The organism is Protofrankia sp. BMG5.30 (assembly GCF_001983005.1).
Lineage (GTDB): Bacteria > Actinomycetota > Actinomycetes > Frankiales > Frankiaceae > Protofrankia > Protofrankia coriariae.
In genome coordinates this window covers 1-115343 of record NZ_MOME01000020.1, presented here as the reverse complement: position 1 = coordinate 115343, position 115343 = coordinate 1, and the positions used below count along the sequence as shown (strand labels likewise).

The 115343-nt window shown below is 69.1% G+C and carries 105 protein-coding genes and 7 pseudogenes (1 of these 112 running past the window's edge); 51 read left to right on the top strand and 61 right to left on the bottom strand.

Going from position 1 to position 115343, the window contains the following annotated elements; translation table 11 throughout:
* From BL254_RS13470 to BL254_RS13460, 3 genes are all read right to left on the bottom strand, one after another.
* Nucleotides 1-1975, bottom strand: partial view of a TOTE conflict system archaeo-eukaryotic primase domain-containing protein gene (locus tag BL254_RS13470; protein ID WP_052914752.1) — the 5' portion only. Its footprint begins 47 nt before the window's first position; only the first 1975 of its 2022 coding nucleotides appear in the window; the start codon lies at nt 1973-1975; its stop codon lies off the left edge, out of view.
* Between the two features lie 457 nt (nt 1976-2432).
* The gene (locus tag BL254_RS13465; protein ID WP_139342300.1) at nt 2433-3749 is read right to left on the bottom strand and encodes a hypothetical protein; all 1317 of its coding nucleotides are present in this window, start codon (nt 3747-3749) and stop codon (nt 2433-2435) included.
* Between the two features lie 139 nt (nt 3750-3888).
* Nucleotides 3889-4695 (bottom strand): hypothetical protein, encoded by an 807-nt coding sequence (locus BL254_RS13460; protein ID WP_047224015.1) that lies wholly within the window; start codon nt 4693-4695, stop codon nt 3889-3891.
* 413 nt (nt 4696-5108) lie between these two features.
* Here BL254_RS13460 and BL254_RS13455 point away from each other — a divergent pair, with 413 nt between their 5' ends.
* The 4 genes from BL254_RS13455 (at nt 5109) to BL254_RS13440 (ending at nt 7183) form a co-directional block, all read left to right on the top strand.
* On the top strand, nt 5109-5411 hold the full coding sequence (locus tag BL254_RS13455; RefSeq protein ID WP_047223944.1) for a hypothetical protein: 303 nt from the start codon (nt 5109-5111) through the stop codon (nt 5409-5411).
* Between the two features lie 121 nt (nt 5412-5532).
* Nucleotides 5533-5904: a GntR family transcriptional regulator gene (locus BL254_RS13450; protein WP_083731056.1), complete on the top strand. Its 372-nt coding sequence runs from the start codon at nt 5533-5535 to the stop codon at nt 5902-5904.
* Complete coding sequence (locus BL254_RS13445) at nt 5901-6587, top strand: ATP-binding cassette domain-containing protein (protein WP_047223945.1); 687 nt, start codon at nt 5901-5903, stop codon at nt 6585-6587. Before BL254_RS13450 ends, BL254_RS13445 begins: the two co-directional genes overlap by 4 nt.
* The gene (locus tag BL254_RS13440) at nt 6587-7183 is read left to right on the top strand and encodes a hypothetical protein (RefSeq protein WP_047223946.1); all 597 of its coding nucleotides are present in this window, start codon (nt 6587-6589) and stop codon (nt 7181-7183) included. The genes BL254_RS13445 and BL254_RS13440 overlap by 1 nt, the downstream gene beginning before the upstream one ends.
* Before the next feature lie 5 nt (nt 7184-7188).
* Here BL254_RS13440 and BL254_RS29435 read toward each other — a convergent pair.
* A pseudogene (locus BL254_RS29435) lies at nt 7189-7425 on the bottom strand (hypothetical protein); the annotation flags it as partial.
* Nucleotides 7426-7974: 549 nt separating this feature from the next.
* Between BL254_RS29435 and BL254_RS13430 the strand changes: the two are divergent.
* From BL254_RS13430 to BL254_RS13415, 4 genes are all read left to right on the top strand, one after another.
* Complete coding sequence (locus tag BL254_RS13430) at nt 7975-8790, top strand: dienelactone hydrolase family protein (protein WP_047223948.1); 816 nt, start codon at nt 7975-7977, stop codon at nt 8788-8790.
* A gap of 31 nt (nt 8791-8821) precedes the next feature.
* Entirely contained in the window at nt 8822-9070 is a 249-nt protein-coding gene (locus BL254_RS13425) for a hypothetical protein (RefSeq protein WP_047223949.1), read from the top strand.
* Between the two features lie 216 nt (nt 9071-9286).
* Entirely contained in the window at nt 9287-9883 is a 597-nt protein-coding gene (locus tag BL254_RS13420) for a hypothetical protein (RefSeq protein ID WP_254858101.1), read from the top strand.
* 152 nt (nt 9884-10035) lie between these two features.
* The gene (locus tag BL254_RS13415; protein ID WP_139342299.1) at nt 10036-10938 is read left to right on the top strand and encodes a transposase; all 903 of its coding nucleotides are present in this window, start codon (nt 10036-10038) and stop codon (nt 10936-10938) included.
* On the opposite strand, the gene BL254_RS13410 is transcribed toward BL254_RS13415, so the two are convergent.
* Nucleotides 10901-12931, bottom strand: coding sequence for a hypothetical protein (locus tag BL254_RS13410; protein WP_076843461.1), 2031 nt, complete (start codon nt 12929-12931; stop codon nt 10901-10903). The two genes, BL254_RS13415 and BL254_RS13410, sit on opposite strands and share 38 nt — an antisense overlap.
* Nucleotides 12932-13297: 366 nt before the next feature.
* A complete protein-coding gene (locus tag BL254_RS13400; RefSeq protein ID WP_076843460.1) occupies nt 13298-14221 on the bottom strand; it encodes a zinc ribbon domain-containing protein in 924 nt (307 codons plus the stop codon).
* Between BL254_RS13400 and BL254_RS27060 the strand changes: the two genes are divergently transcribed.
* The 12 genes from BL254_RS27060 to BL254_RS13340 all read left to right on the top strand — a co-directional run bounded on the left by BL254_RS27060 (nt 14178) and on the right by BL254_RS13340 (nt 26455).
* The gene (locus tag BL254_RS27060) at nt 14178-14444 is read left to right on the top strand and encodes a hypothetical protein (protein ID WP_076843459.1); all 267 of its coding nucleotides are present in this window, start codon (nt 14178-14180) and stop codon (nt 14442-14444) included. The two genes, BL254_RS13400 and BL254_RS27060, sit on opposite strands and share 44 nt — an antisense overlap.
* 558 nt (nt 14445-15002) lie before the next feature.
* Entirely contained in the window at nt 15003-15548 is a 546-nt protein-coding gene (locus BL254_RS13390; RefSeq protein WP_047223951.1) for an EF-hand domain-containing protein, read from the top strand.
* 165 nt (nt 15549-15713) lie between these two features.
* Nucleotides 15714-16244: an EF-hand domain-containing protein gene (locus BL254_RS13385; protein ID WP_047223952.1), complete on the top strand. Its 531-nt coding sequence runs from the start codon at nt 15714-15716 to the stop codon at nt 16242-16244.
* 66 nt (nt 16245-16310) lie between these two features.
* On the top strand, nt 16311-16865 hold the full coding sequence (locus BL254_RS13380; protein WP_047223953.1) for an EF-hand domain-containing protein: 555 nt from the start codon (nt 16311-16313) through the stop codon (nt 16863-16865).
* 79 nt (nt 16866-16944) lie between these two features.
* Complete coding sequence (locus BL254_RS13375) at nt 16945-17862, top strand: cyclopropane-fatty-acyl-phospholipid synthase family protein (RefSeq protein WP_083731054.1); 918 nt, start codon at nt 16945-16947, stop codon at nt 17860-17862.
* Entirely contained in the window at nt 17856-18722 is an 867-nt protein-coding gene (locus BL254_RS13370; RefSeq protein WP_076843458.1) for a cyclopropane-fatty-acyl-phospholipid synthase family protein, read from the top strand. The genes BL254_RS13375 and BL254_RS13370 overlap by 7 nt, the downstream gene beginning before the upstream one ends.
* A gap of 3 nt (nt 18723-18725) precedes the next feature.
* Nucleotides 18726-19415, top strand: coding sequence for a hypothetical protein (locus BL254_RS13365; RefSeq protein WP_047223954.1), 690 nt, complete (start codon nt 18726-18728; stop codon nt 19413-19415).
* Nucleotides 19412-21241: a GH3 auxin-responsive promoter family protein gene (locus BL254_RS13360; protein ID WP_076843457.1), complete on the top strand. Its 1830-nt coding sequence runs from the start codon at nt 19412-19414 to the stop codon at nt 21239-21241. The genes BL254_RS13365 and BL254_RS13360 overlap by 4 nt, the downstream gene beginning before the upstream one ends.
* Nucleotides 21238-22104, top strand: coding sequence for an SAM-dependent methyltransferase (locus BL254_RS13355; protein WP_047223955.1), 867 nt, complete (start codon nt 21238-21240; stop codon nt 22102-22104). Before BL254_RS13360 ends, BL254_RS13355 begins: the two co-directional genes overlap by 4 nt.
* Before the next feature lie 88 nt (nt 22105-22192).
* Nucleotides 22193-23059 (top strand): SAM-dependent methyltransferase, encoded by an 867-nt coding sequence (locus BL254_RS13350; RefSeq protein WP_047224022.1) that lies wholly within the window; start codon nt 22193-22195, stop codon nt 23057-23059.
* A gap of 1 nt (nt 23060) precedes the next feature.
* The gene (locus BL254_RS13345) at nt 23061-24272 is read left to right on the top strand and encodes a hypothetical protein (protein ID WP_200902472.1); all 1212 of its coding nucleotides are present in this window, start codon (nt 23061-23063) and stop codon (nt 24270-24272) included.
* Nucleotides 24269-26455 (top strand): DUF6182 family protein, encoded by a 2187-nt coding sequence (locus BL254_RS13340; protein ID WP_052914757.1) that lies wholly within the window; start codon nt 24269-24271, stop codon nt 26453-26455. Before BL254_RS13345 ends, BL254_RS13340 begins: the two co-directional genes overlap by 4 nt.
* A 651-nt stretch (nt 26456-27106) precedes the next feature.
* Here BL254_RS13340 and BL254_RS13335 read toward each other — a convergent pair.
* The 6 genes from BL254_RS13335 to BL254_RS13310 form a co-directional block, all read right to left on the bottom strand.
* Entirely contained in the window at nt 27107-28252 is a 1146-nt protein-coding gene (locus BL254_RS13335) for an RNA polymerase sigma factor (protein ID WP_047224025.1), read from the bottom strand.
* 8 nt (nt 28253-28260) lie between these two features.
* A complete protein-coding gene (locus BL254_RS13330; RefSeq protein WP_047223956.1) occupies nt 28261-28668 on the bottom strand; it encodes a YciI family protein in 408 nt (135 codons plus the stop codon).
* A 999-nt stretch (nt 28669-29667) separates the two neighbouring features.
* Nucleotides 29668-30144 (bottom strand): DUF309 domain-containing protein, encoded by a 477-nt coding sequence (locus BL254_RS13325; RefSeq protein WP_254858100.1) that lies wholly within the window; start codon nt 30142-30144, stop codon nt 29668-29670.
* A 216-nt stretch (nt 30145-30360) separates the two neighbouring features.
* The gene (locus BL254_RS13320) at nt 30361-30960 is read right to left on the bottom strand and encodes an NADPH-dependent FMN reductase (RefSeq protein WP_086055508.1); all 600 of its coding nucleotides are present in this window, start codon (nt 30958-30960) and stop codon (nt 30361-30363) included.
* A gap of 3 nt (nt 30961-30963) precedes the next feature.
* Nucleotides 30964-32607, bottom strand: a complete 1644-nt coding sequence (locus BL254_RS13315; RefSeq protein ID WP_047223958.1) for an NAD(P)/FAD-dependent oxidoreductase — start codon at nt 32605-32607, stop codon at nt 30964-30966.
* A 67-nt stretch (nt 32608-32674) separates the two neighbouring features.
* Nucleotides 32675-32899 (bottom strand): 3,4-dihydroxy-2-butanone-4-phosphate synthase, encoded by a 225-nt coding sequence (locus BL254_RS13310; RefSeq protein ID WP_083731053.1) that lies wholly within the window; start codon nt 32897-32899, stop codon nt 32675-32677.
* 250 nt (nt 32900-33149) lie between these two features.
* On the opposite strand from BL254_RS13310, the gene BL254_RS13305 reads away from it, so the two are divergent.
* Nucleotides 33150-34337 carry an LLM class flavin-dependent oxidoreductase gene (locus BL254_RS13305; protein WP_047223959.1) on the top strand — a complete coding sequence of 396 codons (1188 nt, stop codon included), beginning with the start codon at nt 33150-33152 and terminating at the stop codon, nt 34335-34337.
* Nucleotides 34338-34482: 145 nt separating this feature from the next.
* Here the strand turns inward: BL254_RS13305 and BL254_RS13300 are convergent, their stop codons facing one another.
* The 8 genes from BL254_RS13300 to BL254_RS13265 all read right to left on the bottom strand — a co-directional run bounded on the left by BL254_RS13300 (nt 34483) and on the right by BL254_RS13265 (nt 44516).
* Nucleotides 34483-35622 (bottom strand): epoxide hydrolase family protein, encoded by a 1140-nt coding sequence (locus BL254_RS13300; protein WP_083731052.1) that lies wholly within the window; start codon nt 35620-35622, stop codon nt 34483-34485.
* Nucleotides 35623-35682: 60 nt separating this feature from the next.
* Nucleotides 35683-36897, bottom strand: coding sequence for a cytochrome P450 (locus tag BL254_RS13295; RefSeq protein ID WP_047223960.1), 1215 nt, complete (start codon nt 36895-36897; stop codon nt 35683-35685).
* 443 nt (nt 36898-37340) lie between these two features.
* Nucleotides 37341-38561, bottom strand: a complete 1221-nt coding sequence (locus BL254_RS13290) for an acetyl-CoA C-acetyltransferase (RefSeq protein WP_047223961.1) — start codon at nt 38559-38561, stop codon at nt 37341-37343.
* Between the two features lie 90 nt (nt 38562-38651).
* Entirely contained in the window at nt 38652-39416 is a 765-nt protein-coding gene (locus BL254_RS13285) for a crotonase/enoyl-CoA hydratase family protein (protein WP_076843455.1), read from the bottom strand.
* Nucleotides 39416-41821, bottom strand: coding sequence for a long-chain-fatty-acid--CoA ligase (locus tag BL254_RS27055; RefSeq protein ID WP_052914758.1), 2406 nt, complete (start codon nt 41819-41821; stop codon nt 39416-39418). Before BL254_RS27055 ends, BL254_RS13285 begins: the two co-directional genes overlap by 1 nt.
* 16 nt (nt 41822-41837) lie before the next feature.
* Nucleotides 41838-43022, bottom strand: coding sequence for an acyl-CoA dehydrogenase family protein (locus BL254_RS13275; RefSeq protein ID WP_076843454.1), 1185 nt, complete (start codon nt 43020-43022; stop codon nt 41838-41840).
* 56 nt (nt 43023-43078) lie between these two features.
* On the bottom strand, nt 43079-44038 hold the full coding sequence (locus BL254_RS13270) for an alpha/beta hydrolase (RefSeq protein ID WP_076843453.1): 960 nt from the start codon (nt 44036-44038) through the stop codon (nt 43079-43081).
* Between the two features lie 7 nt (nt 44039-44045).
* Entirely contained in the window at nt 44046-44516 is a 471-nt protein-coding gene (locus tag BL254_RS13265; protein WP_139342297.1) for a hypothetical protein, read from the bottom strand.
* 163 nt (nt 44517-44679) lie between these two features.
* Here BL254_RS13265 and BL254_RS13260 point away from each other — a divergent pair, with 163 nt between their 5' ends.
* Entirely contained in the window at nt 44680-45366 is a 687-nt protein-coding gene (locus BL254_RS13260) for a TetR/AcrR family transcriptional regulator (protein WP_047223965.1), read from the top strand.
* 107 nt (nt 45367-45473) lie between these two features.
* Here BL254_RS13260 and BL254_RS13255 read toward each other — a convergent pair whose 3' ends face one another.
* The 5 genes from BL254_RS13255 to BL254_RS13235 all read right to left on the bottom strand — a co-directional run bounded on the left by BL254_RS13255 (nt 45474) and on the right by BL254_RS13235 (nt 50334).
* Nucleotides 45474-45800, bottom strand: coding sequence for a hypothetical protein (locus tag BL254_RS13255; RefSeq protein WP_047223966.1), 327 nt, complete (start codon nt 45798-45800; stop codon nt 45474-45476).
* Between the two features lie 4 nt (nt 45801-45804).
* Entirely contained in the window at nt 45805-46689 is an 885-nt protein-coding gene (locus BL254_RS13250; RefSeq protein WP_200902474.1) for a 3-hydroxyacyl-CoA dehydrogenase family protein, read from the bottom strand.
* 211 nt (nt 46690-46900) lie between these two features.
* The gene (gene aceB / locus BL254_RS13245; RefSeq protein ID WP_076843451.1) at nt 46901-48505 is read right to left on the bottom strand and encodes a malate synthase A; all 1605 of its coding nucleotides are present in this window, start codon (nt 48503-48505) and stop codon (nt 46901-46903) included.
* Between the two features lie 145 nt (nt 48506-48650).
* Nucleotides 48651-48866 (bottom strand): hypothetical protein, encoded by a 216-nt coding sequence (locus BL254_RS13240; protein WP_139342296.1) that lies wholly within the window; start codon nt 48864-48866, stop codon nt 48651-48653.
* A 100-nt stretch (nt 48867-48966) separates the two neighbouring features.
* Nucleotides 48967-50334, bottom strand: coding sequence for an FAD-binding oxidoreductase (locus BL254_RS13235; protein WP_047223969.1), 1368 nt, complete (start codon nt 50332-50334; stop codon nt 48967-48969).
* Nucleotides 50335-50468: 134 nt separating this feature from the next.
* On the opposite strand from BL254_RS13235, the gene BL254_RS13230 reads away from it, so the two are divergent.
* The 3 genes from BL254_RS13230 (at nt 50469) to BL254_RS13220 (ending at nt 53190) form a co-directional block, all read left to right on the top strand.
* Complete coding sequence (locus BL254_RS13230) at nt 50469-51275, top strand: IclR family transcriptional regulator (protein ID WP_076843449.1); 807 nt, start codon at nt 50469-50471, stop codon at nt 51273-51275.
* A gap of 233 nt (nt 51276-51508) precedes the next feature.
* Nucleotides 51509-51937: a MarR family transcriptional regulator gene (locus BL254_RS13225; protein WP_083731062.1), complete on the top strand. Its 429-nt coding sequence runs from the start codon at nt 51509-51511 to the stop codon at nt 51935-51937.
* Nucleotides 51934-53190, top strand: coding sequence for an SDR family NAD(P)-dependent oxidoreductase (locus BL254_RS13220; protein WP_162233234.1), 1257 nt, complete (start codon nt 51934-51936; stop codon nt 53188-53190). Before BL254_RS13225 ends, BL254_RS13220 begins: the two co-directional genes overlap by 4 nt.
* 140 nt (nt 53191-53330) lie before the next feature.
* Here the strand turns inward: BL254_RS13220 and BL254_RS13215 are convergent, their stop codons facing one another.
* On the bottom strand, nt 53331-53951 hold the full coding sequence (locus BL254_RS13215; RefSeq protein ID WP_047223971.1) for an NAD(P)-dependent oxidoreductase: 621 nt from the start codon (nt 53949-53951) through the stop codon (nt 53331-53333).
* 106 nt (nt 53952-54057) lie between these two features.
* Between BL254_RS13215 and BL254_RS29430 the strand changes: the two are divergent.
* A pseudogene (locus BL254_RS29430) lies at nt 54058-54336 on the top strand (winged helix-turn-helix transcriptional regulator); the annotation flags it as partial.
* A gap of 402 nt (nt 54337-54738) precedes the next feature.
* Here the strand turns inward: BL254_RS29430 and BL254_RS26040 are convergent.
* A pseudogene (locus tag BL254_RS26040) lies at nt 54739-55159 on the bottom strand (IS5 family transposase); the annotation flags it as partial.
* 153 nt (nt 55160-55312) lie between these two features.
* On the opposite strand from BL254_RS26040, the gene BL254_RS13195 reads away from it, so the two are divergent.
* Nucleotides 55313-56083 carry a class I SAM-dependent methyltransferase gene (locus tag BL254_RS13195; protein WP_052914761.1) on the top strand — a complete coding sequence of 257 codons (771 nt, stop codon included), beginning with the start codon at nt 55313-55315 and terminating at the stop codon, nt 56081-56083.
* Between the two features lie 32 nt (nt 56084-56115).
* Here BL254_RS13195 and BL254_RS27050 read toward each other — a convergent pair whose 3' ends face one another.
* On the bottom strand, nt 56116-56280 hold the full coding sequence (locus tag BL254_RS27050; protein WP_157180538.1) for a hypothetical protein: 165 nt from the start codon (nt 56278-56280) through the stop codon (nt 56116-56118).
* A 240-nt stretch (nt 56281-56520) separates the two neighbouring features.
* Between BL254_RS27050 and BL254_RS26035 the strand changes: the two genes are divergently transcribed.
* Nucleotides 56521-56748, top strand: a complete 228-nt coding sequence (locus tag BL254_RS26035; RefSeq protein WP_139342294.1) for a hypothetical protein — start codon at nt 56521-56523, stop codon at nt 56746-56748.
* On the opposite strand, the gene BL254_RS13190 is transcribed toward BL254_RS26035, so the two are convergent.
* The 5 genes from BL254_RS13190 to BL254_RS13170 form a co-directional block, all read right to left on the bottom strand.
* The gene (locus tag BL254_RS13190; protein ID WP_076843447.1) at nt 56745-57134 is read right to left on the bottom strand and encodes an integrase core domain-containing protein; all 390 of its coding nucleotides are present in this window, start codon (nt 57132-57134) and stop codon (nt 56745-56747) included. The two genes, BL254_RS26035 and BL254_RS13190, sit on opposite strands and share 4 nt — an antisense overlap.
* A gap of 129 nt (nt 57135-57263) precedes the next feature.
* Nucleotides 57264-58907, bottom strand: coding sequence for a hypothetical protein (locus BL254_RS13185; RefSeq protein WP_139342293.1), 1644 nt, complete (start codon nt 58905-58907; stop codon nt 57264-57266).
* A 19-nt stretch (nt 58908-58926) separates the two neighbouring features.
* Nucleotides 58927-59238: a hypothetical protein gene (locus BL254_RS13180; RefSeq protein WP_076843445.1), complete on the bottom strand. Its 312-nt coding sequence runs from the start codon at nt 59236-59238 to the stop codon at nt 58927-58929.
* 109 nt (nt 59239-59347) lie between these two features.
* Nucleotides 59348-59656: a hypothetical protein gene (locus BL254_RS26030; protein WP_139342292.1), complete on the bottom strand. Its 309-nt coding sequence runs from the start codon at nt 59654-59656 to the stop codon at nt 59348-59350.
* Between the two features lie 478 nt (nt 59657-60134).
* Entirely contained in the window at nt 60135-60623 is a 489-nt protein-coding gene (locus BL254_RS13170) for a helix-turn-helix domain-containing protein (RefSeq protein ID WP_217699281.1), read from the bottom strand.
* Between the two features lie 268 nt (nt 60624-60891).
* On the opposite strand from BL254_RS13170, the gene BL254_RS13165 reads away from it, so the two are divergent.
* Nucleotides 60892-61317 carry a tautomerase family protein gene (locus BL254_RS13165; RefSeq protein WP_047223979.1) on the top strand — a complete coding sequence of 142 codons (426 nt, stop codon included), beginning with the start codon at nt 60892-60894 and terminating at the stop codon, nt 61315-61317.
* A gap of 26 nt (nt 61318-61343) precedes the next feature.
* On the opposite strand, the gene BL254_RS13160 is transcribed toward BL254_RS13165, so the two are convergent.
* The 4 genes and pseudogenes from BL254_RS13160 to BL254_RS13145 form a co-directional block, all read right to left on the bottom strand.
* Entirely contained in the window at nt 61344-61559 is a 216-nt protein-coding gene (locus BL254_RS13160) for a hypothetical protein (protein WP_235433650.1), read from the bottom strand.
* Nucleotides 61560-61653: 94 nt separating this feature from the next.
* A pseudogene (locus BL254_RS13155) lies at nt 61654-62211 on the bottom strand (pyridoxal-phosphate dependent enzyme); the annotation flags it as partial.
* Between the two features lie 563 nt (nt 62212-62774).
* Nucleotides 62775-63053, bottom strand: a complete 279-nt coding sequence (locus BL254_RS27045; protein ID WP_047223981.1) for a hypothetical protein — start codon at nt 63051-63053, stop codon at nt 62775-62777.
* A 17-nt stretch (nt 63054-63070) separates the two neighbouring features.
* Nucleotides 63071-63253 (bottom strand): annotated as a pseudogene (locus BL254_RS13145) (GNAT family N-acetyltransferase); the annotation flags it as partial.
* 28 nt (nt 63254-63281) lie between these two features.
* Between BL254_RS13145 and BL254_RS13140 the strand changes: the two are divergent.
* Nucleotides 63282-63554, top strand: coding sequence for a TIGR02452 family protein (locus BL254_RS13140; RefSeq protein ID WP_052914763.1), 273 nt, complete (start codon nt 63282-63284; stop codon nt 63552-63554).
* Nucleotides 63555-63859: 305 nt separating this feature from the next.
* Here the strand turns inward: BL254_RS13140 and BL254_RS13135 are convergent, their stop codons facing one another.
* The 5 genes and pseudogenes from BL254_RS13135 to BL254_RS13115 form a co-directional block, all read right to left on the bottom strand.
* A complete protein-coding gene (locus BL254_RS13135) occupies nt 63860-64306 on the bottom strand; it encodes a MarR family winged helix-turn-helix transcriptional regulator (protein ID WP_047223983.1) in 447 nt (148 codons plus the stop codon).
* Nucleotides 64303-64779, bottom strand: a complete 477-nt coding sequence (locus BL254_RS13130; RefSeq protein WP_047223984.1) for a MarR family winged helix-turn-helix transcriptional regulator — start codon at nt 64777-64779, stop codon at nt 64303-64305. Before BL254_RS13130 ends, BL254_RS13135 begins: the two co-directional genes overlap by 4 nt.
* 124 nt (nt 64780-64903) lie before the next feature.
* The gene (locus tag BL254_RS13125) at nt 64904-66778 is read right to left on the bottom strand and encodes a hypothetical protein (protein WP_139342290.1); all 1875 of its coding nucleotides are present in this window, start codon (nt 66776-66778) and stop codon (nt 64904-64906) included.
* Between the two features lie 5 nt (nt 66779-66783).
* Complete coding sequence (locus BL254_RS13120) at nt 66784-67506, bottom strand: ABC transporter ATP-binding protein (RefSeq protein WP_047224036.1); 723 nt, start codon at nt 67504-67506, stop codon at nt 66784-66786.
* Nucleotides 67507-67674: 168 nt separating this feature from the next.
* Nucleotides 67675-68604, bottom strand: a pseudogene (locus BL254_RS13115) (NAD-dependent epimerase/dehydratase family protein).
* Nucleotides 68605-68737: 133 nt separating this feature from the next.
* Between BL254_RS13115 and BL254_RS13110 the strand changes: the two are divergent.
* The 3 genes from BL254_RS13110 to BL254_RS13100 all read left to right on the top strand — a co-directional run bounded on the left by BL254_RS13110 (nt 68738) and on the right by BL254_RS13100 (nt 71297).
* Complete coding sequence (locus BL254_RS13110; RefSeq protein WP_083731047.1) at nt 68738-69874, top strand: GlxA family transcriptional regulator; 1137 nt, start codon at nt 68738-68740, stop codon at nt 69872-69874.
* Between the two features lie 78 nt (nt 69875-69952).
* Nucleotides 69953-70213, top strand: coding sequence for a hypothetical protein (locus BL254_RS13105; RefSeq protein ID WP_047223986.1), 261 nt, complete (start codon nt 69953-69955; stop codon nt 70211-70213).
* A 268-nt stretch (nt 70214-70481) separates the two neighbouring features.
* Nucleotides 70482-71297 carry a DUF899 domain-containing protein gene (locus BL254_RS13100; RefSeq protein ID WP_076843442.1) on the top strand — a complete coding sequence of 272 codons (816 nt, stop codon included), beginning with the start codon at nt 70482-70484 and terminating at the stop codon, nt 71295-71297.
* 143 nt (nt 71298-71440) lie between these two features.
* Here BL254_RS13100 and BL254_RS13095 read toward each other — a convergent pair whose 3' ends face one another.
* Nucleotides 71441-72307, bottom strand: a complete 867-nt coding sequence (locus BL254_RS13095; RefSeq protein ID WP_047223988.1) for a class I SAM-dependent methyltransferase — start codon at nt 72305-72307, stop codon at nt 71441-71443.
* A gap of 608 nt (nt 72308-72915) precedes the next feature.
* Between BL254_RS13095 and BL254_RS27040 the strand changes: the two genes are divergently transcribed.
* Nucleotides 72916-73362 (top strand): hypothetical protein, encoded by a 447-nt coding sequence (locus BL254_RS27040; RefSeq protein ID WP_047223989.1) that lies wholly within the window; start codon nt 72916-72918, stop codon nt 73360-73362.
* Nucleotides 73359-73931: a hemerythrin domain-containing protein gene (locus BL254_RS13085; RefSeq protein WP_047223990.1), complete on the top strand. Its 573-nt coding sequence runs from the start codon at nt 73359-73361 to the stop codon at nt 73929-73931. Before BL254_RS27040 ends, BL254_RS13085 begins: the two co-directional genes overlap by 4 nt.
* A gap of 353 nt (nt 73932-74284) precedes the next feature.
* Here BL254_RS13085 and BL254_RS13080 read toward each other — a convergent pair whose 3' ends face one another.
* From BL254_RS13080 to BL254_RS13070, 3 genes are all read right to left on the bottom strand, one after another.
* Nucleotides 74285-75523: an epoxide hydrolase family protein gene (locus tag BL254_RS13080; RefSeq protein ID WP_052914764.1), complete on the bottom strand. Its 1239-nt coding sequence runs from the start codon at nt 75521-75523 to the stop codon at nt 74285-74287.
* 162 nt (nt 75524-75685) lie between these two features.
* Nucleotides 75686-76168 carry a carboxymuconolactone decarboxylase family protein gene (locus BL254_RS13075; protein WP_047223991.1) on the bottom strand — a complete coding sequence of 161 codons (483 nt, stop codon included), beginning with the start codon at nt 76166-76168 and terminating at the stop codon, nt 75686-75688.
* A gap of 11 nt (nt 76169-76179) precedes the next feature.
* The gene (locus BL254_RS13070) at nt 76180-76482 is read right to left on the bottom strand and encodes a GNAT family N-acetyltransferase (RefSeq protein WP_047224039.1); all 303 of its coding nucleotides are present in this window, start codon (nt 76480-76482) and stop codon (nt 76180-76182) included.
* Nucleotides 76483-76615: 133 nt separating this feature from the next.
* Between BL254_RS13070 and BL254_RS13065 the strand changes: the two genes are divergently transcribed.
* Both BL254_RS13065 and BL254_RS13060 read left to right on the top strand, forming a co-directional pair.
* Nucleotides 76616-77602 (top strand): pirin family protein, encoded by a 987-nt coding sequence (locus tag BL254_RS13065; RefSeq protein ID WP_047223992.1) that lies wholly within the window; start codon nt 76616-76618, stop codon nt 77600-77602.
* 425 nt (nt 77603-78027) lie between these two features.
* Complete coding sequence (locus tag BL254_RS13060; protein ID WP_047223993.1) at nt 78028-78687, top strand: HNH endonuclease family protein; 660 nt, start codon at nt 78028-78030, stop codon at nt 78685-78687.
* Nucleotides 78688-78865: 178 nt separating this feature from the next.
* Here the strand turns inward: BL254_RS13060 and helR are convergent, their stop codons facing one another.
* The 3 genes from helR to ligD all read right to left on the bottom strand — a co-directional run bounded on the left by helR (nt 78866) and on the right by ligD (nt 82935).
* Complete coding sequence (gene helR / locus BL254_RS13055) at nt 78866-81025, bottom strand: RNA polymerase recycling motor ATPase HelR (protein WP_076843441.1); 2160 nt, start codon at nt 81023-81025, stop codon at nt 78866-78868.
* Nucleotides 81026-81512: 487 nt separating this feature from the next.
* A complete protein-coding gene (locus BL254_RS13050) occupies nt 81513-81833 on the bottom strand; it encodes a nucleotidyltransferase family protein (protein WP_076843440.1) in 321 nt (106 codons plus the stop codon).
* A gap of 157 nt (nt 81834-81990) precedes the next feature.
* Nucleotides 81991-82935 carry a non-homologous end-joining DNA ligase gene (ligD, locus tag BL254_RS13045; RefSeq protein WP_076843439.1) on the bottom strand — a complete coding sequence of 315 codons (945 nt, stop codon included), beginning with the start codon at nt 82933-82935 and terminating at the stop codon, nt 81991-81993.
* Nucleotides 82936-83422: 487 nt separating this feature from the next.
* On the opposite strand from ligD, the gene BL254_RS13040 reads away from it, so the two are divergent.
* Nucleotides 83423-84781 (top strand): NAD(P)/FAD-dependent oxidoreductase, encoded by a 1359-nt coding sequence (locus tag BL254_RS13040; RefSeq protein ID WP_047223998.1) that lies wholly within the window; start codon nt 83423-83425, stop codon nt 84779-84781.
* Nucleotides 84782-84891: 110 nt separating this feature from the next.
* Here BL254_RS13040 and BL254_RS13035 read toward each other — a convergent pair whose 3' ends face one another.
* The 3 genes from BL254_RS13035 to BL254_RS13025 form a co-directional block, all read right to left on the bottom strand.
* Entirely contained in the window at nt 84892-86613 is a 1722-nt protein-coding gene (locus BL254_RS13035) for a protein kinase domain-containing protein (RefSeq protein ID WP_083731046.1), read from the bottom strand.
* 232 nt (nt 86614-86845) lie between these two features.
* Complete coding sequence (locus BL254_RS13030; RefSeq protein ID WP_076843437.1) at nt 86846-88792, bottom strand: Hsp70 family protein; 1947 nt, start codon at nt 88790-88792, stop codon at nt 86846-86848.
* 129 nt (nt 88793-88921) lie between these two features.
* Nucleotides 88922-89683 (bottom strand): class I SAM-dependent methyltransferase, encoded by a 762-nt coding sequence (locus tag BL254_RS13025; RefSeq protein ID WP_083731045.1) that lies wholly within the window; start codon nt 89681-89683, stop codon nt 88922-88924.
* Between the two features lie 168 nt (nt 89684-89851).
* Between BL254_RS13025 and BL254_RS26005 the strand changes: the two genes are divergently transcribed.
* Nucleotides 89852-90097: a hypothetical protein gene (locus tag BL254_RS26005; RefSeq protein ID WP_076843436.1), complete on the top strand. Its 246-nt coding sequence runs from the start codon at nt 89852-89854 to the stop codon at nt 90095-90097.
* Nucleotides 90094-90477: a hypothetical protein gene (locus tag BL254_RS26000; protein ID WP_047224042.1), complete on the top strand. Its 384-nt coding sequence runs from the start codon at nt 90094-90096 to the stop codon at nt 90475-90477. The genes BL254_RS26005 and BL254_RS26000 overlap by 4 nt, the downstream gene beginning before the upstream one ends.
* A 228-nt stretch (nt 90478-90705) precedes the next feature.
* Here BL254_RS26000 and BL254_RS29425 read toward each other — a convergent pair.
* A pseudogene (locus tag BL254_RS29425) lies at nt 90706-92063 on the bottom strand (FAD-binding oxidoreductase); the annotation flags it as partial.
* A 563-nt stretch (nt 92064-92626) separates the two neighbouring features.
* On the opposite strand from BL254_RS29425, the gene BL254_RS13005 reads away from it, so the two are divergent.
* The 4 genes from BL254_RS13005 to BL254_RS12990 all read left to right on the top strand — a co-directional run bounded on the left by BL254_RS13005 (nt 92627) and on the right by BL254_RS12990 (nt 97857).
* The gene (locus BL254_RS13005; RefSeq protein WP_076843435.1) at nt 92627-93838 is read left to right on the top strand and encodes an acetyl-CoA C-acetyltransferase; all 1212 of its coding nucleotides are present in this window, start codon (nt 92627-92629) and stop codon (nt 93836-93838) included.
* A 65-nt stretch (nt 93839-93903) separates the two neighbouring features.
* Entirely contained in the window at nt 93904-96069 is a 2166-nt protein-coding gene (locus tag BL254_RS13000; protein ID WP_047224001.1) for a 3-hydroxyacyl-CoA dehydrogenase NAD-binding domain-containing protein, read from the top strand.
* 155 nt (nt 96070-96224) lie between these two features.
* Nucleotides 96225-97088 carry an SDR family NAD(P)-dependent oxidoreductase gene (locus BL254_RS12995; RefSeq protein ID WP_047224002.1) on the top strand — a complete coding sequence of 288 codons (864 nt, stop codon included), beginning with the start codon at nt 96225-96227 and terminating at the stop codon, nt 97086-97088.
* A 181-nt stretch (nt 97089-97269) separates the two neighbouring features.
* A complete protein-coding gene (locus BL254_RS12990) occupies nt 97270-97857 on the top strand; it encodes a trans-aconitate 2-methyltransferase (protein ID WP_047224003.1) in 588 nt (195 codons plus the stop codon).
* Nucleotides 97858-97887: 30 nt separating this feature from the next.
* On the opposite strand, the gene BL254_RS12985 is transcribed toward BL254_RS12990, so the two are convergent.
* Nucleotides 97888-98190, bottom strand: coding sequence for a DUF1905 domain-containing protein (locus BL254_RS12985; protein ID WP_047224004.1), 303 nt, complete (start codon nt 98188-98190; stop codon nt 97888-97890).
* Nucleotides 98191-98357: 167 nt separating this feature from the next.
* Here BL254_RS12985 and fxlM point away from each other — a divergent pair, with 167 nt between their 5' ends.
* A complete protein-coding gene (gene fxlM / locus BL254_RS12980) occupies nt 98358-99620 on the top strand; it encodes a methyltransferase, FxLD system (RefSeq protein WP_254858083.1) in 1263 nt (420 codons plus the stop codon).
* A 335-nt stretch (nt 99621-99955) separates the two neighbouring features.
* Entirely contained in the window at nt 99956-100330 is a 375-nt protein-coding gene (locus BL254_RS12975) for a hypothetical protein (RefSeq protein ID WP_076843434.1), read from the top strand.
* 107 nt (nt 100331-100437) lie between these two features.
* Here the strand turns inward: BL254_RS12975 and BL254_RS12970 are convergent, their stop codons facing one another.
* The 5 genes from BL254_RS12970 to BL254_RS12950 form a co-directional block, all read right to left on the bottom strand.
* Nucleotides 100438-101586 (bottom strand): TIGR03857 family LLM class F420-dependent oxidoreductase, encoded by a 1149-nt coding sequence (locus BL254_RS12970; protein ID WP_175648369.1) that lies wholly within the window; start codon nt 101584-101586, stop codon nt 100438-100440.
* Nucleotides 101583-102113: a hypothetical protein gene (locus tag BL254_RS25995; protein WP_076843433.1), complete on the bottom strand. Its 531-nt coding sequence runs from the start codon at nt 102111-102113 to the stop codon at nt 101583-101585. The genes BL254_RS12970 and BL254_RS25995 overlap by 4 nt, the downstream gene beginning before the upstream one ends.
* 3 nt (nt 102114-102116) lie before the next feature.
* Nucleotides 102117-103322, bottom strand: a complete 1206-nt coding sequence (locus BL254_RS12960; RefSeq protein WP_076843432.1) for a phosphotransferase family protein — start codon at nt 103320-103322, stop codon at nt 102117-102119.
* A gap of 128 nt (nt 103323-103450) precedes the next feature.
* Nucleotides 103451-106138, bottom strand: coding sequence for an AAA family ATPase (locus tag BL254_RS12955; protein ID WP_254858081.1), 2688 nt, complete (start codon nt 106136-106138; stop codon nt 103451-103453).
* 370 nt (nt 106139-106508) lie between these two features.
* Nucleotides 106509-109127, bottom strand: a complete 2619-nt coding sequence (locus BL254_RS12950) for an AAA family ATPase (protein ID WP_254858079.1) — start codon at nt 109125-109127, stop codon at nt 106509-106511.
* Nucleotides 109128-109236: 109 nt separating this feature from the next.
* On the opposite strand from BL254_RS12950, the gene BL254_RS12945 reads away from it, so the two are divergent.
* From BL254_RS12945 to BL254_RS12925, 5 genes are all read left to right on the top strand, one after another.
* Nucleotides 109237-110382 (top strand): LLM class flavin-dependent oxidoreductase, encoded by a 1146-nt coding sequence (locus tag BL254_RS12945; protein ID WP_157180541.1) that lies wholly within the window; start codon nt 109237-109239, stop codon nt 110380-110382.
* A 297-nt stretch (nt 110383-110679) separates the two neighbouring features.
* The gene (locus tag BL254_RS12940) at nt 110680-110958 is read left to right on the top strand and encodes a hypothetical protein (RefSeq protein ID WP_139342289.1); all 279 of its coding nucleotides are present in this window, start codon (nt 110680-110682) and stop codon (nt 110956-110958) included.
* 244 nt (nt 110959-111202) lie between these two features.
* Nucleotides 111203-111577, top strand: coding sequence for a hypothetical protein (locus BL254_RS12935; RefSeq protein WP_047224005.1), 375 nt, complete (start codon nt 111203-111205; stop codon nt 111575-111577).
* 319 nt (nt 111578-111896) lie between these two features.
* On the top strand, nt 111897-112115 hold the full coding sequence (locus BL254_RS12930; RefSeq protein ID WP_047225335.1) for a hypothetical protein: 219 nt from the start codon (nt 111897-111899) through the stop codon (nt 112113-112115).
* Nucleotides 112112-112648, top strand: a complete 537-nt coding sequence (locus tag BL254_RS12925; protein ID WP_083731059.1) for a thioesterase family protein — start codon at nt 112112-112114, stop codon at nt 112646-112648. Before BL254_RS12930 ends, BL254_RS12925 begins: the two co-directional genes overlap by 4 nt.
* A 400-nt stretch (nt 112649-113048) precedes the next feature.
* Here BL254_RS12925 and prpB read toward each other — a convergent pair whose 3' ends face one another.
* On the bottom strand, nt 113049-113942 hold the full coding sequence (prpB, locus tag BL254_RS12920; RefSeq protein ID WP_076843427.1) for a methylisocitrate lyase: 894 nt from the start codon (nt 113940-113942) through the stop codon (nt 113049-113051).
* Nucleotides 113943-113982: 40 nt separating this feature from the next.
* The coding region (locus tag BL254_RS12915; protein ID WP_076843426.1) for an MmgE/PrpD family protein at nt 113983-115343 on the bottom strand (1361 nt) is incomplete at its 5' end.

Genomic DNA, 115343 nt, shown 5'->3' with positions numbered 1-115343 from the left:
CGTGCGCGGTCCGCCGGGTAAGGACGAGGCAGTTCCGGCCGGCGGTCACAGCGGTGTGGACATCCGCGCAGATCATCTGGTTGCGGGTGGTGTTCTCGGTGAGGGCGGTGAAGACGACGGAGGTGATCGCACCGGGCCTGGTGGTGTCGGCGTCGTCGGGAAGGGTGAAGTCGGTGCGGTGGAGGTGCACGACGCGAGCCACCGGCCCGGGGGCGGCGGGGTCGACGATGGGGATGACGTGGCGTTTGGGCCCGCAGTGCATGAAGATGACCGGCCCGAGGCCGTCACGGCGGTAGGCGGTGGCGGTCAGCCCGATCCAGCGGCGGGCGGGGATCCGGCGAACGGCCTTCTCCACGGTGGGGGCGCCGGCATGGTGGGCCTCGTCGACGATCACCAGCCCGTAGGCGGGTAGCCGTTCGGGGGCGTCGTCCATCCGGGCCGGGGTCTGCATCATGGCCAGGTCGATGACCCCGGTCGGTTTGGTCTTCCCGCCGCCGATCCGCCCGATCCGGTCCGCTGTGATGTTCAGGTAGGCGGTGAGGCGGTCTCGCCGCTGGTCCATCAGGGGCGCCCGATCGACCATGATCAGGGTGGGGGTGTGGTGGTGGGCGATCAGCGCGCAGCCCATGACCGTCTTGCCTGATCCGGGTGGGGCCTCCAGAACACCGAGGTCGTGGTGGGCGAGGGCCGCGACCGCGGCCGGTTGGGCGTCACGTAGCGTGCCGGTGAACGCGACCTCGAGGGAGGGTGGGTCGGCGCGACGGTCAGTGATCTTCAGCCGGCTGCCGGCGTCACGGACAAGGTCGGCAGCCTTGCCGGTCATGGCCCGGGGCAGGTAGAGGAACTCCAGATCCTCGACGTAGCAGCGGATGAACCGCGGGGTGTTCCAGTTCGAGATCCGCAGGTTCTCGTTCTTGTAGAACGCCGGGTTCGCCAGGGACGCGGCGTGTTTGAGGGTCGCCAGCAGCGACGGCGGCAGGCCGGCCCGTCGCACGGCGAGCATCCCGGCCCACTCGGCGTGGATCGTCGGCGGCGGTGCCGGCTCGTGTGCCAGCGCGGGACGAAACCAGCGGGTGTCCGGGCCGACCGTGACCGGCCGCATGTCCACGGCCAGACGCTGCACCTCGGCGCGGGAGAGACGCCCCAGACCAGCGAGAAACCCCCACTGATCGTCCATGGGGATGAAGGTGTCCGGGTCGACGAAGATGGTCGTCTGGTGGGCGCGGCGTTCCTTCTGCAACGGCAACGCGATCAGGTTGCCCAGCCCTTCCCCGGCGGCGGGAAGATGGTCCTGAGCGGGAAAGAACCGGTCGTAGCTGTCAAGGCCGAGACCGCCGCGCACAGCCATCGCCTCGCGGAGCAATCCGAACCCGACCGCCCGCGCGTCCAACGCCGGCACCAACTCCTCGAAGAAGATCCATACATGTGCGCCCTGACCGGAACGGGAGATCTCCACCGCTGCCGGCACACCGGCCGCCTGGGCGGCCTGGGCGTAGGCCTGGGCATCGAGCTGCCAGTCGGCGCCGTCGAAGTCGCAGACCAGCAGCCGGCAGGTGTCATCGGCCAGCATCGGGTACAACCCGATCGTCGCCGCGCCGGACAGATGATCGCGGATCACCGCGTCGGTCAGCGGCCGGTACCGTCTGGCCTTCTTCGCCTCCTCCCAGCTCTGCCCCGGTTCCCGGTCGAGAGCGGGAGACCAGCCCTGACGTCCGTCGCGTTCCCACCGGCTGGCATACACATCGTCACGGCCGACGAACAACGACCGGAACAGGGCCACCCGCTCGGCGGCGACACGTTCCACGTCCACCCGCGCCCCCGCCGGCATCGGCCCGGGAACAGCGGGCACCGGAACGCCGGCGGTCTGCGGCGGACGGCCCTCGACTACCGCGGCCAGCCGGGCCACCTCGGCGCGCAACGCCGCGATCTCCACCCGCAGATCGGCGAGTTCCCCCGCGCAGGAACACCCCTCCACGGAAGGAACCGCGGATTCTCCGGGTACGGACATAACCCGATTGCACCACGACAGAACCCACAGCAACCAGAGGAGGATGATATGGATCGAAGGTTGTGTGCTGTAACTGATCGGATCCTGACCTGACTCGAACTGGACGAGACCGCCTGCTGCTGAAACTCACGGCTACGTCCTCCGGGCTCATCTGCCAGYCAGGAGACAGACCCATCGAGGTGAACCGCAGGATGCGGTCGTCGGGGCATGTTTTTGACGGCCCGCTTATCCAGGCAAGAGCCTGGCAGTGGTTGGAGTTCGCCCACCACTGCCGCTGGTCCGACGATGCCGGCAGTGGGCATCCGAGGATCTCCTCAATTTGGTCGAACCCCAACTCCACCGTGCGTCGACCATGATCCTCCGCAGCCTGTAGGTACGTGGTCAGCCGGTCATACCYCCCCATGCGCACCCCCAGCAAGATTCTCTACGTCGACGGCGCTACGAAGCGGACACGCGGGTGCGCCCACGGCGTCGCGATATCCGGGGGCAGTGGCGACGCTGGAACCGTCGGGTCACACACGACTGTCTCGATCTCCTCGTAGCGGCCGATGGCAAGGGTCTCTGCGTGGCACTGCGTACACGGTCCACGTCGCGCGCAGCCAGCACCGGTGATGAGAGTGTGGACGTGCTGGTAGGCATCGTTCGGATGATCTGCCTTGACGGCATACCAGCGACCGGACCGGCTCGTCTCCGGTAGGGCTGCGGCCACCGAGGGCCGCATCGGCAGGTACAGGTCGGTGCCGTCGTGGCGGACTACGAAGATCCGGTCAAGGTAGTCGCAGTCGTCGGGTTCGGGCCGGTGCTCGGCGTACCAGCCGGTGGCGTCGGTGATCGACCCTGGCCCCCAGAGCAGGTCGGYTGGATAGCTGGTCACCTCGTACCGGGAATCGAATTCCCGTAGGCCATGATCAGTAATGTGCTGGACGGGACGGAAAACGGCACGCACGATGATGCACTGCCACGGCTGGTCATCGGGATCCAGAGCGTCGGACAACCCGTCAGCCAGCGCTATCCATAACTGCGTGCCGGCGGTATTCCACACCAGGACGACGATTTCGCGCCGGATGGGGGCGGGGTACAGACGTCCGCCCGGGGTGGCCACACCCCAGAGATGGTTGATGATTTCAGCGAGGTCGCTGAGTGTCCCGGCGGCGTCGACCGGGCTGATCAGATGGTAGCCGGCTGGGTGGGCGGTCATGTTGCGCAGGCTGGCGATCGCCTGTTCGACGGCACGGTTGTGCTGTCCGCGTAGCATGCCCATCCGCCGCGCCCAGCTATACAGGCCGCTCAGCATGCCGTTGAATTTGATGCTCTGTCCATCGCTGATCAGTAGCTTTCGGGAGCGATTCTTGCGGATGACATCGTGTAGTTCCTGGTAGCTGCCGACATCCGCGTCATGAAGGCAGCCGTTCTTCGGGTCGACGAATGTAACGGTTCCCTTGTAATACTCAATGAACCGGTCACGGAGGGCCTGTTCCAGCACCAGCAGGGCGCGGTCGTTGACCAGAGTGAAGATCTCGTAGCAGAACAGCCCGTAGGCGAAGGCTTTGCGGAGGTCGTCGAAGCTGTTGCGGGTGCTCTCGGTGACCTGTGGAACGAGTTCGAACTGGGCGACCACCTGCTGCTGGAACTCGGCTGCGTCCTCCGGGCTCATCTGTCCGCCGGGAGACAGGCCCATCGGGGTGAACCGCAGGGTGCGGTCGTCGACCTGACGCAGCTCGTCGAGCATTTTAACGATCACAGGTGGATCCTTTCCGTCCGCTGGAGAACCGGACAGCGTACGTCAGGGCCTGTCATTGGTGATCCGCTTATTCCGGTGGACTGATGCCGTCACCGTCACCGGTGCGCGGCCTTCCGCCTGCTGGSGGTGGCCGCTGCGGTTACACGGTGGCTGGTAGGGATTCGGAACCGCTGTCGGCGTGATCGAGCTCTGCTGCGGAATCAGGTCGAGGGTTGCTTCCGGTTCGTAGCTGCGCGACAAGGCCGCGGGCGGTGCGGGCACCGACATGGAGGCGTTTGCGGAGGGTTTCGGCGGAAATCGGACGGTGGTGGGTCTGCCAGTGGAGGGCGTCCTCGGCGCGGGCTCGGTCGAGAAGGTCCTGGTCGGAGGCTCGCTTCTGCCGTCTGCGGGGTTCGGTCTCGGTCGCTTGCCGGGGGTGTGGCATCGGGTGGTCTGCCGTCAGCGGATCCTGCCGGCCGGCGTGATCCGCTGTGGTCACGGTTCGGCTCCGGGGAGCCGGCGGGTGCGCCGGTTCCCTGCCGGCGGTGGCCTGTAGAGATTGAAGGAGTTCGGGGCCGATGTGGGACCAGCCGATAAGCAGACAGCAACCCACAGCGTCGAAGGCGGCGCGGCCGTAGTACCCTTCGATGATCGGCTCCGCAGTATTCAGCGCGAGAGTGACAAGACTGCAGAAGATCAGCAGACGCTGGGCGGGCTGGATCTGCTCTCGGCTGGCGCCGCCCAAAGCGAGCTGGCGGGTCGCGAGGAGCAGYGCGACAACGGAGAGATCAACTGCTGGTGCGACCAGCGGGGCGATGTAGGCGGGGACACCGAGCCGGATACCCAGCGCCCAGACGTTGCCCAGCCCGAACAGGAAGCTCAACGCGACGACGCTGGCGATCAGGACGGTGACCGCGTGGAGGGTGATCCGCTGTCCGTCGTGATGTAGTGGAGAAACAGATGCCACGGCGTTCACCGGCATCACGACTACGTCCGGCTGCTTCTCGCCGGCTGATACGGCCGACGTGTGGTTGTAGATCATTGGTATCCGCCATGTGCCGTGCCCACGAGTGTGAGGTCGAAGACCTCATGAAGGCCGATCATGTACGAATGGGTCGAATCCCCCCACCGACTTGAACACCCATCGCATCGGTGGCAGGTCATGAGGGCCGGCAGAAGCAGAAGACGCGATGTCCGCCTTACCGCCGCGCCCGCCATCAGACCCCACCGCCCAGCACAGCGAGTGAAAAACTCCCCTCCACCACCAACCGGCCGACAGGAAACCGCAGGTCATGCCCGCTACCTGGTGCTGATCGACCGGGGCTTCGACAGCAACACCTTCCTGACACCATCCACGACCGGACCAGTCCTGCCGCCACCATGAAGCACGCCAAACCGCCAGCAACCGATGAAGCCAACGAGCCGATCCACAGCGCGACGTGGGAACCCGACAGCGAGGACAACGGTGCGGACGACGGCCACGTTGTCGAGGACCCCGGCGGCCGGGTGACGCTCATGCTCGCTGTACTCAGCAGCCACCCCGGCAGATCCTGGCACGCCCGCGACGTCGCCCGCCGCCTCGACGTCACGAACATCAACAGCTTCCGCGTCCAGATGTCCCAGTGGGCCCATCGCGGCCTGATCCACAAGACCGGCCCCGCAACCTATGCCCTTGCATGCTGACCATGCAGGCGCTCGACACCGACCACAAGATTCTTAACTTCCCGGCTTGGAGCTTGACAGACCGGCCGCCAGCCTCCATGGTTAGTTACATGAGTAATGAACCGATGAACCGCAGTATGCGGTGGTCGGCGTGAAGGACGACGGGCGGCCGCTGTTCCTGCAGATCGCCGAGCAGATCGAGAACTCGATCGTCGACGGCAGCCTGGCCGCGGACACGCAGGTGCCCTCCACCAACGAGCTCGCGGCCTTCCACCGCATCAACCCGGCGACCGCGGCGAAGGGCATCAACCAGCTCGTCGCCGACGGGATCCTCTACAAGAGACGAGGGATCGGCATGTTCGTCGCCGCCGACGCCCGCGCGCAACTGCTGGAACGCCGGCGCGAGAACTTCACGCGGCAGTACCTCACCCCGCTCATGGCGGAGGCGGACAAGCTCGGCATGGGTGCCGAGGAGATCAAGAAACTGATCGAGGCCTGGGAGCACAAGCGATGAACGTGGTGCGGATGGCCGGGGTGACCAAGCGCTACGGCGATGTCGCCGCGCTCGACGGCGTGAGCCTCGAGCTGGCCGAGAACACGATCCACGGCCTGCTGGGCCGCAACGGGGCCGGGAAGACGACGGTGATGCGGATCCTCACCGGGCAGGCGTTCGAGACCGGCGGGGAGGTGGCGGTCTTCGGGCAGCACCCGTACGAGAACGCCGACGTGCTTTCCCGGATGTGCTTCATCAAGGAAAGCCAGCACTACCCGGACAAGTTCCGGGTCAAGCACGCGCTGCGGGCCGCGGAACTGCTTTACCCGCACTGGGATCCGGCGTTCGCCGCGTCGCTGCTGGCGGACTTTGCGGTGCCGGTCAACCGGCTGCTCCGCAGGCTCTCGCGTGGGCAGCTGTCCGCGGTCGGGGTGATCATCGGACTGGCTTCGCGGGCCCCGCTGACCCTGTTCGACGAGCCCTACCTCGGCCTCGACGCCGTCGCGCGGCAGCTGTTCTACGACCGGCTGCTGGCCGACTACGCCGAGCACCCGCGCACGGTCGTGCTCTCCACGCACCTGATCGACGAGGTCAGCGACCTGCTCGAACCCGGGCTGGACTTCGAGCCGGTCTCGTTGCAGCAACTGGTCGTCCGCACCACCCAACGCCACGGCCGGCCGGTCTCCGCCGGGAAGGAGTCCTGATGTCCCGCGTGCTCGACGTCGTCCGGATCCAGCTCGTCCACTGGCCCGCACTGCTGGGCTACCCGTTGCTCGCGCTGGCCGCGATGCCGCTGCTGGGCTGGGGCACGGAGGTGTTCCCCTTCACGCTGGGGCTCGGCGTCACCCGCCGGGCGTTCGCCGCGGCCACCGCACTGGTCGTCCTCGGCCAGGCGCTGCTCCTCGGGCTCGGGCTGGTGGCGTTCGACATCGTCGAGCGGCTGACCGGCGGCTGGGGACGGGAGGCGCGGATCTTCGGGCTGGACGTGCTGGGCCACGGCAACCCGCTCGCGCTGTGGCTTGTCTACAGTGGACCGCTGGTCGCGGTGTCCGCGATCGGGGTGCTGGCGGGTGTGGTGTTCCAGCGCTGGCGTCACACCGGGATCTACCTCGCCATTTTCGGCAGCGTCGCGCTGCTCGCCGCGGTGGGCGTGCTGGGGAAGACGCAGAACTGGTGGCCCTCGATCGGGAGCTTCCTCGGTGGCCAGCCTTCGCTCACGCTGTTCACCGCGTATCCGCTGATGTTCGCGCTGGCGCTCGGCGGAGCCGGCTGGCTGGTGCTGCGCCGCGCGACCGCCTGAGTGCTTCACCGGAAGTCCCGCGACTTCGCGGTGATGCGCATCGGGAGCGCCTCGAGCCGGTCGGCGAGCAGGCTGACCACGCCGTCCGCCTTCTCCACCACACCACGGATCAGCAGCGCCGGGCTGGCGCGGGCGACCCGGTGGTAGCCCTGCCACAGCCCGAGCGTGCAGATCACGTTCACCATCCCTGTCTCGTCCTCGATGTTGAGGAAGGTGATCCCGCCCGCGGTGGCCGGTGTGGCAGTGGTGGTCGCCCGCTCGGCAGGCGGTATCCGCGCCGTCAGGACGCGTTGCCGGCGCCCGAGTGGGCCCTCGTCCTCGTTCAGAAGTGAACTGCCCCGGGTTCCCTGAGCATGCTGAGGACGGGCGCCGAGAGCGTCCCCGGCTCGTCTGAGCGACGGCCGCCATCCTCGGCGTCGGCGATCCAGCCGCGGCACGCGTAGCCCGGCAAACCGCCAAGATTGCCCACACGGCAGCGCAAGCGGGACAGCAGGCGCCCTGTTCCCGCAGGAGTTCGTTGGCGTCCCAGTACGACAGGTTGTAGCGGAGGTATCAGGGGCCGCCAGCACGGTCACTTCCGGTGGGAACCGGAAGCCGGTGAACTCCGAGGCGGGGATCAGCGAACGGGCAGGGTGTCGGCGCATCCGCCCGCCTTTTCTGATCAAGAAACCGGTGAACGCACCAGGCCCACCAGGCGTCTCACGTCACCCACATGACGGTCACTCCAAGTCGCGAACTGCGGGGACGCGCCGGTCTCACTGGAGCATGAACGTTCTGCTTGACTGTCCGCCATGGCCGACGACAGTCTCGCCGATTTCGAGATGAAGGACTTCACCCACGACGGCAGGACCCGGACGGTGTACCGAGCCGGCACGGGCCCGGCCGTGATCGTGATCGCGGAGCTGCCGGGTATCACACCGAAGGTGGCCACGTTCGCCCGCCGGGTCATCGACATCGGCTGCACCGCGGTGATGCCGCACCTGTTCGGCGTCCCCGGCAAGGACCCGCTCGCCGCCGGCAGGCTGGGCTCGTTGCGGTACGGGCTGTCGTCGGCTGTTCCAGCCTGCGTCAGCCGGGAGTTCACCGTCTGGGCGACGAGCCGCACGTCACCTGTGGTCTCGTGGCTGCGTGCCCTCGCCGCGGACGAGCACGCACGCTGCGGCGGGCCCGGTGTCGGCGCCATTGGCATGTGCTTCACCGGCGGGTTCGCGCTGGCAATGGCGACGCACCCCAGCCTGATCGCTCCAGTGCTGGCGGAGCCGTCCCTGCCGTTTCCCTTCACCAAGGCCAGAAAGAGGGCCATCGACTGTTCCGCCGCCGACCTCGACGTGGTCAGGGGACGGTGCGCGGCGGAGGGCCTGCAGGTGCTCGGCCTGCGCTTCCGGGGCGACACCCTCTCACCGGCTGAGCGCTTCCAGTTCCTGCGGGAGCAGCTGGGCGACGCCTTCGTCGCCATCGATCTCGACGACAGCAGCGCCAACCCCGAGGCCAGGATGAAGCCACACTCCGTCGTCACCGAACACCTCATCGACGAGCCCGGCCAGCCGACACGGGCGGCACTCGACCAGGTCCTCGAGCTGTTCCGAACACGCCTCCTACCGGCGTAGCGAACTCGCCCGGCGAAGTCCGGAGCCATCCGTGCGCGACACGCTCGAACGCGCGCTGGTCGCGGCGTTCGCGGACCACGGCCCGGCTTGCCGAGCGGTTCGGCCCCCCGAACCGCTCGGCAAGGGTCGTACCCAGGTCTGCCCCTGCGCCGCGACCCGGCGCTGGCCCGCGACCACAACACCCACGCCGGCCGGATCACCTGCCCCGGTCGGTGCCGCCCACGACCTTCCCTCCATCACCCCCGCCGAGGTCCTCGCCACCGGCCCCGACCCATCCTGACCCTCGCACCAACGCGCCCGGATCTCGCCCGCCCGCGGGGCGCGGCTGCCGGCCGCGGGCCGGGTGGGACCGAGAAGCGCGCTGTGCTGTCGCCATCCTGACCGGGCGGGCGGCCCAGGTTCAGTACCAGCACGGATACGCGGCGGCAACCGCGCCRCGCACGATGCGGTCACCACAGGCGCGCCTGAGCGTRCACGAACTCGAAGGTGACGCACGATGACCATGAACGAACCGTCGGCCGCCGTCTCACGGCGGGRCATCCTGGCAGCCGGGCTGGGCCTGGCGACTGCCACCGCCACCGCCGCCACCACCGCCATGCTCGCCACACCCGCCGCGGCGTCGGGGACGTGGCAGACTGACTGGCGTTTCTGCAACAGGTGCCACGGCCTGGTCCGGTACCCTTCGCCGGTCCAGAACCGATGCCCCGCGGGCTTCTCGCACAGGGTTCAGGGCTGGACCTTCGGAGTGCCCTTCACCAACAGCACTGACCACCATGCTGGCGAGACGGAGTACCAGCAGAGCGACTGGCAGATGTGCCAGTACTGCAGCGTCCTCTACTACCACGACTTCCCCGGCGTATGCGCCGGCCGCGGCGGCTCCACCCACCTGGCGACCGGGCCCCAGTACCTTCTCCTCCACGACCGCAACCCGGTTCCGAGCGGCTTCCAGACCGACTGGCGGTTCTGCTACAAGTGCAGCTCGCTCTACTTCGACGGCTATGACCCGAACGGCGTCTGCCCCGGAAACCCAGGCTGGGGCCATGCCGCCGCCGGCTACATGTTCCACCTGCAGGTGTACGCCTATACCCTCTGACCTAGCGCGCCGGTCAAGTAGCCGTATGTGGCCTGTGGTAGACAGCGCCGGTCGGTGGGCGCCGGGTGCCTGCCTTGATCGGGAGGTGCTGTCGGGTACGTCCTGGGGTGTGGACTCCGCTGCTGGAGCCCTCCGTTGCGGAGCAGACGGTGATGCGTCTGGTACGGCGGGCGAAGCTGTTCGTGTTCCTGCCTCGGTATCGCTATGAGCTGTTCGACGAGGCGTTCCAGGCCGAGCTTGCCGGGGTCTACCGCGACAGTCCCCAAGGGCAGCCGCCGGTCCCATCCGCGCAGCTGGCGTTGGCGCTGATCCTGCAGGCCTATACCGGTGTCTCCGACGACGAAGTGATCGAGGCCTGTGTGACGGACCGGCGCTGGCAGCTGGTGCTGGACTGCCTGGACGCCGACCGGCCGCCGTTTCCCAAGGGCACCCTGGTCGGCTTCCGCACCCAGATGATCAACGCTGGGTGGGATCGGCGGCTGATCGAACGCACCATCGAGGTCGCCACGGAGACGAAGGGCTTCGGGCCGCGGGCGTCACGCGCGGCGCTGGGCTCCAGTCCGCCGTGGGGTGCCGGCCGGGTGGAGGACACCCCGAACATGCTGGGACACGCCCTGCGCAAGGCCCTGGGTGTGATCGCGGTCTCGCAGGGGTGGGGCAGACCGAGGGAACCCGGGTCCTGGCCGGCCAGGCCGGGGCACCGGCGCCGGCGGGGTCCACAGCCTGCAAGCCACGTCGGACGCCGACTGGGACGACCCGGGCCAGCGGGACACGCCCGGGGGGTGGCGCTGGCCGCCCTGGCGGCGGTGGAGGCGTTCGTGGCCGAGCTGCACATCGATCGGGCCTACCTGTCCTCGACCCTGGTCCGCGGCCGCGACCCCAACCTGGCGATCTTCTGCAAGGCCTGGCGGGTGCGTGACACCACCGGCCGGTACGCCAAGACCGCGTTCATCCTGGACTTCGACCGGGGCCGGCCGACCTGCCCGGCCGGGGCGGTGTCGCCCTGGCGGAACCGCCTTACGGGCGGTCGGCCAGATCCCGCAGTTCCCCTATGATCTCGCGGCCGGTCTGCTCGATGGGGGCGAGCCTGGTGACCAGCTCACGACTGGCGACAGTATCCTCGGCGTCGACGCGATCCATGATCTGAGCCAGGGTCGCATGGAGCCGGGCTCTGTGCTGTTCGAGGTGCTCCTCGACCGCGTCGATCAGTATCTGCCCCTGGCTCCGGGCCGCCTCGACGAAATCCGCCCGGGCCTGCTTCGCCTGCTCGTCGATCATCCGCTTGCGCTCGTTGCGGGCCTTCTGGATCACTGATTCCCGTTCCTTGAGCACATTCGTGATCTTGGCAATGCCGATTGCGGCCGCGACGGCGGCACCGACCGGAAGCGCAATAGAGGCGAGGCTGAGGCTGGTCATCAGCGCGGCTGCTCCGCCTGCCAAGGGACCGGCTACGGTGACCGTTCCGGCGGCGATCTGCACGAGGCTGTAGACGGACATGGCTCCCCGCGCGTCCGCGGGCGGGGGCGGAAGACGGCTGTCGAGCGGTTCCGGGGAGACGAGCTGGGAGCCGGTGGCGTCGTCGCCCAAAGCCAGCCGCAGCAAAGTGCGGCCCTTGGCGTCGAGCTGCTCCAGCTGACGCTGCCAGACGGTGGCCGGGCCATCGGGGCCGACCATCCACTGCGTGTAGGTCTGAACCTGGCGGATGTCGATCTCGTGGACGTGCTCGACGTCCAGCTTTCCCTCGTCGATCAGCTGATCGAGCCCGCGGTGCAGTTCCTGCGCGAGATCCGCGAACGGGCGCTGCCCGGCGCGGATACCGCGTTCCAGTTCGTCGGCCAGCTCCGTGCGCATGCTTTCCGCGGAGCTCGCCGCACGCTCCAGCCGCTCGGCGACCGCGGCTTGCTGAGCGGCCAGCTCGTCGACGGAAACCTGATGGGCGTCGACGATGTCCCGGATCGGCCGGTGCCGGCGGCGGACCAGCCGTCTCGTTTCGTCGGCGACCTGGACGAGATGACGGTCCCCGGCGCCGGATTCGACAAGCTGGCGCAGCCGGTCGCGCAGCACGTCCATCCCACTGCGTTGCCTGAGATTTCTCGTCGCGTTCCCGTTCGCCTCCTCGGCGGTGGCCTTCGCCTCCCAGGCCGCGGAGACTGGCAGGAATCCTTCGCCGACGAACGCGGCAAGGCCGCCGCCCGCGTCGGCGAAGTGTGTGCGCAGATAGTCGTTGTTCGTCGCCTGTACGTTGCGCCACGCGGCCTGGCCGTGCTCCCGTTGAGTGGCGCGGTCGATGCCGGTGAGCACCCACAGCACACGCTTCCCGGTCTGCAGGTGGTGGGCGTACAGGTCACGGATGAGGGCGAGCTCGTTGACCGTCAGCGCCGATGTCGCCTGAGTGACGTAGATGAAGCAGTCGGCCTCCGCCCAGGCGCCGCGCATGATGAGGTCATGGTCCCCGTCAGGGGACTCGGAGCCGGGCAGGTCGAACAGCTTGGCCGGCAGAAGGGCATCGGAGATGAGCACCTCGATCTCCAGGACCCGGCGGTTGATGTGCTCGCGGCGGCGGTCGGTCACCTTCCCATCGGCCGCGCCGTACGAGGCGACGACGGCGGGCGGCAGGTCGGTGCCTATCTCGACCCAGTCAGAGTCGTCGAACTTGACGCGCAGCAGGCCGCGCCCGGAAGCGTTGACAGACGGGTCGTCACCGACCGGAACGACGGTGGACGGGCAGGCGGTGGTCGGATTCGCCGACGACGGCAGTATGCCGGTGTACTCGCCCTCGTCATCGTCGTCATCTACCAGCCAGTACTCCAAGCGGCCCTGCAGTCCGCTGATCAGAAAGCTCTTCCCGGCCGACTGGCGGCCAAGCATGCCGACGTTGAGCAGGGTGGACAGGGCGCGGGTGCGAAGGCTGCACACGCGGGCGACGTCGGCGGCCAGCTCGTCGACGTCCTGCGGGGCGTCATCCTGGTTTCCGAGCGTMTCCAGCCACGTCTCGCAGCGGCCCAGCAGGCGCGCCAGATCATCACGTATTTCCTCTACCCCCGTCACGTACAGACATTTACCGCATCGCGCCTTTCCTGTCGAGGGCCACGCCTGTTCCAGCGATATCGGCAGCCGTCCCGCGGCACAGCCCGCAGGCACGGGAGATGGTCTCCGGCATGCGTGCGACCAACCCGCACCGCAACGGCCAGCTCACCGGATTGTTCCTGTCAACGCACCATCTGGGCCCGTCGCCACCGACCCCGACGACCGCCGCACGATCCTCAACAGCCGCCGCCCCTCGTCCGGATCAATCTCCCGGACCCGCACCCGCTCCGCCACAACGCCGATCCTCAAGCCCACGAGCACACGGATGCGGGGCTCCGCCCGGCGTGGCGCTCAGAACAGGGCAAACCTCGACGGATACGGCACTAGTCAGGGCAGGTGGAGCGGCCCAGCCAAGGTCAACAATCCGCTCGAGGGGCATGGAACATCTTCTCTTCCTCGCTGTGCCCCGCCGGGGGCACGTATAGCATCCACACGGGAAACCGGAGCTCCGGCGACTGTTGTGTCGAGTCCCGGAGTGTCGGCGGCTCCCTGCGCGAGGGTTCCGATCCGTTCGAGTTCACCCGCCGGAATTTTGATCATTATGGCTACCTCCTGCGTGTCGGGATGGACGTGGACGATGAGCTGCGTGATCTCAAAGAGATGCCGCTGCAACCGCTCCGGTGCACGATCGAGGCTGAGCCGCAGATACGGCAGAGCCTCGAGGAGCGCGAGGCTGTCCGGCCCGGGCCGTGCGGGATCCGGCACAACGGCCGCATCAAGATCGACAATGGCGTCGACAGCGGCGCGACGTTCAACATCAAGATCGTTGTAGGTTCGGCGCAGTCCCTGGGTGAACGGGTCGTCCGGGTCAGCTGTCTGGGCCTGGCGCAGCAGGTTGTCCTGCCGCCGGACCAGATCGGTGATCTTTCGCCGCAGGCGGTCACGGGTGGCGGTGCGTTCGTGGGCGRCCCGGTCGTCGACCATGGCGAGGTCCGCGGCCAGCAGGGCCATCCGGTCGGGGCCGAAGACCCGCTCGGCGTAGAAGTCAGCGAYCGCGTCGAGCAGGACGTCCTCGCGGATACGGACGGTTTTCGGATGCCCGGCGAGTCTGTCCTCGCGTCCCCGGTTGTTCGCCCGGGGCCAGCAGGTGTAATAGACGATGTTGCCGGGCCGGCGGTACTCCCCCCACATCCGCCGTTCGCAGGCGCACAGGACCATCCCCCGGAACAGATAGGTGCGCAGGGTCGCCGGATGGATGTTCGGTTCGTTGCCGTCACGGGAGCCGCGACGCGCCCGCCGCCGGGCGTTCATCTCATCGAACATCCACCGGGGGATCAGCGGCGGCTCGTGCACGGGTTCGGATGACCACGTCGACGTCACTTGCGGCGGCGCCACCGTCACCAACCTGCTCACCACACCTCAGGGCAATCACCCCGTCCAGGTCGACGCCCTTGCCGCGGCCGACGCCCGCGTCCCGCTCGTCGACGCCTACACCGCCAGCGGCGGACACGACATCTGCGCCCAGACCCGCTGACCGCTGGGCCGACGGCTCCAACGCCACCGGAACCCCCTACCACCCCAACGCCACCGGAACCGCCGCCATCAGCACCCTGATCGCCAACGCGCTCACCCACCAGGCCAGCCCGCCAACCAGCCCAGAAGCCACCTCGACACACAGATAGCCGATCAGCGGCCGCGCGCTTATCCCGTCCCGGTAAGGACCGCGAATCACGAGCAGGACGGCCCGCCGCGGACGATCTACATCACCTGACCGACGGGGCTGGCCCCAGTTTCGTGATCGCGCCGCTCGGGGTACGACAGGCACGGTAGTCCGCCACCGAAATCCGAAACAGAAGGAATTTCGCGATCAACCGAGAACGTGTCGTCCCGCGTTCTCACCCCCGGCGAGGGTTTAATGTTGAATACTCGCCGGGTGACCCGATAACGGTGACCAGCGACTTGCGGCCGCCTTCCTCTCGACTAGACTTCATAACACGGAGCCACCCGGAGGGCGTCGGCAAGATGTGTTCCGGGACCTCCTCCGCCCATTTCCCTCGCGAAACGCCCATTTCCCTCGCGAAAGGGGTATGCCATGGCCACCACGGCGACCAGGCCGCAGGACGCTCGCCTCGAGAGGCTGTTCGAGGCGACGGACACCAATAACGACGGGGTCATCGAGTGGAGCGACTACGAGCGGATCGTGGACCGGTACGTGTCCGGTTTCGGGCTCGACCGTGACTCGCGTGAGGCCCAGGCCCTGCGGGCGGCTCACCTCATGTACTGGTTCGAACTCCGGCGCCACGCCGGCGGCAATGACCGGCTGGACAGGGATGACTACATTGCGGCGCTCCATTCCCTGATCGTGGACACGAGCCGCTTCAATCTGGTCGAGGGGATCCCGCACGCGATCTTCGACGTGATCGACCGCAACGGGGACGGGGGCATCAGCAAAGAGGAGTTCAGCAGGTATCTTCAGGTCTGGAAAATCGATCCGAAGACGGGGCTCGAGGTCTTCAACCGGCTGGACATCGACGGGGACGGCTCGATCAGCCGGCACGAATTCATCCGCTCGTGGCGGGAGTTCTTCTACTCCTACGACCCGGAAGTGCCCGGCAGTTTCTACTTCGGGCGTGTGTAGGCCCGCGAAAGCCCTCGACGGCMACGTGCGCGGCGACCGGTCCCGGTAGCCGCCGGCCATAGAATGCGCCCGCCCTGCGCCCGCGGGTCGCGCCGCCGGCGAGTCGGCAACATCAGCGCCCGGCCCCGGCAGGCACCGGGCAGCCACAGAACCGGAGGTCTCGACGTGGCGGCCGTCTCCTGCGCAACGAACCGTCTCGATCAGGTGTTCCGAACCCTGGACATCGACGGAGACGGGTTCCTGGAATGGTCCGACCTGCAGCGTCTCGTCGATCGGTATCTTGCTGTATTCAGCGTCAACGCGGACAGTCTGCCCGGTCGGGGGCTGCGGGCTGCCTACGAGATGGAGTGGCTCCACCTGCGCCGGCAGGTGGGTGGTCGGCCGCGCCTGGCGGCGGAGGAGTTCCCCGCCGCTGTGGCCGCCGCGAGCGCGGACACCAGCCGGTTCGACCTGCTGGAAAACGTCCCCCAGGCAATCTTCGATCTCATGGATTCTGACGGGGACGACGCGATCGACCGCACCGACTTCGCACGTTTTCTCGAGGTGTGGCAGATACCTGCCGGCACCGGACAACGCGCCTTCACCGCGATGGACCGGGATGCCGACGGACTCGTCAGCCGGCACGAGTTCGTCACGTCGGTCCGTGAGTTCCACAGCGACGGTTCGGATCGACCCGGAGATCTGTACCTTGAGTGACCGCCGACTTTGCCCCACCAGATCTTTCCGGATTCCTCGAATGGTTTTCCGGAGGATGGAGGTGTCGTGACCCAGGCGCCCCCTGATCCTGTCGACCTGAAGATCCAGCAGGTCTTCCTCGCTCTCGACGCGGATCGCGACGGCCAGGTCGGCTGGCCGGACTACCAGGACCTCGTCCGCAGACACCTGGAGGTGTTCGGCGTGCCCGCGGCAGACCCGCGTGGCGTGGCGCTGCTCGACGCGTACCGGTCACTGTGGCGGGAGTTCCTGCGGCATGGCCGCCCCCGCACACCCGACTGGCTCACAATGCCCGAGTTTGTCACGGCCAACCGGTCCCTGAGTCTCGACACCAGCCGGCTTGACATGGTGGCGGGAGTTCCGGGCGCGATCTTCGACGTGATCGACGGCGATCGCGACGACCAGATCACGCAGGCCGATTTCGACCGCTTCCTGCGCGGAGTGTGGCGGATCGCGGCGCCGGATGCGATCGAGGCGTTCACCGGACATGACATGGACGGCGACGGCCGGATCTCGCGCGCCGAGTTCCTCTGGGGAGTTCGCGAGTTCTTCTTTTCCAGCGACCTGTCGGTCACGGGAAGCAGGTACTTCGGTCGACTGTGATGCCCGGGCGTTCCCAGCCGGCCGCTGAATTCACGACTCGGCGGCCCGCCTGGGAACCGAGCGGAAGGCTTCCTCGACGATGACGAATGCCCCCTGCGTCCGCAACGAGTACGAACGGACGCTGAAGAGCCACTGGGATGCCAAGACCTCCGACGATATCAACCTGCGGTTGGGAGCCGAGGACGACCTCTACCATCACCACTATGCCATCGGCGACTTCGACCGCGGCGTTCTCGACGCCCCACGCCAGCGCCGCGAGGAACTGATTCTGCGGGAGCTRCACCGGATGGAGAACGACCAGGTCGATCTCGTCATCCGGGCACTCGGCGAGCTCCCTCGGGGCGCGCGTGTGCTGGACGCCGGATCCGGGCGGGGCGGGACCGCCTTCATGATCGCACAACGGCTAAGCACCCAGGTGGTCGGGATCAACTTCTGCGAGCATCACATCGCGTTCGCGGAACAGATCGCGCGGCGACGAGGGTGGGACGACCGGGTCCGGTTCCGCTACGGGAACATGGTCCGCACCGGGTTTCCGGACGCCTCGTTCGACGCGGTCGTCTCGAACGAGACCACGATGTACGCCGGCGCGGACGAACTGCTGCGCGAGTTCGCCCGGCTCCTGCGGCCGGGCGGCCGGTACGTCATGGCGACCTGGTGCCGCAACGACACCGTGGACCCGCGTTCTGCCGCGTCGCGGCACATCGACCAGCACTACGTCTGCCAGATGCACCGGCGCAGCACCTACTTTCGGGCGCTATCCGACAACGGCCTGGCACCCGTCCACGTCGAGCGTTACACCGGAAAGGCGATGCCGTACTGGGAGCTGCGCAGCCACTCCCAGCTTCGCACGGGCGTCGAGGAGGCGTTTCTCGACGGCTACCGGAACGAGACGCTGAACTACCTGGTCGTCGCGGCCGAACGTGCCGCGGCGGACGGATCGGATACGGACGCAGGGGCCCGTCGGCCCTTCCGGGTGGAGGAGCAGCGGACATGGTGAATGTTGAGCTGGCCGACAGGGACACCACCGTCCTCGGCCGCCACGACTCGGCGCAGCGCGGCTACTGGGAGAGCAAGAAATCCGACGACATCAATCTTCGGCTCGGTGGCGGAGACGATCTATACCATCATCACTACGGCATCGGCGACTACGACCACGCGATTCTCGACGCACCGCCGGAGCGGCGCGAGGAACTGATCCTGCGCGAGCTCCACACCATGGAGAACCGGGAGACCGAGATCATCCTCGACGCGCTCGGCGGGCTGCCGTCACATTCCCGCGTCATGGACGCCGGTTCCGGGCGGGGCGGAACGTCCTTCATGATTGCCGAACGCTTCGGCTGCCGCGTGGACGGAGTGAACTACTGCGGCCACCACATCGATTTCGCCGAGCGGATCGCGCGCCGCCGCGGATGGGCGGACCGGGTCCGCTTCCACTTCGCGAACATGGCCCATACGCCGTTCCCCGACCAGTCGTTCGACGCGATCGTCTCCAACGAGACCACAATGTGTGTGGACATCGACGAGGTGTTCGGCGAGTTCGCCCGGCTGCTGCGCCCCGGCGGACGCTACGTGGCGGTCACCTGGTGCCGCAACGACGCCGTCGACCCCCGGTCACCAGCCTCCCGGAAGATCGACGCGCACTACCGCTGCGCCATGCACCCGCGCAGTGCCTACTTCACCGCGCTCGCCGCCCACGGGCTGGTCCCCTTCCACGTCGCGCGGCACACCGAGGCGGCGATTCCTTACTGGGAGCTGCGGGAACAGTCGTCGCTGCGCACCGGCGTGGAGGCACCGTTCCTCGAGGGTTACCGCGAGCGCAGCATCGACTATCTCGTCATCGCCGCGGAACGCAGGTAACCGATGTCGCGCGAACCGGAGAATTTCTGCGTCCTGCTGGGCCCAGACCATGCTGGGAAATCCACCGTCCTGAACGAGCTGCGGTCCGCCGGCTTCCGCGGCCTGCTTGTCTCCGCGGACGATGACCACCTTCCTCCGGAGCACGCCCTGATCTCCCGCGTACGGCATGGCATCATCGCCGACGTCGGGGCAGGTCTCGGCGCGGAATACTCCGCCGATCTCCTCACGTCCATGGCCCAGACGGTCATCGTCTACCTGCGGGACCGGATCCGCCAGGCCCCACCCGGCCAGCCGGTTCTGGTCGACTCGTACTACTACAAGACGCTGGCAAAATGCCGGCTCGCCGGCGCCTGGCAACATCCCATGTTCGACTGGTGGAGAAGCTTCCCGCAGCCAGACCGGATCATCTATCTCGATGTCGATCCCAGCACTGCCTGGGAGCGGGCCGGCGGCGCGGCGGGAACGCACCGCCTTGAATGTCGCGGCGGCGTCGGCCGGGCTGCGTTCGAGGAATATCAGCGGGAGCTTGCGAAGATGATGCTGGACGAGGTGGGATCGGTGCCCGTCACCGTGCTCGACAGCCAGGGCCACAGCGGCCCTACGGCGCTTGCCGCCGCCGTCCGGCGCATCGTCGAGGACGCATGGCGGTCACCGGAGGATCCCCCGACGAGAATGGGCGGAAACCGCCGATGAACGGGGAATCACCGAATGTCGCCACACGCGAGTGGGCGCATCCCGACCGATTGCGCCGCTACCGTGCGCGGGTCATGGCCGAACGGGCCGGCCTGCAGGCCGCGGGCGCGCGTTTCGCCCGCTGCCAGGACGAGGTGCTGCGTCACCTGCTGATGTTCAACGCCGACACCGAGTTCGGCCGGAAGTACTCGTTCGGCCGGATCCGTACCCTCGCCGAGTTCCGGCGGGAAGTGCCGATCCACGACTATGCGGCGCTCGCGCCCTGGATCGAGCGGACCGCCGGCGGGGAGTCCGGACTTCTCACCGCGGACGATCCCGTTGTCTATTTCACCAGCAGCGGCACGACCGGATCCCACAAGAAGATCCCGGTGACGGGCGAGTTCATGCGCACCGTCTTCATGCCCTTTTACCACGCCATGTGGGCGCCGCTGGTCGGGCACTTCTGGGACGCCGTCGCCCGGCCGGACGCGCTGCTCAACCTCAAACAGGACCTGCGTGCCGTGCCGCCCACCACCGCCTCGGGCCGCCCGCACGTGGGCAGTAGCCAGGTCGACATCGGCGCGCGGTTCGGCGAGCCGTTGTCCGCCGAACCCGGCACGGCAGCGCCCTGGGCGGCCCTGCCTGCCGCCGTCGCCGAGGACGACCACTGTGAACGGGCGTACCTGCGCCTGCGCCTGGCGGTGGAGAACGAGCGCCTGCGCGGCGTCATCACCTTCAATCCCGCCATGGTCGCCGCGCTTCCCTATCAGCTGCGGACGTGGTGGCCGCGCATCGTCCGGGAGGTGCGCGACGGCACTCTCGGCGGGCGCCCGCACGGCTCGCCGAACCCGCGGCGGGCCGCGGAGCTGGAGGCGCTGGCCAGGTACTTCGACCCGGTGCGCCCGGCGCACGTGTGGCCGGACCTGACGGTCATCCTGTGCTGGACCACCGGCGTGGCCGCGCTGTACCTGCCTCGGCTGCGGGAGGAGTACGGGGCCGGCGTGAGCGTGCTGCCGGCGCCGGTGGGCGCGTCGGAGGGGCCGGTCGGCGTGCCGCTCGATCGCCATCGCACGGCGGGCAGCCTGGTGCCGACCGCCTCCGTGCTGGAGTTCGTCGATGCCGAGCTCGGCCTCGAGCCCGACAGCGAGACCCTGCTGGCGCACGAGCTCGACCCTGGCCGCGACTACCACGTGCTGTTCAGCCACGTCGGCGGGCTGTACCGATACGCGGTCGGCGACGTCGTCAGAGTCGTCGACCGCGTCGGTGGGGTGCCGCGGGTCGAGTACGCCGGGCGCAGGAACCCGTCGGACGCTGTCGGGGAGCGGCTGCGCGAGGCCCAGGTCGTCCGGGCCCTCGGGGATGCGCTCGCCGCCGGCGGCCTGGCCGTGCGCAACGTGGCCTGCCGGCCCGACCAGGCAGAATTCGGTTCCCGGCCGGGCCCAGGCGCCGGGACGACGGCCGTTGCGAGGCCGGACGCGGACTTGGAACGACCAGTGCRGACCGGACCGCCAGGCGCGGGCACCGTCCATTACACCTTCGCGGTCGAACCGGAAGGATCATGGACGGACGCCGAGACGGCCGTGTTCACGCACCGGCTCGACGCCGCGCTGAGCGCGCACAGCCCCCGCTACCGCGCCACCCGGGCGGCAGGCCGGCTGGGCGCCCCCATGGTGCGGCTGCTCGCCCCGGCCACGTTCGCGCGGGAGTGGCTCGACACCGTGCGCGCAGGTACGCGGCCCACACAGGTCAAGGACCGCCTGTTCCGGCCGGACGCCGATGGGTGGCGCCGGCTGCTCGGGACGGCCGGCACGCGGGAGTCCCACGGGGAGTTGGGGAGGGCATCGTGACCCAGCAGATCGATCTCGGTGCGGTCGAGCGCACCGCGCTGCTCACCGCCGCGCTGCGAGCCCGGGAGACTGGGCGTGCCGACCGCCTGTTCGCCGATCCCTACGCCGCCGCGCTCGCCGGGGAGCTCGGCCCCGACCTGCTGGCGGAGGTCCTGGCTGCCACGTTTCCCCCGTCCGGGAAACGGACGGTACCCATCACTCCCGACTACAACTCCATCCGTACCCGCTTGTTCGACGACCTCCTGCAGCGGGCGGTGACCACGGAGCCGATCAGCCAGGTCGTGCTCGCGCCCGCCGGGATGGATTCCCGCGCCTATCGGCTGCGCTGGCCGGAGCGGGTCCGCTACTTCGAGGTGGACCGCCCGGCGGTGCTCGACTACAAGCGGTCCCGGCTCGGCGGGGCGCAGCCGCAGGTCGATCATCGACTCGTCCCGACCGACCTGGTCGGCGACGCCTGGGAGGACGACCTGCTTGCCGCCGGCTATGACCCGGCGCTGCCCTCCACCTGGCTGTTCGAGGGCCTGCTCTACTACATTCCCGGCAACGACACCCACCGGCTCCTGGACCGGGCCGCGGCGGTCATGACGCCGGGCAGCCAGGTCGCGGCGGACATCCCCAGTGCTGCCTGTCTGACCGACCCGCGGATGCGCCCCCTGCTGGACGTCTTCGCCCGATGGGGATGCCCGTTCCGGTTCGGCAGCGACGACCCGGAAGCGCTGTTCCGCGAGCACGGGCTCACAGTGCGGGCCATCCATCCCGGCGCCGGCGAGACGGCCGGCTACCGCCGTTGGGCCGACCCGGTGCCGACCTCCCCGCGGGACGGGGTGCATCGGCTGTTCTACGTCCACGGTCACCGCCACTGATCCGCGGCGTGTCCCGCCGCGTGGCGGGACACGCCGCGGGGACGACGCCAGCGCCGTGGAGACCTTCGCCGCAGGAACGGAGAGGGACATGTCCGATCACTGTGTACTCGCCCCCGTCGAACGCACGGCGCTGATCGCCGCGGCGCTGCGCGCGGCCGAGACTCGCAGCGACGACCCGCTGTTCGAGGATCCCTACGCGGCCCACCTCGCCGGCGCGGCCGGCGCGGAGCTGTTCGCCGAGATGCTCGAGGTCATCCAGCCGGCCGGGGCCACGCGCTCGGTGCCGATGACCGCCGACTACTTCGTCATCCGAACCCGGCTGTTCGACGACTTCCTGCGTTCGGCGGCCGAGGATCCGGACATGCGCCAGGTAGTCCTCGCGCCGGCCGGAGTGGACTCGCGGGCGTGGCGCCTGCCTTGGCCGGCGCGGATCCGCTACTTCGAGGTGGACCGCCCCGCGGTGCTCGACTACAAGCAGGCGCGCATGGTGGGGCGAACTCCCCGTGTCGACCATCGGACCGTTGCCACCGACCTGGTCGGCGACACCTGGGAGGCTGACCTGCGCGCCGCCGGCTACGACCCGGCACTGCCTTCCACCTGGCTGTTCGAGGGCCTGCTCTACTACGTCCCCGAACCGGGCCTGCACCGCCTGCTGGACCGGGTCGCGGCCCTGATGGCCCCGGGCAGCCGGATCGCCGCCGACCTCATCGGCGCCGGGACGTTCGCCGACGTGCGCATGCGCCCGCTGCTGGACCTGTTCGACCGCTGGGGCTGCCCGCTCGTGTTCGGCACCGACGAGCCCGAACCGCTGTTCACCAAGCACGGGTTCGCCGTGCGCGCGGACCAGCCGGGTATGGGCGCCGCCGCCGGCTACGGACGGTGGTCCGACCCGGTGCCGCCGCCGTCGGCGCGAGGCGTGCACCGGCTGTTCTACGTCCACGGCCGCCGCCGCTGACATGACCACGTCCACCGAGACGGCGGTCGGGCGGCTCCCCATGCCGGCGCAGGCGGGCGGCCCCGCGGCCGGCCGGCCGCGGGTCCTGCTCGCCCCGGTCACCGTGACGCCCACGAAGCCGCTTACGCCCAGTCACCTCAAGTTCCTGCTGTGGATCGACGTGATGTACCGGGCGACGGTGCCGCTCGCCGACGTCATCCTCCGGTGCAGCCACACGACCTACCACCAGACGGAACAGACCCTGGGCTTCTGGGAGTACCTCGACCGCACCCGCGGCGACGACGACTATGCCGCCATGTCCGAAGTGGACGTGGGGGAGCTCTACGTCGCCTACCGTGCGGACGGCCGCCGGCCCACCGCCGAGGCGCTGCGCCCATATGCCGACGCGGCGGAGCACGGTTGGGTCCACCCGGCCAGTGTCCGCGTGCTGCGGGCCTGGCAGACCCAGTACCGGATACTGGGAATGCACGATCCGGGCCTGCTGGCCCATGTGCCTCCCGGGGCGGATCTGGCCACGGTGCTCGACCGGCTCGCCGAGCTGGGCGTTCTGGTCGACCTGCGCGCCCACGGCGGCCCCGTGCACCTGGACCTGACCCGGTTCGGCCAGCCGCTGCGCCAGATCATCGCCGCCGACGGCCGACCCAACTACCTGGCCTGCGCCCTGCGCGAGCTACTGCCACTGGCCGGCGATCACGACGAGATCGTGCTGGCCCACGATCCCGAACTCGACGCCGACTACCGCCTGCTGTCCCACGTGCTCGAGATGGCCGGGGCCACCGTGCGCCGCTACACCATCGGCCGCGTCCCGATCGACGGCGTGCTGAGCTCCGCCCGGCAGGGCGACTGGCGCGGCCACGACGCGGCCACCCTGCTCGCGTCGCTGTCCACGGACCACACACCGGACGCCGTGCGGCTCGGGTTCCGGCTGTACTTCATCGCCGTCCTCGGCCCCGGGCCGGAGCAGTCGCTGCGCGAGGACCTGCTGCGCCACTGCGTCGCACGCGCCGAACGGCTGTGCGAGAACAGCGGCGGCCCGGCCCCGGGGCACGGTGTCGAACCAGCCGGCCCGCCGGGCCGGTCCGAACTGATCGAACTGCTCGAACAACACCGCGGCCGGCACCTGTACATCGATCCCTACCGCCTGACCTCCCACGCCTTCGGCCGGCGACGGCCCGCGCCGGCCAGGCAACTGCTGTCCGAGGCGTACCTGTGACTGGCGACGCGCCGCCGGCCGGCGACGTGCAGGCACTGCTGCGCGCGAGAGCCGCCGCCCGCTTCCGCGCGGCCCGCCCGGACCTGGCACCCCGCTTCGACCTGGACAGCATCACCGGCCTGCTCGCCGCGCGAGAGGCGGTGCGCACAGCGCCGGACGACCCACCGGTGCGGGCCGTCGCCGTCCTCGGCCGCCTCGACCTCGCCGCCTGGGCACGCGCGGCCTGCGAGTTCCTGCTCGCCCTGCCGTCAGACCAGGCAGCGGCCTGGCAACGGTCCCTCACGATGACGATCTTCCTGGCAGGCAACCCCGCGAACCTGCGCGAACGGTTCACGTTCGACCATGTCGCCGGACCCTACGCCTGGAGGGGGCCGGCCCCCGCAACGGCACACACCGGCCTGTGCCGGCTGCTGCGCACCTTCGAAGCGTCACGCCCGCTGGCCGCCGACCAGGCAGCGCGGTGTATCGACCTCCCGCAAGGGCCCAACGCCGCGCCCCGGCCATGCCGGGAACTGGTCGTGGAGATCGCGACCGCACGTGTCCCCGCGTCCCGCGCGCTGGTGCACCTGCACCATCTGCTGGCGGACGCGGTCCTGGGCGGCTGCATCGGCCCCGGCGACCGGTTGACGCTACGGCCGGTGCCTCACATCGCGGCAACGGACCCGTCGATTCTTGCCCTGCGCATCGACCTCGACCAACCCGGCGGGTCCGACGACTCCGGCCGGCCCGATCAACCGGGCCGGCCGGACCAGCCCCGGCTGCGCGCCTACGCCGCCCTACGTCCCCCAGCTCCGCCAGCCGCCGCGCCATCGTTCGACGGGGTCCTCACCCGCGACGACGCAAGCCTTCGCTGGGCAGCCGACGACTTCGGCCATCTCGTCCACCATCGTCCCCGGGCTGTGCTCCGGGCCGCGAGCGTGACCGATGTCGTGCGGGTTGTCCGGCTGGCCCTCGACATGGGGTGCACCCTCACCGCTCGCGGCCGCGGACACTCGGTGTACGGGCAGGCGCAGGCGGCGGACGGCCTCGTCGTCGATATGTCCAGGCTGAACCGGGTTGATGGCGTGACCGCGAACACGATCCGCGCACAGGCCGGCGCGCGCTGGGCGGACGTCGTCGATGCGGCGCTCGGGCGCAGCCGGGCCGTACCGGTACTCACCGACGTGGTGGACACCTCGGTCGGCGGCACCCTGAGCGTCGGCGGGATCGGCGGCGCCAGCCACCGCCACGGCCTGCAGATCGACAACGTCGAGGAACTGTCCGTCGTCACCGGGACCGGACAGCTCCTGACCTGCTCGCCCACCCGTGACCGGAGCCTGTTCCACGGGGTGCTCGGTGGGCTCGGCCAGTGCGGCCTGATCGTCGATGCCACGCTTCGCACGGTGCCGGCGCCACGTCGGGTGCACTACGGGCTGCGAACGCACCACAGCCTCGACGACTGCCTCGCCGTACTGCGACAGCTCGCGGCCGACGACGGACCCGACTTTCTTCAGGGACATGTGCTGCTGGCCGCATCAGACAGGTGGCAGTACGCCGTCGAAACCGCCGTGTACGAGTACGACCCCCGCTCCGACCACGATCATGCCCCCGGCACGGCGACCGGCTCTGCTGCCGGAACCGGGACCCGGACCGGCCGGCAGGCCGAGGTCCGCTCCTACCGGGACTTCGTCCATCGGATGGCCCCGGCGGAGGCGGCAGCGCGGGCAAACGGGGAGTGGTTCCAACCGCACGCCTGGCTCACCGTGCTCATGCCCGACGCAACCGTGTCCACGCTGGCCACATCGGTATTCGGCGGTCCCGCCCCCCTGGGGCTCACCGGACCGGCTGAACTCCGGCTGGTTGGCCTGCTGTTTCCCGTCCGCCCCGGCCACGCCGACGGGTCGCCCACRCCGATCCCGATGCCGGCCGGACCAGGCCCCGTGTGGGTCCTGTCGGTTTTGCGCGGCGGCCGTGCCGACGACCCCGCCGGCGCGGCGGCGCTCGTCGAGGCGAACCGGGCGACGCGCGACGCGGCCGTCGCCCTCGGCGGCGCCGTCTACCCGATCAACGCGGTGCCGACGCAACCGGCCTGCTGGCGGGCCCACTTCGGCCAGCAATGGCCTAGCCGCCAAGCCCTGCGGGCACGGTTCGACCCAGCCGGAATCCTCACCCCCGGATACGGGATACCGCGAGATGACGCATGACAGCCCAACTGTCTGGGTGTGCTCCCGAGCCCGCTTCCGCTGGCCGGGCCATCCGGGACTGGCGGCGAACGGCGGAGTGCCTTGTCCGCGGCGGGATTCCCTCGGGCCACCTTCACCGAGATGGCCCCGAGTCGCCGGCTGGCGCGCGCCAGCCGGGCCTCGCTGGATCTTCGATCAAGGTCGACTGAAAGGCCGGGGCGAGGCACTCCCGAGTGATGGGGAGAAGCCGGGGTCGCGACGACCGGCTCGCTTCGCGTCGCACGCGCGAATCTCGACGCGTCCTGGTGGGCGGGTCGGCCGGGGCCCCTCCCGGCCGGTGCCGGTTAGCTTTCCGGCGGACGAGCCGCCGAGAAAGCCGAGACGGGCGGACGGGCGGCAGGTCAAGGCCGTGGCTTTTCCGGCTCTTCGTAGACAAGCCTGGGTGAGCCGCTTTTCGGGCAGCCGAACCGTCGCAGATGGGTCACCTTCACCGGCACTTCACCGGGCGGGTCTCTTGCGACACCACGCTTCCAGCGCGCCTGTTCGCCGCCGCTGAGCTTCCCCGTCGGCAACGCGTCGTGCGGTTGGTCTCGACCCGCCTGCTCACTGCGAGGCCACCGCTCTGGCCACGGGGCCGCGCCAGGTGCTGCGGGGAAATCCGAGCGCGACCCGTCAGCGACACCGGCGGGCGTTGAGCCGGGCGGCCTGACGTGTCAGGTGGTCGCGCTCGGCGAGGTTGGGCGCCTTGTGGGCCGCCTCGGCGTACAGCCGTGCCGCCGTCACCAGGTCCCCGTCGCGCTCGTGGAGATACGCCGCCACCGCCGCGTGGCGAGGCAGCGAGGCGTCCAGCGCCGCGAGCGCCGCCAGCCCGGCGCGCGGCCCGTCGGCCTCGCCGACGGCCACCGCACGGTTGAGTCGGACGACCGGGCTGTCGGTCAGGCGCGCGAGCTCGTCGTACCACTCGACGATCTGCACCCAGTCCGTCTCCTCGGCGGTAGGCGCGTCGGCGTGCAGCGCCGCGATGGCGGCCTGGGCCTGGAACTCGCCCAACCGGTCGCGGGCGAGGGCCGCCTGCAGGATCTCGACGCCCTCGGTGATCGACTTGGTGTCCCACCGGCCGCGGTCCTGCTCGGCGAGCGGCACCAGGCTGCCGTCGGGCGTGGTCCGGGTGGCGCGCCGGGCGTGGTGGAGCAGCATGAGGGCGAGCAGCCCCGCCACCTCGGGATGGTCGATCGCGGCCGCGAGCTGCCGGGTGAGYCGGATCGCCTCGGCGGCAAGGTCGACGTCGCCGGAGTAGCCCTCGTTGAAGACCAGGTAGAGGACACGCAGCACGGTGGCGACGTCACCGGGCTGGTCGAACCGCACGCCGGAGACGGTGCGCTTGGCCCGGCTGATCCGCTGCGCCATGGTCGCCTCGGGCACCAGATAGGCCTGGGCGATCTGGCGGGTGGTCAGCCCGCCGACGGCGCGCAGCGTGAGCGCGACCGCGGACGCCGGCGTCAGCGACGGGTGGGCGCACAGGAAGTAGAGCTGGAGCGTGTCGTCCACCGCGGGCGCGGGCCCGGGCGCCGGCTCCTCGTCGACGAGGTCCTCACGCCGGCGGCGGGCGGCGTCCGCCCGGGCCGCGTCGAGGAACCGGCGCCAGGCCACGGTGACCAGCCAGCCCTTCGGGTCCCGCGGCGGGCCGGCCGGCCAGACCCGGACCGCCTCGACCAGCGCGTCCTGCACGGCGTCCTCGGCCGCCGCGAAGTCGGCTCCGCGGCGGACGAGGATCCCGAGCACGCTCGGTGTGAGGCTGCGGAGGAGGACCTCGTTCACCTGAGAGGTCACTGCGTGATGGTGGGCGGCGCGGTCAGGAACGGGCGCACCTCGAGCCACTCGTGGATCGGCTCCCCGCCCGCCCCCGGGGCGGCCGACAGCTCCCCGGCCAGCTCGATGGCGCGCTCGTAGCTGTCGACATCGATCACCATCCAACCGGCGATGAGGTCCTTGGTCTCGGCGAACGGACCGTCGGTGACCGGCGGGCGCCCCGCACCGTCATACCGGACGAACGTCCCCTCGGGGGCGAGCGCCTGGCTGTCGACGAACTCGCCGGTCCCCTCGAGCCGGGCCGCGAAGTCGCGCATGTACCGCATGTGCGCCGCGATCTCCTCCGGCGTCCACCGGTCCATCGGCACGTCGTTGACCGCAGCCGGAGCGCCGCGGTAGTGCTTGAGCAGCAGGTACTTGGCCATCGTGGTTCTCCTCGGTGCTGGTGCGACCCATGGTGGTCACATTCACCGCGGGGACGGAGCCAGTCATGGGTTCTCGACATCACCGTCCGAATCTTTCGGCTCCCGTAGATCAGCCTGGATGAGCCGTCTCGCGCTGTCCGGGTCCACGGCATGGCACGAGGGCGAGACGAAACGAGGTCTTCCACGACCAGCAGCGACCAAACACCCGAATCAGGAGAAGGCCTCGCGTGCGTCACTGTACGTGTAGTCCTGGCGCGTCGTGGTGCGCTCGGACCGATGAGTTGTTCGGCGTGGAGGGCATGCGGGGTGGCCGCGGTCAGCCACGGCCGGCACGTCCAGATCCTGCACGACGCCCCGTCCCTCGGCACACCGGTGCGGGCGCGGTGGCACAAGCGGATCTGGCACTGCCCCAAACCCTCATGTCGTCGAGGGATCTGTAGGCGCGCATGATTCGTCGCGCAGTTCTCTTATCATAAATACTATGTCCACCAGGACGACCCAAAGCCCCACCCAGAACAGCGCCATTCGCATTCACAAGAAGATCGATAATGCTGGCGAATAGTATATAAATCAGATGTGTCCTACGGCCAGATTTGCGCCCCCGCCGCAGCACCTTACGGAGAACAGCCCTCGCCCATTCGGTAGATATTTTTGCAACTAGCGGCTCAGGATGAAGGCGTCCGTCTCTCGCATATCTTCTGACTTCTCGACGCATCTGACGAGGCAGACCATTCCACGACCGAATAGCAAGAAGGTCGGCTTTGTAGAACGAGTTCTCGTCCATAAATTTCGTTCCTCTTTTTAACTTCCCGCATCCAAAACCTCCCTCCATCAGGAGGAGGGTCAATATTATCTCACTTGAAGGATGCCGGGTCGCCCCGCCTCCGTACAGATACGCACGGAGACGGGGCGGGAGGTTACCTGCGTAGCCAACCGTGCCGAAGGTGATAAGCACCAGCCCGGATCCAGTAAGTGTGCCAGGACACCGGCCTGGTCCAATTAGCGTGCCGGAGAGTCGCGCTTCCAAGCCATTGGCAGTGAGCTCTCCCCCGGCCCGCCCCAGTCCGCCTGTAACGCCCCCTTCAGCGCCTCCTGAAAGGCGGCCCGACGACCGTCACGCACCCCGGGATCGACGCAGCCGTCGCTCACGGCGAGGATTACGGAGGCCCCGACAGCGGCCATCTGACTGCGATCGTTCGCCGCAGCACGTTCGATCTCGTCGGCGAGCATCGCGGCCCACCGGCTGAGGCCCGCGGCGTTCACCCCGTAGGGTGGCGCGGTCGCGTAGGGCACGAGGTGGTCGACACTGCGCCGGAGCAACGCCGCAGCCCCAACGTCGTTGCCGCGGGCAAGGTGGGTCAGGCCCACGGCAAACTGGGCGAGACCGCGCCACAACTCGCGTTGCCCGTCGGGCGCGACCTTCCACACGGCCTCCAGCACCTCGTGAGCCTGAAACGGCCGACCCGACTCGATCAAATGCTGTGCCCAGGCGAGAGCCTCAACCGGCGGCACCACCAAGTCGACAGGGAGCGAGTCCACCCCCGTCTCGCCGTACCCCAGCGGGCGCCCCAGCGCGTCTCGCGGCCGAGCGTTGCGGGCACGGCCCCGGACATCGCGGTCGCGCAACCCCGGCTTCCCTTCCACATCCTCACCGTACGCGCCGGCCTCCAGCCGGCCCACGGCCGCGGCCGGCTACAGATCCGTCGCGGCCAGGCCCATCGGGCTCTGTCGCTCGGCGAACGCGACGACCTGCCGCGCGACGGTCTCGAGCTGGAAGCGGGTCTGGTCGTCGACGCATTCACCGTTCTCGTCGAAGACTCGGTTCGAGGCGTTGATCGCCGCGCCGAGCGGGCTCGGCCATCCCCGGAGTGCATGGACGGTCGCCCGCAGACCGGCCAGGGTGGAGACCGTCGCCTGCCACCCGTACGCCACCGCCACGCAACCGACGGGAACGCCGTCGAGGTAGGGCCGCTCGGCGTCCCGAAGGTCCTCGATGTAGTCGAGCGCATTCTTTATCATTCCGGAGATCGCGCCGTGGTAGCCCGGCGACGCGACGATGACGGCGTCCGCTTCCCGCACGGCCTCGACCAGGCGGACAGCCCGGGGTGAACGCTCCCTGGTCTCGGTGTCGTAGATCGGTAGCATCAGGTCTCGGCTCGCGATCACGTCGATCGAGGCTCCCTCGGCGCGTGCCGCGGCGGCGCTCACCCTCAGGGCCTGTTCGGAGCTCGAACCGGGCCTCGTCGAGCCGCCGATGCACAGTAAGCGTGGCTGCCGCATGTCAGCATTCATGATCTAGTTCCCTTCTGCCGTGGGCGTGCGGCGAAACCCGCGATAGCCGTCGGCGGCGACCTCTTCGCATTCCCTGCGGTAGCGCCGCAGCCCGCCGGCATAGGGCATGAAGACGCGGGGCTTGCCCGGCACCTCGGCGCCCAGGTAGTACGAGGCGGCGGCCAGGTAGAGCGTGCCCTGGGCAACCCGGTTCACGTGCGCGACCCACGCCGCCTCGGCCTCCGGCTCGGCCTCGATCACCGGGGTCTTCGCCGCCCGTGACGACATGATCAGGTCGGCGAGAAATTCGACGTGCTGCTCGATGGAGACCATCACGTTGCCGAGCAGCGACGGGCTGCCCGGGCCGGCGACCACGAACATGTTGGGAAACCCGGCCGTGGCGAGCCCCAGGTAGGTGAGGGGGCCGGAGGCCCAGTGCTGGCGGAGTGACTGACCTCCCCTGCCGCGGATGTCCGGTCGCAGCAGCGAACCGGTCATGGCGTCGAAACCGGTGGCGAAGACGATCACGTCGAGCCCGTACTCCGACGTCGTCGTGTGCAGGCTCGTCTCGGTCACCTTCACGAGCGGAGAGGCGGAGATGTCGACGAGCGTGACGTTGGGCCGGTTGAACGTCTCGTAGAAGCCCGTGTCGACGCACGGGCGCTTGGCCCCGTAAGGGTAGGTGCGCGGGCTGAGCAGCGCCGCGGTGGCCGGGTCGTCGACCCGCTCCGCGATCTTTCCTCGGATGAAGTCGGCCGCGGTGTCGTTCGCCGCCTGGTCGATCAGCAGGTCCGAGTAGGCCAGCAGGAAACCGAAGCCCGCCGAGTTCCACTGCTCCTCGTAGTGCGCCTGCCGCTCCTCGTCCGTGACCTCGAGGGCGGACCGCGGGTTGGCAGGCACCGAAAGCCCCGTCGACGAGCGCCTGAGCCGCTCGCGCCGGGCGGGGAGCTCGGTGCGGATGGCTGCCCGATCGGCGTCGGTCAGCACGTAATGGTGCGCCGGGACGCTGAAGGTGGGTGTCCGCTGGAAGACCACCAGCTCCGCGACGACCGGGACGATCTCGGGGATGACCTGGATGCCGGACGACCCGGTGCCGATCACCCCGACCCGCTTGCCCACGAGGTCGACCTTGTCCTTCGGCCAGTCTGCGGTGTGGAGGACCGTTCCCGTGAAGTCCTCGACACCGGGGATGTCGGGGCGCTTCACGGCGGACAGGCAGCCGGTGGCCATCACCAGGTAGCGACCCGAGACGACCGACCCGTCGTCGCCTCGTACCACCCACAGATCGGCCTGCTCGTCGTACCCGGCCTCCGTGACCCGAACACCGAGGGTGATGTCGCGGCGCAGGTCGTACAGCTCTGCCACGCGGTGGATATAGCTCAGGATCTCCGGCTGAGCGGCGTAGCGCTCGGTCCAGTCCCAGGTCGCGTCCAGCTCCGGCGAGAAGGAGTACGAGTAGTCGGTGCTGTCGACGTCGCACCGGGCCCCGGGGTAGCGGTTCCAGTACCAGACGCCGCCGATGTCGTCGCCGGCCTCGATCACCGTGACAGTCAGCCCGCACTCGTCCCGGAACGAACGAAGCAGGGCCAGGCCGGCGAACCCGGCACCCACCACGATGACGTCGACCGGCGAGTCGGGAAACGAGGTCGTTCTGTCACGTTGCGTCATGTCTCTCCTGTGATAGCTCGCAAGGTTACGGAACGAACGTCGAGTTCCCCGACCAGACCCATAAACGTTAGCGTTGACATGCACGAACGATGTTGACGGGAGCCTCGGTGGGCCCGGCTCGTACGTGAGCCACTCCCGCACGCGCCCGGAGCGGGAAGACGTGGCCCGGTCGGCGAAGCCGCTCGCGCGTGGCGCCGTCCGCCGGGACGGCAACGGGGCGCGCGGTTCGCCGCGGACACACCCGCCCCGGTCCCGCTGGCGTCACGCCGACCGTCCGCCCCGTAAGGCCCATGACCTGTCCTTCGCGGGCCTGGGCGCACAGGACGTGTCCGCGCCACCCATGTCATCAACATGACCGTTGACGTTAGAGGGTGACGGCGATCGGGTCAACGTCGGCGTCGACGGCATCGAGAGTCCATGATCTCGCGTCAACTTAAACGTTGACATGCTCCCTCCCGACGTGGTGGTCTGCCTGCGGGCGCCGGTGTGACCGACGTCGCAACCGTGACCCTGGGGACACACCCCAGAGAGGAGCACCTGATATGGCCCGTCGGCGGCTACGTTTCGGCGCGTTCGTCCCCCCGCATCACGTGCCCGTGAAACAGAACCCGACCTACTCGCTTCAGCGAGACGTCGAAATCGTCCAGCTCATGGACAACATGGGCTTCGAGGAGGCGTGGTTCGGCGAACATCACTCGTGCGGCGTCGAACCCATCGGCGACCCGCTGATGTTCATTGCGCACGTGGCAAACCTGACCAAGACCATCCGGCTGGGCACCGGCGTGCTGTCGCTGCCCTACCACAACCCGCTGTGGGTAGCCGACCGGATGGTGCTCTTAGACCACCTGACCCGGGGACGCGCCATGCTGGGTCTGGGGCCAGGCGCGCTGAGCACGGACGCCAACATGATCGGCATCGAGGCGAGCGAGCAGCGGGACGCCTTGGAGCAGGACACCGCGGTCCTCATGCACCTGCTCACCGAGGATGAGCCGCTGACCATCGAGACGCCCCGCTACAAGCTCGTAGAGGCCCGCCTGCAGCTCGACACGTACACGAACCCCCTGTTCGAGGTGGCGACGGCGGCGATCGTCAGCCCGTCCGGCCCCCGACTGGCCGGCAAGCACGACCTCGGCATGATCTCCATCGGCGCGACCAGCGCCGGCGGGTTCGACGCCGTCGGCCACCACTGGGGCACACTCACCGAGCGGGCGGCAGAGTTCGGTCACACGCCGGACCGCAGCCGCTGGCGGCTCGTGGCTCCCTTCCACATCGCGGCGACACGCGACCAGGCGCTCAGGGACGTCGAGCACGGCATCGACGCCTGGTGCGACTACCTACAGCACACCGCGTCGACGCCTCAGATGAAGGTCGAGGGCGAGACGACCAAGGAACGCATCGAGTGGGTCGTCGAGAGCGGCACCGGCGTCATCGGCACCTACGAGGACGCCATCAACCAGATCGAGCGGCTCTGGGAGCAGTCGAAGGGCGGCTTCGGCGCGATGCTGCTGTTCGACCACAACTGGGCGCCGTGGTCGGCGAAGAAGGAGCACTACCACCTGTTCGCCAACCACGTGCTGCCTGCGTTCCAGGGCACGACGCGCCGCCTGGAGCGGAACGAGGCCTGGACCCGGAGCGTGCGCGAGGCCAAGGCTGCGGAGAACTGGAAGGCCATCGAGGCGTTCAGCCAGAAGCACGCGGACGAGGTGGCCGCCAAAGAGGCAGCGCGCTGACCGGCGGCCTTTCCCCCCGCCGGACAGACACCACCCGCCGGAGCTGACAAGAGCGCGGCACGGATCCTCGTGAAGCGAAAGGTGCCCCGTGGAGCGTTCAACGGCTCCACGAGGCACCTCGGGTTCCACCGTTCGAGAATTCCGGCTATTCCTTTCTGACAAGCCGGAAAAAGGTCCGCAGCTCGTCGACGAACGTGGCGGGCTGCTCCAGGGCCGGGAAGTGCCCACCGACGCTCAGCTCGTTCCAGTAACGGATGTCGGTGAGCCTGGCCTCGGCACGCGCCCGCGGGACCCGGACGTGCTCCAGCGGGAAGATGGAACAACCGGTCGGCACACGCACGGTGTCGTCCGGCATGTCCGGGAAGCTCTCCCAGTAGATACGTGCCGCCGTGGCACCCGTGTCCGGGAGCCAGTAAAGCATCACGTCGTCGAGCATCGCCTCACGGCTGATCGCGTTCTCCGGATGGCCCTTGCAGTCGGTCCAGGCGTAGAACTTCTCGACAATCCACGCGAGCTGCCCGGCGGGCGAGTCGGCGAGCCCGTAGCCGAGCGTCTGCGGCCGGGTCGCCTGCTGGGTGAGGTAACCCATCCCGGTCCGGGCGAATGCGGCCGCCCGGTCGGCGCCCGCCTGTTCAAAAGCACTCAGGACGACGTCCGGGTCGGGTTCGGCGGCGAGGTCGACGACAGGGATCGTGAGATGGACGCCCGCCACGTGCGCGGGGTCGGTGGCCCCGATTCGGGCGGTGACCACGGAGCCCCAGTCCCCACCGTGCGCGCCGTAACGTGTGTACCCGAGCCTCGCCATGAGGGTCGTCCAGGCGTCGGCGACGCGCTGGACGTTCCACCCGGTCCGGGTCGGATGTCCGCTGAAACCGAACCCGGGCAGCGACGGGCAGACGACATGGAACGCGTCCGCCGGGTCTTCCGGACGAACGAGGGGTTCGATGACGTCGAGGAACTCGCGGACCGATCCGGGCCAACCGTGCGTCATGATCAGCGGGAGCGCGTCCGGGTGGGGTGAGCGGGCATGCAGGAAGTGGATGTCCAGGCCGTCGATCGGTGTCCGGAACTGGCCGACCGCGTTCAGCCGATGTTCGCAGTTCCGCCAGGTGTAATCGTCCGCCCAGTAAGCGCACAGCTCCTGGATGTAGGACAGCGGCACACCCTGGGACCAGTCGTTGACGGTCTCCGCCCGCGGCCAGCGGGTACGCCGCAGGCGATCCCGCAGATCGTCCAGTTCGGCCTCGTCGATCGCCAGTTGGAACGGCGTGATCGTGTCATCCACAGTGTCCTCCCAGGTCGTTTCTTGCCACGGGCGGTGGCCAAGCCGGGACGGTTCGGAGGCTCACGCGGCGCGGGGGGTGAACTCGAGCAGTAACGAGGCGGGTGCGCGGCTGAACAGCCCTTCGTCGGTCGGGGTGTAGCCGTCGGGGAAGCGGATGTCATCCATGGCGTCCAGGAGCAGGTTCGCGCCGATTTCGACCTCGGCCTTCGCGAGCACGGCACCTACGCAGAAATGCCGGCCGCCGCAGAAGGCCATGTGGTTGGCCGCCGCGGAGAAGGCGCGCGAGACATCGAGGTCCTCGCGGAAGATGTTGAAGCTGTCCGCGTCGGCGTACCGGCGGTCGTCGGTGTTGGCCGCCCCGATCACGCAGGCCACCGACTTGCCCGCGGACAGCGTGCCGCCGGACATCTCGGTTTCCTCCTTGACGGTCCGCAGGATGATCCGCACCGGCGGGGAGTACCGGAGGGTCTCGGCAAACGCCCGGGCGATCAGCGAGCGGTCCGCACGGACCGCCTGTAACTGGTCCGGATGACTGACGAGGTTCTTGAACATGCTGGCCAGCGCCTTGTCGCTGGTCTCCCCGCCGGCGATCAGCAGGAGGCCGGTGAAGGCGTTGATCTCCTCATCGGTCATCCGCTCGCCGTCGATCTCGGCTGTGCAGAGCGTCGACAGCACGTCGTCGCCCGGGTTCCGGCGGCGTTCCTTGATGACCGGAGTCAGGTAGGCCCGAAGCTCCGCCGTGGTGCGCAGGCCCGCCGCCGTCACCTCCGGGTCCCCGACCACGTTCGACAGGAACGCCATCATGACCGAATACCAGCCGTGGAACAGGGCGTGATCGGACTTCGGCAGGCCGAGCATGTCCACGATCACACCGATCGGGAAGCGGGTGGTGAACTGGCCGACGATGTCGACACGCCCGTCGGCGCGGAATGCCTCGAGGAGTTCCTCCGCATTCCTACGGATGACCGGCAGGAACTTGCCCTGCAGGTCCTTGCCCCGAAAGGCGGGGGCCACGAGCGCGCGTTGGACCGAGTGCTCGCGGCCCTCCATCTGCAGGATGCTCCGCCCGATCACCGGTTCGAGTTGCCAGGAGTAGTTCTCGCTGCTGAACTCCCGGAACGCGCGATTCACGTCGTCGTACCGGCTGATAATGTAGGCGCCCATGGCCTCGTGCCAGATCAGCGGGTGTTCGTCACGCCATGCCCGGTAGATCGGGTACGGGTCCACGACGAATTCCAGCGACATCAGGTCCGGTGGTGCGCCCAGGCTACCCATGGTCATGGCTCTCCTCTGCGGTGGTAGAAAAGTGACTGACAGTCTGGCGCCGCGTTTTCCAACGCCAAAGGTCGCGCGGCGATTCTTTTTCCGCGCGACCAGCCGCCGCGGCTATCGGGTCACTACTGCGGTGAGTCGGCGGAACCTGCTGTCGTAGGACACCGATCCGTGCACGGATACCGTGCCCTCGCCACTGACGTTCAGCCGCCCGGTGTGAATGACATCACAGGCGCTGCACGCTTGTCAACATACAAGTTGACAGGATTTCGGACAATGAGGTTCGTTCAACGTCGTCCAGGATCCCGTCAAGGCGTTCAGCCAGAAGGAGACGGCGCGCTGGCGGGCGGCCTTCCCGCCCCGCCGGAACCTGACAAAGGGCGCGGCACCCCGGACCGGATGGCCCGGGGTGCCGCCGCCCTGTCATCGGGAGTGCGGTGTGGCCGTCAGCTCAGCCGCTCAAGCACCATCGCCATGCCCATACCGCCCCCGACACACATGCTCTCGACGCCGAACCGGCCGTCGACACTGTCGAGCCCGTTGAGCAACGTGCCGGTGATCCGTGCACCCGTCATCCCGAACGGGTGGCCGACGGCCAGTGCGCCGCCGTGCACGTTGAGCTTCTCGAGCGGGATGCCGAGATCCCGATAGCTGGGGACGACCTGAGCCGCGAAGGCCTCGTTGATCTCGAACAGGTCGATGTCGGCGATCTCCTTGCCGGCCCGGCTCAGGGCGAGCCGGACGGCCTCCACCGGTCCATAGCCCATGATCTCCGGCGAAAGGCCGGTGACGGCCGTGGAGACGATGCGTGCCAACGGGGTGAGGCCGAGCTGCGCCGCCTTGGTGTCGCTCATGACGATCACGGCCGCGGCACCGTCGTTCAACGGGCACGCGTTGCCGGCGGTGATGAGCCCGTCGGGCCGGAACGCCGGTTTCAGCCCCGACAGGCCCTCCACCGTCACACCGGCGCGGGGGCCGTCGTCCGCCGTGACGACGGTTCCGTCGGGCGTCGTGACGGGCGTGATCTCCCGGGACCAGAAGCCGTCGGCGATCGCCTTCTCCGCCAGGTTCTGCGAACGCGCGGCGTACTCGTCCATCTCCAACCGGCTGATGCCCTTCGCGCGGGCCAGGTTCTCCGCCGTGTGCCCCATCGCCAGGTAGACGTTCGGGACCTGGCCGGACTCACGCGGATCGGACCAGCTGTCGCGGCCTTCCTCGGCGTCGCGGGCAGTACGCGCCTGGGCCTCGCCGAAGTACGGGTTCATCGTGTCGGGCAGCGAGTCGCTGTTGCCCTTGTCGAAGTGGCTCACCAGCTCCACGCCGGCCGAGATGTAGGCGTCGCCCTCGCCCGCGCGGATCGCGTGGAAGGCCATCCGCGTCGTCTGYAGGGAGGAGGAACAGTAGCGCGTGATGGTCGTGCCGGGAAGGAAGTCGTAGCCCATGCGCACGGCGACGACTCGGCCCATGTTGTGGCCCTGGTCGCCACCCGGCAGGCCGCAGCCCAGCATCAGGTCGTCGATGTCGTGGGGGTCGAGTTCAGGGACCTTGTCGAGTGCCGCCTGGACAATGGTCGCGGCCAGGTCGTCAGCGCGTAGTGCCTTCAGGGAGCCCTTGAAGGCGCGGCCGATGGGTGAGCGTGCTGTGGAGACGATGACTGCTTCGGTCACGGGTACTCCTTGATGGTGGACGAGCGGGTGTCAGGGCCGGACCGGCCGGGACTCATGACGTGGAAGACCGGGGCGCGCATGCATCCCGGCCTACTCACCGAGCCAGTGCGGCTGCCGCTTCTCGACGAAGGCAGCCGCTCCCTCGCGGGCGTCCGCCGAGGCTAGGACGACGCCAAGCAGCTCACGCTGCCGGTCCCAGGCCGACGCGGTGGGCAAGCTCTTGGACTCACGAATGACCTGCTTCGTCGTCCGCACCGCCAGCGGCCCGTTGGCGGCAATCTCCGCGGCGATCTCCAGGGCACCGGACAACGCCTCCCCCGATCCGACGAGCCGGTTGACCAGGCCCCATCGGTGCGCCTCGACGGCCGGCATGGTGCGGCCCGTCAGCGCATACTCGACAGCGATGCCGGACGGTATCCGAGCAGGTAGGCGCAGCAGCCCACCCGACCCGGCGATCAGTCCGCGCTTCACCTCGGGGATCCCGAACGAGGCGTCCTGGGCCGCGACGACGATGTCGCAGGCCAGGACGAGCTCGCAGCCGCCCGCGAGCGCATGGCCCTCCACCGCCGCGATCAGAGGCTTGCGGGGCTGGCTCTCGGTGAGACCGGCAAGCCCCCGCCCTGGCACTTCCGGCCGCTCGCCGGCGAGGAACGCCTTGAGGTCCAYCCCCGCGCTGAACGTGCCCGCGGCACCGGTCAGGACGCCGACGCGCAGCGACCGGTCCTCGTCCAGCTCGTCGAGGGCCGCGGCAACCCCGGAAGCCACGGAGCCGTCGACCGCGTTCCGCACCTCTGGCCGGTTCATCGTGATGACCAGCGTCGAGCCGTCGCGCCGGCACAGTACCGAGTCCGTCATCACAACACCTGCGTGCTGCCGCGCGGGGCCGACGAAGGCGGGGCCGACGAGCGAGAGGCCAGCGAGCGCGCGGTCCCGAGCCGGTCCCGGACGACACGCCCGCCGACGATCCTCGCGTCACGGACCTCGACGATGCCCGCCAGGTGCAGCAGCGCCGGGTCGCCCAGCGCCCCCTCGAGACCGTCGAGGCCACCGGCGTACACGCCGGTCTGGGTGGCGTGGAAGGCGACCTGCGGGCCCGCGGAGAACATCTCGTTCACGGTGAACCCGGTGACGTCCAGCACCTGCTCCGGCGGCTGTGCGCCGGTGACCGCGTCGTCGATCACGACCGGAGCCGAACGAAGGTCGCGCTCGCCGAGCCAGGCCTTGACGACGGACTCGGCGGCGGGGTTCGCCGTTCCCGGTACGGGGTCCCACGGGGCGACCGCGGGCGCGTCGACGACGTCGCTGGCCGACCGGTCGAGCTGACGCCGGCGTGCGTAGTAGTCCTCCTCGCAGAAGCAGTGGGTGAGCTGCTCGCCGTTGCTCCGGAACAGCGCGACACCGGGCCAGGCCGCACGGCGGCCTTCGAGACGGGCCGACGCACCGTGCTCGGTGAACCACACGGCAACCCGGTCGCCCGCCGCGATGACCTGGTGGGCGGTGACGACCAACCCGGGGTAGCGGTTGAGCTGGGCCAGCGTCGCGGGCACGTACTCATCGCGAGGTCCCAGCAGGTAGCCGCCGATCAGCAGCGTGTAGTCCGGCGACAGGATCTCCTCACAGACCTCCGGGTGCCGCCCGTTCAGCCAGTCGACGCTCCAGCGCCGGACCAGCGCGGCCGCCGCCGCCGTGCGGCCCGGGCCGGCCGGGCCGGCCGGGCCGGCCACAGTCGCGGGGCCGCCGGCACCCGTCACCGACCAGTACGGCTCCCGGAGGTCCTTCTTGAGCACCTTGCCCGAGGCGTTGCGCGGCAGCTCCGTCACGACGTCCATCGACGTCGGGCACTTGTAGCGCGCCAACCGGGTGCGCGTGAAGGCGATGACCTCCTCCTCGGTGGCTGTCGCACCGGGGCGCAGCACGACCACCGCCTTGACCGTCTCGCCCCACCGCTGCGACGGCACGGCGATGACGGCGACGTCGGCGACCGCCGGGTGATCGGCGAGGACGCTCTCGACCTCGGCGGGGTAGACGTTCTCCCCACCCGTTATGATCATGTCTTTGAGGCGGTCGTGCAGGAAGACGTAGCCCTCTTCGTCGCGGTGCGCGGCGTCGCCCGTCCGCAACCAGCCGCCGTCGACCAGGGTCGCGGCAGTCGTCTCCGGCTGGTTCCAGTAGCCCACCATGTTCTGGGCGCAGCGGATCCAGATCTCCCCCACCGCGTTGGCGGGCAAGGGCGCCGTCGTCGCGGGGTCACGGATCTCGATCTCGACCCACGGGAGGGGACGGCCGACCGACCGCATCAGGCCGGCCCGCGGGCCTGCGGGATCGTGCGCCTCCGGTGGCAGGTACAGCACGGTCCCCGACGTCTCGGTCATTCCGTAGACACCCAGGAATCCGCAGCTCAGCCGCTCCATGGCCCGCAGCATCAGGAACCCGCTCATCGGGGCCCCGCCGTAGCCGATCAGCTCCAGGCTCGACAGGTCGGCGCCGGTCGCCTCCGGGGCGTCAAGCACGGAAGCGAGGACCGCCGGAACCCAGAAGGCATGCGTCACACCGTGCCGCTCGACCTCCGCCAGCAGCCCAGCCGCGTCGGCCTGCCGCGCGATCACGGTGTGCCCGCCCTGACTGAGAGTGGTCAAGCTGTAGCCGGCACCACCGATGTGGAACAGCGGCGAGGTGACCAGGTTGACGCTACGTTCGCTCATGCGCCACGCGGTCTTCGCCATGTCGGCGGTGGGCAGCAGGTTCGCACTCGTGATGCGGGCGCCCTTCGGCAGCCCCGTCGTCCCCGAGCTGTAGAGCTGAAGTACGACGTCGTGCGGGGACACGTCGTGCCGAGGGTCGGTGCTGTCCGGTCCCTGTAACCACTGCTCGTAGCGGTCGTCGAGGACGACCACCTTCACGGCGGCCTGGCCGGCCGGGAGCAGCCCCACGAACTCCGGGCCGGCCAGGACGAGGCTCACCTCGGCGTCCCGCAGGATGTCGGCGACCTCGCGGGGGGCCAGCCGCCAGTTGACACCGACCAACACGGCACCGATCTTGCTGCAGCCGAGCAGCGCCTCGAAGAAGGCGGGGCTGTTCTTGTCGATCATCGCCACCCGGTCGCCGTGCCCGGCCGCGTCGCGCAGCAGCGCACGGGCCACCTGGGAACTCCGCCGGTCCAGCTCGGCGAAGGTGAGGGTGCTGGCTCCGCACGTGACGGCGGGAGCGGTCGGACGTTCGCCCGCGTGACGCCGGACGAGGTCAGCAATCGTGAGAGTCATCGCGGCGCCCCTGCGACTAGTAGCTCTTGGGCAGCCCGAGGCTGTGCTGCCCGATGTAGTTGAGGATCATCTCCCTGCTCACCGGTGCGGTCCGCAGCATCCGCGCCGTGAACCACAGGTCCGACAGCCCGAACTCGTTCGACAGCCCGTTGCCACCGTGCGTCTGGATGGCGTTGTCCAACGCGCCGAGACATGCCTCGCCCGCTGCGTATTTCGCCATGTTGGCCGCCTCGCCGGCGTCCTGGCCCTTGTCGAACAGCTCGGCGGCCCTGGCGTTCATGAGGCGAGCGAGCTGGACCTCGATGTAGGACTTCGCCAGCGGGTGGGCGATGCCCTGATGGGCGCCGATCGGTACCGACCACACCGTGCGCTGGTTGCCGTAGACCGACGCTCGGTGCAGGGCGTAGAGCGCGATGCCGTTGGCGATCGAGGCCGCCGCGATCCGCTCCGGGTTCAGTCCGGCGAAGACCTGCCGGAGCCCCTTGCTCTGCTCCCCGATGATGCCGTCCGGCCGCACGGGCACATCGTCGAAGAAGACCATGAACTGGCGCTCGGGAGCACCGAGCGCGGAGTCGATCGGGCGCATCGAGAGCCCGGGAGCGTCCTTCTCGACGACCAGGAGCGACAGCGTCGGCCTACCGTCCGGACCCGGTTCGGCGTCTCGAGCGACGACCAGCAGGGCGTCGGCCTCGTCGGCGCCTGACGTCCAGTACTTCCCGCCGTTGATGCGCCACCCGCCGCCCGCCACGGGCGTCGCCGTGGTCACGATCTTGTGGGTGTTGGTGCCGGCGTCCGGCTCCGTGATGGCGAAGGCCATCTTCTTCGTGCCGTCCGCGATCCCCGGTAACCACCTGGACCGCAGCTCCGGCGAGCCGTGGTGCGCCAGGATGTYGCCGGCGATCGTCGGCGAGATGACCAGCATCTGGACCGGGCAGCCGTGCGCCGCGCACTCCTCGATCACGACCGACAGGTCGGCGAGCCCGCCACCGCCGCCGCCATGCTCCTCGGGCAGGTGCACGCCGAGGAATCCGGCCTGCCCGAGGTCCGCCCACAGCTCGTGCGTGAACTCCTGCCGGCGGGCCACGTCCTGGAAGTACGACCGGCCGTACTTGTCCACCAACCGACCCACGCTCTCGCGCAGCGCGCGGCGTTCCTCCGGCTCGTCGAGGACAGGCGAACGGCTTAATCGGTTCTCGCTCACAGGCTTCCTCCACGTCGAACAGGCTCGGCGTGTGCAACGTAGGACTCGATCGAGCTTCAGTCAACCCTTGCGTTGACGGGCTCGGTGAGCGTCGCGTGAAGCCACCGTGCGATGCGGTCTGGCAGGTCGCGGGCCTCGTCGACGACCTTCGCCATCCAGAAGAAGCCGTGGATCAACCCGTCGTAGTGGACGGCGGTCACCGCCACACCCGCGTCACGCAGGCGTGCCGCGTAGTCGATGCCCTCGTCGCGCAGCACGTCGTACTCCGCCGTCACCAGCAGGGTCGGCGGGAGCCCGGTCAGGTCGGCCGCGCGGCCGGGGGCGGCATACGGGTCCGYGCCGTCATCCGGGCAGGCCAGGTAGTGGTCCCAGAACCACTCCATGCCGCCACGTGTCAGGCCGAACCCTTCGGCGTTGTCCCGGTAGGAGGCGGAGCGACTGCCCCGGGCGGGCGCGAGAGCCGGGTACATCAGTACCTGTCCGGCGATCGGCGGGCCGCCGCGGTCGCGGGCACGCAGCGTTACAGCGGCCGCCAGTCCGCCCCCCGCGCTGTCACCGCAGACCACGGTGCGCCCCGGTGGCACGCCCCACCGCCCCGCATGGCCCGCCAGCCACGCGACGGCTGCCGCGCAGTCCTCGCCCGGCCCCGGGTGCGGGGTCTCGGGAGCCAGTCGGTACTCCACCGATGCGACGACGCACCGCGTCGCGTTGGCCAAGGAGCGGCACGGCGCGTCGGCGACGTCCACGCTCCCGGTCACCCATCCCCCGCCGTGCAGGTACACGACAAGCGCCAGCGGAGCGCCGCCGACAGGGTGATACACCCGGACGGGTATGCGACCGACCTGCCCGGGGACGAGCAGGTCCTCGACCTGCTCGACGTCCTCCGGGGGTCCCTGCAGGCGCTTGCCAGCGGCAACGGACTCCCTCGCCTGCAGAACACTCATGCGGTCGTAAGGCAGGACTCCCAGCTCTTCGAACCGGCCGAGCAGGCGTCGGCACTGCGCGGTGAGAGGCACGGCGCGCTCAGGCCAGGCCGGTCAGGGGGCGGCCCCCGTTGTAGGCGGCCCAGAGGGTGGCTCCCTCACGATCGGTCAGCGACAGCGGCTCAAGCTCGACGTCGCCCGGGTCGAAGTGCGTCCAGAACGGCGGGTCTCGCCAGATGCCGGYCTCGATGACGGCCGCTCTGGTCTGCTCGTGCGCCACGATCGTGGCGTCCCGGAACAGGGGGCTGCCATGGGTGTGATCGCCCTGGTGATGGGTGTTGACGAGCGTGCGCGCCGGGGCCGCCGTAACCGAACGGATGCTGTCGAGGTACGCCCTGGTACGCGCATCCGTCGCACACGCGTCGATGCCGACTGCGCCATGAGGTCCGACCAGGAGACCGGTATTGTTGATCCACCAGCTGCCATCCGGCTGGACATACGCGAACACACCATCGGACACCTCCGTCAGCACCGGCGAGCCGAGGGAGGATTCTTGCAGTGACGTGCTCATCGCACTCCTTAAACACTTGCGTTGACGAAACGTCGCACACGGGCCCTTCCTGGGCAAGCAGCCGGACGCGGCCGCCCTCACGGGCACCACGCCGGTGTGACCGCACCCGCGGACCCTTGGTGAGGCAGTGAGAACCCTTGGTGAGGCAGTGAGAAAGGACCCCGTGGCTGAGCCTTCGAGCGGCATCGCCCGCCGGCGCGAGGCGGCGCGCAACGAAGCGAACCCTGCCTACCTGCAGCGTAGGCAGGAGATCGTCGCGGCGGCCGCGCGCGTCTTCAAAGCGAAGGGCCTACAGGGCGCCAACCTCGCTGACATCGCCGCCGAGTCAGGGGCCGACCGCGCCTCGCTCTACTACTACGTGGGCAACAAGGAAGAACTCTTCCACGAAGTGGTCCGCGAGGCTGTGGTCGCCAACCTCACCGTCGCCCAGGGCATCCGGGACGGCGAGGGCAACGCTCCCGACAAGCTGCGCCGCCTCATCATCTCGCTGATGGAGTCCTACGAGCAGCAGTATCCGATCCTGTACGTCTTCATCCAGGAGAACCTGACTCACGTGCCGGACAAGCACGCCGCCTGGGCACGCGACATGCGGCGCATCAACCGGGACTACGAGTCGATCCTCATCGAGCTCATGCAGCAGGGCATCGACGAGGGCTCGATCCGCCCCGTGGCGCCCGCCTGGGTCATGGCCTACGGGATCATGGGGATGGTCGGCTGGACCAACCGGTGGTTCAACCCCGACGAGTCCACGATCAGCGCGGCCGAGATCGGCTCAGCCTACGCGGACAGCTTCCTGCGCGGCATCGAGATACCCGTGCGTGGGCGACGCCGGGGTCGCGGGGATGCCTGACGCCCGGCGCCCACTGACCAGCGCCCCGCCCGCGCTGACCCGCGTCCCCACTACACAGGCATCGACGTCCACGTCGGCGGCGGTGCCTGCGGCTGGTAGCTTGATCGTCAGGCGTACACAAAGTGGGCCTGGAGGCGCTCGCCGTCCAGGCTCACCCACCCACGCGAACGCGCGTAGGACACCATGCCGTCGAACGACGCGGCCGTCCTCTCGGCGCTCGAAGCTTCCAGCGCCGAGAGGACGGCCGCACGCAGACCCTCGACGCTGAGCCACACGACGTCGCCGGCCACATGCCCGAGGCCGGCTTCCACCAGCGCACCGGAAGCAGCCGATGCTTCGACGCCGACGAGCTCGACATGCAGCCGCGTGAAGTCCTCGGGCTCGCACAGAACGGCTACCGGCCGTGGCGATCCGTGCCGCACCTGGACCAACATGGCCTCAGCCCGCCACGAGGATGGAACGGGTGTCCCCCGCCGCCGGCTCATCCGGCCACCGGTAGAAGCCCTCACCGGACTTGCGGCCCAGCTTCCCGGCCGCCACCTTCTCCACCAGGACGGCCGGGGGCGCAAATCGCTCGCCGTACACCGAGCAAAGCTGCCGGGCAATGTCGAGCCGCACGTCGAGGCCGACGACGTCGCTGAGGCGGAGCGGTCCCATCGGGTGGCGGTACGCCACGACCATCGCCGTGTCGATGTCCGCCGCGGACGCCACCCCGTCCTCGAGCATCCGCATGGCCTCCAGGCTCGCGACCAGGTCGAGCCGGCTGGTCGCAAAGCCCGGTACGTCGCGGACGACGATGGCCTGCTTCCCCAGGCGCGTCACCAGCGTCCCTGCGTGCCGCAGCGTGTCTTCTGACGTCCGCGAACCTCTGACGATCTCCACCATCCGCAGCGACCACACCGGGTTGAAGAAGTGCATGCCCAGGAACGTGGCCGGGTCCGGCAGCCGAGCGGCGAGCGCGTCGATGGACAGCGAGCTGGTGTTCGACGCGAGCACGGCGGGCCCGCGCTCAGCGGCCGCCGCGAGCACCTCGTGCTTCAGCTCGAGGCGCTCGGGGACGGACTCGACGACGAGATCGAGCGCGCGAGGCAGGTCCCGGACCCGGTCCACCGCAGTGACCCGACCAGGGATCGCCGCGGCCTGCTCGGCCGTCAGCCTGCCCCGCGCGAGTCCCTGCCGGGACTGCGCCCGCACGGTCTCGACGCAGCCACGGGCCCGGCCGGGGTCCGGCTCGACGACGAAGACCTCGCAGTCGGCCGCGGCGAAGACGTACGCGATGCCGACGCCCATGGTCCCGGCTCCGATAACACCGACTGCCGTCACGTGTTCCTCCCGTCGATCGACGTGGCAATGCGTGCGGCGCAGGTGCGTCGTGGGTCGTGGGTCGTGAGAGGCCCGGCACCGGTCCCGCATGGCGGACGCTACGACGCCTGTCGGCGTTCGTCAACTTCAGCGTTGACGTGCTGTCACGCCCTTGGGACCCTGACCCGTGGCCGACCAGAACGCCCCCCGGACCATGCGCCGACCGCCGGGTTCAAGGCATGCGCTCGTAGGCGGGCAGGGTGAGGAACTCGGCGAAGTCGTCGGCCAGCACCACCTCGATGAACAGCAGACGTGCCTGCTCGAAACCGGCGGCGTCGAACCCGTCGCCGAGCCGCTGGGCGATCGTGGCCAGTTCCTCGACAATGATCCGTTCGACCAGGTCACGGGTGACGGGCAGGCCACCGTCAAGAACGACCCCGTGGTGCAGCCACTGCCAGATCTGGGAGCGTGCGATCTCGGYGGTGGCCGCGTCCTCCATCAGGTTGAAGATCGCGACCGCGCCGGTGCCCCGCAGCCATGCCTGCAGGTACTGCAGGGCCACGCTGACGTTGTTGCGCAGTCCCGCCTCGGTCTGACTGCCGCCGGCCGAGGCGACGTCGAGGAGTGCGGCCGCGTCCACCGTCACGTCRTCACGGGTCCGGTCGAGCTGGTGCGGACGATCGGCGAGCACCCCGTCGAACACCTCCCGGCACAGCGGCACCAGGTCCGGATGGGCGACCCAGGAACCGTCGAAGCCGGCCTCGGCCTCGCGGGTTTTGTCCTCGCGCACCTTCGCCACGGCCGTCTCGTTCACGGCCGCGTCGCGGCGGCTCGGGATGAAGGCGGCCATCCCACCGATGGCGTGCGCGCCCCGCCGGTGGCAGGTGCGTACGAGCAGGTCGGCGTAGGCGCGCATGAACGGTGCTGTCATCGTCACCGAGTTGCGGTCGGGCAGGACGAACCGTCCGCCCCGGTCACGCAGCTTCTTGATGACGCTGAACAGGTAGTCCCACCGGCCCGCGTTCAGCCCGGCGGAGTGCTCACGCAGCTCGTAGAGGATCTCCTCCATCTCGAAGGCCGCCGGGAGGGTCTCGATGAGCACGGTGGCGCGGATCGTGCCACGGGGGAAGCCCAGGGCGTCCTCGGTGTGGCTGAAGACCTCGTTCCACAGCCTCGCCTCCCGGTGACTTTCCGTCTTCGGCAGGTAGAAATACGGTCCGGAGCCCGCCTCGAGCTGACGCCGGCCGCAGTGGAACGCGTAGAGAGCGAAGTCGAACAGACCGCCGCTGACGGGCTCGCCGTCGACGAGCAGGTGCTTCTCGTCGAGATGCCAACCGCGGGGACGTACCACGATCGTGGTGGTCGTGTCGCCGAGGACGTACCGCCTGCCCTCCGGGCTGGTGAAGTCGATGGTGCGGTCCAGGGCGTCACTCAGGTTGAGCTGGCCGGAGACCATGTTCTCCCACAGCGGGGTGTTGGCGTCCTCGAAGTCCGCCAGCCAGACCTTCGCCCCCGAGTTCAGTGCGTTGATCGTCATCTTGCGGTCGGTGGGCCCGGTGATCTCGACTCGGCGGTCGACCAGGCCGGGCGCGGGTGGGGCGACCTGCCAGTCACCCTCCCGGACGTCCTTCGTCTCGGGCAGGAAGTCCAGGTCCGCGCCCGCGGACAGCTGGGCCTGCCGCTGCGCGCGGGCGGCGAGCAGGGCACCGCGGGTGGYGTCGAACCGGCGGTGCAGGTCGGCGAGCAGATCCAGCGCGGACCGGGTCAGGATCTCCTCGCCCCGGTCCACCCGCGGTCCGATGATCTCAACCCCGGCGGGGATGTCCAACTCACTCATACACCACACCCGAATTCCATATCGTGGAAGTTAAAATTCGTATTATGGAATAACGTACGATAGCCGTCGGTGCAGCACAACCACCGCCGCCGACCTGCACCCGTACGGAGGATCACGCAGTTCCCCTGTGGCGGGGGGCCGACGGTCACATGGTCCGCGCTGTCACGCGATCCGCGCGGAGGTGGGAGGTGTACATCGGCGCACCGAGCAGCAGCGTGTCCGCCGCCAGCAGCTCCGCGACCAGCCCGTCCTGGAGCGCGGTCGTGGGGGGCTCCGGTGTGTCGTCCRCACCGCGCAGCCGGGGCGCCCAGTRCAACGACACGTCGGACAGATGGGAGAAGCGGGTCGGCATAGAGATCACGGCCTCCGCGACCGGGAGCAGGACCCCCGGTCAGGACCGCCCATGCCCGGATCRCCGTCCCCTGCGAGGACCCGGACGCCACCGGGCCCCTCCCCCGTCATCACGAAAAGATCGCTCCTGGGTTGAGGATGCCCATCGGGTCGAGCGCCTGTTTGATCCGCAGCGACAGGCCGAGCACGTCCGGGCCGACCTGATCGACCAGCCACGCCTTCTTGAGCCGGCCGACGCCGTGCTCGCCCGTGATGGTGCCGTCGAGGCGGATGGCCAGGTCCATGACCTCACCGAAGGCCAGCTCCGCACGTCGGGCCATGTCCTCGTCCGCCGGGTCGACAACGATCAGCGGATGGGTGTTCCCGTCACCGGCGTGGGCGATCAGCGCGATCGTGACCTCCCGGGCCGCCGCGATCGCCTCGATCCCCGCGACCAGGTCGGGCAATCTGGGGAGCGGGACACCGACATCCTCGAGCAGCACCCTGCCTCGGCGTTCGACCGCCGGGATGGCACTGCGGCGCGCGACCACGAACGCCTCGCCGGCCGTCGCGTCGTCGGTCTCGAAAACCTCGGTGGCACCGTTCGCCTCGCACGCCGCGGCCATGGTCTTCATCTCGAGCTCGGCGGCGAGATGCTGGCTGTCCGAGCGTGCCACGAGCAGCGCGGCCGCGTCGCGGTCGAGCCCCATCCGCAGCATGTCCTCGACGGCGTTGATGGACGTGCGGTCCATGAACTCGAGCATCGCCGGACGCACGGCCGAGGTGATCGCCAGGATCGCCCTCGTCGCGTCCAGCGTGCTGGCGAAGGTGGCCACCAGCGTGCTGGTCGGCGGCTGGGCCGGCAGAAGTCGCAGCGTCGCCTCGGTGACGATCCCCAGAGTTCCCTCACTGCCGACGAACAGCTTGGTCAGCGACAGACCGGCAACGTCCTTCAGCCTCGGGCCACCGAGGCGCACGGCCGTGCCGTCGCTCAGCACCACCTCGAGGCCGAGCACGTAGTCGGTGGTGACGCCGTACTTGACGCAGCACAGGCCGCCGGCGTTCGTCGCGACGTTACCGCCGATCGAACAAATCTCGAACGACGACGGGTCGGGCGGGTACCACAGGCCGTGCTCGGCAGCGGCAGCCTTCACCTCACCGTTGAGCAGCCCCGGCTGCACCACTGCCATGCGGGTGAGCGGGTCGATCCGCATCGTCCGCATCCKCTCGGTCGACAGCACTATCCCGCCGTCCACGGCGGTGGAGCCGCCGGACAGCCCGGTGCCCGCCCCCCGGGGCACCACTGGAACCCGGTGACGCGCCGCCCAGCGCACGGCGGTCTGTACCTGTTCGGTGCTCTCGGCGCGCACCGCGGCCAGGGGCATGGCCGCCCGCGGGTCGGCGGCCCGATCGCGACGGTACTTCTCCAGCAGGTCGGGGTCGGTGACAACCACACCATCGGGCAGTTCGTCAACCAGTTCGGCGAGCGCCGCGTCCACGAAAGCATCACCGTCTCTCGGTGTCGCTTGGTATCGTTATTTCACGATACGGAATTTTAATATTACATTGTGAAAGCAGAGGCTAGATCGGACGGCAGGCAGCGGTCAAGACAATGCGGGAGGCTCGGAAAGTCATGACCTTCGATCAACACCCCACGGCGACGGGAGCCGCGGATGACCCGAACACCTCCGGAGCCGCCGGGGTGCAGTCGGTGCAACGTGCCCTCACCGTGCTCGAGGTCGTCGAGGCGGCACACGGAGCGTGTTCTCTCAGTGAGATGGCCGCGGCGACCGGGCTTCCGCTGCCGACCATCCACCGGCTCGTCCAGACCCTCGCCRCACGCGGCTACCTCCGGCGGCTGCCCGACCGCCGGTACTGCCTCGGCTCGAGACTCGTCCCCCTGGGCGCGGGCGCGAACGCGCTGTTCGGCGAGCGGGCCGGTCCGGTGCTGCGCGGGCTGGCCGACCAGCTCGGCGAATCGGTCAATCTCGCGGTGCTGGCAGGCAGCCTCGCGGAGTACGTGGCGCAGGCGCCCGGCTCGCACTCGATGCGGACGTTCACCGAGGTGGGACGGCGGGTCTCGCTGTACTGCACCGGCGTCGGCAAGGCGCTGCTGGCCATGCTCCCCCCCGACCGGACGAGGACGATCCTGGAGACCTCACCGCTGACCCCGCGCACGCCCACGACGATCACGGACGTCGACGAGCTGCTGAGCGAGCTGTCGCTGATCCGTTCGCGCGGCCACGCCCTCGACGAGGGGGAGATGGAGATCGGTGTCCGCTGCGTCGCGGTTCCGGTACCTGCGGTGCCGCTCATGGCCGGGTCGCCCATGGCAGTGTCGGTCTCGGGGCCAACTGTGCGCATGACCGACGAACTCGTCGAACGTACGCTGCCCGCGCTCGCGCGCACCGCCTCCGAGCTCGCCGACGTCCTCGTCTGACGCTCCCGCGACCTCATCGGGGCCGGTGGACGCCAACCTGCCCACGTCCAGTTGATTTTCGGACCAGAGGTAGCGAGAACGGTACGGGCAGCGTCAGCTTGACCGAGTCGCCTCCCAGCATGATGTAACAGCACTTATATAAGTACTGTTACGATAGCTGGGTGACGGTAGACAACACCCCTGACCCGACCGAGCGCAGCCGCTGGCGGCCATTGCGGCTGCTGCAGGCGGCGATGGACGCTGACATCGCCCGGATCTACGCCGAGATGCCCGTCGAAGGGCTCAAGCCGAGCTTCGTGATGGAGCTGATCCGGCTGCACGCGCACGGCCCGATGACAATCACCGAGCTGGCCGAATCGGTGCAGCGCACCCACTCGGCGATAAGCCAGAAGGTGGCCGCGATGCGCGCCGCCGGCTTGGTCCGGACCACTGCGGGTGCCGATGCCCGCAGCAAGAAGGTGACGCTCACGGCCAAGGCCAGCCGCGTCGTGGACCGGCTTGCGGCCGAATGGCGGGCCACTGAGGCCGCCATCGCCGAGATCGAGGCGGAGATCCCGTACCCGCTCAGCCGGGTCGTCACAGACATCGAGGAACTACTGCGGCGTAAAAGCTTCCACGACCGGATCGCCGAGAAGCTCGCTGAAGACGTCGCATGGGGGTGAGGCGCACACTGATCGATCTGGCCCCCCTGCGATCGTCACCACAGTTCCGGCGGCTGTGGATCGGCCGGGCGTTCTCCGGATTCGGTAGCCAGATGGTGCTCGTCGCGGTGATGTTCCAGGTCTGGCAGATGACGAAGAGCACCGTCTGGACCGGCGCCGTCGGCCTGGCGCAGGCGGTTCCGATCATCACGTTCGGACTCTTCGCAGGATCGATCATCGATCGCAGCAACCGGAGGAAGTTCTACCTGATCGCCATTACCGGCCAGGCCGTGTGCTCGATTCTGCTGGCGGTGCAAGGGCTTTTTCGGGCACCTGCCGGTGGACGGCGTGGCCTCGGTGCCGCGCTCGTCGACGAACTTCTGACCCGGGGAGCACGGAAGGTGTACGCGACAGGGCAAGAACCGTCCGAGGATCCTCGGCCGCACATCGAAACCCGCGCCTTGCAGGTGCGGTCGGCTGAGCCGGTGAGACGTCTCGTGACCGACGCACCCGATGCCAAAATCATCATCAACAACGCGGGTGTCCTCTATCCCGCCCCGCTGCTCACGGCCGACATCGAACGCTCGGCAGCGACGTTCGACATCAACGTCCTGGAACCCCTCCGCACGTGTCAGGCGTTCGCCCCGGTACTGGCCCGAACCGGAGACGGAGCCATCGTGAACATCAGCTCCCTTCTGGCCTGGCTCGCCGGCAGCGGTGTCTACGGTGCGTCGCAAGCAACGCTCTGGCCGCTGACCAACTCGCTCCGGACAGAACTGGCTCCGCAGCACATCCAGGTCCTCGGCGTCCACGCAGGATTCATCGACACCGACATGGTCACACAGTTCAACCTTCCGAAAACCACTCCACAAGCCGCCGCCACCACCATCCTCGACGGACTCGATGCCGGGGACGCCGAGGTACTCGTCGACGAAATCAGCAATGGCACATGGCGGCCTTATCGTTCGGGTTCTGATTGGTCGCGCTTTCATTGTCCCGAACGGGAGGCCACTTCTTTCGCAACGACAGGCCTGGGTTCCGTCAACTCAAGTTCGGCGACGCGCCGGCGACGCACCGCCGACGCATCGCCGCTGGATTTCCGAATCGTCGCTCGAACCGCCGGAGAGAATACCCGGCGTGCAGTTGGCGCGCCGGGCGACATGCCAGCCAGCCTCCGTGGCGGGCGCGAGCAACCAGGACGCGGGAAAGCAGTAAGAATCTCCCCATACAGGCGGAAAGGGGGATTATTTCGAAGCTACCCGACCATCAAATGAACTTTATGTAGGTTATCATCAAAAATGACCGATTCTCACAGATAGCGTTCTCGATCTGTCCCATGGGACAGATCGAGAAGATGGCGGCCGGCGTGTTGTCCATTCCCGGCGAGGTCGCGACCCGTCTCGCTGATCGGTGCCTACTGGACGCTGACGGTGGCGCGGTGGTGGCGCGGTTCCTCGATCTCGTCGAGCAGCGCGATCGCGAAGTCCGCGTACCCGATCCGGCTGGCCGGATCGCCATGCTCGGCGATCCGATACCGGCCGGTGCGCGCACCGTCATGGTCGAAATCCCCGGCGGGAGCGACGTACACCCAGTCGAGCTCGCAGGTGCGCAGCACGTCGAGGCCCGCCGCATGACCGAGGGAGAAGGAACGGTACTCGTTCGGGTAGCCGGGCTCGTCCATCAACGGCGCGCCGGATGCCCCGGGCAGGATCGAGGACAGGCCGACGACGACCAGGCGGCGCACGCCCGCGTTGGCGAGCCCAGTGACCAGAGCGCGGGACGACGCGGTGAAGAAGTCGTGGACCGGTACGGACAGGTCGACCTCGGCGCTGATCGCTGCATCCTGCCCGACCGCGGCACGCTCGACGCTCACCGCGTCCGTGACATCACCCGCGAACACCCGACCGTCGGACGGCAGGTCGCCATGACGAGCGGGGTCGCGCACCACGGCGGTGACCTGGTGGCCGCGGCGATGTGCCTCGGCGAGAACCTGCCGCCCCGCACGCCCGCCCGCGCCGAACACCACAATGTTCACAGCAACCCCTCTTACTGGAGCCGGTGCCCTGCGCCGGCCGGTGCGCGGACGCTATCGGGAATGGCGGTTACCGCGGGGATACCGGCTGCCTGGCTATCATGAGGCTGTGAAGGAGCCCCTGCGCGCCGACATGTTCGACGAGCTGTGCCCATCCTTGCTCAACCCGATCCGCTTCGGCGACAAGTGGGCGGCGCTCATCCTTCGCTGCCTTGAAGACGGGCCGCGCCGCTTCTCCGAACTGCGCGTGCCGCTGAGCCGAGTCACGCCCAAGGTGCTCACCCAGTCGCTGCGTTCCCTCGAACGGGACGGCCTGATCACCCGCACCGTCCTGGATGCCAGGACCACTGCCCACGTCGAGTACGAGCTGACCGCGCTGGGCCGCAGCCAAAGACGCGCGCCGCGCAGGTCACCCGCTTCTTGCAAGCCCGCAGCCCCTCCTCAGTGAGCCACTGTCGGTGCTCTTCACCGTGTGTCCACGAACTGCGGAACCCGGGACACGCAGCGGCGGGTGGACCGCATGAACGCCGCCGACGCGCGGCGTCGTCGGGAGGCGCGCGCCGCCGAGTACCGCGCAGCCTTGGCCTATCGGCGAACGTGAGGCTGCCGGCGAGTCAGGGTGCCGTCGGGGGCTCCCGCGGCAGTCGCACCAGCAGGATCAACCAGAGGAAGGCGGGTCGGGTCGCCGAGCGGCACTACCCGACTCGGCCGGCACGTCGACGGCGGAGGTGACGTCGATGGCAACCAGCAGCGGCAAGCGTTCCGCCAGTATGCCACCGCGGAGGTCGTCCACGAGCGGTATGAGAGCCTGATGGTCGTTGAGGTTCGCGGCGGACACGGCAACGACGAGCGGGAGCCCGTTCCCGTCCGGCAGAATATGGATCTTCGAGCCTTTCTTGCCGCGGTCGACCGGGTTCGGCCCGGTCAGCGAGCCCCCGTTACCTTTTCGCCCGCAGACTCGYCGCGTCCACGATCGCCGAGGACCAGTCCACCTCCCCGGCAGCGCCGTGCGCGTCGAGCGCCAGCCGGTGCAGCTTCGGCCAGATCCCCGCCCGCGTCCACGCCTGGAACCGGCGATGCGCGGTCCGGGTCGACTCCCCGAACTCCGCGGGCAGATGCCGCCACGCACAGCCCGACGTCAACACGTACACGATCGCGGTGAACACCGGCCGTTCGTCCGCCGGCCACCGAGCCCGCCCGCGCTCCCCCAGCCTGCCTGGATCAACCCACCGCCGACAGCGCCCGAGCAACCAGCCGATGACACAGAACAGACCAGTCAGTAATTTTCACAAGATTCCACCTCGATGATGTTGACAGGTTCCGGGGTGGCTGCCTGCCTCGGACGAAACGGTGGTGGTTAACCAGTGGCTGACACTCGACCCACAGCATCCGGCGACGCTGCGGCTAACCGGGAGGTGTGGACCCGCACGAACGTCAAGTACACCGACCAGAGCGCTGAGCGTGCGTGGGCCGCCGAGGAGATCGCCTGGGACGTGCCGGAGGTCGACCTGGGCGTGCTCGGGGACGTCGATGGCTTAGACGTGGTGGAGCTCGGCTGCGGCACCGCCTACTTCTCGGCCTGGCTGGCCCGCCGGGGCGCCCGGCCGGTCGGCCTGGACGTGACCCCGTCCCAACTCGACACCGCGCGCCGCTGCCAAGAGCGTTTCGGCATCTCGTTCCCGCTCATCGAGGCCGACGCCGCCGACGTACCGTTGGCCGGCGGCGGTTTCGACCTCGCCATCTCCGAGTACGGGGCCAGCCTGTGGTGCGACCCCGCACGCTGGGTGCCTGAGGCCGCACGGCTCCTACGGCCGGGCGGCAGGCTCGTCTTCCTCACCAACAGCGTCTTGGTCGCTCTCTGCGTACCCGACGGCGAGGGACTCGCCCAGGAGCGGCTGCTACGGCCTCAACCCACGATGTACCGGATGCAGCTGGCAGGCGGCGGGGTCGAGTTCCACCCCGGCCATGGCGAGTGGATCCGTATCTTGCGTTCCTCCGGCTTCACCGTCGACGCTCTTCATGAGCTCCACGCACCGCCCAAAGCAAGGGACCACCCTTACTATGAGCTCGCGACGGCGGACTGGGCACGGCGATGGCCGGTAGAGGACCTGTGGGTGGCACACCTGCCTTTCTGACCACCACAGGCACCCCCGAGCAAAACGTGCTCTCAGCCTGGATGCACCGATCGGCTTTCGCGACCATTCCGGCCGATCTGTAGCGACATTTGGGCGAGGGGGCCGTTGATCAGGTCGGCGTTGACCTGTTCGATGATCGCGTGGTCGCGGTGCTGGTCCTCGGCCTGGGGCGGGGTGAACGGGCTGTCGGTGAACACGGCGTGGTAGCGCCAGGTCGGGAACAGTGCGCCCTGGCCGGGGCTGGCCTTGCGGTTGAGGGCCTTGATGCGGCGGACGATGAGGCGGGCGGTGACCGGGGACTTCGTGTGGGCGAAAGCGGTGTAGGTGGTCTCGGCGATCTCGGCATCCGAGATCCATGCGTTCAGGTCCTCGTCCCAGATCGCCCGGGGGTAGCGGATCGGCGTCCACGCCGTCTCGTCGATGTTCGCGCAGGCGGCGTGGATCGCGGTGTTCTGCGGGGTGGTGATCGAGAAGAAGACGCCCTGGCGGCGGGCGGTGGCGACGACGTCGGCGGTGTAGAAGCCTGCGTCGCCGCGGGCGACGATGATCCCGGTGGCGCCAGCGTCGCGGGCCGCGCCGACGGTCTCGGCGAGGAAGCTCGCCGCGCCGCGGAGGAGACGGCGTTGCCGCCGCGCCGCCGGGTGGCCGTTGACCTGGTCTTTTAGGCGACTCGTTCGTATTCGTTGATCATGCCGCCGAGGACGGGTCGGCGTTTGACGTGTTTCATCGTGACGTCGCTGATCGGGTGCTCGGGCCGGGGCGGTCGGAGGTGGAGGCCRCGGTGGGGGCGTTGTCCGTTGTAGTGCCGCGCGTACCCGGCCGGAACAGTACGCAGGTGCCGTGCACCGAAGATCAGCATCCGGTCGGTGGCCTCGGTCCGGACCGTGCGGACGGAGCGTTCCGCGTAGGCGTTCGCCCGGGGAGTCCGGGGTGGCATCGTGACTGCTTCGATGCCGGCATCGGCGAGGACCGCGTCGAAGGACGCGGTGAACTGTCCGGCCCGGTCACGGAGCAGGACCCGGAAATCGGCCAGCCGATCACCGAGGCCCATCAGAAGGCGCCGGATCTGCCGGGTGGTCCACCAGCCACGCTGTCACATCCGCCCAGGTCACAGGTCCAGGCCGACCTCTGGCACCCCGCAGGACGTTGTCGCGCGCTCGACTGAGGCCGGGGTCTGGGTTCAGCCCACGGGAGCCGTTGACTCGAGGAGGACTTCCAGGGATGCCGCTCGGTTGTTCCACAACCCGAGATCGAGTGTGTCGGCCACCAGCTCCAGGCGCTCGCCCTGCAGGCCAACCTGGTCGAAGAGACGGACGACGAGACCGCGGGGCACCAGCACGACACTGATAGTGGCCGTGCCGAGCRCCGTCTTGCTCAGGTCGTCGTAACGGCCCGGCTTGAGAAACAGCGGGCGTCCCCACGCGAAGTCGAGTGCCACCACGTAGTCGATGAACGGCGCCGCCCCACCCGCCTCGTACACAACCAGAGACGAGATGGTGTCATTCCACTCCATCGGGACCGTGGGCGTGTCCTGAGCGAAGTCGATAAATCGGCCCTGGAACCAGGCATGCTCGTAACAGCGCACGACGAGCCCTTCCGGCACCTTGAAGGCACTGATCGAGTCGTTCCCCACGCCACCCATCTGGCCGCGCGCGTCGTCGTACCAGCCTGGCGGAAACTTCTGTGACCGGCCGGGGATACCCTGCCATTCGTCGAGGTAGTCGGCATGTAGGAACGCCTCAACCGCTCCCACACCCGAGTTCCTCTGACGCTGCGGAAGCCGGAGGCCGTCCGGCAGAGCAAGCGCGAAGAACTCGGCTGCCTCGACGCTGTCCACCACCCGCGAGACATGGTCGTCAAGCGCGTTGATGAGACGGGTCACCTCAGCGCTCCATCCGGACAGGATGGCGCTGGTCGGCGGGTCCTGAAAATACTCAGGGTGCAGTAGCACCAGCTCGATGTCGTTGCGTAACGTGAGGAGCTGCAACCGCTTGCGGAGCCCGTCCTGAAGGACCTCCTGCTGTCGTCTGAGATCAAACCACGACGGCTCACTCGGAAAGATCAATGACGAGTAAGGAGTGGCCAGGACGTAGATCGCCTTGGGCGCCTGCTCGACAGCGATGRGAAATGTCGCCAGCCGCTGGTTCACCTGGTCAAGTGTCGCAGTGTAGCTGACCTGATCGCCGGTACCTCCGCGTTGATAGGTCGATACGCGCACCTCAGAGCGCGACCGGATCTCCTCAATCTCTTTCTTGAGGCTGGCGTCGACCGAGCCGCCCGCGGCGATCCCGTCGAAGGACGCCTTAAGCGAGACGGCAAGCTTCGACTGGTCTTCAGTCCGTTGCGAGGTGATGGAGATGACAGCGAGATACTCGCCGCCGCTGCGGATTCCGTTGATGAAGAGATCGCCGTATCTCTCCCGGAACCGGTCGGTGCGCCCGTCGGCAACGAGCGCCTTCGCGTCGTCAGTCGGCTGCGGGTTAACGATGCGCTGGAAACCGGTGGTCATGTAGGTACGCGCCACCAGGAAGGTTGACTGCGAGTTGAAGCGAGATCTCTCAGCGAAGTCGAACTTACYCTCCGACTGGAAGAGCCCGTACCGCCCCTCCGCGCTCACGGTGACGCCGAGCGACGACATCAGCTGCTCACTGGAGTTGATCAGCCGGGTTTCGTATTCGATCTCCGCCCCGAGATCCCCCGTCGGAGACTCTACGTCTGCGAAGGTCACGGCTTGGACCGCTCCAATGGCCCCGTTCAGGTCGTTGATGCCAACCCCCAACGCCATCCCGTCCTGGAAGGGCACTTTTCTCTGCACGGCGGCCATCGCCCGCTCCTATATCCGGTCAACGCAGTACGCGAAGGACTTTATCGACAGCACCCACGACGCCCCACCCAACAGCCCGATCAGACAGACAGACAGCGATGRACTCCCCGACAGCCGGGGTGAGAATCCTGCCGAGTACCGCGGAGGAGATGCTGCCACCGAGCCCGGCCACGACCGTGACGAGGGCTCTACTCGCCGGGCCCAGACCCTTCCACCAGTCGACCACGGTCCGCACGCCGTCCGCCTCGAGCTGATTCGGGTCGTCAATCGCGGCGTCCACGGTCGCGCCAACCTCGTTGGTGAAGAAGAACGTGAAAGCATCCCGGGACATGGGACCATTCACTTCTCATGCGATTTCACCTGAGCCCACCTGATCGAGTCCTTCCCGGCATATATCCAGCATCCGCGAGAGAGTCAGCCCCGAACTGTTGTTGAACGTTTTAAGTAAGCTGGATATATTCGACACCGCGTTGATCTCCGGCAATGCGAGGATAAAAACAGGCACGATTTTCGCCGCTGGTCTCGTCAAATCCCTCGCGCACCGCGGTGGCAAGGGAGAAGAACCAGTCCGTGGCGCTGTCCAGCGAACGCTGGACCGACTCCTCGTCAGGAATAGCGGCGGCAACCACCGGAATACCGGAGACGGAGAGGACCTCCGCGTACTCGTCAGCAAACACCACCACAGCCTCCCCCGGACGGCCAAGTCTCATCCAGAACCCGGCTGTCAGCACGATGTGTCTGACATCCATAGTGGCACCGACCAACTCGGCTAGTCCAGAGGCGAGGTCGGACACCACGCAACAATGCGAGTACCGAAACCCGCTCGGCATCTCGGCCTCAAGCACGGCGCGGGAGCCAGGGATCGCGCGCTGGGTGCCAGCCGGCGAGCGCGGGGACGCGGGCGCCGGGACGGCCAGGCCGGTCACGACCGCCGCGCGGCGATGATCGGCTGACCCCGGCGCACGGCTATGAGCGCGCGGGAGGGACAGCCGATCATCGGCTCCCGCCGCCTGTGCTCCCCGTCGATGTGGTCGACGTCGCGGCCCGCGGTGGCGGGAACGACAGCCCGCTTCATTGCCCCACGGGCCGCCCGGCGCGGAGCCCGAGCCGGGCAGGCCGGGGGCCCAGATGTCGGTACGGCGCCGATCTCGGCATCTGCCTCCGAGGGGGCAGCGGCCAGCGCGACTCCTTCGGGCCGTTCGAGGGAGGTACGTGTGAAGTCGGGGTCTAGGAGTTCGCGCGTCCGGCAGGGCTGTGTACTGCCACCTGGATCTGCCGAGATTCGAGCTGGGGTGTGTCGGGTGTTGCGACGAGGGCGACACGCACCTGCTGCTGGGTGGTGACGTCGTGAAATCGGAGCGGCGGTCCGTCCGGTTGTAGGTGAGCGTCACCCCACTGGATAAGCGCCATGATCACTGGTAACAGTTCCTCGCCGGCTTCCGTCAGACGGTACTCGTCGCGGGCGCGGTGTCCGTCGGTGCGATACGGGGTGYGGGCGATCACGCCGGCGTCCTCGAGGCGGGAGAGCGCTCGGGCGATGGTCGGGGCAGAGGTGCCGACGCGGCGTACGAAGTCGTCGAACCGCGTGGTGBCGTAGAAGAGCTCCCGAACGACCAGGAACGATGCCTTGGTAGCGAGGATGTCGAGGGTCCTGGCCGCGGAGCACGCGTCGGCTGCCCACGCATCGCGATCCTGAAGCGGACCTACGAGCCTCATCGCCATGCGCCTCACGCTACCGACCCTTGCCGCTGGATCCGGCCTTCGCTACCCTGACTAACGATATCGTTAGCCAGGAGGGTGATGTGGTTGCAATCGAAGGATGTACTGCCATGGTGACGGGCGGACGGCGCGGCCTCGGTGCCGCGCTCGTCGACGAGATCAGCATACGCACCAGGGCTTCCCTGTCAGCGGACGTTCACGAACTGATGTTCGCACCCTGACCGCCACCGGCACGTACCACCCAACGAAGGAAAGGCCGGCATCCATGCCACTCTGGAGGATCGACCATACCGAAGGGATCTTCACTGACGAGGACAAGGCGAGACTGGCCGAGTCCGTCACCGACCACTACGCGCAGTTCGGACTGCCGAGGTTCTACGTCGTCGTGGTGTTCAACGAGACCTCGGCCTCCAACTTCTACGTTGGCGGGGAACCCGGGACGCCGGCTGTCCGGGTCTCCATCGATCACATAGCGCGCACCAACCCCGACGAAGCGGCTCGCCAGCGAACCTCGGCATGGATCGGGCGGATCCTGAACCCATTCATGGCCAAGATCCCGGGAGTGCACTGGGAGTTCCACGCCGACGAGACGAGCCGGGATCTTTGGCTCATCAACGGACTGGTGCCACCACCGGAGGGTTCGGAGGCTGAACAGGAATGGGCCCGTTCGAACCTGCCGTCGGTGTACTGACGCGAAAGTGCCGCGGTCGCCTGGGCTCAGGGGGCCTGGCCGGGTAGAGACGTCCAGCGGTCCGGATCGGCGCCGCCGAGCCAGCGGTCGATGTCCGCACGCCACCACACCCGGGTACCACCCCAGGCCCGGGTGCGATTGACCGTCGCAGCCGGCGCGGGAGCGACGGGATCAATCCGCAGCCGACGGTCGACGGCCTGCCGGGTCAGGCCGAGGACGACAGCGATGTCGGAGGACCCCACGAATACCGGCGGCTCATCCACGGCACCCGACGATAACCGGCCCGGTCACGCACGCAGTCCGGATCCGCGTACGACGCGAAGACCCCATCCGCGGCAGGTGGCCCGTCGACCGCCTCACGGATCCCGCTGACCAGTCGAACGACGGCACGGTGTCCACCAGTTCCAGGCCGATGGTCGCCGCGCCCTCGCAGGTCTCGATGTCCAGGCTGTCCTCGACCAGCCGGATGCCGTCGTACCGCGCGACGGCCGCCGCCCGCGCACGAGCCATCTCGAAGTCGCCGTCCACCAGCTCCACCCTGGCGTCCAACGCACGGATACGATCAAGCTTGACCGCGGGCGCGAAGCGGGATGCCACGACGGTGACGTCGAGCCCCCGGCCGCGACCGGACCAGGCCAGCGCCTGGCCAAGATTGCCCGCGCTGGCGCACACCACGGCCCGCGAGCCATTGCCGGCGAGCAGGCTCGCGACCACCTCGGCGCCGCGGGCCTTGAAGCTGCGGACCGGATTCGCCGTTTCGAGTTTGATGCTCACCGCRCACCCGAGATCGGGCTCCACCGCCTCACAGCGGTACAGCGGAGTATCGAGAAAAACCGGGTCGATCACCCCGCGAACCGCCCGGATCCGAGCAGTATCAAGGCGCGTCTCCCGCACGACACAGCAGCGTAGCGCGGGTCGGAAGAAGAAAATCGTGGCGGTGGCGGCCGGCTGAGACAGGCACCGGAGCGGTGGCGGTGGCGAGGTGGTCGGGTCGGGAGACCCGGGCGCTGCGTGAGGCACGACGGATGAGCGTGCGCGCTTTCGCCGCCCACCTGGGTGTCACCGTCGCCTCCGTCTCCAACTGGAAGCGGCGCGGTGAACGGATCCGGCTGCGGGACGAGACCCAGGAGATCCTCAACCGGGATCTCGACCTGGCCGGTGACGACGCCCACCCGCGGTTCGAGGCGACGCTCGCCGGCTCGTCAGCAGGGACCAGCCCGTCGCCGGTAACCGATGGCCTCGGTCCCATCCTGGCGCCTGCTGGCCGGGGTGCCGCCGGGGATCGCGTCCAGCATCGGTTCCGACTGCTACAGCGAGACGCAGGCGGCAAACAACGCGGCCACCGCCTACATGCCGCTGGGAATACCGAAACAGGTCCGCCACCACCTGGACCGGACGCTGCCCGCTGTCAACACACTCGCCACTGGTCACGTATGCGAGAACGGGTTCTGCGACGATCACGGGACGAAGATCGAGCTGATCGTGATGCCGTGCTCGTCGCGCTTGGTCGGCACGATGTCGTTCGCATACGCATCCTCAAGGGGGACGTCCGGCGCGAACAGGTGGCGCGGCACGGTCCGGACAGCCAACTCGATTTCCTCCGAGACGATCGAACCGTCGGCGACGAGCTCGTCGGCGAGGCTGTTCCGCAGTTTCGCGGCATGCGAATCCAAGGCTGTGTCAGCCACCAGTTCGTCCTCAGTCTGCTCGTGGATGTTTCCGTCGGCGCCAGACACGCCACGGATCTACATATTTAGGAAACGGCGTCGGATGACGATGCCGGTGATGCGGGGTCGTGTGGCCATTCGTGTTCCAGGACGGAGTAGAGCAGGCTGTCGCGCCACACCCCGTTGGTGTGGACGTGGTCGCGGATACGGCCCTCGTAGGAGAAACCAGCCCGTTTGACCACGGCGACGGACGCGGCGTTGTCCGGACCGCCGCCGCCCCCAACCGGACCGCGCTCCTTGCACACCCAGCCCGCACGCGCCTCCGCCGTCACGACCGTCCTGCACCGGCGCGCCGGCCGCGTGCTGACCGTGGCCGCCCACCACGGATACCGCCGCCTGATCCTCGGCGCCTGGGGCTGCGGCGTCTTCGGCAACAATCCGGCAACCGTCGCCACCGCCTTCGCCACCCACCTGCACCACAACCCATGGTTCGACCACGTCGTGTTCGCCGTCCTCGACCACCAGGCCGGCACCCCCACCTACACCGCCTTCGCCCAGTCCTTCCCGTAGTGCCAGGAAGGGGTGCGAAGCGATGTCGCACCGTGTAAATAGGTTAACCAATATGGAGAGTCAACCGTCCGGCCATTAACTCTAAGAAAGCAATCAGCTTCACAGTGCACGCGAACTGACGGACTGGATGAGCCGCCCCGCGGAGCACTTCAGCATGCTCCGGAGACTGGTCGAGATCCTGACGCAGAGTACGTATGACGAGGACGCACCGCCCCACATCACAAGATCAAAATTAGTGAACTGTGGACAGTCAGGGACGATCACCTGGCCCTGCCCCCGGATCCGAAGGCCGACATTTGCTGCGTTCATCTGGCAAGTTCGGCGTTGGCGCGTTCGGTCACGGTGGCGAGCACGCGGCGGGCGATGGCCAGTTCCTCGGTCGGAAGGCCACCGTAGAGGCGCTGGGTGATCCGTCCGATRCCTTCTCGCACCTGCTGGAAACGAGCGGTGCCGGCCGGCGTGAGCGTGATCTCCGGGCCGTGTGCGTCGGACGGCGTGCGGCTGACCAACCCCTGGCCGACGAGCGCGGTGAGAGCGTCACGCACGGCCGGTCCGTCGATCTTCAGAGTGTGGACGACGCGGCCCACCACCTTGTCCTGGTCGAGGGTCGAACCGTTGGTGCCGAGGACGTTGAGGATCACCCAGTCGTGGAACGAAGTGCCGGTCTCGTCCAGTAGTCGGTTCAGGACCGCTCGGGTGGCCTTCTCCGCCTGCCCGATGTCCTGGCCGGTGAGGGTAGGGGTCTGGGTCATCGGTGTTCTCCTGTCTGGGGCGCGGGAAAAGGCGCGCCGTCGGGTGGAGCTGGCTTGTCGGGGGACGCCGGTGCTTCGAGCGCCGGTGCTTCGAGCAAGGTTCGCAGGGACTCGATCAACGCCTGGGTCGCCGGGCTGCGCAGACCGCCGAGCGGCGCGGTCAGTTCGTCCTGCAGTCCGCATACCTGTTCGACGGCGCGGGTCGCGACCTCGCGCCCTCGGTCGGTGAGGGCGAGCTGCACCGCCCGGGTGTCGTCCGGATTGCCGGTGCGCTCGAGCAGCCCGGCCCGCTCGAGCGCCCGCGCCAGTTTCGAGACGTAGAGCGGCTCGAGCCCGGTGACGTCGGCAAGCTGCCGCTGGCTCGGCCGTCGGCCGGCCCGCTCCATGCTGAGCAGCGGTGCCACGACGGCGTATTGCGCGTGGGTCAGCCCCAACGGCGCGATGGCCCGGTCGATCGCCGACCGCCACCGCATCGACAACCGCCACACCAAACCCGTGGGCGGGACCTCGTGTGACTCTGGCACGAAAAATAGTGTACATGGCTTCTATATACATGTACATCGACTCCACCTTCGACCAGTGCTCATGGCGGACGGATCAGATACCGGTGGCCGGTTCGGCGGTGGCTGGTTCGGCGGTGTGGAGCCGGTGTTCCTCGGCCTGGCGGGCCACCTTCTCCCGCAGCCGCTTCGCCTCGGTCACATAGATCCAGCCCGCCAGGCCGAACGCGGCCAGGCCGAGCAGAAGCATTACCGCGATGGTGGGCCACTGCAGGTCCGGTGGCATGTACAGCGCGAGGAACCACACCTTGGCGACGCCGCCACCGAGTTTCATGCCGATGGGCACCAGGGCCTGCGGAAACAGCGCGATGCATCCGATGATGAAGCTGGTCCACAGCAGGCTGCGCCCGGCGCGCGGCATGACCTTGAGCAGAGTGGCACCCTCGCCGACCTGTTCGTCCTGGTCTTTGCCGACGCGCATCAGGTACAGCAGCTCAGGCCCGCGCGTGCGCAGCCGGCGGGCGGCGGTCCTGCCCAGCAGCGCGAACGAGAGCACCCCGGTCAGCGCCGCGACCGCCACGCCCGCCCAGGCCAGCAGCGGCTCGCCGAGCCTGTCGCCCGCGAGGACCGTGCCGAGGGCGGGTGYGGTGAGGACCAGTACCAGGAACATCATCACGAACGCCTGGCCGGTGACGTCACCGCGGTCCAAAGGCGAGTTCCTGTTGAGGTGCGGGTCGGGGCCGGGCACGAGCTGATCTGTCGCGACGACCGGCAGCAGGCCAGCACCCGCGCCGAGCGCCGCTGTGGTGGCGGCCAGCGCCCACGGCCACAGACAGCCGTGCATGGCGGTTCCGACCACGGTCAGGACCAGCGACAACGGCCCGAACAGGGTCAGCCAGGCCCACTGCCTGCCGCGCACGTCGGCTTCTTCCGAGGCAGGCACCAGCAGGGTCAGCCACAGTGCCGTGCCGTCCTGCCCGTACAGATTTGCGCTGCTCACCGCACCCATGAGCGCGGTGAGCGCACCGACGAACGGCAGGAACACCGTCGAATCGAACAGCAACGGCAGCACACCGCTGAGGATCGCGAAGGCGGGGGCGACGACCAGGCTCTGCACACGCAGGGGGTCACGCAGCCAGGTGCGCATCTCCTTGACGTACACCGCGCCGGTCGCGCCACGTTCGCGTGCGGGCGCACGAGATGACCCGCGCACCACGGCGCGGGCCAGCCGCGGCGGGCCGAGCAGGCGCGACCACAGGGCCAGCAGCACGACGACCAGTACCGCCAGCGCGACCAGGGGGCCGACGGTCCACATCCAGTGGCTGCGGGCGGCAGCCTCGACGGCCAGCAGGCCCCAGCTCGACGGGAAGGAACGCACGACCATCGAGAAGCCGTGCGAGAAGCCGGTGCTGAGGATGGCGTCCAGGGCGGTGAACGCGATCCAACCGGACTGGCTCAGCACGAGCATCGCCGCGGTGATGACCGCCGTGACGGCGCCGCCCGTGCGCGAACGCGCGAGCGCGCCGAACAGCCGCGCGGTCAGACGCGACAGCAGCACGACCAGGGTGACCTGCAGGAACAGCGCTGGAATCGACACGATCACCGACACGGTGCCTAGTCGGGCCGCGAAGACGACCATCGCGGTGAACGCGGTGAAGGTGACCGCCGTCGTGATGCCGACACAGGCCGCGGCGAGCAGGCCAAGGGCCAGCCTGCCGCGGGGGATCGGCTCGAGGGCGAAGTGTTCGGCCCGCAGCACCGGTTCGCCACCGAACGCGGGACCGAGCATCCAGCCGAACATCCAGATGGCGAACATGACCGCGAGCAGGTCCATCAGCGCGGTCGGCTGGTCGAAGTCGAGGGCGGCGACCGCGATCGTGCCGATGGCCAGGCCGAGACCGACGAGTCCGCCGGTCAGCATCCAGGTGGCCCGCGTGCCGGTGATCGAGTGGCGCAGGATCGCCAGCTTCATGCGGATCAGGACACCAACCACGACAGGCCTTCCCCGCCGCCGATCTCGACGCCGACCAGGTCCACGAACGTCTCCTCGAGTGACCGGCCGCCGCGCACGTCGTCGAGCGGGCCTGCGGCGACCACCCGGCCCTTGGCCATGACCGCGACCGTGTCGCACAGCTGCTCGACCAGCGCCATCACGTGGCTGGACAGCAGGACCGAACCGCCTGCCGCGACGAACCGGACGAGCAGGCGCTTGAGCGTCGCCGCCGATACCGGGTCGACCGCCTCGAACGGCTCGTCGAGGACGAGCAGTTTCGGCCCGTGCAGCAGCGCCGTGGCCAGGCCGATCTTCTTGCGCATACCCGTCGAGTAGTCCACGACCAGGGTGCGCTCGACATCCCCGTCGAGCTCCATCACAGCGAGCAGTTCGTCGACACGCGCGGTCACCGTTCCGGCGTCGAGCCCGCGCAACCTGCCCACGTAGGTCAGCAGCTCACGGCCGGTCAGCCGCTCGGGCAGCGCCAGCCCGTCCGGCAGCACGCCCATGAGCTGACGCGCGCGCAGCGGGTCCTTCCACACGTCGACGCCGAAGACCAGCGCCTGTCCCCCRTCGGGTCGCAACAGCCCGACCGCCATCGACAGGACGGTGGTCTTGCCCGCGCCGTTCGGTCCGACGAGCCCGTGGAACGACCCGGCGGCGACGGTGAGATCAACATGTCTGACCGCGGCGTACTCCCCGAACATCTTGTGCAGGCCGGCCAGGCGGACGGCGGCCTGGCCCCCGTCGAACGCCGGAGTGTCCCCGGCCCCGTCCGCCTGCTCTGCCACCGCGTTCACGCCGCGATTCCCCTTCTGTCCACCAAACCCACCAGACGACGACCTTGACCGTCCCGCCCAGAGATGGCCAAGCCGTCAGCGCGTGGATCGGGCATGCTCCGCGGCCATTTCGGCCAGGACGTCATCAAGCGGCGTGGACGTTACGCCCAGGGTCTTCACCGCCGACGACGCGTCGAGGATGTTGGGACGGTCGTACAGGTACAGCATCTCGGGAACCTCCGCCATGACAGGGTCGGTGCGCCCGATGTCCTGGAGTTCCCGCAGGGTCATGCGCTGGAGCCGGGGGGTGGGCACACCGGCCGTCTCGGCAAGGCGGCCCGCCAGCTCGCGCACCGCGGCCTGCGACGTGGACGGCACGTGCCAGACCCGCCCCCAGGATTCGTCATGACCGGCGGCGGCGATGAGCGTGCGCGCCACGTCACCGGTGTAGGACCAGCTGTGCGGCGCGTCGAGGTCGCCCGGATACGAGGCAGGCACACCGGCCAGCACCTGCGCCCCCACCATCAGGGTGAACGGCGAGTAGGCGCCGGCGCCAAGGTAGTCGTTGGCGCGGACCTCGGTCACGCGTACCCGGCCCGCGTCGTGAGCGGCGCGGGCGTCGTGCCACATCTGTGCCCGGACACGGCCCTTCTCGCTGGTCGGCGCCATGGGCAGGTCCTCGGTGGCGGGGCCGTCGAGCGGCCCGTAACCGTAGGTGTTGCCGAGCATGACGTAGTCCGTACCGGCGCGTTCCACCGCCGCCAGCAACGCGGCGGCCAGAGGCGGGAACAGGGCAGGCCACTGGTCGTACGGCGGCATGGCTCAGTTGAACAGCACGTCCGCTCCGGCGGCCAGTTCGACAAGCCGAGTGGTGTTGGTGGCGTCAGCGGCGACACGTTCGATCCTGGGGTGCGCCGGYCCGCTACCGTGGCGTGTGATGAGACGGACCTGCTCACCGGCGTCGGCCAGCAGGCGGGCGGTGGCTGATCCGGTGGCTCCGGCACCGACGATGACGTGCAAGGACACGCGTTCTCTCCCAGATCGTGGAGGTGGAGTAGGGGCCACCGGGCCGATGGCCGCGGCGGCGTCCTCACCACCCTGCGCGTGCAGTGAGCCATAAGGTAGTGGCCTGAATGYCATACTTCTGGAGGTTCAGGCCATGCATCAGGTCGCCGTCCTCGCAGTCCCCCCGGCCACCACGTTCGACCTGTCAATCCCCGAACTGGTACTCGGTGAGATGACCGTGGACGGTCGCCCCGGCTACGAAGTGCGCATCTGCACGGTCCAGCCGGGACCCGTCRCCACCACCGGCAGCCTTGAGGTCGCCGTCCCCCACGGGCTGGCGGCCCTCGACGACGCCGACACCGTCATCGTCACCGGAACCAGCGCCCGGGAGGACATCGACCCGCGCATCCTCGAGGCGCTGCGCCACGCGTCAGCCGCGGGCAGGCGCGTCGTCTCGATCTGCACCGGAGCGTTCGTCCTCGCCCAGGCCGGACTCCTCGACGGCCGCAGCGCCACCACCTACTGGGCCAAGTCCGACGAGTTCCGCAGACGCTTCCCCAGGGTCGACCTACGCCCCGACGTGCTGTACGTCGAGGACGGCAACGTGCTGACCTCCGCCGGGCTGTCCGCCGGCATCGACCTGTGCCTGCACCTGGTGCGCACCGACTACGGCGCCGCGGTGGCCAACCACATCGCCCGACTGGTCGTCGCGGCACCGGTGCGGCCCGGCGGGCAGGCGCAGTTCATCGAATCGCCGCTGCCGCCCGAGAACGGCACCTCGCTGGCCGCCACCCGCCAGTGGGCACTGGAAAGGCTGCACGAACCACTCACACGCGTGGCCCTCGCCGCCCATGCCCGCACCAGCATCCGCACCCTGACGCGTCGATTCCACGCGGAGACCGGTCTCAGCCCGCTGCAATGGCTCCTCCACCAACGCGTGAACCGGGCGCGGGAACTGCTGGAGAGCACGGACCTGCCCATGGAACAGGTCGCCCGGCTCAGCGGCCTCGTCACCACCGACTCCCTCCGCCAGCACCTGTCGAGACGAACCGGACTCACACCCAGCGCCTACCGCGCCACATTCACCCGGCGCACGGACCGAGAGGGATCTGTTGCATCCAGYGGAATCAGGACACGACAAACACCGTCGAACCGCGACCCAGCCCGCCAGGGCGAGCTCGGCGAAGACAGCCGACAGCCGCAACGGCGGGCCGGTGTCGCTCCACCGCATGGCGTTGTCGGTCCTGCCATACCAACCCAAGCCATATTGGAAGCCGGACACATCCGGTAATGCCGCATCCAGGGAGGACGGTGCCCGGTCAGCCGACCTCTTTCTGTCCCTCCAGAATGTCCTCCCCGACAAATTCCCTTGGAGGATCTGACGATTGACGCGGTATTCACCCAGGAGAACCGCATTGCCCGCATCTTCGGCTACGGCATTATCGCCACACGCATCGACCTGCTGCACCGCTACGCCGCCGCCGATCTCGACGAGCCGCGGATATCAGCACTCTGCACCGGGCAGTGCCCGGTCTCTACGCCTGGCCGTACGAGTACTGCCACGTCCGGCAGACCAACCGGTCCCAGCTCGGCATCGCGCTCATATGCGCTGGTCGGCCCGCTGCACTGACCCGGCCTGCGTTGGCGGACGTCAACGGACATAGGCGGACGAAGTACACGACAGCTCATGATCCGTCGGTCGTGGGTTCGAGTCCCACCGCCCCACCAACCGTCCCTGAGAGCGCGTCTGTGAACTTGTCAGCCCGACGTGGTCCGTGCAGGCTCGGCTGAGGGCGCCTCCTGCCGCGATGAGTTCCGGCCGGGTCGCGCGTCTGTTCTGGTGACCGTCGTAGGACGTCGGACGACGCTGCCCGGCACGAGACACCACGGAGGACACCATGACAACCACGCCGGACGACCCGACCACCGCGCTGCCCGGTCGCCCGCCCATCGTTGACCTGGCCACCTGGCAGGCCGCCCGTGACGAGCTTCTGGTCCGCGAGAAGGCCCACACCCGCGCGGGCGACGCCCTCGCCGCGGCCCGCCGCCGGCTACCGATGGTGGAGCTCGACGGGGCGGTCGAGGTCGTCGGGCCTGACGGCCCGGTCCCGTTCCTGGACCTGTTCTCCGGCCGCGACGAGCTCGTGGTCTACAAGCACATGTGGTACGACGGCGCGCCGCACCAGGGGCAGTGCGAGGGCTGCACCACCACGGCCTGGCACCTGAAGGACGCCGTCTACCTCAACGCCCGCGGCGTCTCGTTCGCCATCCTGACCACGGGCCGGTGGGACGAGGTGGCCTCCTACGTCGCGTTCATGGGCTACACCCAGCCCTGGTACTCGGTGCGCGACGCGGACGCGCCGGTCGGCGGCARCATGGGTTCCCTCACCTGTTTTCTGCGCGACGGCGACCGCGTGTTCCTCACCTACTCCACCACGGGCCGTGGCAACGAGCCGGTCAACGGGTCCCTCGGCCTGCTCGACATGACGCCCTACGGCCGCCGCGAGGCGTGGGAGGACAACCCCGCCGGCTGGCCCGAGGCCCCCCAAACCGGCTCGCCAGTCGGTGGGCATGGCGCGCCGATCTGCTGGTACTGGCGCACGGACGCGGACGGGAACGCCACCTGGGGCCCGACCAGCCGCCCCGTGCCGCAGTGGACCCGCCCCGGCGCGACCCCCGTGGAGACTCTCGGCCGGCACGGCCACCACCACTGACACGCCCTTCGTCGACGGCGTCGGCACAAGGCGTCAGGCACCGGGCGGAACCTCCGGACGATGCGCACGGCCCCCGCGCTCGGTCGGTGGGCGGTTCGCCCGGAAGGTGAAGGACTCCCGATAGAAGAGGGGCGGCCGTCTGACTATCGGTCGCGACGGTGCCGTCTCCGCTCGCCGTCCGGCCGCCGCCAGATCATGATTTCGGTTGCCGGGAGACGCTCGGCGAAGCGGCCGTCGGGGGACGTTTGCCGCAGGACCGTGCGCAGGTCCCGTTCGAAGTCGTCGCGCCCGTCGCCGAACAGGTGCGGGGCGGAGTCGGACCGGGAGAACACCCATGCCACGATGTCGTCCGCGCCGCGGCGGACCACCTGCCCGGCAGGCACGACATGCCGTTGGACGTTCTCGAACCCGGCGCCTGCCAGGACCGCGTCCTCCCGATCCGGCGTGCCGTCGACGAGTATCCCCTGTCCTGCGCGGCGTACCGGGCCCAGGTATCGACGGACCAGCTGGCTGATCCCCGCGTAGGGAGGAGAGGGCAGCGGCAGCGGCGTGGGATCGGCGGGCGGGCTCTTGTGGTCGCTCACGTGGACGAAGGCACCTCCCGGCTCCAGCATGTCCCGGACGGTGACGGCGACACGGTCGCGATCCGTCCAGTGGAAGGACTGCGCGAACACCACAACCCGGAACGCACCCAGACCGGCCGGCAAGTCCTCGGCACGGGCAGCCACCCACCGCGCGTTGACCACCCCGCGCCGCGTGGCCTGGCGTTCGGCCTCGGCCAGCATGCCCTCATCGGGGTCAACGCCGACCACTTCGGTGCAGTACCGCGCCATGGCGAGCGAMACGGTGCCCGGCCCGCAGCCCACGTCGAGGAGCCGGCCCCGACCGTCCAGGCTGAGGGTTGTGGCCAGTGTTTCGGCGAAGCGGGGAGCATACGGCAGCCGGCCGCGCTCATAGTAGGCCGCACTTCCCTGGAACAGGGTGCTGTCCCACTGCCATCCGTCTGCCATGTCAATCCTGTTGGCGATTGGCGATTTTGGTGGTCTGGTTTGGTGGTCTGGCTGGTGTGATCGTGGGGATGGTAGCCCGAGGCCGGTGTGGCCTGGCCGCCGGCAATGTCGCCGCCAGCGCGATCACCGGCGCCCCGTCACGCTCCCGTGACGTCCGCGCAAAAGGTCGCGATGCACGGTATCACGGCGCAATCCACAGCGTCGTACCAGCCGGGTCGAACAGCGAATACCCGGACCGGTGACGTGATCGGGCGGGACCGACAATGCCGTCCTGGTGCTGTCTTTCGACCTTCCCGCACTCGCGGAGGACTGGCCCCGGAGGCGACCAGATTTTTTCCTCCCACCTGAATGTATAGCAGATAGGGGGCTTGCGGCAAGACCCGGGTGAGGGTTCAGAATCTCGCTTCGGCACGCTGACGTGCTCCGAGCACGACACTGCCCACAAGAAGCTTTTCAAGAAGATTTTCAAGAAGAATCGACAAGATTCAAGAAKATTCGACAAGAACCGTCGACGAGAGCCGTCGCGGAGCGGGGAGCGAAATACATGCGTGTGTTGTTGTCGACGTCCAGGAAAACCGCCGTGGACCGCAGTCCCCCGCAGCCGACTCGTGCTCGCGGTGATCGGTACCGCGCTGACGTCCGTCCTGCTTGCCACCGGCCTGGCCAGCCGCGGCGTGGTGGCCGCCGGAGGCGGACTGCCGACAGTCACCGGCGCGGCCGCGGCCGCCGACCGGATCGCCGACGTCTGCCAGCTCACCCTGTTCGTATCGGCCGGCCTGACGGCGGCGGCGCTGGTCGTCGCCGCGCTTACGCTCCCCCGCGGCCGAGCCGCGCAGGCCACCGGAGCAGGCGCAGCCCCTCGCGACGGATCACGGCGGACAGCGGCTGGCTCGCGCCGCCGCGGATTTCTGGCGTCCGCCCGTCGGGAAGTGCGGACAGCGGCGAGCAGCCGGCGCGCGGGTGGTGGTTTGGGCGTTGCCACGGGGGCACGTCCAGATCTGTCTACCGAAGCCCCTGCATCCGGCACGGGGCACCAGGACAAGGAGTCCCCATGACGACGAGTGAAGCCGAGGCCGAGCGTGCCCGTGCGGCCCAGCTGCCCGACGATGACGTGGTCGGTGTCCTGCTCCTCCAGCACGCCCGCATCCGCGACCTGTTCGCCGATGTGCGCAGCACGACGGGCGAGCACAAGCGGCAGGCGTTCGACGAGCTGCGGGCGTTGCTCGCGGTCCATGAGACGGCGGAGGAGATGGTCCTGCGGCCGGTGACCGCGAAAATCGACCGGGCCGTCGCCGAGGCCCGCAACCGGGAGGAGGACGAGGCCACCCGGGTGCTCAAAACGCTCGAGAAGATGGACGTCAACAGCGGCGAGTTCGACCGGAAGCTGGCCGAGTTCGAACAGGCCGTCGCCGGCCATGCCGAGCACGAGGAGAGCGAGGAGTTCCCACGCGTCCGCGCGGCCCGCACCGAGGACCAGCTCGAGCACATGGGCCGCCGGCTACGCACCGCCGAGAAGATCGCACCCACCCATCCGCACCCGTCCACCGCGGGGTCACCGGCGGCGCAGTGGACCGTCGGCCCGGTCGCCTCGATCATCGACCGGGCCCGCGACGCCGTGCGCTGACCCAGAACGACTCGAGCCCCCGCTCATCCTCGTCTCCGGGTTCGGCCCCGCGGCCACGGAGCTGGCCGGGCGCATCGGCGACGGCTCCTGCGCCACCATGCCCGACGCCGACCTGATCAAGATCTTCGGGTTCGTCGGAGGCAGCGGCAAGCCCAGGCACGGCGTGCTGAAGGTGTGCTGGGGCCCCCGACGAGGAGGCGGCTCGTCGGACGGCGCACCGCAGCTGGCCGAACGGGCAGCTTCCCGGCGAACTTGCGCAGGAACTGCCCGTCCCGGCGCACTTCGAACAGGCAAGTTCCCTGGTGACCGAAGAGATGGTCGGGACGGTGGATCGGGGCCGAGTGCGGCCGCTCCTATGCTGCCTCCCTGCGCAGTGGCCTGAAGCCGGAGCGAATCTCTTCTGAAAAGAGTTGTGGCTGTTCCCAGGCCGCGAAGTGGCCACCTCGGTCGAGCTTGTTGTAATGAATGAGGTTGTGGGGATACGCGCGCTCCGCCCAGCTCCGTGGCGCCTGGTACAGCTCGTCGGAAAAGACGCTTATGGCAAACGGAACGGAGATTTTCTTGGCGTCGAAGAAGTCCGCCCTGTTCTCCCAGTAGAGACGGGCCGAGGAAACCCCGGTGTTCGTCAGCCAGTAGAGCGTGATGTTGTCGAGGATGTCGTCTCGTGTAAGATCGCCCGGCGGGCGTCCCTGAACGACCTGTTCTACGAGCCCGGGCTGGCCGGTACCGTCGCCGTGGTCAAGAACAAACGCCGCCAGATCGACGGGTGAGTCCGCCAGTCCGTACAACGTCTGCGGGCGGGTCGCCATGATGAGTGCGTAGGCCGCGTGCATCGCATAGAAGTTCCTCAACTGCTCGTATGCGCGGCTCTCCTCGGCAGAGAGATCCGATGGCGGCGGGTCGCCGCGCTGGAACGCCTTTGCAAGATCTGCTGGAGCGGTACCGGCCATGTTGGAGTGAATGCCGAGCAGTTCCGGAGCTGCCTGCTCACCCATCGCCTGCGTGACAGCCGCGCCCCAGTCACCGCCCTGCGCCACAAACCGAGTGTATCCGAGGCGCTTCATCAGCACTACCCAGGCACGTGCGATGCGGGCGGGATTCCACCCGGTGGTGGTCGGCTTGCCCGAGAACCCGTAGCCCGGCAACGAGGGAATCACCAGATGGAACGCGTCCGCCTCGCTCGCGCCATATGCGGTGGGATTGGTAAGCGGCTCGATGATCTTCAACTGCTCGATGATCGAGCCGGGCCACCCGTGTGTGACGATCAGCGGCAGGGCGTTCTTGTGCTGGGAGCGGACGTGAATGAAATGAATGTCAAGCCCGTCGATCTCGGTCATGAAATGCGGTAGGGCGTTCAGTTTCGCCTCGCACCTGCGCCAGTCGTAGTCTGTCCCCCAGTAGCGCGCGAGCTCCTGCACCGTCGCGAGCGGAACGCCCTGCGAGTCGTCGGTGACGGTCTCGCGCTCGGGCCACCTGGTCGCGTTTATGCGCCTGCGCAGCTCGGCGAGCTCCGCCTCCGGAAAACCGACCCGAAACGGGCGAATGGCGGTGTGGTCGATACCTTTCTGCTCTGCAACTTCGCTGGCGGACATCTACTCCTCCTAAGGTTGCGTTGCGCATCGGGGCCACGGTCCGCGACTCGTCATGTAGTACCTGCGCACAATCCTCCCTCGTGCGCGGGCTCCTCGCACCCGTGGATTTCCTGGCCGAGCCCGCGGGTGATGGCGTGYGGGTGGGGCAGGTCGACGTCGGGCCTACTGAGATGGTGTGCGTGGCACGTCGCGCCGGGTGATCTCGTGGCGGGACAGGATCGACACCCGGTTGAAGGCGTTGATGGTGATCGCGGCCCAGAGGAGTACGGAGATCTCGTCGTCGGACAGGATCGCGCGGGCACGCGCGTACTCTTCGTCGCTGAGGTGGTCGCTGGCGACCAGGGTGACGGCCTCCGCCAGCTCGAGGGCGGCGCGTTCGGTTTCGCTGAACAGCTGCGTGTCGCGCCAACCGGGCAGTACGGCAAGGCGCTGGGTGGTTTCCCCGGCCTGCAGCGCCAGGTGGGTGTGCAGGTCCAGGCAGTAGGCGCACCTGTTGATCTGCGAGACCCGCAGGTTGACCAGCTCCAGCGTGATGTGGGCCAGCCCTGCCTCGGCGGCGCGCGCTCGCACCTCGGCGGCCGTGGCCCGCAGGGCCTTGAATACCGACGGTGTCTGCTTGTCGAGGTAGATCCGCGGCGTTGTCACGTGTTGCCCGCCTACACGGCGGCCAGCACCTCCGGCGTGACCGGGTCGGTGATGTCGTCGAAGTCGTGGTGCTTCTCGAGGTACCTGGCAACGAACGGGCAGACCGCCACGACGCGCATACCGGTTGAGCGCGTGTCGGTCAGCGCCTGGGAGATCAGCTTGCCGGCCAGCCCGAGCCCGGCGAAGGCCTCGTCGATCTCGGTATGGAAGAAGATCCGCTGGTTGCCGCGATCCAGGTACTGGGTGAACCCGGCCCGGGTGCCATCGAGGCTGATCTCGTAGCGGTGCTGCCGCGCCGCGTTGGTCACCGACACGTCCTGCTGGGGCGGGTCACCGAGCGCGCCGCTGGTGCTGCTGGTGGGTTCGTCAGGCACGCCGCCACTATGCCTCACAGCTACACTCGGAGCCACGCGGCTTCGACCATGACCGCGACATGTGGGGAGTGCGATGAGCACCCTGGAGACCTCGCCGGCCGCGCTGACCTGCGTCAGCGGAGGTGACGAGGGACCGGTGCGCGGGCGTGTGCTCGAACCGCGCAGCGTCCCGCTGGGTGGGCAGCGGGCGATGACGGTGCGCCGCACCCTGCCGCAGCGCACGAAGTCGCTGATCGGTGCCTGGTGCTTCGTCGACCACTACGGCCCCGACGACGTCTCCGCGACCGGCGGGATGCAGGTCGCCGGACATCCGCACACCGGGCTGCAGACCGTGTCGTGGCTGTTCAGCGGCGAGATCGAACACCGCGACACCAGCGGCGCGCACGCCCACATCCGACCTGGTGAACTCAATCTGATGACGGCCGGTTCGGGCATCGCCCACTCCGAGTACTCGACACCGGCCACAAGGGTGCTGCAYGGAGTGCAGTTGTGGGTGGCCCTGCCCGACGAGCACCGTTTCGTCGACGCTGGATTCGAAAACTACGCGCCCCCGGTTCTCGACCACGGTGGGGCGCGGGTGCTGGTGTTCCTGGGCAGCCTGCTCGGTCAGACCTCACCGGTGCGGACCTATACGCCGCTGCTCGGCGCGGAGATCACCCTGCCGCCCGGCGCAACGCTGCGCCTGGACGTTGATCCCGCCTTTGAGCACGGCGTTCTCGTCGACACCGGTGAGGTGGTCGTCGCCGGTGCCACGGGAACTCCGGGCCAGCTGGTCTGCCAGGACACCGGTTCCCAGCAGCTCACGATCGAAGTTTCCGGCACCGCTCAGGCTCGGGTGCTGCTGCTCGGCGGAGAGCCCCTCGGCGAACAGATCATCATGTGGTGGAACTTCATCGGACGCACTTTCGAGGAAATCGTCGCCTACCGGGCGCAGTGGCAACACGAACGCGCCCACCAGGAGCGCAACGAACCGTCCCGGTACGGACGCTTCCCCAACCAGTGGAGGGAAACCCTGCCCGCCCCCGAACTACCGAACGGACGGCTCAGACCCCGCGGTTAGAGGGGAACGCGCGAGGCTGGCTGGCCAGAATCCAGGTTCAGGATGCCGTTGTTGGCCAGTCGGCGYGGGCCTGCGCGTGCGGCCGGTGAAGTCGGCGTCGGGCTGCTCGGTGAGGGGCACCAACGTGCTGTACACGGAACGTCCGTGCCGGCCCTCCCGACACCCGGCTGGGGTGTCGGGGGCATCCACGGGAATCCTGCAGGTGGGCCGTGGACGGCAACCGGTCGGCCTGTGTGCATTCCCCGACCTCGGCAACCCATTCCGGGCTACTATCCGGTGACAAACCGCTGACCGGACGACAAACCCACGGCAGACAGGCCGAAATCTTCCGGTGGACGTCGTTCGCCGGTCAGACAGCAAGACCCGAATAATCATCTGTCCAGTGGACGGTTAACAGGCTCATTTTCCCGCCGCGAGGAGGAGCCGTGTTCCGTTCCCGTGCCCGCTTACGTCGCCGCTGGGTTGTCCTGACCAGCGCGGCCCTGACCACCGTCGCATTGTCGGTGACGCTGACAACCCCGGCGTCGGCGACCCCGCCCAACATTCCCAGCAAAGCAACCGCGCAGGCCGAACTCAACACGCTGACCGTGGCCGCCGAGGGCAGCATGACCGGCTACTCCCGGGACCTGTTCCCCCACTGGATCACCATTTCCGGGACCTGTAACACCCGGGAGACCGTCCTCAAGCGCGACGGCACGAACGTGACGGTCGGCAGCAACTGTGCTCCGACCTCCGGCTCCTGGTACAGCCCGTACGACGGGGCCACCTGGTCCGACCCGGCCGACGTCGACATCGACCACGTGGTGCCGCTCGCCGAAGCCTGGCGGTCCGGGGCCAACAGCTGGACCACCAGCAAGCGGCAGTCCTTTGCCAACGACCTGAACTACCCGCAGCTCATCGCCGTCACCGACAACGTCAACCAGGCCAAGGGCGACCAGGACCCCACCACCTGGCAGCCACCACTGTCCGCCTACCGGTGCACCTACTCGAAGATGTGGATCCGGTCCAAATACCACTGGGGCCTGAAACTGCAGGCCAGCGAGAAGTCCGCGCTGCAGAGCATGCTCAACACCTGCTCATCATGATGATTTCATGACCGTATGAGCGAACCCCGCTCCCCGCACACCACCTACCGGTGATCGTCCCGGAACAAACAGCTTTCGGGACGATCACCGCGAATCCGCCATCCGACTGTTCGGTTCCCACCCAYGCCCAACAGCGCCTGCTAATCGCCAGACGGCGATCATATTGTCCTGGACGGCGTCAGGGGCTCGTGAGGATGACGAGTTGCCGGGTCGTTCGGGTCATCGCGACGTAGCGGTCGACCGCTCCTTCGATGCCGTTGCCGAACGCCTCTGGGTCGATGAGGACGACCAGGTCGAACTCGAGCCCCTTCGACAGCTCCGGGGTCAGCGACCGGACGCGGGACGTCGCCTGGAACGTGGGATCGCCGATGACGCAGGCGATCCCGTCGGCGTGCGCGGCGAGCCAGGTGTCGAGGATCGCGCCCAGATCCGACGCGGATCCGTGGACGACGGGGACACCGCCGCTGCGGATGGAGGTCGGCACGTTGGCGTCCGGGAGCACGGCCCGGATGACCGGCTCGGCTTCCGCCATGACCTCTTCCGGCGTCCGGTAGTTGATGCTCAGGGAAGCCAGGTTGATCCGGTCGTGCCCGGCCCGGGTGAGCCGTTCCTGCCACGACTGGGTGAACCCGTGCCTGGCCTGGGCGCGGTCCCCGACGATGGTGAAGCTGCGGGACGGGCAGCGCAGCAGCAGCATCTGCCATTCCGCGTCGGTCAGTTCCTGAGCCTCGTCCACGACGATGTGCGCGAACGGGCCAGCGAGCAGGTCCGGGTCGGTGCTCGGCAGCGCGGCCTCGTCGACCAGGGCGTCCCGTAGGTCCTGTCCGCGCAGCATCGTCACCACGCCTTCACCGTCGTCGTCGGCCTCGAGCAGGTGGTCGACGGCCCTGGCCATGCGCTCGCGTTCGGCGGCGACAGCGGCGCCCCGCCGGCGTCTGCGCCGTGACGCCTCCGGGTCGCCGAGCCGCTGCCGTGCCGCGTCCAGGAACGGCAGGTCGGACACCGTCCAGGCCTGGGTGTCCGCGCGCTGCAGCAGCTGAACCTCGGCGGGGCGCAGCCAGGGAGCGCATCTGCGCAGGTAGGCGGGTACCGACCACAGGTCTGCGACGAGGTCGGCCGCTTCGAGCAGCGGCCACGCCCGGTTGAGGGCCGTGAGCAGCTCCCTGTTCCGCCGCAGCGACTTGCGGAGCAGGTCAGCCGGGACGTCGTCGCCGTCGTGTTTGTCCGTCAGGATCGTGAGTAGTTCCTCCCAGACCTGGTCGCGCGCCTCGTTGTGCGGAGTGCCGGGGTCTGGTGCTTCGAACGCCTCGGCCCAGTCGTCGGCGCTCAACCAGATGTCGGACCAGTCGGTCGTGACCGTCGTCCCCCTGGTGGGCGGCTCCTCGTAGAACCTCACGGCCGTCTCGATCGCCGTCACCAGGTCCGCGGACGCCTTCAGGAGGGCCACGGCCGGGTCGGCCTCGATCGTCGCCGTGGCTCCCTCGGCGACGAGGTCCCGCAGGGTGCAGGTCTGCGCGCCCTCCTCGCCGAGGCTGGGCAGGACGTCGGCGACGTAGGCCAGGTAGGGCTGGTGCGGACCGACGAACAGCACGCCGCCCCGGCGGTGACCGAGGCGGTGGTCGGAGTAGAGGAGATAGGCGGTGCGGTGCAGGGCGACGACGGTCTTCCCCGTACCCGGACCGCCGTCGACGACGAGCGCGCCGTCGGAGCCCGCGCGGATGACGGCGTCCTGGTCGGCCTGGATGGTGCCGAGCACGTCTCGCATCCGGGGCGTCCGGTTGCTGCCCAGGCTGGCGATGAAGGCGGACTGGTCGTCGAGCGCGGCGTGCCCTTCGAACCCGTCCGAGGCGAACACAGTGAACACCTCGTCCCAGTAGTCGCTGATCCGGCCGCGGGTCCAGCGATACCTGCGGCGGCTCGCCAGACCCATCGGGTTGGCGTGGGTCGCTCCGAAGAACGGCTCGGCCGCCGGCGAGCGCCAGTCGAGCAGCAGCCGACGACCCGCGCTGTCCGAGAGGCCAAGTCGTCCGACGTACACCGGCTCGGGGTTGTCCGTGCTGACGATGCGTCCGAGGCACAGGTCCAGACCGAAGCGGCGCAGGGCACGCAGGCGCGCGGTCAGCCGGTGGATCTCCATGTCCCGGTCCATCGCCTCCTGACCGGTGCCGCCGGGCGCCCTGCGCGCGGCATCGAGGCGGTCGGRCAGGTCGGCGATCGACTGCTCGAGGCTTTCCGCGATGGCTGCGAAGTGCCGCTCGTCGTCGGCGACCAGTGCCGGGTCGGCCTTGGCGGTGAGGCGGTCGGGAAGGTCGAACGCGCTGGTAGTGAGGGGGTTCACGCATCAGCTCCGATCTGGGGTCGCTTGCGACCATTGCGCGCGGCAAGGCGTCCGGACCGGCGTGACGAACCTGGTGGCCATGACGAGCGACACGCCGCCTGACGTGAATCCCGTGGCCGTTGTCGGTTCAGGTCGCCAGGGCCTGTGGGTTCTGGTGCTCCGGCTCCTGGCCTCGACGATCCCGCGTGGTCATACGTCGACAACAGCACACGCACGTCGTGACCCCCGTTTCCGCAGGCTCGTTTCCGCAGGCTCTGGCCTCGGCCAGCGATTCTGCGGCACGACCCGGGTCTTGCCGCAAGCCCCCCGGTGCGCTATACGTTGAGAGTGGCAAGGAGAGTGGGTATTCTCCTTGCCCGGGTGTCTGCCCCCGGAGGGTCAGCCCGCCGGCATCGAGCTCGAGATAGTCGGGATTCGACGGATCCTCAAAGAAGAGCACGACGCAGGCGATGGCGATGAGCGTGGCAATGCYGCCGACGATCACGGCTCACAGCGGAACAAGGCAGGCACGARCCGTCGCCGCGACCGGTTCACGCAGCAGCGGCTCTGCCACGACATCCACCCGCACGCCGAGCAGGGCGGTCAACTCCTCCGCGATCCCGGCCAGCCGCATCAACGGGTTACCGCCCGTGGGGTCGAGGTCGACCAGCACGTCGAGGTCGCTGGCGGCGGTGGCGTCGCCCCGGGCGACAGAGCCGAACAGCCGTGGGTTGCGCGCGCCGTACCGATCAAGCACGTCCTGAACCTGTGGACGGTGACGGATGATCACCGCACGCAGCGCTCGTGCCTCGGTCGTCGGGCTGGTCATGAATCGAGGCTACGGCACAGCCTGGCATGCGGTGGCTGGTTCACCGCGCGGGCCGACTCGATCAAACCCACCGCGAGCGCCTCGTCCCCTACCAGCGGCGCCGATCATGGTCTGTGCGGATGGTTACGGACGGGGTTCGCGCTGTTTGGCCGACGCGCTAGATGTCCGTGAGGAGGGCGTCCAGACGGTGAYGGGCGGGGCCGAGGGGGTGGGCGTGCGCGTGGATGTCGCGCCACGGGTCGCCGGTTCGCTCCAGGCGGTCGGGCAGGCTGCGCAGCGTCCAGCCGTCCGGCCGGATTGCCGGGTCGGCGAGTTCCTCCCAGGTCAGTGGTGTCGCGACCGGGGCGCCGGTACGGGCCCGTACCGCGTAGGGGGCGACGGAGGTGTGGGCGTAGGCGTTGCGCTGGACGTCAAGGTAGATCCGGCCGTGCCGGGCGGCCTTACGCTGCTCGATGGTGAGCCGCCGCGGGTCGCGCGCGACCGCCACCCGCGCGACGTCCCGCGTGAACCCGCGGACCGTCTCGAAGCCCGCGCCGCGCCGCAGCGGCACCACGAGGTGGTAGCCGCGTGAGCCGGTCGTCATCACGAACGGGAGCAGGCCGAGATCACGCAGCAGCTCACCCAGCCCGGACGCCACCTGGCGAAGGTCGTCAGGGCTGGTCGGGGTATCCGGCTGGTCGGCCGGGTCGAGGTCGATGACCATGCGGTCCGGCCGGTCGAGCCGGTCGGCGCGGGACAGCCACGGATGCAGGGTGATGCAGGCCTGCCCGGCGAGGTAGACGAGGGTCGCCGGCTCCTCGGCGACCACGTGCTCGACCTGACCAGCTTCTTCCCTGCTGACGGCGACGCGGCGGATCCAGTCGGGGAAGTACCTACCGGCCCGCTGCTGGACGATCCGCTCGCCGTCGATGCCGTCCGGGTAGCGCTCCAGGTTGAGCGGCCGGCCGGCCAGGTGCGGCAGCATCGTGCCGGCGACCCGCTCGTAGTAGCCGGCGAGATCGGCCTTGGTGGTCCCGTCCGGGAACAGCGGTTTGTCGGGCCGGCGGATCCGCACCTCGTGCCGGCCGGCGGACACGGCACGGGTCACCGCCCTGGCCGCCACGGGCTCAGCTCCTCCCGACCCGCCTCGTCCTCCCGACTCACCTCGCCTGCCGGCTCGTCGGCACGCAGCCCCTGGCCCAGGCCAGGCGGCTGCGGGCCACGGCGCGGCTCACGCCCTGCCCGGCCGTCGCCAGGAACGTCCCCACCAGCCATACCCGACCGCTACCCGGCGGGCGCCGGAACAACACCGAACGACATAACGGTGACTGCCATGAACCATCACGACAGTCACCGCCCGCGCCGAAACGGCCTGCCCGTACATTCGTGTCACAACTCTGTGTTTCTTCGTAATTCTTGTAAAACTGTCATTTGCCCACCAGGGGGACGCGGYGGTTTGGTCGTCCGACTGCCTGGAACTGGACTACCGAGAACCTCGGCTTCCACGACGGCCTGGAAGGGCAACGGAGGAAGATACGGTGAACGGCGAGCTGATCTCTTTGTGGCGTGGACGTTCAGCTGGGCCGCCGTCTCGGCGGCGCGGGCGCACCGTGGCCCGGCCCGCCCGCGGACCGGGCGAATCCGCCGAATCCGCGGCCCGGGTGCCGCGGGTGGTGGTGGTCGGCAGCGGGTTCGCCGGTTTCGGGGTGCTGCAGCATCTGGAACGCCGCCTGCCGGCGGACGCCGCCGACCTCACACTCATATCACCGATCGATCACCTTCTGTACACATCGCTGTTGCCGCAGGTGAGCGCCGGCGGGGTGGAACCCCGGCACGTCGCCGTCGCGACCAGGGCCGCGCTGCGGCGGACCACACTGCTGCTCGGCCACGTCGTCGACGCCGACCTGCCGGGCCGGACGGTGGCGATCCGCCGGGCCGACGGGTCGCGGACGACGCTGGGCTGGGACCGGCTCGTGCTGGCGCCCGGCGCGGTGACCCGCACCCTGGACATTCCAGGGCTGGCCGACCACGCGCTCGGCCTGAAGAACCTGGCCGAAGCCGTCTACCTGCGTGACCATGTGCTGCGCCAGCTGGAGCAGGCCGACGCCTGCGCCGACGCGGACCGGCGCCGGGCGCGATGCACGTTCGTGGTCGTCGGCGCCGGCTACACCGGGACCGAACTGGCCGCGCAGATGACACGGTTCACCCGCCGAGCGGTCGACGCCTACCCCCGCCTCTCCCCCGACGACATCCGCTGGATCCTGCTGGACCTGGCGCCCCGGGTGCTGCCCGAACTGCCGCCCGCCCTGTCCACCCGGGCCATGGACCTGCTCGCCGCACGGAAGGTCGACGTCCGGCTGGGAACGTCCGTGTCGGACGTGGCGGCGGACCGGGCCCGGCTCACCAACGGTGACATGATCCGGACCCACACGGTGGTCTGGTGTGCTGGGATCACCCCCAGTCCGCTGATCTCCACTCTTGGCCTGCCCACCTCGCGAGGCCGGCTGGTCGTCGACAGCGAGTTCCAGGTACCCGACGCCGACGGCGTGTTCGCGCTCGGTGACGCCGCCGCGGTCCCGGACAGCACCAACGACGGCCGGCCCGCCTCGCAGACCGCGCAGCACGCGGTCCGCGAGGCGACAGGGGCCGCCCGTGCCGTCGCGGCATCCCTCGGCCACGGCACCGCCAGGCCCTACCGGCACCGTGACCTCGGCTTCGTCGTCGACCTCGGCGGTACCGCCGCGGTCGCCAACCCGCTCGGCGTCACCCTGTCCGGCCTGCCCGCCGCCGCGCTGGCCCGCGGCTACCATCTGCACGCCCTGCCGGGACGGACCAACACGATCCGGGTCGCGGCCGACTGGCTCCTCGACATGATCGCCCCCCGGCAGATCGTCCAGCTCGGGTTCCTGCCCCCGGAGAAGTCGTCGATCGACGCGGCCGAACAGACCGACATCTACCCCACCCGCTGAGATCCGCTCCCACGACGGCAGGGTCCACCGGCATCAGCCGGGCATCGGTGAGGACGCCGGAGCGCGCCGTTCACCGGCCGCCTCGGACCGGGATGCCCGTCCGTGTCGGGTCATCCCGACAGGTCGGCCCAGTCCGGGTGCCATTCCCACCAGCCGGTGTCCCATCGATGAGCCCAGGTGTGCAGGATCCGGTCCTCACGGTCGCGGAGCACCAGTTCCAGATGCCCGGGCCAGCGGGAGGACGCGTCCACCGCCACGTAGTCGCCGGCGGGGGCGGGCGCGAGCGGGCCGGTGTGCATACCCCCGGGGCGCAGTTCCACGCCCTCGCCGGTCAGCACGACCACCGCGTCGTCGGGCAGCAGGGCGAACCCGCGGACAGGCGGCTGTTCCGCGGGCAGCGGTCGGTACCAGGAGCGGGCGTAGGGCCCCGGGCTGCGCCAGATGACGCCTCGACCGTCGAGCGCGCCGACGCCGACGGCACCCGTCGCCGCCCGGAGCGTGACAAGGCCCTCGGGCGGGTCCGGCAGCGCCCACCAGTTCGACCAGCCGCCGTGAGCGTTCCACGGCCTCCACCAGGCTCGGCCCTGRCTGTCGACCGCAAGCAGGCAGTGCTGAGCCCACGGCGCGTTCGTGGCGGCCAGGTCGACGACGGTCACGCCGTCCGCCGGGGCAGGCCAGGGCTGCCAGGCCGACCAGTCCTCGACGGGCGCACAGGTCTCGCGGTCGACCACGAGGCTACGCACCCAGATCCCGCCCTCGTGATCGAGCAGCCAGAGGTTCTGCTCGAACTCCCGCGGGCTGCCCACCGCGATCGCCCGCACGGCGCACGGCGCGGCCATCCCGTGCCAGTCGCTCCACCCCTGAACGATCCAACGGTGCCGCAGACCATCGGAACGGTTCGCGGTGAACACCTCGAGATGGCTGTTCCCGAAGCTGCTGCACGCCAGGCCGGACCACCGCACCAGGTCGGTCCCCTCCTCCGCCGCGCGGTGCGCCAACTCCCGCAGTCGCAGCGCCGTCGCCGCCGCTCTTGGGCGCAGCGCCRGATCCGTCGACAGCAGTTCCCCGGCCAGAACGACCAGTTCGGGATCTGCCTCGCGCCTTTCCAGGTCCTCCAGTTCCCCGGCGATCCGTTCGGCGAGCGCGGTGGCGTCCGGCTCCCGCAAGCCGTCGGAACGGCGCGGTAACCGGCCGAGCAGACACTCGCCGAGGATGACACCGAGTGACCACATGTCGTCTTCTCGGCGCACACTCCCGGAACCCCCGGCGGCAAGCCGTTGCGGCGACATGTACGCCTGCGTCCCGCCCTGGTCGCGTCCCCTGCCGCCAGCCAGGACGGAGGTGGCGTTGAAATCCGCGATCTTCCAGATCCCACGGCAGCGCACGATGTTCCCGGGTTTGAGATCGGCGTGGACGAGGCCCCGTGCGTGGATGTGGTCGAGTGCCTCGGCCACGCCACCCAGCATCTCGGCGACCTCACCGACCGTCATCCGCCGCGGCGACCGCTCGGCAGCCAGCCGGCTGGCCAGCGAGACGTCACCCATTTCCATCACCTGGGCCACGCAGCCGTCGTAGGGCCCGTCCTCGACGAGGAACGCGTCGACATAGGCGACCACGTACGGACATCCCAGCAGCTGTTCCTGAACCTGGATCTCCTCCAGCGCCCGGCGCTGCCGCTCGCCGTCGCCCACCGCTTTGTAGATCTTTATGGCCCGCTGGACACCCGCCATTCCCGCACGCTCCCGCCAGGCGGGCAGAACCTCCGCGAACGCCCCGCTGCCCAGCGGAGCGGAGGTGTCGACCAGCCACTCCCCCACCCTGACCGCCCTCATGGGCCAAGAGCCTAGATCGCCGCCCAGATCGCGCCCCTGAGCCCCGCCCGACCGCGGAGGCCCGAGTCCGGGACGAGCGTTTCCGGCAGCGCGACGTCTGTGGAGTCGCTGACCCGCTCGTCTCTTCCGCGGGCGGCTACGGGCCGGGTAACGGGAGGACTGCGGGATGACGGCGGGATGACGGCGGGATGACGGCGGGATGACGGCGGGAAAACATCGTGTCGCCGGTAATCTACTCCCCGTGCACGACGCCGGTGGGCTCAACCGGTGTGGGGAGATTCTCGACGGTCCTCAGGCGGACTGTCCTTCTGGTTTCCTTTCTGGTTTCGGACAGGCCGACGGTGGCGGAGCGCTCCTGGCCGGTGGCCAACTCCCTGGCGTCGACCCGAAGCGTGCCACCGGCGTCGACCTCGAAACTCACCTCGACGCGAGGTATGCCGCGGGGTTCTCGCGGGAGATTCACCAGTTCGAGCAGGGCGAGCCGCTGGTGCCGCACGCCCGCCTTCCCGGATGGAAGGACTTCCAGGACGTGCACGGCAATGGCCGTCTGGCCGTCCTCGACGGTGGTGAAGGTCCCGGACCTCCGGATCGGTACGACCGTTCCCGGTCCTATGATCTCGTGGAATCCGCCAGGAGTTTCGATGCCCAGCGCGCTGTCGATCTCGGGAGCGGGGCGGGGAAGGTTCCTGACGACCTGTAGCCAGTGTGCCGACTTCTTGCTCCGTGCCGCACCGTCCGCGCTTGCCCGGTCGACGGTCAGGGACTGTTCGCGCGCGGAGCCTAGATCCTTTGCGCTGACGTGGAGTATGCCGTTGGCGTCGACGTCGAAAAGGACCTCTATTCGCGGAGCTCCGCGGGGTGCCTCGGGCAGCCCCGTCAGCCCGAACACCCCGAGGGTCCTGTTGTGCTCGACCATTTCGCGCTCGCCTTCCAGAATGTGGATGGCGACGCTCTTCTGGCGATCCTCCGTCGTGGTGAGGACGGTGGAGCGCCTGGTGGGGATGGTGGTGTTTCTTTCCAGTATTCTGGTGTAGTTTCTGCCCTGGGTCTCGATTCCCAGCGACAGCGGGATCACGTCGAGCAGGAGAACGTCCCTGACTTCTCCCACGAGGACGCCTGCCTGCAGCGTCGCGCCCGTGACCACGCTTTCGGGGACGAGCCCACGGTACGGCGGCCGGCCCGTGAGATCGTGGATGAAGCGCCCGATGGCGGGCATCCGGGTCGCGCCGCCCACCAGGATCACGTGATCGATGTGCTCGAAATCGGTTCCCGCGTCTTTCAGCACCTGTTCGACGGGCCGTCTGCAGCGCTCCAGCGTGCCCCGGCTCAGGGCTTCGAACTCCGCGCGGCTCAGGGGCAGGTCCAGGTGAACGGGGCCGRCCCGGGTGGCGGCGAGGTACGGCAGACGGATATCCGTGAAGGTCGACGACGACAGCTCGACCTTGGCGGCTTCGGCCGCCTCCTTCAGCCGCTGCAGCGCCGTTGCCTCGTGGCCCACGTCCACCCMGTGCCGTTCACGTGTCACGCGGACGAGGTGGTCGACAATATTCTGGTCCCAGTCGTCCCCGCCAAGAAAGTTGTCGCCAGAGGTCGCCCTGACCTCGCAGACTCCGTCGCCAATCTCCACAAGGGAGACGTCGAAGGTACCCCCACCGAGATCGAACATCAGGACGGTCTGGTCGTCCGCACGGTTCAGGCCGTGGGTGATGGCTGCGGCAGTAGGCTCGTTGATGATTCTCGCCACCGGAAGACCAGCGATTTTGGCCGCATCGACAAGGGCTGCCCGCTGCATCCGGTTGAAATAGGCCGGAACAGTAATAACCGCGCCGTGGACGGCGCTGCCGGCGTAAGCCTTCACGTCCGAGTGCAGGCGCTTCAGGATGAACGCCGCGATTTCCTCCGCCGTGTAGCGGGTGYCGCCACGCTCGATGGACCAGTCGGTACCCAGCTTCAGCTTGACCGACCGCACGGTGTACTCGGGATTGGTCACCGCCTGACGTTTCGCGGCCRCACCCACCAGGACCCCACCGTCCGCGGTGACAGCGACCACGCTTGGCGTGATCAAGCTTCCCTCGGCATTCGGAATCAGCCGCACCTCGCCCCCCTCGAGCAGACCGACCGCCGAGTTGGTGGTACCGAAGTCGATCCCCACGTAGAGCTTGTCCGTGGCCGCCCCCATGCGCGTCCCCCTCCAGCAATCACCGCAATGCTACGAATATCCGACCTGTACACCGCCAGTCATCTCCCACACGACTACACGTGCTTGCTCTCGACCCGCTGGCAGCTTCGAGAGAGGGTAATGACCAGATCAGGTTGGCTTGTGCGCTTCGATGAGGAACCGGGTAGCGTGCGCGATGAAGGGGCCGTTGGCGTGGATGCGGTCGTGCAGGGCTTCGAGCCGCGGGCGGTAGCGGGTTACGGTGAACCCCGGAACGATCCAGATCACTTTTCGGAGGAAGTAGATCACTGCGCCGACGTCGAGGAACTCGGTGCGCAGGGACTCCATCCGCAGGTCGACGACCCGCAGCCCGGCGGCTTCAGCGGCGGCCCTGGCACGGTCCGGATGGCGCCCGCGGCGCACCTCGACGGACTGGGGCCCGAGGAAGAACTCGACCAGCTCGAAGACACTCGCCGGGCCGACCTGCTGGGAGAAATAGGTGCCACCCGGCGCGAGCACCCGGCCGATCTCCTCCCAGCAGGTGGTCACGGGATGTCGGCTGACGATGAGATCGAAGGTGTCGCCGGCGAAGGGTAACGCCGAGCCGTCGCCAGCGGCCACRACCGCGACCCCCCTAGGCCGTAGCAGGGCGGCGGCTCGCGTGACGTTCGGCGGCCATGACTCCGTCGCCACCGTCCGCGCCGCCAGCCGGGGCACGCCGGCGAGCACCTCCCCGCCACCGGTCTGGATGTCCAGCCCGGCCGCGGCGCGGGCCATCCGCTCGCCCATCGCCCGCGCGTACCCCCAGGACGGACGCTGCTCGCTGGCCCGCCCATCCAGCCAGGAGAAGTCCCAGCCATCCACCGGCGCCGCCTCAGCCTCGGCGACCAGATCGTCAAATCGCTTCGCCACATCATGATCCTGACATGCGGTGAGCAGGACGGCCCGCCTGTGGGAGCACAGGCACGGAAACGGTGCTGATGGCGGCGGCAAGTTTTTCGATCTGGGTGAGGAATGCGGCCGACGACTGGGACCGGTGGCGGCATACCGTGGTAGTTCGCACCGCGGTATGATCGTCGTATGAAAGTCGACAAGATGAGCGTCTCGTTCGAGGGAGAACTCGGCGAGGCCGTGCGGGACGCCGCCCGACGAGCGGGCGTGGGGCTGTCGGCCTGGCTGGCCGCGGCCGCCGCCGCGAAGCTGCGGGCCGAAGCCCTCACGGAGTTCCTTGACTCCTGGGAGGCGGCGCACCCCGCGCTGACCCCGCAGGAGCTGGCCCAGGCCGAACGCGAACTGGGGCTGCAGGCCGGCCAGACGGCCGCGTGACCGCGCTCGTCCTCGACGCCGGCGCGTTCGTCGCCGTCGACCGTGGCGATCGGGCGATGCTCGCCCGCCTGCGGGTCGCGCAGCGGCACGGCATCGACCTGCGCAGCAACGCCGTCGTCGTCGCCCAGGTCTGGCGGGACCGCGGCGGCCAGCAGGCAGCGCTGGCCGGCCTGCTGCGGAGCGTGGAAGTGTGCCCGGTCGACGAGCAGACCGGCCGTCGCGCCGGTGTCCTGCTCGGACGCGCCGGCAGCAGCGACGCGGTCGACGCAACCGTTGCCCTGCTCGCACGCCCGGGCGACCGCATCCTGACCAACGACCCGGGTGACATCGCGCGGCTCGTCGAGGCCGCCGACATACCGGCCACAGTCATCCGCTGCTAATACGGCGTTCGTCAAGAGCAGTAAACAAACCGGCGACGGAGCTTCCGGGCCGGTGGAGCGGGACGTCCCGGATCCAGGGTTTCGCGTGGGCGCTGCGCTGGGTGCTCGCGGGCCGGGTGGCCTGGTCGATCTCGCCGGGAACAGCGAAGTACTGCCCAGCGCGTGGCCCGACGGAAGATCCGCGAGCGGATCGCGCTCAGCCCAGGGGGTGGGGCGGGGCCAGGGGAAGATCGCGCCGGGGTTGAGGATGCCGAGTGGGTCGAGGGCATGCTTGATCCGCAGTGACAGGTTGAGGACGTCGTCGCCGACCTAGTCGACCAGCCACGCCTTCTTCAGCCGGCCCACCCCGTGCTCGCCGGTGATCGTGCCGTCGAGGCGGATCGCCAGGTCCATCACCTCGCCGAACGCGAGCTGTGCCCGAGCGGCCGCGTCGGCGTCGGCGGGATCGAAGACGATCAGCGGGTGGGTGTTGCCGTCGCCGACGTGGGCGATCAGCGCAATCGTCACGGCGCGGGCGGCGGCGATCGCCTCGATGCCCGCGACCAGTTCGGGCAGCTTGGGCAGCGGCACACCGACATCCTCCAGCAGGACGGTGCCGCGACGTTCGACCGCCGGGATGGCGCTGCGGCGGGCGACGACGAACGCCTCGCCCTCCGCCGGGTCGTCGGTGGCCAGCACCTCGGTCGCGCCGTGAGCCTGGCACGCCTCGACCATGCTCTTCATCTCGAGCTCGGCGGCAAGGTGGCGGCTGTCCGACCGGGCGAGGAGCATCGCGGCCGCGTCGCGGTCGAGCCCCATGTGGAGCATGTCCTCCACGGCGTTGATCGACACCCGGTCCATGTACTCGAGCATCGCCGGCCGCAGGGCAGCGGTGATCGCCAGGACGGCGTCCGTCGCCTGCCGGGTGCTGGCGAACGTGGCGACCAGGGTGCTCGACGGCGGCTGGGCCGGCAGGAGGCGCAGCGTCACCTCCGTGATGATCCCGAGAGTTCCCTCGCTGCCGACGAACAGCTTGGTCAGGGACAGGCCGGCGGCGTCCTTCAGCCGCGGGCCGCCGAGACGCACCGCCGTCCCGTCGCTCAGCACGACCTCAAGCCCGAGCACATAGTCGGTGGTGATGCCGTACTTGACGCAGCACAGCCCACCGGCGTTCGTCGCCACGTTGCCGCCGATCGAGCAGATCTCGAAGGACGACGGGTCGGGGGGTACCACAGTCCGTGAGCGGCGGCGGCCGCCTTCACCTCGGCGTTGAGCAGGCCCGGCTGCACGACCGCCATCCGGGTGCGGGGATTGATCTCGATCGCCCGCATCCGTTCGGTCGACAGCACGATGCCGCCGTCGACGGCGGTCGCGCCGCCCGAAAGGCCGGTGCCGGCGCCGCGCGGGACGACCGGCACCCGATGGCGCGCCGCCCAGCCGAGGGCCACCCGCACGTGCTCGGTCGATTCGGCGCGCACGGCGGCGAGCGGCACGCCCGCCGCCGGGTCCCCCGCCCGGTCGCGACGGTACTTCTCCAGCAGGTCGGGATCGGTGACGACGACGCCGGCGGGCAGCGCGTCGACCAACTCGGCGAGCGTCACGTCCACAGCGCCTCCCTGGCCGACACACCCAGACGGACACGGCCCGGCTGGCGCACTCCGGCTGGCACAGCCTGACTGGCACACTCCGGCTGGCACAGCCTGGACTGGCACAGCCGGCTGACTTGTTTCCCTGGCTGATCTGTCTCCACTGTCCACCCTGCCGCCCGTGGGCGGTATGCCCGCGTGCCCGGAACCGACCGGCTGCGCCGCCCGCCTCGACGCTCCGCCATGGGCGGGGGATGCGTCACCGCGCCCGCCTCCGGGGCCGGGTTCGGGGCCGAAGGCGGGCGGCGCGGCCGGGATCGCGGAGCCACCGCGTTCGGATGGACGTGTTCTCTTGACCGACCGCGACAGTCAGGGTTGACTGCCGATTGACAGTCAGAGTTGACTGCCGAACAGGTCGGTCCTGACCCTGTGTCCCATGGTCGACGACTCGGGCGCGCCAAAGGCGGAATCGGAGCCTGGCGTGTCCGTCCGCGCCGTCCGCGCTGTTCGAGGCGTTCGAAGCGATGTCCCTGGCAGGCCCGTCAGGAACCTGWCAGATCGTCAGGCAGGAAGGAAGCGTCACCGTGAGTACCGAGGCTTTCGTCTACGACGCGATCCGTACCCCGCGCGGCCGCGGCAAGAAGACCGGCTCGCTGCACGGGGTGAAGCCGGTCTCCCTGGTTGTGGGGCTGATCGACGAGATCCGCAAGCGTAACCCGACCCTCGACGTCGACCGGATCTCCGACGTGGTGCTCGGTGTCGTCAGCCCGGTCGGTGACCAGGGCTCGGACATCGCCCGCACGGCGGCGCTGGTCGCCGGCCTGCCGGACACGGTCGGCGGACTGCAGCTCAACCGGTTCTGCGCCTCCGGCCTGGAGGCGGTCAACACCGCCGCGCAGAAGGTGCGCTCAGGGTGGGACGAGATCGTCCTCGCCGGCGGGGTCGAGTCGATGTCCCGGGTGCCGCYGGGCGCCGACGGTGGCGCGTGGGCGAGCGACCCGGCGACGAACTACCAGACGATGTTCGTGCCGCAGGGTGTCAGCGCGGACCTGCTCGCCACGATCGAGGGCTTCTCCCGCACGGACGTCGACACCTATGCGGTGCGCTCGCAGCAGCGCGCCGCCCACGCGTGGAAGAACGGCTACTTCGCCAACTCCGTGATCCCGGTGTACGACCACGGCCTGCTCGTGCTCGACCACGACGAGCATCTACGCCCGGAGTCGACCGTCGACAGCCTGGCCGCGCTGCCGCCGTCGTTCGCGGCGGTCGGCGAGCAGGGCGGGTTCGACGCGGTGGCGCTGCAGAAGTACCACTGGGTGGAGAAGATCGACCATGTGCACACCGCGGCGAACTCGTCGGGCATCGTGGACGGCGCCGCGCTGGTCCTTCTCGGCAGTGAGCGGGCGGGCGTCGAGCTCGGGCTGGCCCCGCGAGCGCGGGTAGTGGCCACGGCGACCTCCGGCGCGGACGCCACGATCATGCTCACCGGACCGACTCCGGCGACGCGCAAGCTGTTCGCGCACACCGGGCTCGGCGTCGACGACATCGACCTGTTCGAGATCAACGAGGCGTTCGCGTCCGTCGTCCTGAGGTACCAGCGGGACATCGGCATCCCGGACGAGAAGCTCAACGTCAACGGCGGCGCGATCGCGATGGGGCACCCGCTCGGCGCCACCGGGGCGATGCTCGTCGGCACGGTGATCGACGAGCTGGAGCGGCGCGGCGGACGGCGGGCCGTGGTAACGCTGTGCATCGGCGCTGGGATGGGCGTCGCGACGCTGGTCGAGCTGGTCTGACGCCCGGCTCCGCCACTGACATCCCGCCACCCACGCGCTCACGACCTGGAGACGAGAGACCACCGATGACCGAGCTGACCACCATCCGCTGGGAACAGGATGCCGACGGCATCGTCGTGCTGACGCTGGACGACCCGGACCAGTCCGCCAACACCATGAACGCCGCCTACATCGCCTCGATGGGCGCGGTGGTCGAGCGGCTGGAACGGGAGAAGGACACCGTCACCGGTGTCGTGCTGACGTCGGGGAAGAAGACCTTCTTCGCCGGCGGCGACCTGCGTGATCTGATCAGGACGGGCCCCGACGACCGGCAGGCCGTCTTCGACAGCCTCACCGTCGTCAAGGACCAGCTGCGCCGGCTGGAGACGTTCGGCCGCCCGGTCGTCGCGGCGATCAACGGCTCGGCGCTCGGCGGCGGCCTGGAGATCACGCTCGCCGCCCATCACCGGATCGTCGCCGACACCCGCGGCCTGCAGCTCGGCCTGCCGGAGGTCACCCTCGGCCTGCTGCCGGCCGCCGGCGGCATCGTGCGCACCGTGCGCCTGCTCGGCGTCGTCGACTCGCTGCTGAACGTCCTGCTGCAGGGGCAGCGACACACCCCGGCCAGGGCGCGGGAGCTCGGCCTGGTGCACGAGCTGGTCGGTTCGGTCGACGAGCTGCTGCCGGCCGCCAAGGCATGGATCAAAGCCAACCCGGACGCGACGGCGCCCTGGGACACCAAGGGGTACAAGATACCGGGCGGCTCGCCGTCCACCCCGGCGTTCGCCGCCACCCTCCCGGCACTGCCAGCGAACCTGCGCAAGCAGCTCAGGGGCGCGAACCTGCCGGCGCCACCGGCCATCCTCGCCGCCGCGGTCGAGGGCGCCCAGGTCGACATCAACACGGCTTCCGTGATCGAGTCACGCTATTTCGTCGACCTCGTCACCGGTCAGGTCGCGAAGAACCTGATCCAGGCGTTCTTCTTCGACACCCAGCACATCAAATCCGGCGCCGCCCGGCCGGCCGGGCACCCGACGTTCCGGGCGAGCAGGGTGGCGGTGCTCGGCGCGGGGATGATGGGCGCGGCGATCGCCTACGTCTACGCGCAGGCGGGCGCCGACGTCGTCCTCAAGGACGTCACCCATGAGGCGGCCATACGGGGCAAGGGGTACTCGGAGAACCTCGTCGCCAAGGCGGTGGGGCGTGGCCGCACGACCCGGCAGGCCGGCGACGCGCTGCTCGCCCGGATCACCCCGACCGCGGACGTGGCCGACCTCGCCGGCGCCGACCTCGTCATCGAGGCGGTGTTCGAAAGCCCCGAGCTCAAGCAGAAGGTCTTCCAGGAGATCCAGGACGTCGTCGCTCCGGACGCGCTGCTGGGCTCCAACACCTCCACACTGCCGATCACGACACTCGCCCAGAGCGTGCGGCGGCCGGAGGACTTCATCGGCCTGCACTTCTTCTCACCCGTCGACAAGATGCCCCTGGTGGAGATCATCGTCGGTGCGAAGACGAGCGACGCCGCGCTCGCCCGCGCGTTCGACATCGTCCAGCAGATCCGCAAGACGCCGATCGTCGTCAACGACAGCCGCGGCTTCTTCACCAGCCGGGTCATCGGCACGTTCCTCAACGAGGCCGTCGAGATGGTCGGCGAGGGGCTGCACCCCGCGTCCGTCGAGCAGGCCGGCGCACAGGCCGGCTACCCGGCCCCACCGCTGCAACTGCTCGACGAGCTCACCCTCACCCTGCCGCGCAGGATCCGCCAGGAGACGAAGGCCGCGGTACAGGCCGCCGGCGGCGTGTGGCGGGAGCGCGGGTACGAGACGGTCGTCGACCGGCTGATCGACGAGTTCGGCCGGCCGGGGCGCTCCGGCGGCGCCGGGTTCTACGAGTACGTGGACGGGCGGCGGACCGGCCTGTGGAAGGGCCTCCACGAGCACTTCACCAAGGACGGCCACGAGATCCCCTTCGAGGACTTCAAGGAGCGTCTCCTCTTCGCCGAGGCACTGGAGAGCGTCCGCTGCCTCGACGAGGGCGTGCTGCGCTCCGTGCCGGAGGCGAACATCGGCTCGATCCTGGGGATCGGGTTCCCAGCGTGGACCGGCGGTGTCATCCAGTACATCAACGGCTACCCGGGTGGGCTGCCGGGGTTCGTCACCCGCGCACATGAGCTCGCCGAACGCTACGGCGAGCACTTCACCCCGCCCGCGTCCCTGGTGGCCAGGGCCGAACGCGGCGAGACATACACCTGATCACGAAGCGTGGCCGCTGGTCATCAACGGCCACCGGGTCCAGACGATCTATGGTGACACGACCGAAGTCATGAAAGAACTCATCGGCTGTGACATCGTCAAGGGCTGACGGGCTGTCACACCACCGGCGGGAGCGCGGGTCTGGAGGGGCTCTCATGTCAGGTGTCGAAGGGCGTGCCATCGTCATCACCGGAGCGGGCGGAGGGCTCGGGCGCGAGTACGCGCTCCTGCTCGCCCGCGAGGGCGCGAGGGTCGTCGTCAACGACCTCGGCGGTGCGCGTGACGGTTCGGGCGGCGGCTCGGCGATGGCCGACGGCGTGGTGGCGGAGATCCGCGCGGCCGGCGGAGAGGCGGTCGCCAGCTACGACAGCGTCGCGACACAGGTGGGAGCCGAGGCGATCGTGCGCACGGCCGTCGAGACGTTCGGAGCGGTGCACGGCATCGTCAGCAACGCGGGAATCCTGCGTGACAGTAGCTTCGCCAGGACAACGCCCGAAGACTGGGACGCGGTGATCAAGGTCCATCTCTACGGCGGGTTCCACGTGATCCGCGCGGCGTGGCCGTACTTCCGCGAGCAGAATTTCGGTCGCGTCGTCGTGGCGACGTCGACGAGCGGGCTCTACGGGAACTTCGGCCAGGCGAACTATGCCGCCGCGAAACTCGGCCTCGTCGGCCTTGTCAACACCCTGGCAATCGAGGGGGAACGCTACGGCATCCGAGCGAACGCCGTCGCTCCACTGGCCGCGACCCGCATGACCGCGGACATCGCTCCCCCGGAAGTTCTCGACACGCTCCCGGCTGCCCAGGTCGCGCCGGTGGTGGGCCACCTGCTGACCGAAGAGCTCACCGACTCCGGTGCGGTGTTCGTCGTCGGCGGCGGTCTCGTGCGGCGCGTGGCGCTGTTCCAGAACTCCGGAGTGCGTTTCGACGAGCCGCCCACAATGGAGATCGTCGCCAAACGCTGGGCCGAGATCACCGATCTCTCGCACGTAGCCCGTGGCGTGAATCCCCTCGGCTGAACGGGGGCTGTTTGCTGGCGGAGTGTTGGCGGGGCCCGTCCGGCCAGACGTGATCGCAGATGATCCGTCCACAGGTGATCCGTCCACTGGTGAAGAGGGCCACGCATCGTGTCCCAGTGTCCGCACTCGCCAGCGGAAAAACCGGTGTCGCTTTCCACCGGCATCCCGTAGAAGAAGACGGATGGAGCAGTTCCACTTCGACCCGCAGACCTACCTGGCCATGGTCCTCGCCGAGGTGCCCTGCTACGAGCGACTCCAGGACGAGGTGGCGGCGGCAACGGCCGGCATGCGCGCGATCTGGGTGCTCGATCTCGGGGCGGGCACCGGCGAGACCAGCCGACGCGTGCTCGCCGCCCATCCCACCGCCGCCCTCGTGGCACTCGACGAAAGCCCTGCGATGCTCGACCGCGCCCGGCCCCGTCTCCCCCACGCGGACCTTCGCGTCGGCAGACTCGAAGACCCGCTACCGGCCGGACCGTTCAACCTGGTGATCTCCGCGCTGGCCGTGCACCACCTGGACGCGGCGGGCAAGGCGGACCTGTTCCGCCGGGTCGCCGCCGCCCTGACGCCGGGCGGCCGGTTCGTGCTCGCGGACGTGATCCTGCCCGACGACCCCCAGGACGCCGTCACCCCCGTCAACAGCGCCCACGACAGGCCCAGCCGGCTATCCGACCAGCTCACATGGCTCCACCAGGCCGGCCTCGCAACCACCGTCACCTGGCAGCACCACGACCTCGCCGTCCTCACAGCCGACCGACCCCACCGCTGACGCACGCCGGTGGTGGCCGGCTGCCGGTCGTCAGAAGTCGAGGAGCTCGACGGTCACGGTCGCGATGTCACCCGCGGCCAGGGCTTCGGCCTTGCGGACGGCGCGCTTGACAGGCAGCGCATAGCTGCCACGAGTGCGGTCAGGGAAGATCGAGGTCGTCCATGTGCTGCCACCGACCGTGACCCGCACCCGCAGCGACCCGAAGCCACGACGCAGCCCGCCAGCCAGGTCACGGATCTCCTCGGACACCTCGACGGGCAGGCTGACGAACGTCCATCTGTCGGCGCGCCGGGCATCCCACACCCACAGCTCACCATCGAAAACGACGACCATAAATGACGACCATAAATTCAGTGTCACCCGCAGGGCCGAGTAGGGAATGACATGTACGGTCACACTGGGTCATCCTTGTTACGTCGGTAGCCTCCCGCTTCCTGGGCGCGCCGCGCCGTCGCCGACAGGCCAGGGCAAGCCGCGTCCCGCCACACCAGGAGTGATCATTGGCTACGCAACCGCTGCCGGAGGAGGAGCCCACCGCCGCATCCTCGGACCCTGCCGTGTTGCTGGCCGAGATGGCGAAGAAGGTCATCACCAGCCTTGCCGAGCTGGACATGCCGGTGTCGGCCGAGGTGCGGGCGGCGCTGCGGGTGGTGCCTCGTCACCTGTTCCTGCCCGGAGTGCCGCTGGAACGGGCCTACACGCTGGACGCGATCGTCCTGAAACGGGACGAGACCGGCGTATCGATCAGTTCCGTGTCCGCCCCGACCGTGATCGCGGCGATGCTCGACCAGCTTCAGGTGAAACCCGGCCATCGGATACTCGAGATCGGCTCTGGCGGCTACAACGCGTCCCTGCTCCAGGAGCTGGTCGGCGACACCGGCCAGGTCGTCTCGGTCGACATCGATCCGGACGTCGTCGCCCGCGCCCGCCAGAGCCTGACCGCCGCGGGCTATCCGGACGTGACCGTGCGGTGCGCGGACGGGGAGTTCGGCGTCACCGACCTCGCACCGTTCGACCGGATCATCGTCRCGGTCGGCGCCTGGGATCTCCCTCCGGCGTGGAGCGAGCAGCTCGCCGAGGGCGGCCGCCTCGTCGTCCCGCTGCGGATGCGTGGACTGACCCGGTCGATCGTGTTCGAGCGGGAGAACGGCCACCTGGCGGACCGGGGCTACGAGCTGTGCGGCTTCGTGCCCATGCAGGGCATCGGAGAACGCCGGGAACGGCTGGTTTCGCTGCACGGCGAGGACATACGCCTGCGTCTCGACGACGACCAGCAGGCCGACGCCGACGGGCTACGGGCCGCCCTGACCACACCACGAGCAGAGGCATGGTCCGGGACGACGGTCGGCAAGAACACGAGGTTCGACGGCCTGCACCTGTGGCTGTCCATGGCCCTGCCGGACTTCGGCCTGCTGGCCGCGACGAAAGAAGCCAGGAAACGTGGCCTGGTCGCCCACTCCTGGGGTCTCGGTATCCCGACAGCCCTCGACGGTGCCAGCTTCGCCTACCTGACCTTCCGCGCCACCAGCACGGCACGCGAGCGGTTCGAGTTCGGCGCCTACGGACACGGCCCCGACGCCGAGAGGATCGCACAGCGGATGGTCAGCCACGTCCGGTCCTGGGACGGTACCAGCCTGAACGCCCGCATCACCGCCTACCCCGCGGRCACCCCCGACGAACAGCTACCCGCCGGCGCCCTCGTCCTCAACAAGCGACGCGCCCGAATCACGATCTCCTGGCCTGACCGCGTCGATACCAGATGACCAGAGCGAACGAGCTGGCCCACCGGCTACGCACCCTGCGCGGGCAGGACATCAGCACACTCTGAACCCATCATCCGGCAGATCAATAGCCGCTCGTCCGYGAGCTGGCAGCCAAGGAATGCTGGCAGCGCGTGCACGCCTGCCGCAGCAACACCATGTTGTCGCGGCGACACAATGGCGCCGTGTGTCAGCTGTCGCAACGGCAGGGCAGCCCGGACAACAAGGACACCGCGAAGAAACTACGCCCGCGGGGAGACCTTGATTGGTCCGATGAGAACGCTATTGTCCGGATTTATCATTTGATCATCTTTGACGGACAGTAAGGATCGCCGCCGATGGCTCTCCGCGACAAGCTCACCGAGCGCGCCCAGCCCTACCTCGCCCCCGGCGAGAAGGTGCAACACGTCTTTCTGGCGCAGACCGGGCCGACACCGTACTTCTTCCTCCTCACCACACTGATCATCTTCTGGATCGACTACAGAATCGTGATCGTCACCGACCAGAGCATTCTGGTGCTCAGGGCCGGCAAGCTCGTCCCGAGCAAGCCGAAGGGAGACACCCCGCTCGCGCGGCTGCCGCGACAGACCGTGCTGGGACCGCTCAGCGGCCTGTGGGGAAAGACGGAGGCGACCGGCGAAAAGCTGAACGTCCACAAGCGGTTCCACAAGGACATCRCCGCCGCGGACGCCGCGATCGGGTCGGCGTCGTAACACCGGCGCCGACAGTCGGCAGACGGGAGCGTGGAGGGGCTGTCGCCGACCAGAAGTGACAAAGTGAGGTAACCGTGCCGGCGCTCCGGCAGAACGAACAAGTTCTGTTACGGAGTCCCGGATACGGACGTCTCGTGCCACGCCCGCACGAGCCCCTCAAGCTGCTTCGGTCCGCTGCCGTGCAGCACGATGTGGTCCACCCCGGCGTCGAGATACTCCCGCAGACGCACCGCGCAGTGCGCGGCGGACCCAACGACACACCCGGTCTCCACCCACTCCCGCGGCAGCTGCGTACCGAGCTCCAGCAGTTCGCTCCGGTGGAATTTCTGATCGGCCGTGCCGCCGCCATCCAGCTTCTCCTGCCGCAGCAAACGGCGCAACGGCTCGGGATCCCACCCGTTCTCACGCATGATGAGTTCGCCGACCCCGCCGAAGTCCAGGTGAGTAATCATCCGTGCGTTGACGACTGCCAGCTCTTCCTCCGGCGACAGATCGGGAGCGGTGATGACGATCGCGTAGAGCTTCAGTGACCGCGGGTCGCGCCCGATCCGCTCACACGCCTCGTCCAGGCGCCGTGACACAGCGGYGACGGCCTCGACTGTCAGCTCCGAGCCAAGGAAGACACCGTCGAACAACCGGGCCGCGAGCGCCGTCGCCTTCGGCAGGGGGGACCACGCGCTCAGGAGGAGCCGCGGCCGGGGTGCCGTCGGTGGATCAACCATGCGCAGGTTCGGGAACCGTCCCAGCGGACCGTCGTAGTCGATGGTCTCGCCGTCCCACAGGCGCAGCAGGATCGACGCGTAGTCCTCGAACGCGGCCATTTTCGGAACAGGCATGCCATGGTCGCCGAGGACCGATCCGAGGCCGCGGGCAAGCCCGAGCAGCAGCCGGTCACCGAACGTCTCCTGCATCGTGGAACCCGCGGCGGCGGTCATCAGCGGATGTCTGCTCCCCGCGGCGATCGAGCCCATGCCCAGGCGGATCCGCTGCGTGCTCGCGGCGACCGCGCCGCAGAGCACTCCGAGTTCCTTCATGTCCAGCCGCTCGGCGATCCACGCCGAGGTGAGGCCGAGGCGCTCCGCGTCGATCGCCTCCGTGATCGCCCGGGCCGGGTCCTTCACCCGGCCCGGTAGCAGGTAGATCCCGAGCTCGTCGATCGGCTCCGGTAAGCCGCCGCCCGCCGTGCCGTGCTCCGGGGTGATCTCGCCGCTCCTTGTCTTCTCTCGCGCGATCCTCTCTCGCGTGTGCCCGCTCACTCCGCGTCCCGCACCGGCGTCGTGGCGTTCCCGGTCAGCACGGAGCGGATGTCGCCGGGGACCTCGCTCGGAAACCCGGTCATCCGGAACCACGCCTGCTCGCGCGCGCTCTGGCGGGCGGCGACGCCCACCAGCAGCTCGCGAGCCGCGGCGCGGTCCTCAGCGCTGCCGTCGGCGGCGATCGCCGTGACACGGGCGTCGACCGCCACCTTCAGCGCCCGGGCCTCCGCCCGCAGGAGCGCGAGGTCGGGGATCGCCGAGGGGTCGGGGGCCGGGACGGCGTRCGCGTCGGTGGTGGGGACGGACGACAGGGCCGAGAGACGGTCGAGCAGTTCGCGGTACTCATCGCGTTCGGTCGCCTCGTAGAGGGTCTCGGACTCCTGGACGTCGAGCACCCACTCCAGGGTCGCCAGGACAAGACCGGCCTGCTCCTGGACGAAACTGTCGTCGGCGGRCAGCGCCGGAACAATCGACTTGACCATGGCCGAACGGATGCCCCGTAACTGCTGTGAGATGGTAGGGACCATGGTTCAGGCTCCTTCGAGAACACGGTTGAGCTCGGCCATGGACGACGCACCGAGGCCGCTGAGGAAATTCATCATCACGTCGAGGTGCGTCATGCGGTCCTCGGTGATCCGGATACCTGATGCGCTGGTGGCTACCACCACCCAGTACATGTTCAGCACGGTGTAGTAGCGCAGCCGTTCCGGATCCACGGAGAGGCCCGAGATGCGTTCGTACTCCGCGATAAAGGTCTCCGTGTCGACAAGGCCGCTACAGAGAAAACGGCCTTCGTCATCCAGGTGGCCCCAGYCGCCGAGCATCGCGTACGCCAAGTCGTGGTGCCGATCGCCGAGGTGGCTGAGTTCCCAGTCGAGGATCGCCGTGATCTCGCCCGTGTCCTCGTCGAACAGGAAGTTCCCGTTGCGGTAGTCGCCGTGCACAATCGAGATCCGGTCGATCGGCGGGCGGTTGTCMCACAACCACTGGCGGGTCAGTGTGACCGTCGGGTGCGGCTCGAAGGAGTCCTCCTCCCACACCCTGTCCCACATCCCGAGCCGCCAGTCGACCCCCTGCGTCGTGCCGGCCGCCGGCACCCCGAATGCGTCCAGAGCGACGGTCGACGGATCCAGGGCGTGCAGCGTGGCCAGGTGGGCGACGAACTGGGGGGCGAGCTTGGCCCGCAGCTTCGGCCCGTAGACCGTGYCGAGCCCGGACGCCCTGTGCTCACCCTTTGTCGGCGCGGCGACACCACGGGCGAAGCCGCAGACCATCGCGGGCTCGCCCAGCTCGGCGTGGTCCTGGGTCACCCAGTAGGCGCGCGGCACGGGCAGGACGCCCTCCAAAGCCCGCAGGAGCTGGAACTCGCGAACGCGGTGCGTCTCCACGACGGACGCAGGCGGGTTCATCCGCAGCACCATCCGGTCGCGGCGCGGTTCGCCGTTCTCCGTCCACTCGAGGTCGAAGCCGAACTGCTCCTTCGACGCGCCGCCCGGCAGTCGGGCAAGRCCGCTGATGGTGAAGGGGCCGTCCAGCCGGTGGGCAAGAAAGGCGTGGAGGCGCTCGCTGATGTCCTCCACGCTGCGGGCGGTGTGCACGTCGTGCCCCCGACGTCGCAGCTTCGTGCTGAGGACCTCATCGACGGCCGGTTCGACGGGATGACGTCGACGCAGCTCCTCGATGCGCCGCTCCACACCCTCCGAAGCGCTTGTGAGCGCGTGTTCCGTGGTGACCATGGCCGGGAAGCTAACACCGGCCATTTCGGACGCAACAGAGTAGGAACATACTCTGTCTGGGCGCAGACGAGCAGGCGTCCACGAACGAACGCGGGACGATGCGCGCGGCGTGTTGCCCGTCGGCGCGGTCAGCGGAGAAAGCGCGCCAGGTCGGTCCGCCGGGACACGCCGARCTTGTGGTATATGCGCTGCAGACGGTTGCCGACAGTCCGCACGGACAGCTGCAACTCGGCCGCGATGTCGCGGTCGGTGTGTCCCRCCGCGGCCAGCAGCGCGGTCTCACGCTCGGCGTCGGTCAGCTGCACCCGCGACTCGATCGGCGCGAGTGCCGGGGTGACGGCGCCCTTGCAGCGCGCCGCGAGCGCTGCCGCTCGGTGCAGCCCGGCATCCGCGCGGTGGACGTCGCCTGCCCGGCGCCAGGCGACCGCAGCGTCGGCGGCGGCCTCGGCGGCCAGCAGCTCGGCGTCGAGGTGTTCAAAGGTCGTGGCGACCGCGTCGAGCGCGCGTGGATCATCCTCGGCGAGGGCGACGACGTGCGCGGCCCGCGCCGCGACAAGGTCGCCTTCCAGCTCTCGGGCGAGAGCAACAAGGTGGTCCACGACCCGGCGCGGCGTCCCGAGCCTGCCGATGTCGTGGAGCGCGGCTGCTGCGCCGGTACGGTCGCCGATCTGCTCGCCCACCTGGGTCGCGCGGGCGAGCAGATCGCGGCCCTGAGTGATCCGCCCCTCGGCCACGGCCGTCCACGCTTGGGCCGCGAGGTGGTCGGTCCAGCTCCACCGTGGCTGCTCGATCCCGAGGGCGTCGATGGCCGCGAGGGAGCGCCGCGCCGCGGCGGCGTCACCCGCGAGCGCCTGTGCCTGGGCCAGGAGTGAGAGCAGCGTGTGCTGGACCCCCAGCCGCCCGAGCCGATGCAGCAGGGTTGCCGCCTCCCGGGCGTCGCGGGTCGCGGTCCGGACGTTGCCGCGATCGCGGACGGTACGCGACAAGTTCCAGAGGAACCAGGCCCGCGCCTCGCTACTGCCCTCGTCAAGGCCGCGTTGGTGCTGCTCGCGAGCCAGCCGCTCGGCATCCACGAACCGGCCCGCCTGCACGAGGAGCTCGCAGCGGCCATGGAGGTTGAACCACGGGTACCAGTCGTCAGGTTCCGTCAGGGTGACACCGGCCGCATACGCACGGTCCGCCAGGTCCAGACCCTCGCGTAATCGGCCGAGGCGCCCGAGGCTGAACGCGCCCACGACGCCCATCCACACGAGCGACCGTCCCCGCGCCTCGGCCAGCAGCGGCTCCAGGACGCGCACCGCGGCCCGTGGACCCTCACTCCCCAGCACCAGCCCTGCGCGGTGACTCGAGACCTCCGTCCGCAGGCCGACGTCGGCGATGGTGGCCTCCGCATCCTCGGCGATGCGCAGTCCGTCCTGCATCCGGCCGAGCGAGAGCCACAGGACGTCGATCCGGGCGATCGCCGCGCGCGCACGCTCCTCGTCGTTCGCCACGCAGCCTGCGAGCTCCGCGAGATCCTGCTCGGCCGCCTCCCCCCGTCCCTGCAGGGCGGCCGTCTGGGCCGCGAGCAACCGGCCGTCGAAGCCGGTCCCCGCCTCGACGGCGGCACGTGCCAGACGCTCGGCGAGCGGGAAGTCGTAGTGCCACCGAGCCGCGCGCGCGGCCTCGAGTAGCACATCGGGTTGTCCACCGCCGCCATCGAGGCGCCAGAGCCCGATCCGCAGGAGGTCGTCGCGTCGGCGGCAGCCGGTCCGCTCGACGATGGTGGCAAGGGCGCGGGCCATCGCGCCGACCCGCACGGCCGATGTCTGCGCACGCAGCACGTCTGCGTAGATGGGATGGCCAAGACGAATCTGCAGACGGCGGCTGTCGAACGCGCTGACAAGCAGACCCTCTCGCTCCAGCTTCTCGACCAGGCGCTCGTCGCCCAGCGCGTCGAGCTCCGCGCCCCCGAGAGGTTCGCCGTAGGCCGTCAGCTCCAGCAGCGCTCGAGCATCGGGGGAGAGCCCGGCCAGGCGGGCGCCAACGAACTCGACGATCCGGTCCGAGGGCGCCGGCGCTCCGGTCATCCGCCACACCCCACCGTGGCGGACCAGGGTGCCGTCCGCCAGCGCGCCGCGCACGAGCTCCCGGAGAAACAGCACGTTGCCCTGGCAACGAGCGGTCAGCTCGGCGACGGTGGCACGGTCGACCTGATCCCCCAGGACCACTGTCAACAGGTCGTCGATGACGCTGTCGGCCAGATCGCTCAGGCGGAGCCGGATCGCAAGGTCGTCCTTCCACAGCGAGGTCACCGCCGCGGGCGTCGGCTCTTCCGCCCGGACCGTGGCAACCACCAGCACGGCGTCCGCCGACACGAGCTGCTGGATCAGGCCCGCCGACGCCTCGTCGAGCAACTGCGCGTCGTCGACGAACAGCAGCAGGCGGCCCACGCCGCCATGGTTGACGAGGGCGTACGCCGTCCGCCGCAGCAGTCCCTCGAACGAGTCCGCCGGCCCGAGCCCGTCCCTTGGCTCGGGCACGGCCAACAGGGGTGCGAAGGCCCCGAACGGAGCCCGCGCCACGGAGCGCGTCGCCGTCACCCAGCGCGCCTCGTGGCCGGCCGCAGCGGCGATCAGCATTGCCTCGCGGGCCAGGCGAGTCTTACCGACGCCGGCGGGGCCGACGATGATGACGCTGTGCGGGGCCGCACCGGTGAGGGCGTGGGTCAGCGCGTCGAGTTCGGTGTCCCGGCCGATCAGGGGCCAGGCGGCCGGGGGCAGATCGGYCGGCGCGGGCGATAATCGGTCGGCGACCGCCCGCTGTTCACGATGCATCGGATCCATCCCCTGCCTCGTTGCGTGAGACTCCTCCGGCGACGATGTTCTCACGTCCGCCCGCGGGATCCTGGAATCCTGTCCGTGCCCGGATCTCGTCCGTAGGCCCTGACCAGGGCTTCTGCGCTACGTGTCAGCGCAAAGGCGATCCGGTCACCCCGGCATCGTCCTACGGTGGCACCACCGCCTGATCACACGGAAACGGACCTACCTGCACCGGGCTGAACGACCATCGGTCCGCGCAGAGATCGCGACCTTCACCGCACGGCTCACGGCTCACGGCTCACGGCTCACGGCTCACGGCTCACGGCTCACGGCCGAGAACATGACATGAGGGCACAGGTGGATCCAGAGTGAGGCTTCGCTGGTCCTACCGCATCAGAGCGGCCAGCTCCGCCCGTCGTGAGATGCCAAGTTTCCGGAAGATGCGTTGGAGCCGGWTGTCGACGGTCCGGGCGGAGATGCGAAGCTGCTCAGCGATCTCCTTGCTGGTGAGCCCGTTCGCGGCGAGGAGAGCGGTCTCGCGCTCGGCTGGGGTGAGCTGTGAACGTACGCTGATCGGGGCCAGGGCAGGAGTTCTCGCTCCCTCGCAGCGGCTCAGCCGGATCGCTGCGCGGTGCAGCTCGGCGTCGGCCTTCCTGGGCTTGCCGAGCCTGCGCCACGCCACGGCGGCGTCGGCCGCGGCCTCGGCGGCGAGCAGGAACACACCCATGGCCTCGAACCTGTCCGAGACCTCGGCAAGCCCTGGTGGGTCTGCCTCGGCCAGGGCGAGGACGTGCGCGACGCGCGCGCCCGTGAGTTCGCCCTCCACGGTGGCAGCCACAGCAACGAGCCGGTCGACGACGGCATGGGGCGCACCGATGCGTGCGATGTCGTGCAGGGCGGCGCAGGCTCCGGTGCGGTCGCCGACACRTTCGCCGGCTTCCGCGGCACGTTCGAACGTCTCTCTCGCGACGGACAGCCGGCCCTCGGCGACGGCGGTCCAGGCATGCGCGCTGATGAACTCCGTCCAGCTCCAGCGGGGTTGCTGGACACCCAGCTCGTCGATTCTCGCCAGGGTCGCGCGTGCGCCCTGATGATCCCCGGACAGTGCCTGGGACTGGGCGAGCAGGGAGAGGAGACTGTGCTGGAAACCCAGGCGCCCGAGTCGGCGGAGCAGCACGATGGCTTCCCGGGCGTCGCGGCCCGCCGACTGCACGTTGCCCGTGTCCCTGGCGGTGCGGCACATGTGCCACAGGAACCACGCGCGCGCTTCGCTGCTGCCCTCCTCCAGCCCGCGCTGATGCTCCTGCCTGGCGAGCGCCTCGGCCTCGGTGAAGCGGCCCGCGTGCGCGAGGGCTTCGCAACGGGCGTAGAGGTTGAACCAGGGGTACCAGTCGTCCGGTTCGCTCAGCACGATGYCGGCGTCGTAGCCGCGGTCGGCCGCGTCGAGGGCCTCTTCGATGCGGCCCAGCCGCCCGAGGCCATAGGACGCCACGAGGCCCAACCAGACCAGTGACGGCCCTTTGGCGGCGGCGAGCATGGGTACCGCCACCTCAGCGGCCGCACCCGGCCCCTGGCTGCCAAGGAGCAGACCRGCGCGTCGGGCCGACACCTCGTCTCGCAGGGACTGTTCGGTGATCGAGGCTTCGGCCAGTTGGGCCACGCGAAGGCCATCGTCCATGCGACCGAGGTAGAACCACAGACAGTCGATGTGGGCGATGGCAAGTCGCACCCGATCGCGGTCGTCGCGGGTCTGACAGGTGAGGCTGGCGAGCTCCCGCTCCGCGTCGAGGGGCCGGCCCTGCAGCGCCAGCGTCTGTCCCGCGAGAAGCCAGGCGTCGAACCCCGCTCCGGCATGCCCAGCGGCGCGCGCCAGTCTCTCCGCCAGGGCGAAGTCATAGTGCCATCGTGCGTCGCGGGCGGCGCGCAGCATCAGCGCGGGCTGACCGCCGCCGCCATCAAGGCGCCAGATACCCATCCGCAGTGCATCGCCCTTGCGACGGGCACCGGTGCGCTCGACGCTGTCTGCCAGCGCCCGGCTCATCGCCGACACCCGCACCGCGGACGTGCGCGCTCGCAGGACCTCCCCGTAGAGCGGGTGGGCGAGCCGCACCTGCAGGCGTTGACCTTCGAACCCGCTGGCCAGCAGGCCCTGTCGCTGCAGCGCGTCGATCAGCTCGGGGTCGGCGAGCTCCGCCACCTCGGCGCCGCCGAGGGGCTCCGCGTAGGCGGCCAGTTCGAGCAGGGCGATCGACGCGTCGTCGAGGCCACGCAGCCGTGTGTCGACCAGTTCCATGATGCGCCCGGAGGGGGCCAGCGGGGCCTTCAGGCGCCACACCCCGACGTCCCTGACCAGGGTGCGGTCCGCCAGTGCGCCCAGGGTCAGCTCGCGCAGATACAGCACGTTGCCGCCGGAGCGCGCGGCGAGCTCGACGACGGCAGCGCGGTCGACCTGGTGGCCGAGCACCGCGGTGAGCAACGCGTCGATGGCTCTGGTGTCCAGTCGCGAGAGCTCCAACCGGAGCGCGAGGTCGTCCTTCCACAGCGCCGTGACCGCTTCCGGGGCCGCTTCGCCGGCACGCACGGTGAGCACGACGAGAACCGAGTGGTTCGCGACAAGCTGGTGCAACAGACCCGCCGAGGCTTCGTCGAGCATGTGCGCGTCGTCGACGAACAGCGCCACACCCCGCCCGCGGGCGCGGCTGACCAGGGCTCGGGCCGAACGTTCGAGCAGGTCGTGCACCGTGCCAGCGGGTTCCCTGTCCAGGGCCGGCAGAAGGGGTACGAACACCCCGAGGGGTGTCCGGGCGATCGAGTGCGACGCGGTCACCCAGACGCTGGAAAGCCCGGCCCTGCTCGCAAGCAGCCGGGCCTCGCGAGCCAGGCGGGTCTTGCCGACTCCCGCTGGCCCCACGAGCATCACGCTGCGGGGGGAATGAGACGTCAGGGACGACCGGACGAGGTCGAGCTCCGCGGCCCGCCCGGTCAACGGCCAGGGTAACTCCATGACGGCGTCGTACTGCATGCACAGCGAGAGTAGCGGATTACTCTTGCCCGCCCCAGACCCTGACGATGGACTCATGGGCGTTGCCCCTGGAATGACGAAGGAGACAACGGTGTCGAACGTCCAGACCGCGGTGTGGTTCCCGGGAGTCCGCGGGGTRCCCGCCAAGAGCATCATCCCCTACGCCCAGCGTCTCGAGCAGGCCGGAGTTGACCAGGTCTTCACGTGGGACTTCCTGACCGGGATCCTTCCACGGGTGGCCTGGGGGGAGAGTTTCTCCCCCGTGGCCAATGTCCTGCCCGACGGCGACAGCTTCTACGACCCGTTCACCCTGCTCGGCCTGGCGGGCGGCGCCACCGAGAGCCTCGGGCTCTCGGTGTCAGCGACGAACGGCATCCGCAACGGACCGGCGGAGATAATGCGCATGGCGATGACGATCGCGGACGCGTCCCAGGGCAACTCGGTCGTGTGCGTCGGCGTGGGAGAGAAGCAGAACACGGTCCCCTTCGGCTACAGCCGCAAGGAGGGCCTCGCTCGCCTGGAGGACCACTTCCGGCTCTACCAGCTGTTATGGGAGAAGACCGAACCCTTCAGCTTCGAGGGCAACTTCTGGCACTTCAGGAACGCCTATATCGGCGGGGCCCGCACCCACAGGCCCAGGATGCTCGTCGCCGGCGCCGGCCCCAGGGCGCTGGACATCGCCGCGCGCTACGCCGACGGCTGGCTCACGGTCGTGCCCGCGGCGTTCGCGCACATCGAGCACTACGCACAGACCGTCAGGGACATGAAGGTCGCGCTGGAGAAGTACGGCCGGGACCCCGACGATTTCATCTTCGCCATCGAGGCCATCGCGCTGATCCACGAGGACCGGGCCGCGATCGACAAGGCGATCGACCACAGCGAGTTCGTCACGTCCTTTGCATCGATCTACGGCCGCATGGCGCACGCTGAATGGGAGCTGGAGCCAGATGTGGAGCTGGCGCGTCCACGCGACTACAACTACACGCTGCACCTGCTGCCCAACGAGGTGACCAGGGAGGAGAACGACGCCGTCATGGCCAGGGTCTCCCGCGCCATGAAGAGCAGGAGTTTCGTCCACGGCAACGCCCGCCAGGTCGCCGACCACTGGCTCACCTACATCAATGCCGGGGCCACCTGGGTCGGGTTCCTCGACTTCGCGCCGTTCGTCTTCGGCCTTGACGAGGCCGGCGCCTGCCTCGAGCGCAACATCGACGTCTGYACCCTGCTGAAAGCATGACTGCTTCACGTTCTTCATGCCCGCCATGCTGTTCGCCGCCACCGCGTTCCAGCCCGAACGCCCGATCGAGATCACACATACCCTCGACGACATGAGCTGGATTGTCCTGATCATAACGTGGCCTCCGTTCATGGCCCAGAACTTCTCGTTCTCGTTCGGTATCCTCACCGACCAGCGCCAGGTACCTGTTTTTCCTCGGTGGCTGGCCTACGTGAACATCTGGGCGCCGACATCCTTCGTTCCGCCGTTCTGCTGCCCTTTTTCAGGACGGGTCCGCTGGCATGGAACGGGATCATCGTGTTCCGGCTCGCCGCGTTCGTGTTCATCGCCCAGTTCATCGTCAAGTCGACGCGCYGGGCAGCCCATATCCACAGCTCGCCATCGAAAACGACGGCCATGAAGACGACCATAGATGTCGGTACCGCCCCCGGGGTCGAGTGCCACGCCTTCTCTGGCCGGCCCGCTGCGCGCTCGCCGATGATCGTGCCGTCAGGGCGGATCGGTCAGGTCCATCACCTCACCGAACGCGAGCCGCGTCCGAGCGGCCGCGACAGCTCGAGCTCGACGGCGAGGTAGCGGCTGTCCGACCGGGCGACCACGACACGACCGACCCGCCATCCGGATCACCGGGAGTCCGAGGATCTCGCCGCGGCGACACGATGGCGGCTGTGTGTCAGCTGTCGCAACGGCAGGGCGCCCGGACAACAAGGTCGCTTCGAAAGAACTACGCCCGCGGGGAGACCTTGATTGGTCCGATGAGAACGCTACTGTCCGGATTTATCATTTGATCATCTTTGACGGACAGTAAGGATCGCCGCCGATGGCTCTCCGCGACAAGCTCACCGAGCGCGCCCAGCCCTACCTCGCCCCCGGCGAGAAGGTGCAACACGTCTTTCTGGCGCAGACCGGGCCGACACCGTACTTCTTCCTCCTCACCACACTGATCATCTTCTGGATCGACTACAGAATCGTGATCGTCACCGACCAGAGCATTCTGGTGCTCAGGGCCGGCAAGCTCGTCCCGAGCAAGCCGAAGGGAGACACCCCGCTCGCGCGGCTGCCGCGACAGACCGTGCTGGGACCGCTCAGCGGCCTGTGGGGAAAGACGGAGGCGACCGGCGAAAAGCTGAACGTCCACAAGCGGTTCCACAAGGACATCGCCGCCGCGGACGCCGCGATCGGGTCGGCGTCGTAACACCGGCGCCGGCATCGGGCTGGCGGCGGGCCTGCGACGGGAGCCGGCCCRCCGCCAGCCCGTGATCGTGGACGAGGCGCCGGTGGCCAGCCCGCCAGCGATCGGACCGACCATTGGCATGGTTTGCACAGACAAACGTATGATTACCAACCGACCGATCCACCGCCAGACGGCCTGCTGCCGGCACACCCGTCCGACCCGCCGGCCCAGGACAGGAGGAGCCCTTGTCACCCGTCACGTTCACCGAGAAGCGGGAAGCCTGCCGCACGCCGCTCGACAACCACGCCCCTTCGGCGGCGCAGGCATCCATGAGCAAGCGGTGACCGTCGAGGGCGGCGAAGAACGCCGTCGAGGTGACGATACGGATTCGCACCACCCCGAACATGCGGCCGAGCTCCCGCCGCGGCAACGCTGTCACGACGTGGTGGCCCATGTGGCGGCCCATGTGGCGGCCTACCTGATCACCGGCGGTGCCGTGAAAATCCAGTGGACGTTCGTCGCCCAGGAGGCATGCCAGCACGGCAGGAGCGCGTGGTGACACTCCAACCGGCCGCCCAACCGGCCGCGCACACGACTCCGCTGCCGACGTTCGCCCAGGTCCTCGAACTGCCCGCGTTGATCGAAACCACGGTCCAACCCGAGTACATCGACTTCTACGGGCACATGAACGTCCGCTTCTACCTCATACTCGGCGCCGAGGCCGTGGGACTGCATGCCGAGCGGATCGGCATCGACAGCGCCTACCACGAACAGCGGCGGATGGGCGTCTTCACCGCCGAGCACCATCTGCGTTATTTCAGCGAACTCAGCCTCGGCGACAAGCTGTCGGTGYACAGCCGGTTCCTGGACAGGTCCCGGCGGGCCGGGCACATCATGTCGTTCCTCCTCGACCGCGAGCGCGACCGGCTGGCGTACACGCTGGAGCTGATCGTCGTGCACATGGACACGACGACCCGTCGCCCCGTCGACATGCCCGATGACATAGCCCGGGGTTTCGACGAGCAGATCGCGCTCAGCCGTGCGCTGAACTGGCCAGCACCAACCTGCGGCGTAATGGGAATACGCCGCTGACGCCTCCGGGAGCAGTGACGCCAGCGCCGCCGCCACGCACGCGGGTCCCGCGCCGCCGCCGGGAAACCCACCTTGTCCCGGCCATGGTTCACCCGGCGGGTGTGGACGCACCCCCGCCGGAATGAACAACCGCGCCGGGCCGTGCGGGCAAACTGAACGCACGTCTTCCGGAGCAGGAGCGGGATTCGTGAAGCTTCGCGGCGCGCCAAGCTCCCACCGATGAACGGATCATCAATGGGGGCTGCCCGCGACCGGGAGAATCGAGTGACGGGGCGAGGACCAGGCCAGTCGACGCAGCGTGAGGACGACCGCCGACAGCTGGTGGTGCGGACTGCCGGCCGAGTCGTTACTGGCTGTGGTCGACAGCCGGTCGTGGCCTTACCTCACCGGAGCCGGATACTCAGATCCGGAAGTTGAAGATGTTCGTGTCGAAGGTGTTGTAACCGGGGTAGTCGAGCAGTTCGTAGAGGCGTGCACGCGTCTGCATCCGGTCGACGAGGCCGGCCTGGGTGCCGTCGGCGCGAATGCGGCGCAGCCCGTCCTCGACGGCGCCCATCGCCAGACGCAGGAGGGTGACGGGATAGATGACCACGCTCACACCGGCGGATTCCAGCGTGTCGGTGGTGAGGAGTTCGCTTTTGCCGAACTCGGTCATGTTCGCCAGGATCGGCACGTCGACGGCCCTGCGCACGGTCTCGAACTCCCCGGCGTCGGCCATCGCCTCCGGGAAGATCATGTCGGCTCCGGCGTCGGCGTAGGCGCGGGCCCGGTCCGCGGCGCCGCTCAGGCCCTCGACGGCTCGGGCGTCGGTGCGCGCGCAGATGAGGAAGTTCTCGTCGCGGCGGGCGGTGACCGCGGCACGGATACGGCGGACCATCTCCTCGACGGGGACGACGGTCTTGCCGTCGAGGTGGCCGCAGCGTTTGGGGTTGACCTGGTCCTCGATGTGGCAGCCGGCCAGGCCCGCGTCCTCGAGGATCTGGATGGTGCGGGCGACGTTCATGGGCTCGCCGAAACCGGTGTCGGCGTCGACCAGGGCGGGCAGGTCGCTGACCCGGGCAATCTGCCCGGCCCGGCCGGCGATCTCGGTGAGGGTGGTCAGCCCGATGTCGGGCAGGGCCAGGTCCGCGGAGAGCACCGCGCCGGAGACGTAGATCCCGTCGAAGCCGAGTTCGGTGATGAGGACGGCGGACAGGGGGTTGAACGCCCCGGGGAAGCGCAGCAGCCGGCCGGAGCACAGGGCGGCGCGCAGCGCGGCGCGGCGGACGTGGGCAGGTGTTCTCGCGTGCAGCATCGGTCGGTACTCCCCCTGAAGGTCGCTGATTCCCCCTGGGTCAGAAGATTCCCTCGGTCCCGCCGGGGGTCAGGGGCGGGGACGGGGTGAGGGTGAGTCCGGCGAGCTCGTCGGGTGTCAGGTCGGGCAGCCGGATGGCGGTGTCGAGGAAGYGGTCCTGCTCGGCGGTGGGGATCACGCCCTCGGCGAGCCGGCGGAACTTGGCGATGTACTCCGCCCGCCCGAACGGCCGGGCGCCGAGCGGGTGGGCGTCGGCAACGGCGATCTCGTCGGTGAGCGTGGCGCCGTCGTCGAACTCGACGACGACCCGTCCTCCGAAGGCCTTTTCCTTCGGGTCGGTGGAGTGGTAACGCCGCGTCCACTCCCCGTCCTCGACCGTACTGATCTTCTGCCAGAGGGCGACGGTGTCGGGGCGGGCGGCCCGCTCGGGGGTGTAGGAGCGCTCGTGGTGCCAGTCACCGTCCTGCAGGGCGACCGCGAAGATGTAGGGGACGGAGTGGTCGAGGGTCTCCCTGGTGGCCGTCGGGTCGTACTTCTCCGGGTCGCCGGCGCCGGAGCCGATCACGTGGTGGGTGTGGTGGCTGGTGTGGATGACGATCGAGCGGACCCGGGAGAGGTCGCCGACGCGCGGGCCGAGGCGGCGGGCGAGGTCGATCAGGGCCTGGCTCTGGTACTCGGCGGAGTGCTCCTTGGTGTAGGTGTCGAGGATGGCCCGCCTGGGCTCCCCGGCCGCGGGCAGCGACACCACGTAGCGGGCGTCGGGCCCGTCGAGCAGGTGGGCGATGAACCCGTCCTCGCCCTCGTAGGCAGGGGACGGGGCGCCCTCACCGCGCATGGCGCGATCGACGGCTTCCACTGCTGTCTTGCCGGCGAAGGCGGGAGCGTAGGCCTTCCAGCTGGAGATCGTGCCCTTGCGGGACTGACGGGTGGTCGTGGTGGTGTGCAGGGCCTGCTGGACGGCCTGGTAGACGGTCTCGGTGGGCAGGTCGAGCAGGGTGCCGATCCCGGCGGCGGCGGACGGGCCGAGGTGTGCGATGTGGTCGATCCTGTGGGCGTGCAGGCAGATCCCGGCCACCAGCGCCACCTGGATCTCGTAGCCGGTGGCGACGCCGCGCACCAGGTCCCGGCCGCCGAGCCCGAGATGCTGCGCCACGGCCAGGATCGGGGGGATGTTGTCGCCCGGGTGGGAGTAGTCGGCGGCCAGGTAGGTGTCGTGGAAGTCCAGGTCTCGCACGGCCACACCGTTCGCCCATGCCGCCCACTCCGGGGAGACGCGGGTGTCCGGCGGCAGGCCGAAGACCGTCCCCCCGGCCCGTCCGGGCGCGGGGGCGTGCCGCAGCGCCTGCTCGCGGGCGGCGGTCACCGGCCGGCGGCCCAGCGAGGCCGCCGCCACCCCGGCGT

What these genes read in the sequence shown, in the direction of transcription:
- BL254_RS13255 (WP_047223966.1), bottom strand. Translation starts at nt 45,800, where the DNA reads ATGTTGGTCCAGGTGCGGCACGGATCGCCACGGCCGGTAGCCGTTCTG.
- BL254_RS13390 (WP_047223951.1), top strand. Translation starts at nt 15,003, where the DNA reads ATGGCCACCACGGCGACCAGGCCGCAGGACGCTCGCCTCGAGAGGCTG.
- BL254_RS13445 (WP_047223945.1), top strand. Translation starts at nt 5,901, where the DNA reads ATGAACGTGGTGCGGATGGCCGGGGTGACCAAGCGCTACGGCGATGTC.
- BL254_RS12995 (WP_047224002.1), top strand. Translation starts at nt 96,225, where the DNA reads ATGTCAGGTGTCGAAGGGCGTGCCATCGTCATCACCGGAGCGGGCGGA.
- BL254_RS13415 (WP_139342299.1), top strand. Translation starts at nt 10,036, where the DNA reads ATGCGTCTGGTACGGCGGGCGAAGCTGTTCGTGTTCCTGCCTCGGTAT.
- BL254_RS12935 (WP_047224005.1), top strand. Translation starts at nt 111,203, where the DNA reads ATGGCTCTCCGCGACAAGCTCACCGAGCGCGCCCAGCCCTACCTCGCC.
- BL254_RS13295 (WP_047223960.1), bottom strand. Translation starts at nt 36,897, where the DNA reads ATGGGTAGCCTGGGCGCACCACCGGACCTGATGTCGCTGGAATTCGTC.
- BL254_RS13310 (WP_083731053.1), bottom strand. Translation starts at nt 32,899, where the DNA reads ATGGGCCTTACGGGGCGGACGGTCGGCGTGACGCCAGCGGGACCGGGG.
- BL254_RS13455 (WP_047223944.1), top strand. Translation starts at nt 5,109, where the DNA reads ATGAAGCACGCCAAACCGCCAGCAACCGATGAAGCCAACGAGCCGATC.
- BL254_RS13000 (WP_047224001.1), top strand. Translation starts at nt 93,904, where the DNA reads ATGACCGAGCTGACCACCATCCGCTGGGAACAGGATGCCGACGGCATC.
- BL254_RS13430 (WP_047223948.1), top strand. Translation starts at nt 7,975, where the DNA reads ATGGCCGACGACAGTCTCGCCGATTTCGAGATGAAGGACTTCACCCAC.
- BL254_RS13320 (WP_086055508.1), bottom strand. Translation starts at nt 30,960, where the DNA reads ATGAATGCTGACATGCGGCAGCCACGCTTACTGTGCATCGGCGGCTCG.
- BL254_RS13345 (WP_200902472.1), top strand. Translation starts at nt 23,061, where the DNA reads ATGACCACGTCCACCGAGACGGCGGTCGGGCGGCTCCCCATGCCGGCG.
- BL254_RS13085 (WP_047223990.1), top strand. Translation starts at nt 73,359, where the DNA reads ATGACGACGAGTGAAGCCGAGGCCGAGCGTGCCCGTGCGGCCCAGCTG.
- BL254_RS13440 (WP_047223946.1), top strand. Translation starts at nt 6,587, where the DNA reads ATGTCCCGCGTGCTCGACGTCGTCCGGATCCAGCTCGTCCACTGGCCC.
- BL254_RS13130 (WP_047223984.1), bottom strand. Translation starts at nt 64,779, where the DNA reads ATGCGGTGGCGGTCGGCGATCGACCGGGCCATCGCGCCGTTGGGGCTG.
- BL254_RS13165 (WP_047223979.1), top strand. Translation starts at nt 60,892, where the DNA reads ATGCCACTCTGGAGGATCGACCATACCGAAGGGATCTTCACTGACGAG.
- BL254_RS26005 (WP_076843436.1), top strand. Translation starts at nt 89,852, where the DNA reads ATGAAAGTCGACAAGATGAGCGTCTCGTTCGAGGGAGAACTCGGCGAG.
- BL254_RS13350 (WP_047224022.1), top strand. Translation starts at nt 22,193, where the DNA reads ATGTCCGATCACTGTGTACTCGCCCCCGTCGAACGCACGGCGCTGATC.
- BL254_RS13305 (WP_047223959.1), top strand. Translation starts at nt 33,150, where the DNA reads ATGGCCCGTCGGCGGCTACGTTTCGGCGCGTTCGTCCCCCCGCATCAC.
- BL254_RS13370 (WP_076843458.1), top strand. Translation starts at nt 17,856, where the DNA reads ATGGTGAATGTTGAGCTGGCCGACAGGGACACCACCGTCCTCGGCCGC.
- prpB (WP_076843427.1), bottom strand. Translation starts at nt 113,942, where the DNA reads ATGCTGCACGCGAGAACACCTGCCCACGTCCGCCGCGCCGCGCTGCGC.
- BL254_RS13365 (WP_047223954.1), top strand. Translation starts at nt 18,726, where the DNA reads ATGTCGCGCGAACCGGAGAATTTCTGCGTCCTGCTGGGCCCAGACCAT.
- BL254_RS13330 (WP_047223956.1), bottom strand. Translation starts at nt 28,668, where the DNA reads ATGGCCAAGTACCTGCTGCTCAAGCACTACCGCGGCGCTCCGGCTGCG.
- BL254_RS27055 (WP_052914758.1), bottom strand. Translation starts at nt 41,821, where the DNA reads ATGACTCTCACGATTGCTGACCTCGTCCGGCGTCACGCGGGCGAACGT.
- BL254_RS13080 (WP_052914764.1), bottom strand. Translation starts at nt 75,523, where the DNA reads ATGTCCGCCAGCGAAGTTGCAGAGCAGAAAGGTATCGACCACACCGCC.
- BL254_RS13225 (WP_083731062.1), top strand. Translation starts at nt 51,509, where the DNA reads ATGGACGCTGACATCGCCCGGATCTACGCCGAGATGCCCGTCGAAGGG.
- BL254_RS12990 (WP_047224003.1), top strand. Translation starts at nt 97,270, where the DNA reads ATGGAGCAGTTCCACTTCGACCCGCAGACCTACCTGGCCATGGTCCTC.
- BL254_RS13315 (WP_047223958.1), bottom strand. Translation starts at nt 32,607, where the DNA reads ATGACGCAACGTGACAGAACGACCTCGTTTCCCGACTCGCCGGTCGAC.
- BL254_RS26030 (WP_139342292.1), bottom strand. Translation starts at nt 59,656, where the DNA reads ATGGATGTCAGACACATCGTGCTGACAGCCGGGTTCTGGATGAGACTT.
- BL254_RS12985 (WP_047224004.1), bottom strand. Translation starts at nt 98,190, where the DNA reads ATGGTCGTCGTTTTCGATGGTGAGCTGTGGGTGTGGGATGCCCGGCGC.